The 115,343-nt window shown below is 47.4% G+C and carries 104 protein-coding genes, 1 rRNA gene and 2 riboswitches (1 of these 107 running past the window's edge); of the genes, 29 read left to right on the top strand and 76 right to left on the bottom strand.

The features are described 5' to 3' along the window. The 8 genes from ACE04G_RS25455 to ACE04G_RS25490 all read right to left on the bottom strand — a co-directional run. A 16S ribosomal RNA gene (locus ACE04G_RS25455) occupies positions 1–489 on the bottom strand; the annotation flags it as partial. A 771-nt stretch (positions 490–1,260) separates the two neighbouring features. Further along, a complete protein-coding gene (locus ACE04G_RS25460; RefSeq protein WP_047841443.1) occupies positions 1,261–2,637 on the bottom strand; it encodes an NCS2 family permease in 1,377 nt (458 codons plus the stop codon). 171 nt (positions 2,638–2,808) lie between these two features. After that, a riboswitch (purine riboswitch) is annotated at positions 2,809–2,908 on the bottom strand. A gap of 402 nt (positions 2,909–3,310) precedes the next feature. Then, the gene (locus ACE04G_RS25465; protein ID WP_339306781.1) at positions 3,311–3,565 is read right to left on the bottom strand and encodes a hypothetical protein; all 255 of its coding nucleotides are present in this window, start codon (positions 3,563–3,565) and stop codon (positions 3,311–3,313) included. A 238-nt stretch (positions 3,566–3,803) separates the two neighbouring features. Then, positions 3,804–5,342, bottom strand: coding sequence for a glutamine-hydrolyzing GMP synthase (gene guaA, locus ACE04G_RS25470; RefSeq protein WP_221825786.1), 1,539 nt, complete (start codon positions 5,340–5,342; stop codon positions 3,804–3,806). 380 nt (positions 5,343–5,722) lie between these two features. Next, complete coding sequence (locus tag ACE04G_RS25475; RefSeq protein ID WP_339306778.1) at positions 5,723–8,086, bottom strand: DUF4129 domain-containing transglutaminase family protein; 2,364 nt, start codon at positions 8,084–8,086, stop codon at positions 5,723–5,725. After that, the gene (locus ACE04G_RS25480) at positions 8,073–9,338 is read right to left on the bottom strand and encodes a DUF58 domain-containing protein (protein WP_339306776.1); all 1,266 of its coding nucleotides are present in this window, start codon (positions 9,336–9,338) and stop codon (positions 8,073–8,075) included. Before ACE04G_RS25480 ends, ACE04G_RS25475 begins: the two co-directional genes overlap by 14 nt. Beyond that, positions 9,335–10,324, bottom strand: coding sequence for an AAA family ATPase (locus tag ACE04G_RS25485; RefSeq protein WP_339306774.1), 990 nt, complete (start codon positions 10,322–10,324; stop codon positions 9,335–9,337). Before ACE04G_RS25485 ends, ACE04G_RS25480 begins: the two co-directional genes overlap by 4 nt. 103 nt (positions 10,325–10,427) lie before the next feature. Further along, a complete protein-coding gene (locus tag ACE04G_RS25490) occupies positions 10,428–11,729 on the bottom strand; it encodes a polysaccharide deacetylase family protein (protein ID WP_339306773.1) in 1,302 nt (433 codons plus the stop codon). A gap of 240 nt (positions 11,730–11,969) precedes the next feature. On the opposite strand from ACE04G_RS25490, the gene ACE04G_RS25495 reads away from it, so the two are divergent. From ACE04G_RS25495 to ACE04G_RS25520, 6 genes are all read left to right on the top strand, one after another. After that, complete coding sequence (locus ACE04G_RS25495) at positions 11,970–12,614, top strand: DedA family protein (RefSeq protein WP_221825775.1); 645 nt, start codon at positions 11,970–11,972, stop codon at positions 12,612–12,614. A 169-nt stretch (positions 12,615–12,783) separates the two neighbouring features. Next, positions 12,784–14,298: a spore germination protein gene (locus tag ACE04G_RS25500; RefSeq protein ID WP_221825790.1), complete on the top strand. Its 1,515-nt coding sequence runs from the start codon at positions 12,784–12,786 to the stop codon at positions 14,296–14,298. A 20-nt stretch (positions 14,299–14,318) separates the two neighbouring features. Continuing rightward, on the top strand, positions 14,319–15,521 hold the full coding sequence (locus ACE04G_RS25505; RefSeq protein ID WP_449005421.1) for a Ger(x)C family spore germination protein: 1,203 nt from the start codon (positions 14,319–14,321) through the stop codon (positions 15,519–15,521). Between the two features lie 7 nt (positions 15,522–15,528). Beyond that, entirely contained in the window at positions 15,529–15,765 is a 237-nt protein-coding gene (locus ACE04G_RS25510; RefSeq protein WP_221825770.1) for a hypothetical protein, read from the top strand. 20 nt (positions 15,766–15,785) lie between these two features. After that, positions 15,786–16,910: a GerAB/ArcD/ProY family transporter gene (locus ACE04G_RS25515; RefSeq protein WP_221825767.1), complete on the top strand. Its 1,125-nt coding sequence runs from the start codon at positions 15,786–15,788 to the stop codon at positions 16,908–16,910. 48 nt (positions 16,911–16,958) lie between these two features. Then, the gene (locus ACE04G_RS25520) at positions 16,959–18,062 is read left to right on the top strand and encodes a GerAB/ArcD/ProY family transporter (protein WP_449005422.1); all 1,104 of its coding nucleotides are present in this window, start codon (positions 16,959–16,961) and stop codon (positions 18,060–18,062) included. A gap of 93 nt (positions 18,063–18,155) precedes the next feature. On the opposite strand, the gene bcp is transcribed toward ACE04G_RS25520, so the two are convergent. The 4 genes from bcp to ACE04G_RS25540 are packed head-to-tail and all read right to left on the bottom strand — an operon-like array spanning position 18,156 to position 21,299. Beyond that, positions 18,156–18,620 (bottom strand): thioredoxin-dependent thiol peroxidase, encoded by a 465-nt coding sequence (gene bcp / locus ACE04G_RS25525; protein ID WP_221825765.1) that lies wholly within the window; start codon positions 18,618–18,620, stop codon positions 18,156–18,158. 45 nt (positions 18,621–18,665) lie between these two features. Beyond that, on the bottom strand, positions 18,666–19,451 hold the full coding sequence (locus tag ACE04G_RS25530) for an ABC transporter permease (RefSeq protein WP_221825763.1): 786 nt from the start codon (positions 19,449–19,451) through the stop codon (positions 18,666–18,668). A 5-nt stretch (positions 19,452–19,456) separates the two neighbouring features. Beyond that, positions 19,457–20,251: an ABC transporter permease gene (locus ACE04G_RS25535; protein WP_036614077.1), complete on the bottom strand. Its 795-nt coding sequence runs from the start codon at positions 20,249–20,251 to the stop codon at positions 19,457–19,459. 1 nt (position 20,252) lies between these two features. Next, positions 20,253–21,299: an ABC transporter ATP-binding protein gene (locus ACE04G_RS25540; RefSeq protein WP_449005423.1), complete on the bottom strand. Its 1,047-nt coding sequence runs from the start codon at positions 21,297–21,299 to the stop codon at positions 20,253–20,255. 215 nt (positions 21,300–21,514) lie between these two features. Between ACE04G_RS25540 and ACE04G_RS25545 the strand changes: the two genes are divergently transcribed. Together ACE04G_RS25545 and ACE04G_RS25550 are read left to right on the top strand one after the other, a co-directional pair. Then, positions 21,515–22,558: an LCP family protein gene (locus ACE04G_RS25545; protein WP_124118727.1), complete on the top strand. Its 1,044-nt coding sequence runs from the start codon at positions 21,515–21,517 to the stop codon at positions 22,556–22,558. 131 nt (positions 22,559–22,689) lie between these two features. Then, complete coding sequence (locus ACE04G_RS25550) at positions 22,690–24,009, top strand: glutamate-1-semialdehyde 2,1-aminomutase (protein ID WP_221825761.1); 1,320 nt, start codon at positions 22,690–22,692, stop codon at positions 24,007–24,009. A 137-nt stretch (positions 24,010–24,146) separates the two neighbouring features. Here the strand turns inward: ACE04G_RS25550 and ACE04G_RS25555 are convergent, their stop codons facing one another. Next, positions 24,147–25,541, bottom strand: a complete 1,395-nt coding sequence (locus ACE04G_RS25555; RefSeq protein WP_339306767.1) for an aminotransferase-like domain-containing protein — start codon at positions 25,539–25,541, stop codon at positions 24,147–24,149. A 159-nt stretch (positions 25,542–25,700) separates the two neighbouring features. Here ACE04G_RS25555 and ACE04G_RS25560 point away from each other — a divergent pair, with 159 nt between their 5' ends. From ACE04G_RS25560 to ACE04G_RS25575, 4 genes are all read left to right on the top strand, one after another. After that, positions 25,701–26,636: a DMT family transporter gene (locus ACE04G_RS25560; RefSeq protein WP_339306765.1), complete on the top strand. Its 936-nt coding sequence runs from the start codon at positions 25,701–25,703 to the stop codon at positions 26,634–26,636. A 167-nt stretch (positions 26,637–26,803) separates the two neighbouring features. Beyond that, entirely contained in the window at positions 26,804–27,910 is a 1,107-nt protein-coding gene (locus ACE04G_RS25565; RefSeq protein WP_221825755.1) for a GerAB/ArcD/ProY family transporter, read from the top strand. Continuing rightward, positions 27,891–29,360 carry a spore germination protein gene (locus ACE04G_RS25570; RefSeq protein ID WP_339306763.1) on the top strand — a complete coding sequence of 490 codons (1,470 nt, stop codon included), beginning with the start codon at positions 27,891–27,893 and terminating at the stop codon, positions 29,358–29,360. Before ACE04G_RS25565 ends, ACE04G_RS25570 begins: the two co-directional genes overlap by 20 nt. After that, positions 29,357–30,514 carry a Ger(x)C family spore germination protein gene (locus ACE04G_RS25575; protein WP_221825750.1) on the top strand — a complete coding sequence of 386 codons (1,158 nt, stop codon included), beginning with the start codon at positions 29,357–29,359 and terminating at the stop codon, positions 30,512–30,514. Before ACE04G_RS25570 ends, ACE04G_RS25575 begins: the two co-directional genes overlap by 4 nt. An 86-nt stretch (positions 30,515–30,600) precedes the next feature. On the opposite strand, the gene ACE04G_RS25580 is transcribed toward ACE04G_RS25575, so the two are convergent. From ACE04G_RS25580 to ACE04G_RS25645, 14 genes are all read right to left on the bottom strand, one after another. Continuing rightward, positions 30,601–31,017 (bottom strand): sensory rhodopsin transducer, encoded by a 417-nt coding sequence (locus ACE04G_RS25580; protein WP_221825748.1) that lies wholly within the window; start codon positions 31,015–31,017, stop codon positions 30,601–30,603. Between the two features lie 808 nt (positions 31,018–31,825). Then, positions 31,826–33,034 (bottom strand): rhamnogalacturonan acetylesterase, encoded by a 1,209-nt coding sequence (locus tag ACE04G_RS25585; RefSeq protein ID WP_445252502.1) that lies wholly within the window; start codon positions 33,032–33,034, stop codon positions 31,826–31,828. A 106-nt stretch (positions 33,035–33,140) separates the two neighbouring features. Beyond that, positions 33,141–33,980, bottom strand: a complete 840-nt coding sequence (locus ACE04G_RS25590; protein WP_091039044.1) for a carbohydrate ABC transporter permease — start codon at positions 33,978–33,980, stop codon at positions 33,141–33,143. A gap of 2 nt (positions 33,981–33,982) precedes the next feature. Further along, a complete protein-coding gene (locus ACE04G_RS25595) occupies positions 33,983–34,885 on the bottom strand; it encodes a carbohydrate ABC transporter permease (protein WP_047841423.1) in 903 nt (300 codons plus the stop codon). A gap of 139 nt (positions 34,886–35,024) precedes the next feature. Next, the gene (locus ACE04G_RS25600; RefSeq protein ID WP_339181754.1) at positions 35,025–36,308 is read right to left on the bottom strand and encodes an ABC transporter substrate-binding protein; all 1,284 of its coding nucleotides are present in this window, start codon (positions 36,306–36,308) and stop codon (positions 35,025–35,027) included. A 220-nt stretch (positions 36,309–36,528) separates the two neighbouring features. Continuing rightward, complete coding sequence (locus ACE04G_RS25605; protein ID WP_339181752.1) at positions 36,529–38,082, bottom strand: response regulator; 1,554 nt, start codon at positions 38,080–38,082, stop codon at positions 36,529–36,531. Further along, entirely contained in the window at positions 38,057–39,844 is a 1,788-nt protein-coding gene (locus ACE04G_RS25610) for a sensor histidine kinase (RefSeq protein ID WP_339181749.1), read from the bottom strand. Before ACE04G_RS25610 ends, ACE04G_RS25605 begins: the two co-directional genes overlap by 26 nt. Positions 39,845–40,093: 249 nt before the next feature. Continuing rightward, positions 40,094–41,416 (bottom strand): SGNH/GDSL hydrolase family protein, encoded by a 1,323-nt coding sequence (locus ACE04G_RS25615; RefSeq protein ID WP_449005424.1) that lies wholly within the window; start codon positions 41,414–41,416, stop codon positions 40,094–40,096. Positions 41,417–41,803: 387 nt separating this feature from the next. After that, complete coding sequence (locus tag ACE04G_RS25620; RefSeq protein ID WP_449005425.1) at positions 41,804–42,094, bottom strand: hypothetical protein; 291 nt, start codon at positions 42,092–42,094, stop codon at positions 41,804–41,806. A gap of 230 nt (positions 42,095–42,324) precedes the next feature. Continuing rightward, positions 42,325–43,188 carry an inositol monophosphatase family protein gene (locus ACE04G_RS25625; protein WP_197997992.1) on the bottom strand — a complete coding sequence of 288 codons (864 nt, stop codon included), beginning with the start codon at positions 43,186–43,188 and terminating at the stop codon, positions 42,325–42,327. 107 nt (positions 43,189–43,295) lie between these two features. Further along, positions 43,296–44,297 (bottom strand): UV DNA damage repair endonuclease UvsE, encoded by a 1,002-nt coding sequence (gene uvsE, locus ACE04G_RS25630; protein WP_221818692.1) that lies wholly within the window; start codon positions 44,295–44,297, stop codon positions 43,296–43,298. Between the two features lie 155 nt (positions 44,298–44,452). Beyond that, positions 44,453–44,776: a hypothetical protein gene (locus ACE04G_RS25635; RefSeq protein WP_036614107.1), complete on the bottom strand. Its 324-nt coding sequence runs from the start codon at positions 44,774–44,776 to the stop codon at positions 44,453–44,455. Positions 44,777–44,806: 30 nt separating this feature from the next. Further along, positions 44,807–45,907: a D-alanine--D-alanine ligase gene (locus ACE04G_RS25640; RefSeq protein WP_449005426.1), complete on the bottom strand. Its 1,101-nt coding sequence runs from the start codon at positions 45,905–45,907 to the stop codon at positions 44,807–44,809. A 137-nt stretch (positions 45,908–46,044) separates the two neighbouring features. After that, on the bottom strand, positions 46,045–47,043 hold the full coding sequence (locus ACE04G_RS25645) for an amidase domain-containing protein (RefSeq protein WP_449005427.1): 999 nt from the start codon (positions 47,041–47,043) through the stop codon (positions 46,045–46,047). A gap of 383 nt (positions 47,044–47,426) precedes the next feature. Here ACE04G_RS25645 and acnA point away from each other — a divergent pair, with 383 nt between their 5' ends. Continuing rightward, positions 47,427–50,141: an aconitate hydratase AcnA gene (gene acnA / locus ACE04G_RS25650; RefSeq protein WP_449005428.1), complete on the top strand. Its 2,715-nt coding sequence runs from the start codon at positions 47,427–47,429 to the stop codon at positions 50,139–50,141. 109 nt (positions 50,142–50,250) lie between these two features. Here acnA and ACE04G_RS25655 read toward each other — a convergent pair whose 3' ends face one another. The 7 genes from ACE04G_RS25655 to ACE04G_RS25685 form a co-directional block, all read right to left on the bottom strand. Then, on the bottom strand, positions 50,251–50,565 hold the full coding sequence (locus ACE04G_RS25655) for a hypothetical protein (RefSeq protein ID WP_221818691.1): 315 nt from the start codon (positions 50,563–50,565) through the stop codon (positions 50,251–50,253). Positions 50,566–50,600: 35 nt separating this feature from the next. Further along, positions 50,601–50,999, bottom strand: coding sequence for a hypothetical protein (locus ACE04G_RS25660; RefSeq protein ID WP_221818690.1), 399 nt, complete (start codon positions 50,997–50,999; stop codon positions 50,601–50,603). A gap of 216 nt (positions 51,000–51,215) precedes the next feature. Further along, positions 51,216–51,425, bottom strand: coding sequence for a hypothetical protein (locus ACE04G_RS25665; RefSeq protein ID WP_074093413.1), 210 nt, complete (start codon positions 51,423–51,425; stop codon positions 51,216–51,218). A 13-nt stretch (positions 51,426–51,438) separates the two neighbouring features. Then, the gene (locus ACE04G_RS25670) at positions 51,439–51,999 is read right to left on the bottom strand and encodes a VanZ family protein (RefSeq protein WP_221818689.1); all 561 of its coding nucleotides are present in this window, start codon (positions 51,997–51,999) and stop codon (positions 51,439–51,441) included. Positions 52,000–52,027: 28 nt separating this feature from the next. Next, a complete protein-coding gene (locus tag ACE04G_RS25675; RefSeq protein WP_449005429.1) occupies positions 52,028–52,891 on the bottom strand; it encodes a M15 family metallopeptidase in 864 nt (287 codons plus the stop codon). A gap of 100 nt (positions 52,892–52,991) precedes the next feature. After that, positions 52,992–54,080 carry a HAMP domain-containing sensor histidine kinase gene (locus tag ACE04G_RS25680; RefSeq protein WP_221818687.1) on the bottom strand — a complete coding sequence of 363 codons (1,089 nt, stop codon included), beginning with the start codon at positions 54,078–54,080 and terminating at the stop codon, positions 52,992–52,994. Beyond that, complete coding sequence (locus ACE04G_RS25685; RefSeq protein WP_036614121.1) at positions 54,073–54,768, bottom strand: response regulator transcription factor; 696 nt, start codon at positions 54,766–54,768, stop codon at positions 54,073–54,075. The genes ACE04G_RS25680 and ACE04G_RS25685 overlap by 8 nt, the downstream gene beginning before the upstream one ends. An 84-nt stretch (positions 54,769–54,852) precedes the next feature. Here ACE04G_RS25685 and ACE04G_RS25690 point away from each other — a divergent pair, with 84 nt between their 5' ends. From ACE04G_RS25690 to ACE04G_RS25705, 4 genes are all read left to right on the top strand, one after another. Next, a complete protein-coding gene (locus ACE04G_RS25690) occupies positions 54,853–55,803 on the top strand; it encodes a helix-turn-helix transcriptional regulator (RefSeq protein WP_221818686.1) in 951 nt (316 codons plus the stop codon). 73 nt (positions 55,804–55,876) lie between these two features. Beyond that, positions 55,877–56,698: a zinc ribbon domain-containing protein gene (locus ACE04G_RS25695; RefSeq protein WP_221818685.1), complete on the top strand. Its 822-nt coding sequence runs from the start codon at positions 55,877–55,879 to the stop codon at positions 56,696–56,698. A gap of 466 nt (positions 56,699–57,164) precedes the next feature. Then, the gene (locus tag ACE04G_RS25700; RefSeq protein ID WP_221818684.1) at positions 57,165–57,332 is read left to right on the top strand and encodes a hypothetical protein; all 168 of its coding nucleotides are present in this window, start codon (positions 57,165–57,167) and stop codon (positions 57,330–57,332) included. A gap of 175 nt (positions 57,333–57,507) precedes the next feature. Beyond that, positions 57,508–58,197, top strand: coding sequence for a hypothetical protein (locus ACE04G_RS25705; RefSeq protein WP_449005430.1), 690 nt, complete (start codon positions 57,508–57,510; stop codon positions 58,195–58,197). Positions 58,198–58,575: 378 nt separating this feature from the next. On the opposite strand, the gene thiC is transcribed toward ACE04G_RS25705, so the two are convergent. Continuing rightward, positions 58,576–60,360 (bottom strand): phosphomethylpyrimidine synthase ThiC, encoded by a 1,785-nt coding sequence (gene thiC / locus ACE04G_RS25710; protein WP_449005448.1) that lies wholly within the window; start codon positions 60,358–60,360, stop codon positions 58,576–58,578. Positions 60,361–60,779: 419 nt separating this feature from the next. After that, positions 60,780–60,893: riboswitch (TPP riboswitch) on the bottom strand. Positions 60,894–61,041: 148 nt separating this feature from the next. Then, a complete protein-coding gene (locus ACE04G_RS25715) occupies positions 61,042–61,785 on the bottom strand; it encodes an IclR family transcriptional regulator (protein WP_449005431.1) in 744 nt (247 codons plus the stop codon). 359 nt (positions 61,786–62,144) lie between these two features. On the opposite strand from ACE04G_RS25715, the gene ACE04G_RS25720 reads away from it, so the two are divergent. After that, positions 62,145–63,170, top strand: a complete 1,026-nt coding sequence (locus tag ACE04G_RS25720; RefSeq protein WP_449005432.1) for an alpha/beta hydrolase — start codon at positions 62,145–62,147, stop codon at positions 63,168–63,170. A gap of 149 nt (positions 63,171–63,319) precedes the next feature. Next, positions 63,320–64,600, top strand: a complete 1,281-nt coding sequence (locus tag ACE04G_RS25725; RefSeq protein WP_449005433.1) for a Fe-Mn family superoxide dismutase — start codon at positions 63,320–63,322, stop codon at positions 64,598–64,600. Positions 64,601–64,748: 148 nt separating this feature from the next. On the opposite strand, the gene ACE04G_RS25730 is transcribed toward ACE04G_RS25725, so the two are convergent. From ACE04G_RS25730 to ACE04G_RS25765, 8 genes are all read right to left on the bottom strand, one after another. Further along, positions 64,749–64,973 carry a hypothetical protein gene (locus ACE04G_RS25730; protein ID WP_036614132.1) on the bottom strand — a complete coding sequence of 75 codons (225 nt, stop codon included), beginning with the start codon at positions 64,971–64,973 and terminating at the stop codon, positions 64,749–64,751. Positions 64,974–65,043: 70 nt separating this feature from the next. Then, positions 65,044–65,898 carry a lipoate--protein ligase family protein gene (locus ACE04G_RS25735; RefSeq protein ID WP_449005434.1) on the bottom strand — a complete coding sequence of 285 codons (855 nt, stop codon included), beginning with the start codon at positions 65,896–65,898 and terminating at the stop codon, positions 65,044–65,046. A 191-nt stretch (positions 65,899–66,089) separates the two neighbouring features. Beyond that, the gene (gene folE, locus ACE04G_RS25740; protein ID WP_036668229.1) at positions 66,090–66,683 is read right to left on the bottom strand and encodes a GTP cyclohydrolase I FolE; all 594 of its coding nucleotides are present in this window, start codon (positions 66,681–66,683) and stop codon (positions 66,090–66,092) included. A 232-nt stretch (positions 66,684–66,915) separates the two neighbouring features. Beyond that, positions 66,916–67,179, bottom strand: a complete 264-nt coding sequence (locus ACE04G_RS25745; protein WP_017690778.1) for a YneF family protein — start codon at positions 67,177–67,179, stop codon at positions 66,916–66,918. Between the two features lie 166 nt (positions 67,180–67,345). Further along, positions 67,346–68,377 carry an HD-GYP domain-containing protein gene (locus ACE04G_RS25750; protein WP_017690779.1) on the bottom strand — a complete coding sequence of 344 codons (1,032 nt, stop codon included), beginning with the start codon at positions 68,375–68,377 and terminating at the stop codon, positions 67,346–67,348. A gap of 15 nt (positions 68,378–68,392) precedes the next feature. Further along, positions 68,393–70,273, bottom strand: coding sequence for a tRNA epoxyqueuosine(34) reductase QueG (gene queG, locus ACE04G_RS25755; protein WP_449005435.1), 1,881 nt, complete (start codon positions 70,271–70,273; stop codon positions 68,393–68,395). Between the two features lie 171 nt (positions 70,274–70,444). Continuing rightward, positions 70,445–71,029: a signal peptidase I gene (lepB, locus tag ACE04G_RS25760; protein ID WP_074096722.1), complete on the bottom strand. Its 585-nt coding sequence runs from the start codon at positions 71,027–71,029 to the stop codon at positions 70,445–70,447. Positions 71,030–71,376: 347 nt separating this feature from the next. Then, complete coding sequence (locus tag ACE04G_RS25765) at positions 71,377–71,802, bottom strand: GNAT family N-acetyltransferase (protein ID WP_017690782.1); 426 nt, start codon at positions 71,800–71,802, stop codon at positions 71,377–71,379. Positions 71,803–72,222: 420 nt separating this feature from the next. Here ACE04G_RS25765 and ACE04G_RS25770 point away from each other — a divergent pair, with 420 nt between their 5' ends. Then, entirely contained in the window at positions 72,223–72,834 is a 612-nt protein-coding gene (locus tag ACE04G_RS25770) for a superoxide dismutase (RefSeq protein WP_150364015.1), read from the top strand. Positions 72,835–73,099: 265 nt separating this feature from the next. On the opposite strand, the gene mutY is transcribed toward ACE04G_RS25770, so the two are convergent. Then, a complete protein-coding gene (gene mutY, locus ACE04G_RS25775) occupies positions 73,100–74,464 on the bottom strand; it encodes an A/G-specific adenine glycosylase (protein ID WP_449005436.1) in 1,365 nt (454 codons plus the stop codon). A 29-nt stretch (positions 74,465–74,493) separates the two neighbouring features. Further along, positions 74,494–74,892 carry a holo-ACP synthase gene (acpS, locus tag ACE04G_RS25780; protein ID WP_221818677.1) on the bottom strand — a complete coding sequence of 133 codons (399 nt, stop codon included), beginning with the start codon at positions 74,890–74,892 and terminating at the stop codon, positions 74,494–74,496. A gap of 250 nt (positions 74,893–75,142) precedes the next feature. Between acpS and ACE04G_RS25785 the strand changes: the two genes are divergently transcribed. Further along, complete coding sequence (locus ACE04G_RS25785; RefSeq protein WP_221818676.1) at positions 75,143–75,958, top strand: alpha/beta fold hydrolase; 816 nt, start codon at positions 75,143–75,145, stop codon at positions 75,956–75,958. A 160-nt stretch (positions 75,959–76,118) separates the two neighbouring features. Here ACE04G_RS25785 and nadE read toward each other — a convergent pair whose 3' ends face one another. The 3 genes from nadE to ACE04G_RS25800 form a co-directional block, all read right to left on the bottom strand. Next, complete coding sequence (gene nadE, locus ACE04G_RS25790; RefSeq protein WP_221818675.1) at positions 76,119–76,928, bottom strand: ammonia-dependent NAD(+) synthetase; 810 nt, start codon at positions 76,926–76,928, stop codon at positions 76,119–76,121. A gap of 139 nt (positions 76,929–77,067) precedes the next feature. Then, positions 77,068–77,502: a BrxA/BrxB family bacilliredoxin gene (locus tag ACE04G_RS25795; protein ID WP_017690788.1), complete on the bottom strand. Its 435-nt coding sequence runs from the start codon at positions 77,500–77,502 to the stop codon at positions 77,068–77,070. 222 nt (positions 77,503–77,724) lie between these two features. Further along, the gene (locus tag ACE04G_RS25800; RefSeq protein WP_221818674.1) at positions 77,725–79,419 is read right to left on the bottom strand and encodes a two-component system sensor histidine kinase NtrB; all 1,695 of its coding nucleotides are present in this window, start codon (positions 79,417–79,419) and stop codon (positions 77,725–77,727) included. Between the two features lie 195 nt (positions 79,420–79,614). Between ACE04G_RS25800 and ACE04G_RS25805 the strand changes: the two genes are divergently transcribed. After that, the gene (locus ACE04G_RS25805) at positions 79,615–80,883 is read left to right on the top strand and encodes a BaiN/RdsA family NAD(P)/FAD-dependent oxidoreductase (protein WP_449005437.1); all 1,269 of its coding nucleotides are present in this window, start codon (positions 79,615–79,617) and stop codon (positions 80,881–80,883) included. 363 nt (positions 80,884–81,246) lie between these two features. Here the strand turns inward: ACE04G_RS25805 and ACE04G_RS25810 are convergent, their stop codons facing one another. From ACE04G_RS25810 to ACE04G_RS25820, 3 genes are all read right to left on the bottom strand, one after another. Then, a complete protein-coding gene (locus ACE04G_RS25810) occupies positions 81,247–81,633 on the bottom strand; it encodes a hypothetical protein (protein ID WP_221818672.1) in 387 nt (128 codons plus the stop codon). A 271-nt stretch (positions 81,634–81,904) separates the two neighbouring features. After that, positions 81,905–83,152, bottom strand: a complete 1,248-nt coding sequence (locus ACE04G_RS25815) for an ABC transporter permease (RefSeq protein WP_221818671.1) — start codon at positions 83,150–83,152, stop codon at positions 81,905–81,907. Positions 83,153–83,173: 21 nt separating this feature from the next. After that, positions 83,174–83,905, bottom strand: a complete 732-nt coding sequence (locus ACE04G_RS25820) for an ABC transporter ATP-binding protein (protein WP_449005438.1) — start codon at positions 83,903–83,905, stop codon at positions 83,174–83,176. Between the two features lie 195 nt (positions 83,906–84,100). Between ACE04G_RS25820 and ACE04G_RS25825 the strand changes: the two genes are divergently transcribed. Then, positions 84,101–84,394, top strand: a complete 294-nt coding sequence (locus ACE04G_RS25825) for an AbrB/MazE/SpoVT family DNA-binding domain-containing protein (protein WP_105405851.1) — start codon at positions 84,101–84,103, stop codon at positions 84,392–84,394. Between the two features lies 1 nt (position 84,395). Then, complete coding sequence (locus ACE04G_RS25830; RefSeq protein WP_221818669.1) at positions 84,396–84,788, top strand: type II toxin-antitoxin system death-on-curing family toxin; 393 nt, start codon at positions 84,396–84,398, stop codon at positions 84,786–84,788. A 79-nt stretch (positions 84,789–84,867) separates the two neighbouring features. On the opposite strand, the gene ACE04G_RS25835 is transcribed toward ACE04G_RS25830, so the two are convergent. The 3 genes from ACE04G_RS25835 to ACE04G_RS25845 form a co-directional block, all read right to left on the bottom strand. Next, positions 84,868–86,283: a hypothetical protein gene (locus ACE04G_RS25835; RefSeq protein WP_339306716.1), complete on the bottom strand. Its 1,416-nt coding sequence runs from the start codon at positions 86,281–86,283 to the stop codon at positions 84,868–84,870. 49 nt (positions 86,284–86,332) lie between these two features. Continuing rightward, positions 86,333–87,682, bottom strand: coding sequence for a hypothetical protein (locus ACE04G_RS25840; protein ID WP_221825637.1), 1,350 nt, complete (start codon positions 87,680–87,682; stop codon positions 86,333–86,335). A 207-nt stretch (positions 87,683–87,889) separates the two neighbouring features. After that, on the bottom strand, positions 87,890–89,221 hold the full coding sequence (locus ACE04G_RS25845; RefSeq protein ID WP_449005441.1) for an MFS transporter: 1,332 nt from the start codon (positions 89,219–89,221) through the stop codon (positions 87,890–87,892). Positions 89,222–89,568: 347 nt separating this feature from the next. On the opposite strand from ACE04G_RS25845, the gene ACE04G_RS25850 reads away from it, so the two are divergent. Further along, the gene (locus ACE04G_RS25850; protein WP_017690799.1) at positions 89,569–90,030 is read left to right on the top strand and encodes a MarR family winged helix-turn-helix transcriptional regulator; all 462 of its coding nucleotides are present in this window, start codon (positions 89,569–89,571) and stop codon (positions 90,028–90,030) included. A gap of 357 nt (positions 90,031–90,387) precedes the next feature. On the opposite strand, the gene ACE04G_RS25855 is transcribed toward ACE04G_RS25850, so the two are convergent. The 3 genes from ACE04G_RS25855 to ACE04G_RS25865 all read right to left on the bottom strand — a co-directional run bounded on the left by ACE04G_RS25855 (position 90,388) and on the right by ACE04G_RS25865 (position 93,234). Next, on the bottom strand, positions 90,388–91,911 hold the full coding sequence (locus tag ACE04G_RS25855; protein ID WP_221825640.1) for an MDR family MFS transporter: 1,524 nt from the start codon (positions 91,909–91,911) through the stop codon (positions 90,388–90,390). 254 nt (positions 91,912–92,165) lie between these two features. After that, a complete protein-coding gene (locus ACE04G_RS25860) occupies positions 92,166–92,738 on the bottom strand; it encodes a GNAT family N-acetyltransferase (protein WP_076254763.1) in 573 nt (190 codons plus the stop codon). A gap of 199 nt (positions 92,739–92,937) precedes the next feature. Then, positions 92,938–93,234, bottom strand: coding sequence for a hypothetical protein (locus tag ACE04G_RS25865; protein ID WP_036614170.1), 297 nt, complete (start codon positions 93,232–93,234; stop codon positions 92,938–92,940). A 185-nt stretch (positions 93,235–93,419) separates the two neighbouring features. Here ACE04G_RS25865 and ACE04G_RS25870 point away from each other — a divergent pair, with 185 nt between their 5' ends. Then, a complete protein-coding gene (locus ACE04G_RS25870) occupies positions 93,420–93,917 on the top strand; it encodes a GAF domain-containing protein (RefSeq protein WP_036614172.1) in 498 nt (165 codons plus the stop codon). A gap of 151 nt (positions 93,918–94,068) precedes the next feature. Here ACE04G_RS25870 and ACE04G_RS25875 read toward each other — a convergent pair whose 3' ends face one another. The 7 genes from ACE04G_RS25875 to ACE04G_RS25905 form a co-directional block, all read right to left on the bottom strand. After that, positions 94,069–94,881: a MerR family transcriptional regulator gene (locus ACE04G_RS25875; RefSeq protein ID WP_221825645.1), complete on the bottom strand. Its 813-nt coding sequence runs from the start codon at positions 94,879–94,881 to the stop codon at positions 94,069–94,071. Between the two features lie 369 nt (positions 94,882–95,250). After that, on the bottom strand, positions 95,251–96,675 hold the full coding sequence (locus ACE04G_RS25880; protein ID WP_449005442.1) for an aldehyde dehydrogenase family protein: 1,425 nt from the start codon (positions 96,673–96,675) through the stop codon (positions 95,251–95,253). A gap of 162 nt (positions 96,676–96,837) precedes the next feature. Then, positions 96,838–96,948 carry a universal stress protein gene (locus ACE04G_RS25885; protein WP_405131341.1) on the bottom strand — a complete coding sequence of 37 codons (111 nt, stop codon included), beginning with the start codon at positions 96,946–96,948 and terminating at the stop codon, positions 96,838–96,840. 116 nt (positions 96,949–97,064) lie between these two features. Next, the gene (locus ACE04G_RS25890; RefSeq protein ID WP_405131340.1) at positions 97,065–98,285 is read right to left on the bottom strand and encodes an MFS transporter; all 1,221 of its coding nucleotides are present in this window, start codon (positions 98,283–98,285) and stop codon (positions 97,065–97,067) included. Positions 98,286–98,514: 229 nt separating this feature from the next. Then, positions 98,515–98,967 (bottom strand): helix-turn-helix domain-containing protein, encoded by a 453-nt coding sequence (locus ACE04G_RS25895; RefSeq protein WP_449005443.1) that lies wholly within the window; start codon positions 98,965–98,967, stop codon positions 98,515–98,517. Between the two features lie 190 nt (positions 98,968–99,157). Beyond that, complete coding sequence (locus ACE04G_RS25900; RefSeq protein WP_339181680.1) at positions 99,158–99,514, bottom strand: SdpI family protein; 357 nt, start codon at positions 99,512–99,514, stop codon at positions 99,158–99,160. 206 nt (positions 99,515–99,720) lie between these two features. Further along, positions 99,721–102,069, bottom strand: coding sequence for a heavy metal translocating P-type ATPase (locus ACE04G_RS25905; protein ID WP_449005444.1), 2,349 nt, complete (start codon positions 102,067–102,069; stop codon positions 99,721–99,723). 227 nt (positions 102,070–102,296) lie between these two features. On the opposite strand from ACE04G_RS25905, the gene ACE04G_RS25910 reads away from it, so the two are divergent. After that, positions 102,297–102,668 (top strand): ArsR/SmtB family transcription factor, encoded by a 372-nt coding sequence (locus ACE04G_RS25910; protein WP_036614212.1) that lies wholly within the window; start codon positions 102,297–102,299, stop codon positions 102,666–102,668. A 151-nt stretch (positions 102,669–102,819) separates the two neighbouring features. On the opposite strand, the gene ACE04G_RS25915 is transcribed toward ACE04G_RS25910, so the two are convergent. From ACE04G_RS25915 to ACE04G_RS25965, 11 genes are all read right to left on the bottom strand, one after another. Next, a complete protein-coding gene (locus ACE04G_RS25915; protein WP_047841385.1) occupies positions 102,820–103,980 on the bottom strand; it encodes an AI-2E family transporter in 1,161 nt (386 codons plus the stop codon). 314 nt (positions 103,981–104,294) lie between these two features. Further along, a complete protein-coding gene (locus tag ACE04G_RS25920) occupies positions 104,295–105,329 on the bottom strand; it encodes an LLM class flavin-dependent oxidoreductase (protein ID WP_051449565.1) in 1,035 nt (344 codons plus the stop codon). A gap of 159 nt (positions 105,330–105,488) precedes the next feature. Beyond that, a complete protein-coding gene (locus tag ACE04G_RS25925; RefSeq protein WP_036668255.1) occupies positions 105,489–105,800 on the bottom strand; it encodes an ArsR/SmtB family transcription factor in 312 nt (103 codons plus the stop codon). A 114-nt stretch (positions 105,801–105,914) separates the two neighbouring features. After that, positions 105,915–106,496 carry an NAD(P)H-dependent oxidoreductase gene (locus ACE04G_RS25930; protein ID WP_221825658.1) on the bottom strand — a complete coding sequence of 194 codons (582 nt, stop codon included), beginning with the start codon at positions 106,494–106,496 and terminating at the stop codon, positions 105,915–105,917. Positions 106,497–106,662: 166 nt separating this feature from the next. After that, positions 106,663–107,085, bottom strand: a complete 423-nt coding sequence (locus ACE04G_RS25935; RefSeq protein ID WP_221825675.1) for a MarR family winged helix-turn-helix transcriptional regulator — start codon at positions 107,083–107,085, stop codon at positions 106,663–106,665. A gap of 181 nt (positions 107,086–107,266) precedes the next feature. Beyond that, complete coding sequence (locus ACE04G_RS25940; protein ID WP_339306708.1) at positions 107,267–107,944, bottom strand: NAD(P)H-dependent oxidoreductase; 678 nt, start codon at positions 107,942–107,944, stop codon at positions 107,267–107,269. A 210-nt stretch (positions 107,945–108,154) separates the two neighbouring features. Further along, positions 108,155–109,900 (bottom strand): methyl-accepting chemotaxis protein, encoded by a 1,746-nt coding sequence (locus tag ACE04G_RS25945; RefSeq protein ID WP_449005445.1) that lies wholly within the window; start codon positions 109,898–109,900, stop codon positions 108,155–108,157. Positions 109,901–110,095: 195 nt separating this feature from the next. Then, the gene (locus ACE04G_RS25950) at positions 110,096–110,554 is read right to left on the bottom strand and encodes a 2-thiouracil desulfurase family protein (protein WP_221825664.1); all 459 of its coding nucleotides are present in this window, start codon (positions 110,552–110,554) and stop codon (positions 110,096–110,098) included. A gap of 59 nt (positions 110,555–110,613) precedes the next feature. Further along, positions 110,614–111,897 (bottom strand): hypothetical protein, encoded by a 1,284-nt coding sequence (locus ACE04G_RS25955; protein WP_221825666.1) that lies wholly within the window; start codon positions 111,895–111,897, stop codon positions 110,614–110,616. Further along, the gene (locus tag ACE04G_RS25960) at positions 111,894–112,472 is read right to left on the bottom strand and encodes an RNA polymerase sigma factor (protein WP_221825667.1); all 579 of its coding nucleotides are present in this window, start codon (positions 112,470–112,472) and stop codon (positions 111,894–111,896) included. Before ACE04G_RS25960 ends, ACE04G_RS25955 begins: the two co-directional genes overlap by 4 nt. A gap of 227 nt (positions 112,473–112,699) precedes the next feature. After that, a complete protein-coding gene (locus ACE04G_RS25965; protein ID WP_221825669.1) occupies positions 112,700–113,434 on the bottom strand; it encodes a class I SAM-dependent methyltransferase in 735 nt (244 codons plus the stop codon). Between the two features lie 162 nt (positions 113,435–113,596). Between ACE04G_RS25965 and ACE04G_RS25970 the strand changes: the two genes are divergently transcribed. After that, a complete protein-coding gene (locus ACE04G_RS25970) occupies positions 113,597–114,952 on the top strand; it encodes an MATE family efflux transporter (RefSeq protein ID WP_449005446.1) in 1,356 nt (451 codons plus the stop codon). 379 nt (positions 114,953–115,331) lie between these two features. Next, a protein-coding gene (locus ACE04G_RS25975) for a hypothetical protein (RefSeq protein WP_449005447.1) crosses the window boundary here: on the top strand, positions 115,332–115,343 show its 5' end (the start). The gene runs 411 nt beyond the window's last position; only the first 12 of its 423 coding nucleotides appear in the window; it begins with the start codon at positions 115,332–115,334; its stop codon lies beyond the right edge, outside the window.

A 115,343-nucleotide genomic window follows, 5' to 3' on the forward strand; every position in this document is an offset into this window, starting at 1 on the left:
CCTTGAGAGCAGTTACTCTCCCAAGCGTTCTTCCCTGGCAACAGAGCTTTACGATCCGAAAACCTTCATCACTCACGCGGCATTGCTCCGTCAGGCTTTCGCCCATTGCGGAAGATTCCCTACTGCTGCCTCCCGTAGGAGTCTGGGCCGTGTCTCAGTCCCAGTGTGGCCGATCACCCTCTCAGGTCGGCTACGCATCGTCGCCTTGGTGAGCCGTTACCCCACCAACTAGCTAATGCGCCGCAGGCCCATCCCCAAGTGACAGATTGCTCCGTCTTTCCAGTTTCCTTCAGGCGAAGAAAACAATTATTCGGTATTAGCTACCGTTTCCGGTAGTTGTCCCAAACTTGAGGGCAGGTTGCCTACGTGTTACTCACCCGTCCGCCGCTAAGTATCAAGGAAGCAAGCTTCCTTGATACTCCGCTCGACTTGCATGTATTAGGCATGCCGCCAGCGTTCGTCCTGAGCCAGGATCAAACTCTCCAATAAAGTATTGAAAAGAGCGATAAGCTCATTTTGAATCTGACGAGATTAAAAATCTCATTTGTGCTCCAGCTGATTCAAGCCAAGGCTTGTCTCCAACTTTCGCGTTCATTCTGCAAGCAGAATGTTTACTCACTCGTTGTTCAGTTTTCAAAGATCAAACTTGTTTCGTTACCGAATGTCGTTCTCTTCAGCAACTCTTATATAATATCATGTCCGAACCAACTTTGCAAGCTTTTTTTTTAAGTTTCTTTCGAAGCTTATTTCAATCGCTTGCCGCACCGTGTATCTCGTGTTTTTTTGGCCGGAAATAGAATATACCATGTACAGTTATGGAACGCAAGTCTTTTTTCGATAAACATTTAATTCTTATAAAATGAGTACCCTGTAGACCTTTTAACAAGTATCGCCTTATAGTCTGCTGAATGATACATCTGCGCACTACCTTTAATGAACCGGAGTAATTAACTTACATAAGCAAAAGGTTTCCCGTATGAACCCTAATCCAAGTATAGAGATACTCATGTTGTATACAGTACAGACTCAACACGCTATAGAACTTATAAACCGAGATTTCATCGGATAAACAACCAACAGATCATAGAACATTATACTCATTCCTTCTATATAGAAGGAAAACATTTTTGAAATTCATTTTGCTCAAGAAAGGAAAACAAAAAAAAGCGAAAGCACCGGGTTTGAATCCCGTGGCTTCCGCTTCTTTCATTTTATAAGATAAAAACTTATCTCCGTACTCTTCATAAAACTAAATTAAGTTTACTCCCCGCCAATAAATACGTATCGGCAGACTACAATGAGCGCCAAGATCCACATAAGCCAGTGAATTTTCACTTTACGCTCTGTAACCAAGTTGCTGAATACCGCCAGAATCACATAAGATACGATACCTGCCGAGATTCCGTTCGCGATTCCACCTGTGAAAGGCATCAATACAATCGTAAGGAACGCAGGGAAAGCTTGCAGGAAATCATCCCACTCAATGCTGCGCACTTGACTCATCATAAGCACACCCACGATGATCAATGCCGGAGCCGTCGCAGCGGATGGAACAACAAGCGCAAGCGGTGCGATAAACAGGGCCAAAATGAAGAGCAAACCTGTCGTTACCGAAGTCAGTCCTGTACGTCCACCTGCCTCAACACCTGAAGCACTTTCAACGTATGCTGTAATGGTACTTGTACCCAATGCAGCACCTGCGCTGACACCAACTGCATCGACGAGCATCGCTTTACCGATGGTCTTCTCGCCTTTTTTCTTATCCTTCATAATCCCCATACGTGTTGCAGTACCTACCATCGTACCAAACGTGTCGAACAATTCAACGAAGGTAAAGATGAAGATGATCTCGAACAATCCGAGACTGATCGCACCTTTCAAATCCAGCTGTCCAACCGCCAGATCACTGAAATTAGGCAACCAGCTTGCGCCTGAAAGACCACTCAGATTCGTAACTCCCATCGGAATACCAATCAGCGTTGTTGCTACGATCCCGATCAGCAGAGCGCCTTTGACACGCATAACCATCAGAATAGCAATAAGGAGCAAACCAATCAGGGCCAGCAACGCATCGTGATGTGTTACAAAGTTGCCCAATGACAAGTTAAAACTGCTACCCGGAATCGGCTGACTCAGATCTGCGTCTGGTGCAACATTAACTGTTACAGCCACGAGATTAGCAAGCTTGAAACCAATAATGGTAATAAAGAGACCGATACCCACCGTAATGGCCATTTTGATTGACTGCGGAACTGCAACAAGCAGCATTTGACGAATCTTTGTCACGGTCAAAATAATGAACACGATACCGGAAAGGAACACCGCTCCGAGAGCTGCTTGCCAAGTAATCGCTCCATTCGAACTTAGAACGACAGTCATGAAGTACGCATTCAGCCCCATACCTGGTGCAAGTGCGATCGGAATATTCACGAACAATCCCATAATAATAGTCATTAATCCGGCGCCGACGGCTGTCGCAAAGAATACTGCATTATCCGACATCCCCGCACCGGCTTGTCCCAAGAACAACGTATTTACAAAAAGAATGTAAGCCATTGTCATAAACGTAGTGAGACCCGCAACAATCTCCGTTCTAACGTTTGTTCCGTTTTCTTTTAATTTAAAGAAACGATCCATAATTACTAACTCCCCCTTAGAGATGTTGAAGCCATATTGAAAAACGACAAATGACCCTGATGAAGATTCTTCACCCAGGGTTCAGCTGACAAGGAGTGGCATGATGCCTTTACTAAGAACAAAAAAAATTCTAATGTGCGTGATGTCCCCGCAATCATGTAGAATTCATGTGCTTAGCCTTCTCCTCTTCGTAGCCAGATCATTAGGGTGATCTCGTAGAGACTCCCGGGCCAATCCCCAGGATTATACGAATAAGTATGCGCTATTTGTTTGTTTCCCATCACTATTTTAGGAGGGCAGTATGTTTTTGTCAATGAGAAAAACGAATATTAATCTCGCCCTTGTATAATATCGTTCGTATTATTTAACAGATTGAACCAGTTCAGCGGTTTACAACCCAATTGAATACGCTTTTTTCGGTGTAATCTCAATGGGATATGTCCATTCTTTCAGACTGAAAGTTCCGCAGGATAACATAATAAGCTAGCCTGATCAAAGGGCGAGAAGCGCTCTAATCCGGCTAGCTTATGTTTCTGATGCGTTTTAGCAATCAGGTGAATGATGATCTAGGAATTACGATGTCTCGTATTACGAAGAGTAAAACTCATTAGGTATATGGAGCAATTTGCGACATGTTCCAGAGCATTTTTTTACCGGATCAGTCCTATGTTAACTATATCTCTGTCTGCGGAGCATCACCCTGTAGCTCTTGTTGTTCCTGATTCGTGTTTGTTGTTAAGTCAGAGGATAACTCCTGATTTCTGGTCTGATCGGAAGAAGCATCCGCTGCCTCTAAGTTCACAAATGGTAATTCTCCCGAACCGGAGGCAAGGTCTTGCATTTCTGAACCGTATCCTGCCAGCATCACCATCAGAAACGCACTTCCAATGCCCATTTTCCATTTGCTCATATAGTCGGTTTTACGCATACATTCAATCTCCTTTCAGTAGCCATATAGCTCTTAGTATATACCTATTGTACAGGCCCGACCTGAAAGGATCATGAAGTGAACTTTAAAATGGGATGAAATTCGAGAGTTTATTACTAGGAAAACAGTCCCCTGATAAAAGTTTAATCATAATATATGCAATAAAAAACTCCCTTCTATCTGCGATAGGCCGCAGATAAAAGAGAGCTTTTTAAAAAATATTGTTTGGGTGTATACCCTACTCCCACTCGATCGTTGCAGGTGGTTTGGAAGTTACGTCATAGACGATACGGTTTACATTATCAACTTCGTTAACGATCCGTACGGAGATTTTCTCCAGCACATCCCAAGGGATACGTGCCCAGTCCGCAGTCATACCGTCGATGGACGTTACGGCACGAATACCTACAGTGTAGGAATACGTACGCGCATCACCCATAACGCCAACACTCTTCATGTTCGGCAGGGCTGTGAAGTACTGCCAGATTTCGCGGTCGAGACCGGCTTTGGCAATCTCTTCACGCAGAATGTAGTCTGAATCACGAACAATTTTAAGTTTCTCTTCGGTAACCTCACCAAGAACACGGATCGCAAGACCCGGGCCTGGGAAAGGCTGACGCCATACGATAGCTTCAGGCAGACCGCACTCTTCGCCGACTTTACGCACTTCGTCTTTGAACAGAGCACTCAGTGGCTCAATCAGTTTGAAGTTCATGTCCTCAGGCAGACCGCCCACGTTGTGGTGGGATTTGATGGTCTGTGCAGTTGCTGTACCACTTTCCACGATATCTGTGTACAGTGTACCTTGCGCCAGGAATTCAAAATCATCAAATTGCTTGGATTCTTCATCAAATACGTAAATAAACTCGTTACCGATGATTTTACGTTTTTGTTCCGGATCATCGACGCCTACCAGTTTGGACAGGAAGCGTTCCTGTGCATCAATTTTGACAACTTTCATGTCGAATTTGCCGACAAATGTCTCCATTACACTTTCTGCTTCGCCTTTGCGCAGCAGACCATGGTCGATAAACATACATGTCAGTTGGTCGCCAATGGCTTTGTGTAGCAGTGCAGCAACAACAGAAGAATCCACGCCACCGCTCAGTGCACACAGAACTTTACCGTCGCCCACTTTTTCACGAATATCTTTGATCGTATCTTCAATGAATGTCTCCATGCTCCAGTTGCCTTCGCAACCACAGATTTCGAACAGGAAGTTACGAATCATATCGTTACCACGAACAGAGTGACGTACTTCCGGGTGGAACTGAACAGCATATAATTTGCGCTCGTCGTTACTCATTGCAGCGATTGGCGCACTTTCCGTGCCTGCATCCAGTTTGAAACCCGGAGGGAGTGTAACCACGTGGTCACCGTGACTCATCCATACTGTGTGCTCACCGTCGATACCTTGTGCAAGAGCAGCACCTGCTGCGAACTCGATGTCGGCTTTACCGTACTCACGCTTCTCGGAGCGTTCTACTTTACCTTCAAGCTGCTGGGCCATAAGTTGCATCCCGTAACAGATTCCGAAGATGGGAAGTCCAAGATCATAGATAGCCGGGTCCACATGTGGTGCATTTTCTGCGTACACACTGGATGGTCCGCCAGAGAAAATGATTCCTCGTGGTGACATTTCTGCGATCTTCTCTGCCGGTGTGTTATACGGCAAAAGCTCGCTGTATACGCCGAGATCCCGAATTCTTCTGGCGATTAACTGGTTGTATTGGCCCCCAAAGTCAAGGACAACCACAATTTCATTTGGTTTATTCATTACCGTGCCTCCCTCAATTCAATGAAACTAATTATACGCAACGACAAAACATACCGTCAAGGAAAGGCGAAACTCCTTTTTTCGACATATCAAAACAGGATTACCAATTGCCTCTAAATATGAATTTTCGATTAGAAAAGCTTGGCAGCAAGATGCTGGTTCAAGTGTATGATCGTGGAAAGACGCCTCGTTCGCAGCGAAGCGCGAAAGGCGTCTTATGTATGGCATGCAGCGATGAACCAAACGCTGCATTTAAATAACAATGCGCCAGCCAATGGCGATCTTCATCTGCCCACAAGTGGCCAAGCTCTATTGGAAAGCGATAGCGATTGTATGGCAGCTGCTTCGCATCTTTGGTGTAACGTTGTAACATCCTTGTGTTACAACGCCTGCAGCCGCCGGGCCAGACGAAGTGCCCGGCGCAGGAAGTCCAGACTGTCCGCGCGCAGCGGACGGTCTGGGCCGTACAGCAGCCGTTCCCAGTCGGCTGCAAACCGCGCGATGTCCGCGCCGTCCGCGCCTGCGGCCAAAGCCGGTGACGCTGCATATTCACGCAGCGTCATCCCCGGCGGCCGCGGGCCGTACCGGCGCGCGAGCGCGGACCAGACCGGAGCGGCGGCGCGCAGCAGCCGCTCGCGGTCTGGAAAGCTGCTGCGTGGCCACGCCAGCAGCAGCCCTAACCGCAGCGCGGGGCGTAGCCGCCGCATGCGGACCAGAGCAGCGGCGCCCAGCAGGGCCGCTGCCACAAGGGCTGCCGCGAGCCATGGCTCCGCGGCAATGGCCCGTGCGCGGGCGAGCAGCCATGCGCCCGCGTTAGCCAATCCGCCGCTCATATACGGCGGAGTCTCCGCGCCAGGCTGCGGCCCGGCGAGTGCTGCAGCATCTTCGCCCGCGCCTTGCGCCATGGTGAAGCCAGGCGTGGCCTCAAACGGCATCCAGCCTGCACCCGGAAAATACACCTCTACCCAGGAATGTGCATCTCCCTGTGAAATCACATACTGACTGGGCACATCCGGGTCAGCAACTCCGGGGCCAAAGCCTTTAACCCAGCGTGCGGGGATACCTTCCGAACGAAGTAACACAATCATAGCTGTGGAGAAATGATTGCAATACCCCTGCCGGGTGACGAATAGAAAATCGTCCACAAAATCTGTTCCCCGCGGTGGCATACGGGTATCCAACGTATACTCGGCATGAGCAGCCAGATAAGTCTTTACAGCTTGCACAGCGTCATACCGGGTCTCACTGCCTTGAATGATTTCCTTGGCGAGCGTCTGCACTCGACCGGGGAGTGATGTAGGCAATTGCAGATAGTCCCTCCGAATGGCTGCCGGATCTTTCCCTTTATTCGTTTCCCCAAGCAGACGTAACTGTTCAGGTGTTGCGACAGGAACCATGACGTCTGCCGAATAATTTTTAACTATCTTATCGTCCCCTGAGCTCGCGAGCCACAATGTTGCCGAATTGCGATTAGACAGCAAAGAAAACATGTTTTCCTGATTATCCTTGTTCTTATCCTGGAACGATACGTTGACCGGTATGCCCCCGGTAAAGAGTGGATTTGGCCCTTTCCACTCTCGCTGCATCGTAACGGTTTGGCGAATGCGATTCCAATAGGTTGGATTCTCCCAACCATCAGCACGCAGCATTCCGGATGGACTTGCTGTTTCAAAGCTTTGACCCGGATCACTCCAAGTACTACCGTTATAATATGAACGGGTCTCCCCTCGCCAATACGTCACTTTTGGACTCTTCGCTATAAAAAAGATGGAATTCCCCTGCACCAACGGTGCTCCCATAGGCGCGTCAGCTGTGCTATATCCCGTGACTGCCGTTGCAGCAGGGATACTACTGTGCTGTGTATAACCTGCCCATCGAGCTATACGTTCACCCATCTGTTCCAGAGATATGCGTTCCGGTTGAGGAATGGAAGCAAACTGGCCAGGTAACGCGGAGAGAAGCACCATAGCTGCGGAAACAACGATAGTTACTGCACTCCAACGGCCATAGGGGCTGCCGTGATAACTCGGAGTCGTGACTCCTCCATTGAGACGTAGTAGCTGAAGCAGAGCCTGAATAAGAAAAGTCCATAGGACAGACCGTATTACAGAAGCATACACATCCAGCCCCGCAAAGGATTCAAGCAGAAGCAAATAGAGCAGCGTCGCACTGCCAAACAGCATAACGCTTCGACGTAACAATACGAGGGATTGCACAGAAGCCATGAGCATGCTCCAGCCGCACATCATGAACAAACCTCTCGTTTCTGTACTAATCGAGTGGAATCGCCATTTATTTATAAAAGTGTCCATATCCGCTGAAAATATTCCCGGATAAGCAGCCGCCCAACGAACAGGATCACTTCCTCCGTACATCAGACATAAAGCAGCGAGTGCAATGAATAATCGGATCAGTACCCCAGTGATCCATCCTGTACGAATTAGCCCTACGAGCAACAATGCTCCCGTTAATCCCGCCATTACGGACAAGAACCGTTCACTGCCCTGCTGATCTGATGATGTAACAGGATATATCCACTCCAGAGACAGTATAAGTAAAATGGCCGAAATAAAAATTTTGTACAGGACAGGTACGCTAACATATCCCTCATCCTTTATATCCGTCACAGAATTCTGGTTCACAGCTTTATATACAGAATAGGCCGATTCTATTCTCGTACGGGCCGTTGACTCTAAGTCGGCCACAGTGGAATTTGGTTGCTGGTTACGATTACGCTCCCACATCCGTTACCTCCACCTTTCCCAATGAAGATAACGCAACGTCTGTAACCGCGTGGATCGGCACCCCGCTGTGACGAAGCCGCTCCAAACTTAAGCTGTCATATCCCAATCCATTCATCAATCTATCCGTTGATCCTAATTGGTCCTGATTCGCTTCAGTCAATTGCACCTCGACACGATAACCCGACCCGATTGCAGTTATGATCCATTCGGCCAGAACCGGATCCATCTTGCCTGTGAGAACCACAATTCGCGACCCGCTCGCCAGTCCATCCAGCATCTCCGTTCGAAGCGAAACAGAGGTTGATTGTGCTTTGGATATTCGCGCTCCCGCTAACTTGTCCAGTCCATGATTCTCATCATCTGCATGGAACGGCCCATGTTGCCATTGATCTTGTGCATCATAACTCTTATCGCCGCCTTCCATCCACAGATGATAAGGAATGTCATCCTGCTCAGCGGTATGAATCCAGCGGGCAGCTGTACGAACCACTCGTTCAAAAGCAGGTGCATCCATGTTCTCCCGCTGTTTTACGTCATAACCCGACGCGCCTTCATACACAAGGATGCCGAGTGAAGCTAGATCCGTGGTATCAGGCAGAAAGGTCTGAAGTTTTCCCGTTTTGGCTGTACTTTTCCAATGAACTCGTCCCAGTGGGTCACCCTGCTGATATTCACGAAACTCAGGGCTACGGTTTCCCTGACTATTTCTTCGCTCCGAAAAAGTCCCTTCGATCATCGCTGCGAATTCTACCGAATCACCCTTCCCCCAAGCCGTTGCTTGAGGAACAACGATCAGGGGGGTACCTCCTGCGATCTCTGCGGAGAGGGTATTCCAGCCAAACATATCCCCCCAGTACAATCTGCCCGTATCCCATCTGTAGACTCCTCTGCGTAACCCAGAACATTCATATTGATAGGAAAATTGTCGCCGTGTTCCCGGGAAAATCAATTTGCGATGAACACCTGCAGGTGTGTTCTCACACAGAACGATCCATAACAATGGAATACGGCAATTGAATTCCAGTTCGACCAGAACCCGTACATGCTCGCCTGCCTCAATCCGGTTCGTGTGTATTTTCCGACGGATGTGAATACGCCGTGGTCTGAACCAATGGAGAAGCAGACCTCCTGTGAACATCAAGAAAGTTATAACGGATAGAAACAACGCCACTTTGCCCCCATGCCACTGATACAAGGAAGCAAAAGCCACCACCAAGACAGCACTCACAATCCGTTGTCCCAGCGCAGTCATTGTCTCCGTCCCCTTCCCTGTGATGCCATTTGTACAGGTACCGGAACCGATGACAATGCTTCTTCAATGACTTGTACTTGCCCCCAAACCTCCGCTCTGTTCTGGGGCTTCAATTGAATACGATGGGAAAGGACAGGCACAGCCACCTCTTTCACATCATCCGGTATGACATAACTGCGTCCCTGAAGGTAGGCAAATGACTGCGCAGCAGCCATCCAGGCCAGTGTTCCGCGAGGACTGATGCCCAGTCTTACCGCCGGAAGGCTGCGAGAAGCCACAGCAACGGCCACCAGATACTGTTTGACAACAGGATCAACATGTACCTGTTTGACTTCACGCTGCATGGCTACAACCTCTTCAGCAAGCAGGACAGGACGAAGTTCTTCAAGTACTTCCCTGCTTTGCATGCGGGTTAACAATTCCAGTTCCTGCTCTGGATCTGGATACCCCAGTCCAATCCTCATGATAAATCGATCCAGTTGTGCTTCAGGCAGACGGTACGTACCCTCGAATTGCAACGGATTCTGTGTCGCCAGCAGAAAGAAGGGGCGTGGCAAGGCGTAGGTTGTGCCATCGACCGTAATACGTCGTTCCTCCATTGCCTCCAGAAGGGCAGACTGAGTGCGGGGTGAGGCTCGATTTATTTCATCGGCCAGGACGATGTTGGACATGACAGGTCCGGGCCGAAACTTGAATTCAGCTGTATGCGGTTGATAGATTGAGGTGCCCGTAACATCTGCCGGCATGACATCAGACGTGAATTGAATCCGGCCCATGGAGCAATCCAGCGCAGAAGCAACAGCACGAACCAGCATCGTTTTCCCCGTACCGGGCACATCTTCCAGAAGCACATGACCTCCACTGAGCATTGCAGTGAGGACATAACGAATCTCTTGTTTTTTGCCAATAATCACACTTTCTACTCGCTTGATGACCCTGTTTAGCAATTCGACTGCGTGTTCATGTTCCATTCGAATATAAGACATTTCTCCTGATCTCCTTCCGTTCATCAGCATTTCTGAGCCATAGTAATCTATGATTCAGTGTTGCCCGGAAGTAGAGAGAATAGTCCTGCAAGAATGACTTTCTTCAGATCATTTTATACATAAATATACTGTTCATCGCCGAAATGGATATGGACGGGCCTGCCTTCACCGTCCACTCTGTTTCATTGCTGTTTAATGCGTGCACCCTTAACCCCATCTGCTCCAGCAATTCACGTAACGGAACCCAGATGGTCCCCCCTTGACTCTGTACTGCCCCCATTTCACTTAACCCTTTCGTTGTTAGTGTTCCGCTCACAGCGTCTGCATGAATCGTTCTTTCCTTCCACACAGCTGTAGCTGTTCTGGACTCAGGGTCCCAGCGAGTGCTGCCCCCGAATTTTTTCATAAAGGTACGCAACGGCACCATGATTCGTTGATCCTCCATACGGAATTCGCCCGACTGTAGGGTAGCCGCAGCCAATCCCACCTCTACCTTCAGCTTCTTGCTCCCAAGCCACAATGTCGCATTCGCTTCTACATGCTCTGTAATCCAGGCCTTTCCTGGCACCTTGCGCCCTTTATACTTATCAGCTGGATGTACACGGAATTGAACCGGCTGATCCGAACCCTTCATGATGTCAAAACGATATCCGTGATCACGATAATATTTGATAATACCCGGGAGTGCTTTCACTGTTTCAGCGTGCGCACCTCCATCATGCATCAGGAGAATGACTGAACGTGCTCCCGCAGGTACTTTGGTCGAATTGCTGAGGATTTCTTTGGCCGGAACTCCTTTGCGCTTGGAATCTCCGCTATCGACGTTCCAGTCCATGACGGTGTACCCGCCCAATTGCAGCAAATCAAAATAACTCTGGTCAAAATGCCCATAGGTACCACCTGGTGCTCGCACCAGATTCGGACGGAAACCGGTTATACGCTCCAGCACTTCCTCTGTCTGCTTAATCTGTTTCCAGAACACTTTAAAATCACTATACAGCTGTTCGTATTGATGATTAAAAGTATGATTGCCCAAAGCATGTCCATCCTCGACAAGTCCCCGGATTAACTCGGGATAACGCTCTGCCTGCTCACCCAGCACAAAAAATGTAGCCAAAACCTTCTCCTTACGCAAAATATCCAATACTTCACGGGTATGGTTACCCGGTCCATCGTCAAAACTCAGATAGACTACCTTGTCTTGAGTATTCTTATCTTCCGAGATTGGATCACCTGAGCCGGAAGCAGAAGATGCATAAGCCGTGCCTGCATATACAGCAAATGCACATAACAATATCGCAATACGCATGAGAATGACATACCATTGTCCAGATAAAAACATATGTATGGTTGTTGCAGAGTTTCCCCCTAATTCCTTGATTCTGAATTCCGGTCTCTGTACCATTTACGAATCGACCTCCACCGTCTCTAGTAATTTGCTGATAGACTTCAGCAGATTTGTTAGAATTATATGGAGACTACATGGAAAAAAGACGCGATTTTGTTTAATATTTTTTCACAATTTGCTATGTAGCCTGATTGATTCTTCGCTTCAGATTAGGTAGCATAATGAACAGGCAGAACACATTAAAACACCTTGGAGAGTATTCTTGCTCCCACCCCGTATTCAGGAGAGTGAAATCTATTGGAATTGCTTGAGAAGATCCAACATCTGTTTGGGTCCTACGGATACAGCGTATTGTTTTTTGGCTTGTTGCTTGAATTCATCGCACTTCCCTTTCCTGGTGAAACAACGATGGCTTACGCAGGGTTTCTCTCCTATAAGGGACATCTTGATTTCGGTATCCTCACCATACTGGCTTTTCTGGGAACGACGATTGGCATGACAATTACTTATTTTATTGGAGCCAAAGCAGGTCTGCCCTTCATAACTCGGTACGGAAAATGGTTTCTGCTGAAACAGGACAAGCTCGATAAAACACAAAAGTGGTTTGCCAAGTATGGGAATGCCTTGATATTCATCGGTTATTTCATTCCGGGGGTAAGACATTTCACCGGATATTTCGCGGGCATAGCCGCGGTTCCTTTTCGCAAATTCGCTCTCTACGCCTATTCAGGCGCGCTGTTCTGGGTTGTGCTATTTCTGGGCATTGGCAAAATATTTGGCCCCCAGTGGAATGCCGTATTCCATCTGGCTCATCAATATGCAGCATATATCGTGGGAGGAATCGGCCTGTTACTTATCGTGGCTGTGCTCTACCGTTACCGCAAAGCATGGGCAGCAAGATCCGTGTCCAAGCCTACCACTGTTCGACAAAGACAAAAGTAAATTCGAACGAACGTCTATCTATAATTTCAAGTAAGGAGCTGCGTGTCATCGCGGCTCCTTTTTTGTGTTATCCAAACGGAAGGAGAACCTTTCATTCTTTTTTGTGATAATCCGAATTCATCCAGGTCATACTAACTTGCAAATATAGGATGTATAAGGAGGATACATGATGAGTGCATCGGTACAGGACGGTCAAGGTCTGAAGAGAATCTCTCCAGATCTGAATGAAAATACAACGTACTGCAAGCAAGTCATGGGACACAGTAATGACTTGATGATTCGTCCTTTGCAATGTTTGCATAAATGGCCTGCCGTCATGCTGTACATTGATGGAATGGTCGATGTACAAATTCTAAATCACTCCATCATGGAATCCTTATTACATAAACGTGATCTTCCAGATTTTTCAGCGGATGCTGAACATCTTAGTTACCTCCAAAATGATGTTCTGATCGCAAGTGATGTCCTGCTCGTCAATGATATGGATGAAGTGCTGAATGCCCTGCTGTCGGGATCAGCCGTACTTCTGCTTGAAGGTTCTGTACGAGGGTTGAAAATCGGTGCAGCCGGTTGGGAAGACCGGTCCATCGGGGAACCAGTCTCTCAGACTGTCGTTCGGGGTCCGATGGAAGGCTTTAATGAGAATCTACGTACCAACACTTCATTAATTCGCAAACGAATCCGAGATCCTCATCTCTGGATCGAAGAAAGAGAGATCGGTCGAGTCACCAAGACTCGCGTTGCAGTGCTCTATCTGGAACATGTCGTGGATCAGGAGATTGTGCAGGAACTAAGGCGAAGACTGGATGAGATTGATATCGATAGCATTCTTGAGGGAGGATACATCGAAGAGCTGGTTCAGGATAAGACAAGGACCATTTTCCCAACAGTATATAATAGCGAACGACCCGATACCGTGTCCGCGGCACTGCTGGAAGGCCGGGTTGCAATCATTGTCGACGGGACACCCTTTGTTTTAGTTGTTCCCGCCTTGTTTGTTCATTTCTTTCAGTCACCTGAGGATTATTATCAGCGAGCTGATATCAGTACACTGATTCGATTGATCCGATATCTGGCTTTTTTTATCGCGTTGCTCTCTCCTTCCTTTTATATTGCCATTACCACTTTCCACCAGGAGATGCTTCCTACCAACCTTCTAATCAGTTTGGCAGCTCAGCGAGAAGGCGTTCCTTTCCCCGCCTTTATTGAAGCCCTGCTGATGGAGCTAACTTATGAAATTTTGCGAGAAGCGGGCATTCGGATACCAAAGACGGTCGGTCAGGCTGTGTCCATTGTGGGTACGCTTGTTATTGGTCAAGCCGCGGTGGATGCTGGAGTTGTATCTGCTGCAATGGTCATCATCGTATCCATCACTGCGATATCCAGTTATGTCATTCCTGAAAATGGGCTCTCCATCTCGGTACGCATGTTGCGGTTCGTTCTGATGATCCTGGCCGCTGCCTTCGGATTTTATGGCATCCTGATTGTATTGTTAATTACCATAACGCATCTTTGCAGCTTGCGTTCTTTCGGGGTACCTTATATGTCTCCTTTTGCACCCTTTATTCAGAAGGATCTCAAAGACACGATCTTTCGTGTACCCTGGTCTCGTATGAAGACTCGTCCACTCTCTACCAGCACAACAAATGAAGTTAGACAATCCACCAAAAAAACGAAGCGGTAATTCGGTAAGGAGCGCACACCATGCATAGATGCTTACGCTTAATATTATCCTGTGTCATTCTGCTTCCTCTCCTTACCGGATGCTGGGATCGGCAGGAATTGAATGAACTTGGCATTATGTTGGGTCTCGGTGTGGACAAAGATGGAGATCTGATCAAAGTAAGTGCTCAGGTCGTTGTTCCGAATGAGGTATCTTCCAAAGCAGGGGGAGGGAAAGGGACACCCGTTACACAGTACGAAGCGTCGGCTACAACCTTGTTTGAAGCCATTCAAAAATTAACGGAGACAAGCCCGCGCAGAATCTTCCTTGCACATATCCGGGTTCTGGTATTTGGTGAAGAATATGCACGTAAAAAGGGAATATATGATGTTATTGAGGCGTTAATGCGCGAGCCTACAGCAAGACCTGATTATTACGTCTTGGTTGCTAAGAATACTACTGCTTCCCAGCTGCTTGACGTACTTACACCTTTAGATAATACTCCAGCTGAAAAAATGTATAATTCTCTCGATATATCTTCTACGACCTGGTCTCCCACTACCACGGTCACCGGGGATGAATTACTGGAGTTCATGATATCGCCTGGCATCCAGCCCGTCATTACAGGTGTAGAGATCCTCGGTCCCAAAGGTCAAAGCGGGAATAAAGAGAATATATCGACCATTCGCTCACCAGCTCGCCTCAATACGACGGGACTGAGCGTGTTCAAGAAAGACAAGCTGATTGGTTGGTTAACGGAGGATGAATCCAAAGGCTACAATTATATCCGTGACAATGTAGAATCAACGGTCAACCATATGCCTTGTCGCAAGCAAGGCAACGTGACGTTTAAGGCCCTCCGTACAACAACGAAAAGAAAGGCAGAAATCGTAAATGATAAGCCCGTAATCCACATCGATGTCAAGAATGTCTCCTCCATCGGTGCAGTTGAATGCGGGATCAAGATTGGTTCGATGAAAGTTCTCAAAGAACTTGAAGCCGATAGTGAAGAACGATTAATTGAACTGATGCAGAACTCTGTCAATGCAGTAAAACGCAAATTCCATGTCGATATATTTGGTTTTGGACAGGAAGTGTACCATGCAGATCCCAAGTTCTTCAAGAAGATAGAAAATGAGTGGGATAAACATTTTGAAGAACTGGACATCAAGTACAAAACCAATGTGCAGATTAAACGTGTCGGTACACTGGATGATTCATTCAGAAACGAATTAAAGGAGTGATTGAAGCGTGCTGATTACACTTGCGGTTATCGTCGTAGCAGCTAGTATTGGCTGGATCGATCTGCCTGGCCTCATTCACCGGAAAGAATGGCGAGAAACAGCTGTATACAGTGGAATGCTTCTCACTGCTACGGTGTTCGGCATTATTGCTTCCAATCTGTGGGAGTTCCCTAGTCCACTCTATATCATCATGTGGATCTATGACCCTGTGAACCATATATTAGCACGACTGACTGGAACTTAGGAGACAAGGGAGGGTATATCATGCTTGAAAAGGGACGGATCGGAACAAGACAATTATCCACCCTTACATTTATGTTGGTGGTTGGAGATATGATGCTGATCTACCCCTCCGTTATTACGTCCTATGCCAAGCAAGATGCCTGGATCTGTGCTCTTATTGGCATTCCACTCGGAATGGCTCTCATGGCCATGATTATGAAATTGGGAAGTATGCATCCGGGAAAGAATCTGGTACAGATTGCCCGAAGTATTTTGGGCTTTTGGCCAGGCACCCTTTTCTCCTGTTTCTACTTATTTTTTTTCATCATTGGTACATCCACATATACCCGGGAAGTCGGGGATTTCATGACTTCCCAGATCTTTCAGTACACTCCTATACGTGTCATCATTCTTATGTTTGTTATTGCTATAGGATGGGGTGTGTACCATGGCCTAGAGACGATCGCAAGAACAAGTGAACTGCTGATACCAATCGTCATTCTTTTCACAATGGCACTCGCCTTCTGTCTACTTCCACAGGTTGAAACCAGTAATCTGAAGCCAGTAACAGACACCGGTGTTGTCTCTATTGCGCAGGGTATTCTGGTGAGTATCATATATCCCGTCGGTGAAACTATCCCCATTTTAATGATCCTTCCCTATGTCGCAAACAGTGCCCACCGCATGCGTGACATTGTCATTTCAGCAGGGCTCGGCAATCTGATCCTTGCCATTCTGGTTACCATATCCATGCTCGTTCTCGGTCCTTTCCTTACCCAACATAATATATACGCTTCGTTTGTCTTGTCTCAAAAGATTAGCATCGGTGGAATCTTTGAACGAATTGAGGTGATCATGGCTTGCTCGTGGTTTATCTCTACCTACTTCAAAGCGGCGATCTACTTATATGCCTTTATTGTTGGATGCGCAGAACTGTTCAAACTTAAGCATTTCAAGATGCTCATTTTACCATCGACATTGCTCGTTTATGGCATGGCCAATCTCGTTGCACCCAGTCTGACGTTTATCATCATCACCATTGTTCCGTACTGGGTGGATTGGGATACCACGCTAGGGATCATTCTTCCCGCTATGCTGATTCTTATCGCGTCAGTGAAATCCCGCAGAAAATCCAATTCGCAATCTCAGCCAACCACAGAAGGTTAACTCTGAAGGGTGCTTTAGACGTCAAACCATGGAAAGGAGCAGAAGGGCATGTTGATGAAGGAAAAACTCACAATTCGGCAGTTCACCTTGCTCACTTTCCTGGTTATGATCGGAGATATGGTTCTGATCTACCCTTCACTTGTTACCGCAGTAGGCAAACAGGACGCATGGTTCTGTTCTCTCGTTGGTCTGCCAATCGGTCTTGGCATCATCTGGGTTCTATATAAACTGCATCGAACATATCCTCAGTTGTCCCTTTTCGAAATATGTAACAAGTTACTTGGGACTTGGGTTGGTTCCGTGCTTTCAGTTGCCTATCTATTCTATTTCGCTATAGGTGCAGCCACATGTGTTCGTGAGGTCGGTGACTTCATGACAACCCAGATCTATCTCAAGACCCCCATTCGGGTCATTATTCTGATGATCATTTGCTCTTTGGCCTGGGGACTTATCCATGGTTTTCGTACGATAGGTTTAAGCTCCGAACTGTTAGCCCCAATCGTTGTGGTCTTTATAGCTTTTCTCTTTCTGGGGCTTCTTCCTCAAGCCAAGACTGCTAATCTTCAGCCTTTCTTTGATATTCCCTGGATACATTTAGCAGACTCTGTCATCCGTGGTGCATTTACTTCCTTTGGTGAACTTATTGTTCTTTCCGTATTTCTCCCCTACGTGAACCCCGGGCCTCATCTCAAACGGGATTTCTTGCTGGCTACCTTCTTTGGGGGATTACTATTAAGCTTGTTATTGCTGCTCTCACTCATGGTGATGGGACCTACACTGACGCAGCACAGTATCTATATCTCATACGCTCTTTCACAAAAGATTAATATAGGTAATTTCTTCGAACGAATCGAAGCATTCATGGCTATCGCCTGGTTAATTTCGACCTATTTCAAAAGTCTGCTGTATCTATTTGCCTTTGTGCTGGGAACAGCACAATTATTTCGTTTAAAGACGTATAAGCCTCTCATCTTGCCTTCTTCCCTGCTGTTATTTGCCCTGGGTGTACTGCTTGCTCCAAATGTTATTTTCTATACGGATACGATCATGCCTGTATGGGTAGACTGGAATATCACCGTCAGCTTCATCATTCCATTGTTCCTCTTGCTGGTATATCGCATTCGTTCATGCAAGCATAAGCAACAGTTATAAAGGGCTGGAAATCCGCATATGCAAAAGGCTGTGTTCACGACAAATTCCGCGAACACAGCCTTTATATTGTTAATTATATGTTGCCGGAGCAGCTTATATGGACTTCAGCGCCTCAAGTGCTGCCTCGATATGTCCTTTGACCCGAACTTTGGACCAGTCCTTGATCAATTTCCCCTCTTCATCAATCAGAAAAGTGGAGCGAACCACCCCCATGTACTCCTTGCCATACATTTTCTTCAGCTGCCATACACCGTATTGCTCGGCTACAACGTGCTCTTCATCCGATAACAAGGTAAACGGCAGTCCATATTTGGCAATAAACTTGTCATGTTGTTTCATCGGATCGGTGCTGATTCCGAGAATGACCGTGTTCAGCCCTTCAAATTCAGCATGTCGATCCCGGAAATCACAAGCCTGTTGTGTACAGGACGAGGTCATATCTTTGGGATAAAAATAAAGCAGCACCCGCTGTCCGCGGTAATCCGAAAGCTTTACCGATTCTCCCGTACTGGACGGAAGCTCAAAATCCGGTGCCAATTCGCCTACTTTTAACGTCATGTCAGTTCCTCCCTAATCTCCCCCATGAATTACTATAGGGCGTTATTATGAACCTGCTCCGCGATACCGCTTCACGCCAAAATTCCACAGAAGCAATCCCATAGAACCAAACACCAATCCCATCACAGGTGTAAGCAGCGCCATGCGATGCATCTCGGACCTTTCCAGGAACAAGGCTGCGGGATAGATCCCCACGAAGGCAAACGGAATGATCCAGGTTAACAGCACCTGAATGGCACGGTTATAGATCGTGACAGGGTAGCGTCCATATCCTTGAATGTTATACATCAACGGCAGGATACCTGTTGGCGCGTCAGAATAAAAGGATAGTGAAGTCAATGTGGTGTAGATTCCGGCATAGATCATGACTGAGCTGAGTGCCAAAATAATTAAGGCAGGGATATGCCACCACTCCAGCATCAGACCCATCTCTGCTCCACTGAAGATCATGATGATCAGGCCGATAAATGAGCCCACGAGTGCAGGCGGATCCACATTTTCAAGCAATATTTGGAACAGATTATGTGCAGGACGTGTCAGGATCCGATCCATCTCACCTTTGACGATGTACCGCTCACTGAATCCCCACAGATTGATAAAACAACTGAAGATGCCATAGGGCACCATAAAATATCCATAAACAAAGAGCACTTCACTCTCACTCCAGCCGCCCAGGTTATCCGTGTGGCGGAAGACCACAAAGATAAAGATCAGGTTGGTTGCCTGGAACAGCAGATCCGATAGGATCTCCACCCAGAAATCGGCGCGGTACGTAAGTCGTGTTTTCATGTAATTTTTCAAATATTCCCAGACCAGACCCATATAGTACATATCTGTTATCCCCCTTGCACGAACAGACGCTTGCGCGCCTTACGCCAGATCAATACCATCGGAAGCAGCAGTACGGCAAACCAGAACACCTGAATACCGAGTACACTCCAGATGGCGGTACCTTCCACTCTTCCAGTGAAGACGGAACCGGGCAGATACGTAATGGCCTGAAAAGGCAATACTTTCATCACTGCGGACATCCAGCCTGGATACAGGCTGATCGGGATGATTAGACCGGAGAACAAATCAACCACGACGCGTTTCATACGCATCATGCCTTCATTGTTTTCCACAAAGAATGCCGCCAGTCCTGTTATCACATTAATCTGGGAATTAATGAGGAAACTGAAGAACAGCATGACGAGAAAGCCAATCCACGCCGATGGCGCCGTAGGCAATTCAACCGGGAACAGCAGAATGGCAATGAGCATTCCCGGAATCATGAGAAGCAGAAAGCGGAAAATACCTTCCCCAAGACCCTGCATCATTTTGACCATAACGTAATTGATCGGTCTGATGAATTGAATTGCAATGGAGCCATCCCGTATATCTGCGGCAATCTCCCGGTCCAGGTTGTTAAAATAAAAGGCACGTGCCATCCAGGATACAGCGATGTAAGTGGTCATCTGCGCTGCCGTGAAGCCGCCGAGTTCACCACTGCTACCGTAAATGGCTTGCCAGGTAAAGTAATACACGCCGATATTCAGCGTATATATCAAAATGCCGGAGTAATAATTCACCCGGTATGCCAGCATCGTTAGAAAACGGATGCGCATAAAATCAATAAATGCACTATTCATCTCAGGATACACCCACCGCTTCTTTCCCTGCTCCCACAATCTCTGGACGCTCGGCGGAACCGGATTGGTAAATACTGCGCACAATCTCATCCGTGTTAATCTCGATAATCTGAATATCGGTAATATCAGCCTGTCCAACGACACGTCCGAGTACATCCGAGACATTCAGTTCCAGCGGAATCCATACAGATGCGGACAATTCATTCTCTACCGTCCAACGGACAGGCAACGCAGCAGTCCATTCCTGCATCTGATTGATGTTGTGAGCTGAACCAAACTTGAAGCGGATCTCGCGCTCCTTACCCCACTGGGACTTGAGATGATCCAGACCTCCATCATAGATAATGTTGCCTGCATCAAGCATGATGACCCGGGAACACAGGGCCTCAATGTCCTGCAAATCATGGGTTGTGAGCAGAATGGTCGTTCCATGCTCCTTGTTCATGTCTTTCAAGAAATCCCGAATTTCCGACTTCACCACAATATCCAAACCAATAGTTGGCTCGTCCAGAAAAACAATACTCGGATTATGCAACAAGGCTGCCACTAACTCGCAGCGCATACGCTGACCAAGACTGAGCTTCCGCACCGGACGACTTAACAAATCCTGAAGCTGCAACCGCTCAACTAGTTCATCCAGCCGTTTACGGAAATCGACCTCTCCAACACGATATACTTTGCGTAATAAATGGAAGGATTCGATCACGCCAATATCCCACCACAATTGACTGCGCTGACCAAAAACAACACCAATATTCTGTACAAACTTCTCCCGTTCCTGATACGGAACATATCCACCAACCGATATTTGCCCTGAAGTAGGCACCAAAATGCCGGTCAACATCTTGATTGTTGTTGATTTACCGGCACCGTTCTCCCCAATATATCCGCATATTTCGCCCTGCGGAATCTGAAATGAAATATCATTTACAGCCAATACCTCTTGGTATTGACGTGCAAACAGGTCCTGGAACGCGCCCTTCAGCCCACCTCGGCTTTTCTGGACGCTAAACGACTTGCGCAAATCTTTGACATCAATCGCCAGCATGATTATACCTCACTTGGATTTTGTTGAAATTGCTTGTAGCCCAAAAAGAAATTATAATGGTATCAGTCAAAATTCAGCAAGCTTTAAAAATAGTCTGGAGCCGCGTCCTGTGCCTGATGACGATGGAGACGTGAGCGGAAAGCTTCGGCTAGATTATAACAGAAACAACTTTGGACTTATTTTATATCTTATCTCAAATACAAAGGAGAGCTAGCATGACCAGAAAGACGAAGAGAACCATCTGGATTTCTCTTGCCGCCTTCGTGTTAATTATTGGAGGAGCAGCGGCATATTATTTCGGTTCTATTCTCAATCAGTTGGACGGTTTGGCAAAAGACGGTGACGAATCACCATTCGCAGGTATCGAAAATGTGGAGAAAGTAAATACTCCTGACCCACCCAAATGGGAAGGCACAGAAACGGTAAATATTCTCGTTATGGGTGTCGATGCACGTGGATTGAAAAAAGGTGAAGTTCCTCGCTCCGACAGCATGATGGTTGTATCGCTCGACCCACTGACCAAAAAAATCAATCTGTTCTCCATTCTGCGTGACACTTACGTCAATATTGACGGGTACGGTAAGGAGCGGATCAACACCGCGATCACCCATGGCCCTAACGCAGCGATGCAAGCTGCAGGCGACCTGCTCGGCATTCCTGTACAGTATTATGTGTATACGGATTTCCAGGGATTCATCAAATTGGTGGATGCCGTTGGCGGCGTGGATTTTGATGTGGAGAAAGACATGCACTATACAAGTAAAGCAGACAATAACGAATACGATATTGATCTCAAAAAAGGCTATCAGCATCTGGATGGCGAGACAGCGCTCATGTACGTTCGTTTCCGCCATGATGCGATGTCGGATTTCGCTCGTTCCGAGCGTCAGCGTGAGTTACTGAAAGCTGTAACAGCGAAAATGCAGTCAACAACTACCATTGCCAAACTGCCTGCCATTCTGGAACAGGTTAATCCTTACGTAGATACAAATCTCACGCTTTCCGATATGTGGAAGCTGGGTGGACTCGGATACCAGAGCAGCATGAACGGCAGTGAGCAGATTCCGCCAATGAACCTGCTGAAAGAAGAACGTACAGCAGGCGGTGCGCAAGTATTGACGGTTACCAATGAAGAGAAACTGAAGCAGCATATTCAGGATATTATTCACCCGCCTGCTACAACGGATGATAGTACGACCAGCACCGAAGATAAAACAGCCAGTGGTGACGATCAGAAGTCAGAGCAACCGGCTCAGTAATCTAAACATGCAGAGGGCAGCCATTACGCTGCCCTCTCGTTGTGCCCGGCTATCAGATTATGAGAAAATTATCATATCTTTCTGTGGTTTATACCTTTATCATATTTTGAATGACGAAAGGAAGTTATCTTATGAATACATCACGTTCCCGTTCCGAACTTCTATACGCAGAAGCACTTGAACATATTGTTGGGGGTGTTAACAGCCCTTCACGCTCGTTCAAAGCCGTTGGTGGCGGTGCACCTGTATTTATGAAAAAAGCCCAAGGGGCCCACTTCTGGGATGTCGATGACAACCGTTATATTGATTATCTGGCCGCTTACGGTCCGATTGTTACAGGACATGCTCACCCGCATATTACACAGGCCATTACGGAAGCAGCAGCAAATGGCGTGCTGTACGGTACCCCAACAGAGCTTGAAATCAAGCTCGCCAAAATGCTGAAGGAAGCCATTCCTTCCATGGATAAAGTTCGTTTTGTAAACTCCGGTACAGAGGCGGTCATGACTACGATTCGGGTCGCTCGTGCCTACACCAAACGCAACAAGATCGTAAAATTCGCCGGATGTTACCATGGTCACTCCGATCTAGTGCTTGTCGCTGCCGGTTCAGGCCCGTCCACGCTCGGAATTCCTGACAGTGCGGGAGTTCCAGCCAGTATTGCACAAGAAGTCATTACTGTGCCCTACAATGATCTGGAAGCCCTGAAAGATGCTTTGGAGCGCTGGGGGGATGATGTTGCCGCGGTCATGGTTGAACCGATCGTGGGTAACTTTGGTATGGTTATGCCGGAGCCTGGCTTCCTGGAAGGCCTCTGTGCCATGACACGTGCTAACGGCTCACTGGTTATCTATGACGAGGTCATTACGGCTTTCCGTTTCCATTACGGTTCTACTCAGACGTATGCCGGACTCGATAACCATGCGGAGATTGAACCCGATCTGACGGCTCTTGGTAAAATTATTGGTGGCGGCCTGCCAATCGGTGCTTACGGCGGACGCAAACATGTTATGGAGCAGGTTGCTCCGCTCGGACCGGCTTATCAGGCGGGCACGATGGCTGGTAACCCTGCATCCATCTCGGCTGGTATCGCATGTCTGGAGGTCCTGCAAGGCGAGGGTGTATACGAAGAGATGGAACGCCTTGCAATCGACCTGACGGCAGGTCTGCAAGCTTCTGCTGACCGTCACGGGATTGCACTGACAATCAACCGGATTCGTGGTGCGTTCTCCACCCATTTCTGTAATCATCCGGTGACGAACTACGATCATGCTCAAGACACGGATGGCGAGCTGTTTGCTTCCTTCTTCCGTCATATGCTTGACCGTGGCATTAACCTGGCTCCATCCAAATATGAGGCCTGGTTCCTGACCACGGCTCATACAGATGAGGATGTTCAGGCTACATTGGAAGCCGCAGAAGCTTCCTTCAAGGCGATGGCTCAGGAATAAATCGGATTATTTCCACCACACTATAGCGTACAAGCTGTAGTGTAGATGGTTAACAATTCATGGAAAAGGCGTCCAACAAGTGATTAACTTGTGTGGACGCCTTTTGTTATATACGGACAACATTCCGATTCTTCAATTTATTTCTGCCTGATCTGAAGTTTCAAAATTTCCTCCCGGATCTTCTGCATCCCTTCCTCGATTCGCTGCTTCGGCACATTGGAGATGTTCAAGCGCAGCATCTGATCCTGATGCACCTGATATGTTCCCTCCGGATAATACCGTTCAGTCGTATCAACGATCACTCCGCGCTTTTGAAGCCGGGACAACAGAACACGAAGCGGCAGATCGCCCGCCAAAGGCAATACGGTATGCTCGCCTCCTGTTCGAGGAGCCTCCATAAATGGAGCAAAGTCTGGATATGTGTCCAGTTGCTCATGCACCGTGTGCATCCGGGCAGCATAGCGGTTACGAATCACTTTCCTGTGATGAGCAAACATTCCGCTGTGGACATAGATCTCCAGAGCAGCTTGAGACAGGACGGATGTGTCGATATCGAGCATTTTTTTGTAAGCACCAAAAGATTGAATTAGAGGTGAAGGCAGAACAGCTACACCAATGCGCAGACCTGGAAACAAAATTTTGGAATAACTCTTCAGATAGATGACCCGGCCTTCGGTATCATAGGACCATAGAGGGTCCTGTTTTGTACTGTCCTCCAGATCGGCCAGATAATCGTCCTCCACCAGATAGACATCGTACCGCTGTGCCAGCCGGATCAGTCTCTTCTTGTCAGCAACAGTCAACGATGTGCCAATCGGATTGTGAAAGCGCGGCATGACATAGAAAAACTTGATATCTCCTTCAGCAAACTGATGTTCAAGCGATGCCCAGTCCAGCCCATCCAGGGCACGTCTCACACCGACAATCGGCACATTCAATCCACTCAGTAGCGAGGGCATATTGTGATAGGTCGGTAGTTCAAGCAGTACTTTTCTCTTGCCATTGGGAAATGGCATCAATGCCAGTACAGCCAGTGCCTGTTGCACACCTGATGTGATGAAGAACTGCTCCGATCTGGCAAATACCTGATAATCTGCAAACTGCTTCTGCAACAGCATGATAAGCGAAGGTAATCCCTGATCTGTGCCATACATAAATAACTCTGCTTGCTTCTTCTCCATCGCCTGATCCACACAATGACGAAAGTCTGCATAAGGGAACACCCTTGGATCGGGAGCCGCTGAAGCAAAGTCCAACGCTCCCTGCCAGTCCATGTCCTGAGCACCTGCCCCATTCTGTACGGCATAATAGCCAGATTGAGGTATGGCATACACCAAATGCCGCTGCTCCAGCCACTCATATGCACGAATTGCTGTGCTTACACTGCATTGATATTGTTCTGCTACAACTCGAACGGCTGGAAGACGGATGCCCTTATCTGCCCACTGGCGACGATCCTGCTGCAGCATCTGTTCCTGTATCCACTGCTTTAATGCTTCGGCAATCACTTTGTATTTTCTCACTGCACCCATCCCTCTCCCACAACTGTACCGCTACAGTTTACCCTTTTATCTATTGTAGCACGATGCACCTGGCAGTATATTGAATAAGGCCAGCACGTGCCTCGAACCTGACATAATTCAGGTTAATGAAAGATAAAGCGCTATGACTACTGTATTGGAGGAGCATTCATGAACACAACACACACTCGGGGATACGCTTATATAGCAGCTGTATTGTACGCAGCTATTATCGGCCTATCTTTTTTATTTGTTAAAATGACCGTCACTGTTGCACATCCCATTGATGTGCTTGCCCACCGATTCGCGCTGTCGCTGATCGTTGTCAGCATTCCTGTCATTCTGGGTTGGATCAAAATCCGACTTAGCCTTCGTGATCTGTGGCGAATTATTCCACTTGGGCTCTTATCTCCCGTCTTATTTTTTGCCTTTCAAGCCTTTGGACTAGTCTCTTCCAACTCATCGGAAGCGGGTATTATTCAGGCCTTGGCCCCTGTATTCACACTCGTTCTCGCTTCAGTCTTCCTGAAGGAACGCACATCCACGATGCAGAAGCTGTTCCTGCTTCTATCTGTTGTTGGAGTGGTCTTTATTTTCATCATGCAAGGAAGCGGCATGTCTATAGGTAACCTGAAGGGCATTGCATTATTACTGTTATCCACGGTCTGCTTTGCAGGTTATGGTGTGCTTGCGAGACCACTGACCCAGAGGTATAAACCGTTGGAATTAACCTGGGTCACACTGATGGTTGGCTGTATCGTATTTAACGCCGCTTCCCTGATCCGGCATGCGTCCAGCGGTTCCATGATGGACTACATCAAACCGCTTGGAGATACATCCTATCTGGGTGCACTCGCTTATCTGGCAATCCTCTCCACGATGATCTCCACCTTGCTCGCGAGCTATGCTTTGACTCATCTGGAGGCTTCGCAAATGAGTGTATTCAGCAATCTGTCCACGCTTATTTCCATAGTTGGAGGTGCATGGATATTGCATGAACCAGTGGGATACTACCACTATATTGGTGCATTGTTGATTATCGCTGGTGTGCTTGGCACCAATATGAGCGGTCGCAAACAGAGGCTGGTTAATATGATCAAAGCGTGAAAGAGATTCTTATCGAAGGGACTCGTGAAGCCAGAAAGATCGCCCGGGAAACGATGCTAAAGATACGAGAAGCCATGGGCACTCGTTATTTCCACTGACGGTATGAAGCGCTCCATTCACGTTAACACTGCTGAGGACAGTCTATTGGAAAAAGGGGACCCCTCAGCATGAAACGAACACAACCTTCATTTTTACAAGCTATGATGTTGATCATGTTATCCGTTGGCTTGATCAGCCATGTTCTGATTATTCCTGCCCTTTTGGCTGCGGCCAAAAGGGATTCTTGGATTTCCGTCCTATTATCAACCGGACCATTTCTCGTATTTGCGCTAATGCTCGCCTATGTCTCTCGCTTCCTCCAGCATCAAACCCTGCATGAATGGTTATCATCCCGTCTCGGCAAACCCATTGGCCTGTTCTTTCGAGTTGGAAACAGTCTTTTTTTTCTGAGCGTAATTTATTTCACCCTGCACGATACAACGACTTGGGCCAAAACAAACTACCTGACAGAGACACCTGTTTTGGTAACCAGTATTGCATTGATGTCCCTCTGTGCTTACGCTGCGTATAAAGGTATTCGCTCACTTGCTTTTACAGCAGGATTGATCCTGCCACTGGTGGTGTTATTAGGGTTCTATGTCTCTATCGTGAATACTCAATACAAGAATTACAGCCGTCTGCTGCCCGTTCTTGAACACGGATGGCATCCTGTACTTAATGGCATGGTATACAGTCTTGCAGGCATGTTTGAACTGCTGTTCATCTGGTACATCCAACCCCACCTCACCAAACGTATACGTGTATGGCAGTACCTCATGCTGGCACTCATTATTGTGGGGCTGACTGTCGGCCCACTCATTGGGGCCATTGTGGAATTTGATCCTTTTGAAGCTGCCAAAATGCGATATCCCGCCTTTGAAGAATGGCGAATTGCCTCCTTGGGTAAATACATTGCCCAGACCGACTTCTTTTCCATCTACCAATGGCTCGCAGGCTCGTTCACCCGGATTAGTCTCGCCATGTATATTATAGTAGAAATATGGAATATTAAGAGCTCCACCAGAAAGCTCATCAGTTGTATCTCGTTAGGTGTGTTCTTTATTCTAACCATGTTGTATCCTCTGGATGATATGACCTTCGAAAAGCTTCTGGTCGAATACATATTTCCGTTCAATCTCGCGTATCTGAGCGGACTTGCGATTATAGCAACGGCAGTTGCCTTTATTCACTCACGTCATCAGAGGAGGAAACATCATGGAGCATCAGAAGATTGACACCACGTCCCATGAAACACTGCTGGCCTCATTACAAGATCAATTTGATCCGTGCGCCGATGTCGTTCTTCAAACTTTTCCTGCCAAAAGTGAAAACGGCCTGCAAGTGATTGCACTATATTGCGAAGGCTTAGTCGATGCAAAACAAATCAATCAGTTTATTATCCCTCGTCTTGAACAGCATTCCATGCATTTGGAAGAGACACATCCCAAAGAAATGAAACTAGCCATGAATCCGGTAGAAGATTTAAATGACACCGACAATCTGAATTTATTAATTTTTAGCGGACAACTGCTACTGATTTTCGGGAATGGAGACCCCGCGTGCAGTCTGGATATCGCAAGCATTCCAGGTCGAAGCCCGGAAGAGTCTGCCTTGGAGTCATCAGTAAAAGGGCCACGCGACGGATTTACAGAAGAACTATCCGTAAATATTGCCCTTATCCGTAAACGAATGAAAACCTCTTCGATGTGTTATGAAAAGTATGTAAAAGGCGGACGTACACAGACGGCTATTGGCCTATTGTATATTAAAGATGTTATTAATCCAGATATCCTGAAAGAAGCCCGGAGTAACCTTGATCAGATTGAGATCGATGGCATTATCGGCAGCTCCGTTATGGAACGGGCTGTTATGGGTGGTGTTCGCAGTATATTTCCACTTACCGATAACACCGAACGTCCAGATTTTGTGGTTGATTCCTTGCTAAATGGACGTTTTGCTGTTTTGATTGAAGGTTCGCCGGTAGCGATCATCGCCCCAACCACCCTGTTTAATCAGTTGAAATCCCCGGAGGATGAGAGCACACCATTCTTCATCGTTACCCTTGAGCGAATTTTGCGCATTTCCGGGCTATTGATCGCCTGTTTCTTTCCCGCTTTCTATATCGGCCTGACCAGCTTCAATGTGGAACAGATTCCTCTGCCTCTTCTCGCAACTATTACCGGAACACGTATGGGCTTACCCCTGCCGGTAACATTGGAGGCATTCCTGATGATCTTCATGTTCGAACTGTTTAATGAAGCCGGCCGTAGACTCCCACGCGCCTTGGGACAGACGGTCAGCGTAGTTGGTGGACTGATTATCGGTGATGCGGCCATCCGTGCAGGAATAACGTCTCCTACCATTATTGTAACGGTAGCGATCTCTGTTATTTCCAGCTATATACTGGTGAATAATGTTCTGAGTGGTGCGACAGCTCATATCCGCATCGCAATGCTTGCCATATCCTCCATACTTGGACTATTTGGTTTTATGATTGGATTATTTGCTCTACTGGTCCACATCGTATCACTGGAGTGTTATGGTGTATCCTATCTGGCCCCGGTGTCTCCCTACATTCCCGAAGACTTCACCCAAGCCGTATCCATGCATTCCTCGATGAAACGAACCAAGCGCCCAGCCGCACTTCATACCCAGGACTCCACCCGTCGGAGAAAACGTCCTTGACAAGATGGGCATCCTTGAGCGGTCTAATTGTATGTTGCTTGATCCTGTTAACGGGGTGCTGGGACTCCAAAGAGGTACAGAGCATTAACTTTATTACGGCGGTAGGGATAGACTATAAGGATGATCGATATATTACTTACGCTCAACTGATTGATTTCTCCAGTATTGCTAAACAGGAAGCACCAACTTCTCGGGAGGCAAAGGATATCTGGATTGGGCGGGGAGAAGGCACAACACTCAGTATGGCTATTAATGATCTATATGAGACTTCACAACAGCAAACACTGTGGACCCATGTCAAAGCCATTGTTTTATCCAAAAATGTGCTGAACGGACGACTCGAAGATACTTTTAATACACTGTTGCATTCCGGTCAGTTGAGATATACACCATGGATCTACGCTACAGAGCAGGACATTCCTGAAGTGCTCTCTCCTTCGGTCTTGCTGAATCAATCCGCCCAGACGATCGAGATATTTGAGCCCATGAGGTTATACAAACAGCATTCAAGTTACGAACCTATCCGGCTCCATCAGCTTCTCGATGGACTACGGGAACCGGCTTCCGTCGTTCTTTTACCTTCGGTTTCAACAAGGAATGAGACCTGGTTCAACGGCGATAAGACGCCACCCCTTGTTAAAATGGATGGATTTTATGTCATTTCCAAAAGCAAAAGTCAGGGTAGAGTTGGGGGAGCAGAAGCAGATGGTACACGATACGTAAATTATGAGCGAGTACATCAGTACCCACTATACGTATATGGGAATGGTGGAAAAACTCCTGATTTAACCTTGTTGCTTCATCATCCCAAGACAAAAATCAAGGCGAGGAAACAAGGAGATGGCGTCACATTTGATCTGGTTACCTCGGCCAAAGGTACCATCACTGAAGATCATGGGGCTCCTCGGTCTCCAGATGCCATGGAACAAGAAGCCGAGAAACAGATCGAATCCCAAATCCGAGATACGTTCGAAAAAAACAAGTCGCGCATGATTGATTCCTATGGTCTTGTGGAACACTTATATCGCCACAACCTTCCCTTATGGAAACAGGAAGTCGATAACCGGGCGGATCCACTCAAACGTTTTAAACTTGGTAAAGTGGAGGTCCACGTGGATATCCTGAATGCGAGCACGTACAAATACGGTAAATAAAATGAAGAAAAGAAGCCCCGTACCTGCATTGAATGCAAGGTTACGGGGCTTCTTGCCATCTCCAACTATGCTGTCGATTGGGGAAGTTATCCTAATGGATACGCCATGACACTCATCAAAGCCAATTCAGGCTGGGTCGTGTCCAAACGGCTGTACTGGACGATAACGGGGATGTTGCTCGAAACCGTAATCGCATAAGGCACGCCCGGCGGAATAGACTGCTCCCCGGATCGTAGCGATGCAGTCCGAATATGCTTCGTCCTTCTTGCTGGCACTTCAGCGACCATACCTTCGAGTGGTTCTCTGTCTTCAAAATAAATCGTGATGTGCAGCTCCGCATCCGCGGCACTGGTGTTCAGTACACAGATGCTCTCATGACTCTCCAATGTGCCCCGGCTCTCCGGGGGAATATAACCATCCGGAATAACCCAGTAGGCGTGGCCTGTAGCTGCTGAAACATTCTTCCTGGCAGATGTGCCTAATTCTGTCTGGTCAGGTGTCATTGAAATACATCCTCCTTTTTTTTCACGAGTGCAATATAGGTTAAAAATCAGTGGGCTCGCGGGGCAGTCGCTTCGGTGGGCGGATCGGGCTGTGGACCGCTGTTGGCTCGGAATTTCTTCTATTCCCCCTCAGCAGGGGAAATCCCGCTCCAAAGGCGGACGCTTCGCTCCCTTTACCCGATTCCGCCCTCCTCCGCTGCTACGCTCGCCTGTTTTTTAAAAGATTATTGCCTTCGCTATTCGTTAGGCAACTTTTGCTGGCTCGTTACTTCGTTTAACTCGCTACAGCTTTTAAACCCTGAATAGCTCGCTGGGCAGTCGCTTCGGTGGGCGGATCGGGCTGTGGAACGCTGTTGGCTCGGGATTTCTTCTATTTCCCCTCAGCAGGGGAAATCCCGCTCCAAAGGCGGACGCTTCGCTCCCTTTACCCGATTCCGCCCTCCTCCGCTGCTACGCTCGCCATTGGCTTTTAAAAGATTATTGCCTTCGCTCTTCGCTGGGCAACTTTTGTTGGCTCGTTACTTCGTTTAACTCGCTACAGCTTTTAAACCCTGAATAGCTCGCAGGGCAGCCGCTTTGGCGGACGGATCGGGCTGTGGGCCGCTGTTGGCTCGGGATTTCTTCTATTCCCCCTCAGCAGGGGAAATCCCGCTCCAAAGGCGGACGCTTCGCTCCCTCTACCCGATTCCGTCCTCCTCCGCTGCTACGCTCGCCTGTTTTTTGAAAAATTATTGCCTTCGCTCTTTCGCTGGCAACTTTTGTTGGCTCGTTACTTCGTTTAACTCGCTTAATTATTAAGGGCATGAACCTACCGCAGATACATCTGCAACGGTTGCAATTGCAACTCGCGTATGGCTTCTGCCACCTGCTGGGCAAGGCGGCGGGCGCCGCGTTCCTGAAAATGTGTGTTATCCTCCACGCCTGAGGGGAAGTTCACATACTCGCCTGGAAGTACCCACATAAAGTCGTCCTTAGTGCCTTCTACGCCTGCCTGCTCGAACAGAAGACGGCTGCGCTCAGCCAGATCGATCAGCGGAACATCTTCCTCTTCGGCAAGCTCACGCATGGCGATGATATAATCGCCGTGGGTATCGGTCAATGTGCCATCATCCGCAAAATAGCGACGATGCACCGGGGTTATGAGCACTGGACGAGCCTCGGCTTCGCGTGCAGCGTCGATATACTTTTTCAAATATTCCTTATATGTTGTGAATGGGTCCGTCCCACGTTCAGGGTCCGGCTTCTCATCGTTATGTCCAAATTGAATAAATAAAAAATCCTCTGGCTTCATTCGCTCCATAATGGCGCTCAATCTGCCTTCATTGATGAAACTGCGGGAACTTCGGCCTGACTGGGCGTGATTATCCACTGCCACATCATGTTTGAACTGCGCTGGCAATAACTGGCCCCAACCGCAATACGGATATCCACTTTCCGGCTGATCTGTTACGGTTGAATCCCCAGCAAGAAATACGGTCATGGTCTGATTCGCAAGGGTAATCTCTAACGCATTGATTCTCGGTGCAGGACCGGAGAATGACAGACGAAGTCTGCCGCCGCGAACAACAACCGAGAATCTAACCTCTGCGTATTGTCCGGGAAGTGTGCGAATGGTTGGCAGTACAAGCCTGCCTTCACCAGCTTTCACGCGGGTCATTGTCTCAGCCAATTCATCCCCTGCAACAAGTAATACTTGGTAGGTTCCGTCGGGAACATCCACGATGAACGATGCTTTGAGCGGAATACAGAAGCCTGAACGCAATCGGGCAGACATGGTTGTCTGCCCCGGATTGTTATGATGTTGTTTCGTGGGATCCGACACATCGTCATCACCGCTCCGTTGTTTCTCATACACCAGAGATCCTGCCTCGAATCCGTATCCTCCGCGTTCTTCATATGCGGTTGTTGCAGTTACTTTCAGATAATCCCCTGTCTCATCTGCTCTTCCCGAGTCTGGTCCAAAGTTAAACTTCCAGCTGGTCACGGACACTGCCTGGCCCTCTGCCGCTGCCCCCATGGCAACGGCCTGACTACCTTGAGCTTTATTCAAAAGCGATAACCTCCTTGGTTAACTTTTGTAAACGTTCATTCGGGCGAAGATACGAAGATACAGTGAATCCGGCTTATCCTTTCAATCCGCTGGTGCTCATCCCTTGAACAATTTGTTTTTGGAAGATGAAGAACACAGCTACAACCGGAACCAGACTGACGATGGACATGGCGAACATTGCACCCCAGTTGGAAGCAGATTCGCTATCGAGGAACATTTTCAGCGCCATCGACACGGTGTATTTATCAGGCGAGTTCAGGTACAATACCGGACCGAGCAGATCCTCCCATCTCCAGTAGAAGGAGAAGATGGCTGCAGTCGCCAGAGAAGACTTGATCAGCGGCATAATAATCTGGATATACAGTCTGAATTTGTTACATCCATCGATGGTTGCTGCCTCATCCAGTTCCTTCGGAATCGTTCGAATGAACTGTACCATCAGGAAGATGAAAAACGGCATTCCGAAGAATGTAGGTACAACAATTGGCAAGATAGTGTTCAGCCAGCCGAGCTTCGTGAAAATGATGTACTGAGGAACCAATACCACGTCATGTGGCAACATCAGTGTTAACATCATCAAGGAGAACCAGAATGTACGTCCCTTGAAGTTAAGTCTGGCAAAACCGAAAGCGATCAGCGATGACGATATCACAGCACCGATGGTAGATATCACTACGATTACAAGTGAGTTGGTGATGTAATCCATAAACGGTCTTCCAGCTGTGCCTTTCCAGCCATCCACATAGTTGCTCCAGATCCACTCCGCAGGAAACAGGGTATCCGCTGTGACAAAGATCGTACGGCTTTCCTTGAATGAACTGAATAGCATCCATAGGACCGGATAGAGCATCAGGAGGGCAAGAGCTGCAACGAACAGGTGATAAACGGGCCACTTTACATTTCTCCAAACCATCGTTACTTCCCTCCTTCAGATTCGTAGAACACCCAGTACTTGGATGTCAGGAAGACAGCTACCGTGAGTATACCGATCATGATGAGCATGATCCAGGCCATTGCCGAAGCATAACCCATGTTGTTAAACATAAACGCCTGACGGAACAGATACAGGGAGTACAGCATCGTACCGTCCATTGGACCGCCTTCGCCTTTGGAGATAATATAGGCAGGTACAAACGTCATGAATGCTCCAATCGTCTGCATAATCATATTGAACAGGACGATCGGGCTAAGCAGTGGCAAGGTGATGCTGAAAAATTTCCGTATAGGATTCGCGCCATCCACACCTGCTGCCTCGTACATCTCAGTAGGGATATTTTTGAGACCAGCCAGGAAGATCAGCATGGACGAACCAAACTGCCATACAGACAGTGAGATGAGCATAACCAGGGACGCATTCGGGTCACCAAACCAGCTGATTGGCCCGATCCCGATTGCCGTTAGAGCACTGTTGATAACACCCTCATTACTGAAGAGGTTACGCCACATAATGGATACGGCCACACTACCACCGATAATGGATGGCAGGTAATACAGCGTCCGGTACGTTCCAATCATACGAGAGCCAGTGTTTAGGACCATCGCTACGAAGAGGGCAAAGATCAACCTTAACGGTACCCCAATGAATACATACAGAAACGTCACTTTGACCGAGTTCCAATATTTCGGGTCATCAAAAAACATTTTGGTGTAGTTATCAAGCCCAATCCACCGCGGAGAAGTGAATAAGTTATAACTCGTGAACGACATATATAAGGACACAAACATGGGGATGAGTGTGAAGCCCAGGAATCCAATAATAAACGGGCTTATGAACGCATATCCAGTTAAGTTTCTACGTAACGACGAATACTGCCTCAATGGAACGAACCTCCTTCATGGATCAGCTTGCTCCCTCATCCTGGCTTCGGTCATCTGGACGGGGAAAGGCCCTCGCATTTGCGAGTAGCCCCATTCCCGACCATCCCTGAAGTGGGACGAGCAAGCCATCATTCAACTGTTATTTATTGTTCGCAAGTACAGATTCGGCGTTCTTGCGGAATGTTTCTGCTGCCTGTTCAGGTGTAATTTTGCCAAAGTTCAACTCTTCAGCCACATCTGCCAGAGCAGAGATTACTTCAGGTGAACCAACCGGTGGCGGAGAACTCATTGGTGAAGCTTTTGGCTCCATGGCTGCTACGAATTCAAAAACTTGTTTTGTTGCGTCACTCAGCTCAGGTGCGATGGCTTCTTTGATTGCTCCTGAAATTGGCACACCGCGCTCACCTTTGATCAGTTTGTTCGCTTCTACGTCATTCACCCAGAAATCAATGAATTTAGCCGCTTCTTCCTTCACTTTGGAGTTGGACGTTACACCCCAATACATACTTGGTTGCATATATAGTCCTTTTTCCATATCCGGTCCTGGCATTGGAGCGATTTCGAGTGGACGGTTCGCCACCTGTTGCAAGGCTACGAACTGGTTGGACCATTGCCATACGCCAATTCCTTTTTCCTTCACGAGATCTGATTCCTCAATAATGCCTTTGGTTTGGTTGGCTACATCCGGCGTAGGTGCTGCACCCTGCTCGATCATGCGGCGCATAAGTCCGAAGAACTCCACAAACAATTGGTCATCATCATAACCAAGGCCAGTTCCTTCTGCATTGTAAAGCGAATGTCCTTTGGTACGCAGGAAGTAATGGAAGAAGATATCAGGAGCTACCCCTCCATCCAAATACAGGCCTTTCTCTGCGGCTTGTTTGCCCAGTGCTTCGTATGATTCCCATGTCATATTTTCAGGCATAGCTTCTGCTCCCGCTTTTTGAAGCAAAGCAGGGTCATATTGGAAGCCCAGAACGTTAACACCGGCAGGTACGCCGTATTGTTTGCCGTTAATTACACCTGTGCTAATAACGTTCTCGGACACATCGTCCACTTTGATCTGATTGCCCAGATAAGGCGCTAGATCCTCAAGTTGACCATTCTGTGCATATTGGCTGATGTAGGAAATATCCATCTGAACGATGTCAGGCAACTGATTTGCAGCTGCTTGTGGTGCAAGCTTTTTCCAGTAATCATCAAATGAAGCATATTCCACGTCGATTTTGACATTCGGGTTTTTCGATTTGTACAGGTCAATGACCTTCTGTGTATATTCATGCCGTGCATCCGAGCCCCACCAAGCGATCCGCAGGGTAACTGAGTCATCTCCAGATGCTCCTTCAGTTCCTCCACCTGAGCTACATGCCGCTGTAAACACGAGCAAAGCAGCCATCATCAGGAATATTGCCTTTTTCACCATGCCAATCTCCCCTTTTATGTTGATATGGTTGTGTGAACGAGTTATCCTTTTGTTTCTGATAACGCTTTCACAAACTTGTTAATGTCATTTTCGCAAATGTACGACCAGAGTTGAATACACAAAACCGTCTTGTTGGTTCAAAAAACAGAGGAGGACAACAGCCTCCTCTCGGCGCTGTTCGTCCTCCCCAGACATGAATTACATGATTGGTAGTCCATTGTTATATGCCGATTCTGCGGAATTCCGTAGGTGTCATACCGGTCCACTTTTTGAACACCTGACTGAAATATTGTGAATTCCCACCGAATCCGAACAATTCAGCAAGCTCGAATACTTTCACATCCCCGCCTCTGCGAATATGGTCACATGCGCGTTCAATGCGCAGACGATTCACGTAATTGGAGAAATTCTCGCCTGTGACTTTTTTGAAAATCTTACCCAGATAATCTGGATTCATATACAACATCTGATGGGCGACTCCATTGAGCGAGAGATCTGCCTCTCCATAATGACGATCCACGATATCCATCATCTTCTCCACGGCAGAAGACTGGCGACTGATATGGTTTTTGTAATAACCGGAAGTTAATCGGGCTGCACTGCTTGCAACAAAAGACTTCAAACCAGATAACGTATCGATATGCGGCAGTTCTGCCATACGCTGGGTGAATTCCGTTGCCTCCTCAGGTGGACAGACATGAACCATCGCCGAGTACAGCTGCACTACGTAAGAGCGAGTCACTTCAATTTCCAGCTGCTGACGTGATAATAGATCAAACAGACGATCCACCTCTACCGCTGTTTCCTCGGTATTGCCCGATTTGATCAACTGACACAGTTGCTCCGCATCCTGCTCTACGTGCACGCCGTCGCATTCTCCCGCCAGTACCAGATCATTCTTCGTGATCAGCTTGCCTTCACCGATAAAAAAGCGATGGTTCAGATACTGCAATGCCTCACGAAACAACCGCCGGGACTGGATCATTCGATCTGCTTCACTCAGCGCAGCGGTCACTTCCAATTTATATAGTCTGGTGAATGCAGCCCGAACCTCTTCAATACTTTCTTTCAGTCCGGCCGGATCAGCTGAATCCGCAAGCAGGATGAGGAGTTTGCCTTCAATGGTCGTGCTTAAAAGGACATGTGGGAGCAGGTCACTGGCAATGTTTTTGATCGCAAATAAGTGACTGTAATCATGTTCATCTACAATTCGGAACAACAGTAACCGAACTGCGTTCTCTTCAAGCTCCAGATCAAACAGCTCCTGATAATACTCCAGATCAACCGGCCCATAGGTGCGGTTGGTCATGAACTCCAGCAAAAATTGCTCCTTCACATGTGGAAGAACACGCTGCAATCGCTGTTTCATCTCACCCGCAACATGCTCCTTGACCTGGGCATCCTGATGCTCCTGCAGCAGTTCAATTAACGCATCATGGATCTGATTCTCGTTGCAGGGCTTCAGCAAATAATGCTTCACACCATATTGCATCGCTCTCCGGGCATATTCGAACTCCTTGTAGCCGGATAACATAATGAAACGTACTCCCGGGTATGCTTCGGATGCCTTCTCTATGAGTCCGAGACCATCCAGACCTGGCATGGAAATATCCGTAATAATAATATCGGGTCTTGACTGCCCAATTTTGTCCAATGCTTCGATCCCGTTCCTCGCCGTACCCACCAATTCCGTACCTGCTGCGGCCCAATCGACCACTTGGGAAATCCCCTCCAGAATGACACGTTCGTCATCTACGAGCATCACTTTGTACATCGTCATCGTCCTCTCTGATCCAAGGTATGCTGATCGATACTACAGTTCCTGATCCGGGCTTGCTGCTCATCACCATTCCACCTTCATCACCGAAGGTCAGTCTGATTCGTTCCTGGATGTTAGATAACCCAATGCCCTGTCCTCTTGTCTGAATACGTCCTTCGTGTAGTTGTTCCAGGAATTCCGGTGTCATCCCCGGACCGTCATCCTCGACTTCAATAATCACCTTGTCTCCATCTGCTCTCGCCCGAATACGAATCCGGCAAGGGTCAATGCTTGGTTCGAGTGCATAATGTATGGCGTTCTCCACCAAAGGCTGTAATGTTAACTTCGGTATCCGCGCCGTTCCTACCTCTGGGGCAATTTCCATGTCGAAATCCAGTCTTTCCTCAAAACGTGTGCGCTGAATTGTCACGTAACTGCGGACAATATCCAGCTCTCTTTCCAGCGTGATCCACTTCTCGGACATATTCACAGAGCTACGCAGCAGAAATCCGAGAGCCTCAACCATTTCCGAGATCTGTCGTTGCTTCTGTACTTTAGCCAGCCAGTTAATGGATTCAAGCGTGTTGTATAGAAAATGTGGATTAATCTGCGCCTGAAGCGCTTTCAACTCAGTCTCACGAATCACCAATTGCTTGGCATAATTCTCATCAATCAATTCACGTATTCGTTGAAGCATCATCTTGAATGTGCGATGCAGCAGCCCAACCTCATTCTGTGGAGATATCGGAACATTGCCAAGGGCTGCCTCCTCCAGCTTATCCAGATCACCTTTTTCGATATTACGCATCTTTTTGATCAACTGCGCAATCGGATGGGTAATACTGCGAGAGAATCTCGCTCCAATGATAAGCGCCGCCAGAAAGATCATGATGAAGATCACCGTGACCAACTGTTTGACAAACTGGATCTGTTTAAACATCTGGTCAAACGGGGTTGTGTACAGATAGGTCCAATCCGTATAGGAAGAATGCGCACGAGCTACAAAGTGTCTCCCATGCTCAAACATGGCAATTCCGTAGGGCTGGGTGCGCTTCAGTTCAGACTCAATCTCGGCTTCACTGACGGCTGATTCTGTTGGATAGATCACTTCTTTTCCATCCGTAATGAGTAATTGGGAGTCCTCAGCCGGTTCTTGCATCTGGTCCTGTACAATTCGGTCCAGCCGGACGCGGATGATCAGTGTGCCGAGTTCCTCCAATGTAAATGCTCCGCCAATAAAGGATTTCACCTGTCGGACCGACAAAAGCCTGGACTGTTTATCCCCACTGGTATGCCAGGCATTGGAGCCCGAGTATTGCTGTCCCAGTGCAACCAGTTCCTTTTGCTTCGACTCCGAAATTCCCTCCCGATTGCCTGCGGCCATAACGTTATTATCATTATCGATAAATAGCATGGAATAGACGTATTTTTCGGAACCGGCATAAGCGACTAACCTGTTGGTAATTTTTTTACGTAATCCATTTTTCTCGTAACCCGTTTCGGCCTTTTTCAGTTGGAGCAGATATTGCTGAAGCGGCTCGTCCGACATTACCTTGAAGGAAAGATTAGAAATTTCACGAAGTTGATTCTCAATACCTACCGAAGACATATTGAGGACCTGCGAGGATTTCTCATAGATCTGACGGTCATAGATACTGAACACATAACGCAGTACGGACGCATAAAACGTAAAGCTGATTAACATCAAAAGTCCGATGAGAAGAATCGTTTTGTGATGAATCGGTAGTGTTGTGAAAGCGTTCTTAATTTTGTTCATCCTAAGCGCTCCTTTGGGTTGCGAAGGGTGCTGTCATACGATGCGTTAGTGGTTTTATTGTAAGTTATTTTCATATTTACACATCCATTGGTCATCTGACAAGATATATTTATGCAACATTTCAGGTCATTAGAGAAGGTATGCATCTGTGTCAGCAACGCAAAAAGAACACAAAACGGCCAGAATACCTTGAACAGATCAAGGCATTCTGGCCGTTAAATAACATCATGTTAAAGCATGAAATACAATTTACGGATTAACAAAAACAGTTTTCAGCTTCGCTACATATTGCACATCAAAGCCAAGACCTTCAGCCACCATGGCAAGTGGTACATATGTTTTGGACTCTTTGCCTACCTTGTTCAGGAATGCAGGTGTATCCACAGTAACCGATGCTCCATTTACCTTCACAGCATTGGCACCAATCTTCACAGCAACCTTTCGGTCTCCATATGTAATGGTTGCGGTTGAAGTTTTATTATCCCACACCGTAGTAGCACCTACAGCGTTTACGATGTCTTGAATCGCCACAAAGTTTTTGCCGTTACGGATAATCGGTTTGTACGGTGTATTTAGTGTTTTGCCACTCACGATAATATTCATTGGTTCACCTGTGGCAGGTGCAGTCAGCTTGGTGTAATCTCCCCAGATCGTTTTGGCAAATACTTCGGCAATGGCCGCATATCCAAATTGGTTCGGGTGGAAATCACGATCTTTGATCATATGTGTCATCGTGCCTTCACCACCAACAAACTCCTTGGCCACGTGTGCGACTTTGACATCGGTACCCTGAGCAGTGAATTGTGCTGCAATGCCATCAATGGTCTGTGTGAAACCTTGAGATGCCTCCATCAGTTTGGCATAGAGTGCTTTGCCTGCTACTTCTGGCATCGGTTGATACTGGTCGGCGATGACAATTGTAGCTGTCGGGTTAATTTCATGGATATCATTAATCGTTGCACTAACATTGGCTGTATAGGTTGCGAGTAATTCTTTTACCTTCGCTTGCAGTTCCTGATCACTCAGTTTGTCTGCTGTACCGAGAAGCTCCGATACATCATTTCCCCCAATGGTAATTGCAACCAGATTGGCCTGTGCTACACTCTCACGGATTGCAGCAGTATTGGCTCCGATCTGTCCCGCTCTTGGATCAGGAAGACTTGGTTGAATGGCTTCAGAAGTCAGCGTTTTACCATCCTTAATTGCAGTAGTGAAGTTTTTCAGGCCACTGGTTCTCAATCCGGCAATCCCGTTGTTGTCCACTTGTGTACGTCCATGCAGCAAACCTTGCTCATGCAAACGTTCTACATAACCATAAGGCAATTCTTTTGTGTTGGGCTCATAACCTACCGTTATGGAATCTCCCAATGTGACGATGCGGAACTCCTTAGTTACGGCTACTGCATCTTTCTTCGCTGTCAGCGAAGTCTCGTTTGTACCCGCTGGCAATACACCGGTTTTGGTGTCAGCCGCGTGTGCAGGCAATGCAGAAGATGTGAAGAGCAGCACTCCTGCCAACATGCTTACCGTTAAACCGGCAGCTGTATTTTCCCATATACGTTTACGCTTCATTCAGGGTAACACTCCTTCTCACTAATCTATAATTACACTAATATACGTGTTCAAAAAGGGCGGTTTTCAGTACCGAGAAGACGGGATGAAGCTAGAAATGGAGTAGCAGAGCGTAGGAAAACTACGTGAGCAACGGACATTTCGGCTGAATTCCATATTCGATGCTGATGATGCCGTTAGGCATCCTTCGTAATCAAAAGCGGACTTTTTTAACAACCTCACTAATTTATAGTACATTGGTCATTCCAATGACATCAGTTGGTGTTACTCTATTCTATCATTTTAAAGTAGGTGTTGTCCTCTCTACTGAGAGCACACATGAAGTAACAGACTCCCTGGAGGGGAGCCTGTTACTGGTTAAGCTCAGCTATGACGTTCAGTGATTCGTTAAGATTGCGGCTTATTCGAATCTTCAGCGATCGAATGACCCTTGTCGCTCTCCGATTTGTTCCCCGTAGCCCGCTCCAGATACCGATCATAACGATCATCCACTTCGCGTGCCATCTTCCGGTACTTTAACGTTTCCTCGACAATTGGATCACGTTCCGTCTGGATTCGCACTTCATATTTGGGAGGAATCAGCTGGCGTTCACGCTGATCGGTGTCGCCGGACTCTTCCATGTCCCCTTCCGTCAGCATATCACTGAGCCGTCGTTCCAGTTCTTTGGATTCATCCATTGTTCTCGCTCCTTTAATTAAAGTCATACCTGTGTTAATTATTACTATTGTACTTTCACTTCGTGTACAGAACCATCTTCCGATCGCTGTTATCCCCAGATTTCTTTGATTCCCTTTTCCAAGGTAGAAATCCGGTGATAAAGGCGAGCGCTCCGCTTCTTCAGATGCTTTCTGTCCCCTCCGTTAATGTACAATTACAGGTTATTAAAGCATCGATGAGTTGAATAAACTCACTCCAGACCGGTAGCCTTCGCTTCCTTCAACACATCCGTCAGTGCATCATGGATTTTGCCATTGCTGGCAACGACATGGTTCACAGACAGTTGGTAAGGCGTTCCGATGGTATCCGTAACCTTACCGCCTGATTCTTCAACCAGCAGCGCACCTGCTGCAATATCCCACGGTTTTAATCCAACTTCGGTGTAGGCGCTGAGACGTCCTGCTGCAACATACGCCAGATGAAGGGCGGCAGATCCGCCTGCACGCAAATTACGAACTTGCGGAGCAAGCGCCTGCACAGCGGCCATATTTAGTGGCAACGCAAAGGTTGTGTCTGCCGGGAATCCCACCGCAATCAGGCTCTGAGCCAGTTCCTGTTCACCAGATACAAGCATCCGGTTTCCGTGAACATATGCTCCTTTCCCTTTTTCCGCAACAAACATTTCATCACGGGAAGGGTCGTAGATCACGCCAACAATGACTTCACCATTGTGAGCCAATGCGATGGACACCGAATAAAACGGGAATCCGTGTACAAAGTTCGTCGTTCCATCCACAGGATCAACAATCCAAAGGAACTCTTCTTCCTCGGCCTCTTTCAGTGCTTTTGCCGAAGCTTCCGGTCCCGGTTCGACGCCTTCTTCACCCAGAATGGCATGGTGGGGAAAATGCGTGAGAATCAGGCGGCGGATCATCTGCTCCGCTCCTTTATCCACTTCGGTCACCAGATCTTGGGGTGAATATTTGGTGCCAAGTTCAGCTACCGTCCCAAGACGGCTTTTGATCCATTCGCCAGCTTTGGAAGCTGCATTAATGGCAACGGCAGTATAGCTTTTGCTTGTCACGACATAAGGTGTTTTTTCCTTCTCATTCAAAGCGTTCACTCTACTTTCTATATCAATCTACGAAAAGTTGAAATACTTGTTAAAAGTATACGCCCCACAGGTCGTAAAGTTTCTCGTTGCCCAGGCCCCTTTTGGCACTACGGATGAATGATGACGGTAGACTCGTCCACCCACTCCACACCCTCTTCGTGATAGAATGCCAGCTTCTGCATCAGTTGTACAAGTGCCTCATCTTTGCGTTTAGCCTCGATCATCACGTCAATCCTTGGGGTATCTGCTGCGATATGACGCAAGAAGTCGAGCACCGGCTCTACCTCTACCCCATCGGCATGACCTCGCAGATCCTTCTCACTCTTTGGACTGGAGACATGGATTTTGGGTGGCAATGGGTGATCAGCCGGTGAATCTGCCTGGGCAAGCGGCGACTGCCAGGTCGTTAGAATATCAGGCCACAGATCCCATGCCTGTTCTCCTTCGTTGTTCACCCAATGGTGATGGATATCCAGTACCATGGGCAATCCCAAGCGCTGGCACACGGCCAGTGTCTCAGGCGCATTGAACGTTTTGTCATCATTTTCGAGTGTGAGCCGCTCCTGAATGTCCCGATCCAGCTTCAAAAAGTTTTCTTCAAAACGAAGCGCCGCCGAAGGCTTGTCCCCGTATGCACCACCAATATGTATATTGTTCTTGGCAGTGGCATTCAGCCCCATGGCATCCAGCATCCGAACATGATGACGAAGGTCGCGAATCGAGTTGTGCAGAACTTGCTCGCGGGGGGTACTAAGTACGGTAAAATGATCCGGATGAAAGGACACACGCATATGGTTTTCCTTCACAAAATCACCAATGGCCGCAAAGTCCTGCTTCAGTACCGGGAACGGGTCCCAGTCATTCAGGTCCTCGTGTGTTGCCAGTGGAATCAATTTGGAAGAGAAGCGATATACATGAATATGGCTACCCTTGTTGTGCCTGAGCAAACGTAATGTATTGTGCAGGTTCTCTGCTGCAATCCGTTCGAGCTTGCGGATCGCCGCTTCCCTGTCATCGATTTTGTTAAAACTCGACATGGTCATGGTCCGGGAAGGCGAGGCATTCTCTATAAGCACGGACATTGCCACGTAACCAAAGCGTACGAGCATGAATCTCTTCCTCTCTATTAGGGCGGAGAACCCGCACGGCATATTCAGCCGTCAGGATGTACCGTCACTGTATATAACCAAGTTTTACCCTAAAAGAGTGACCATAATCGTATTCTGGCAAATCCGTCCTTCTGACCCGCACTTACAGTCAACAACTACTCCTGTGCTTGCTCTCCAAAGAACATCTCATCCGCAAGGGCAGTCTGAATGCGTGATTCTTCCTCAGTCAATTTGCGGATGAGTTGCATCTCCACCTCGGTTACCTCTTGCCCCTGGAAGTTGATCTCCGCAATGGAAACCACGATCTTGACGATGGCTACAGCCACGTTATCCGGTGTGTATGCAATCACTTTCTGGCCGGTAGGAAATACCCGGAAGCCCTGTTTGACCATTTTGCCGCGTCCGTATTCAAGCAGTTCGAACAGCTCCTGCTCATTCTTGAACTTGCATACGGAATTGAATTCAGTCTGAAATCCCATGCATATCCCTCCTGATCTTGTGGTCTCAGGCTACGCCTGTACGCCGTTCTCGTAATTCAGTGCCTGCTTGCGGTTGTAACGCTCCAGTGCCAGCTCAATCATGCGATCCAGCAGTTCGGCATACGATACACCTGTCTCACGCCAAAGAAGTGGATACATGCTGTATGGTGTGAAACCAGGCATGGTGTTGACTTCATTAATAAGCAAGGCGCCGTCATTTTTCCGAATGAAGAAGTCGGCACGTGAAATACCGTTACCTTCAATCGCACGGAACGCCTGCAAAGCTGCCTCGCGAATGCGATCTGCGGCCTCTGGGTCCAGTGGAGCTGGAATCAGCATCTGTGATTGACCATCAATATACTTGGCTGCATAGTCATAATACTCACCGGAGGATACAATCTCACCTGGAACGGAAGCCATGGGCTCGTCATTGCCGAGGACGCTGACCTCAACTTCGCGGGCTTCAACGAACTCCTCAATGACAACCTTCGTATCATACCGAAGTGCGAACTCGACAGCTGTCTTCAGTTCATCGCGGTTACGTGCTTTGGAGATGCCTACACTGGAGCCCAGATTCGCCGGTTTGATAAAACATGGATACCCCAGCTGATCTTCGACCTGCACGATCATTTCGTGCTCTGTCTGTTTCCATTGTGTCGCGTTAAAATACGTAAAGGCACATTGGTCAATGCCAGCCTGTGCAAACAGCTTTTTCATGACCACTTTGTCCATGCCGCCAGCCGAAGCCAGTACACCTGCACCTACATATGGCATATCCGCCATCTCAAACATGCCCTGAATGGTGCCATCCTCTCCAAACGTACCATGCAGCAGAGGGAACATCACGTCCAGCGCTTCTGCTCCACCATACAAACGGCCAAACAGGGCGTTCAGCGCATCCTGTGTTCCACCCGCCGATTGCTCCAGCTTCATGTCTTCAATCTGCGCGAACGGCGCATGCATGACAGGTCCTTTTTTCCACGTCCCCTGCTTGGAGATATAAAAAGGAACCAGTTCATACTTTTCATAATCAAATGCGTTTGTTACAGCAAACGCCGTTTGCAGCGACACCTCATGCTCGCCCGATTTTCCGCCGTACACGACGCCTACTTTTAATTTATCCATACTCATGTGTACCCTCCGATTATCTGTGCCTGATGCTGTCATGTTTGCATGCTCAGCACCCTTGTTATTCTGCTTGCATTATCTGGTCTTATTTTACACGGAACTGGATGTCTGCGTCACCGCATCCCGAAAATCTTTCGTCATCAAAACTCATCTGCAATATGAAAAAGCCGGTATACCGTCCGCTCCGTCCAAGCGTAAGAATCCCGGTAATCCCAAAATCGGTGACGGCTGCTAACCGTATGTGCGTTAACAAGCGGCATGCCGCCCGCATCAAACGCGGTCACAACGGTGCTATGCTGAAATCGTCCATCTCCATCCCAATCGTAGAGAATAACATCACCGAGCATCAGCTGCTCAGGACGCTCCACTTCTGTCGCGGTCAGACCCCAGCTGCTGCCTGACAAATAACGCTCCAGACTGTTGGAAACTGCCCAACTGTAACTCCACATTTCGGAGCCGTTCACATACCCTTTATACCACCAGCCGGCTTCTCTTCTACCAGTATAGTGGATGGGTGCGCCCCCTGCAAAGAGACATTGGGACACGTAATTGGTACAATCCACATCAAATTCCTCAAATGCCGGATTACCCGCATTCCACCACCGATCTGCATAGGCAACTGCCAGATCTCTGCGATATGACTGTTGCCGTGAGCTTCTTCCTTGACCCAACACTTCCCGATTCAGCAGCGGCCGATTCATCGCCTGTACAAAATCAGCTTGTTGAAACAGACGTCCTTCCCCAGCAGGGCGACGCTCCGGCACTTCTCGCTCGACCCGCCCAATGATCCATCCACCACTCTGCCGCAGAAAGGTTAACCGCTCCCGCTCAATCCGGTCCTCCCGGTGGGTGATCCCGCTCTTCTCGTAGAACAGTCTGCTGTACAATTGTACATCCACCACCGCTTCTTCCTGGCCATCCATAAGCGTGCGCACAAGCTTGGCGCTGGTCTCGCTGCGAAGAGGCACGGCGCGCCGTTTACGATACCATTCGTCCAGCCTTGCCATACGCTCTCCCCGTTCCACCACGAAGTCAGGATCGGTAACAATCCGTTCGCTGGTCTGTGGACGGTAGTCGATCTCACAGCGATTGTACTGGTTCACGTAAGTATATAAGGCACTCTTCCATTCCCGTTCCAAGCCTATGTCCCCCTTTGGCATAAGTTCTGTCTGGAATATTTCATTGCGTATATAAACTCCTACTATTCATATGAAAGGGTCTTCGGTTGTATGTACACGGCTCAGGAGGGAGATCCGAAATTCGGCAAATACAGGTACACGAGATATCTTATTCCTGCTCACTTCACGAAAACGCCTTCATTGGTCCAAAAGCTTGCTTGATCAGGCAAAAAGACCTTTACGTACGGAGGTGAAAACGGTATACTTAAAACTAAAGTTATGATTATGAAATTACGTTTCATCTGATGAAACTAATACACAAGAACACGGAACGATGAAGGCCTGTTCTTCACCTAAATGAACGTTTTCTTCATCTCACCGACACATCCCAAGGAGGTACATGTATGTCAGCAAAGAATCATTTCTCCGCCGCTCGCAGTCTTGAGGTTGGAGGCAAGTCTTACCGCTACTACAGTCTCGATGCTCTTCAGGAAAACGGCCACGGCGATCTTTCCAGGCTCCCTTTCTCCATTAAAGTGTTGCTTGAAGCAGCAATTCGTCAATTCGACGGACGTGCCATCACCGAAGAACACGTAAAACAACTGACCGGCTGGGCAGATGGCCGTGACAATAACAAGGAAATTCCATTCATCCCTGCACGTATTGTTCTGCAGGATTTCACCGGTGTACCGGTTGTCGTTGACCTCGCTGCAATGCGTGATACTGTAAAAAAAGCAGGCGGCGATCCAAAACAGATCAACCCGCTCGTACCCGTCGATCTCGTTATCGACCACTCCGTTATGGTTGATGCTTTTGGTACCAACGATGCACTTGATTACAATATCAAAGTCGAGTTTGAGCGTAATGAGGAGCGTTACCGCTTCTTGCGTTGGGCCCAAACGGCATTCAACAACTTCCGTGCCGTTCCACCATCCACAGGGATCGTTCACCAGGTTAACCTGGAGTATCTGGCTTCCGTGGCAGCAACCAAAACCGTTGACGGCGAAACCGTTGTATTCCCGGATTCCCTCGTAGGTACAGACTCCCACACCACCATGATCAACGGACTTGGCGTTGTTGGTTGGGGTGTTGGTGGAATCGAGGCCGAAGCAGGCATGCTGGGCCAACCGCTTTATTTTGTAACACCGGACGTTATTGGTTTCAAACTGACAGGCAGCCTGAGTGAAGGCGCAACAGCAACGGATCTTGCACTGACCGTTACCCAATTGCTTCGTAAAAAAGGCGTTGTTGGTAAATTCGTTGAGTTCTACGGACCAGGTCTTGCCAACATCGGTCTGGCTGACCGTGCAACAGTAGCCAACATGGCACCAGAATATGGCGCAACGATCGGCTTCTTCCCTGTTGATAGTGAAACATTGAACTACCTGCGTAACACTGGCCGTCCTGACGAGCAGGTAGAATTGGTTGAAGCTTATTACAAAGCTCAAGGCATGTTCCGTACTTCAAGCACCGTTGATCCTGAATTCACAGATGTGATTGAACTGGATCTCGGCTCTGTTGTACCAAGTATTGCCGGACCAAAACGTCCACAAGATCGCATCGAGCTGACACAAATGAAAGAAAGCTTCAACAGCATCATCCGCACACCTGTAGATAAAGGCGGCTACGGTCTGAGCGATGAGAAAATCGAACAATCCGTACCTGTGAAGCATCCGGACGGTTCCAACAGTGAACTGAAGGCAGGCGCTGTTGTGATCGCGGCGATCACAAGTTGTACGAACACTTCGAATCCAAGTGTTATGGTTGGAGCGGGACTACTGGCGAAAAAAGCAGTTGAACGCGGCCTGACCAAACCAGGATATGTGAAAAGCAGTCTGACACCAGGTTCACTTGTTGTTACCGAGTACCTGGAAAAAGCAGGTCTGATCACGTATCTCGACAAACTCGGATTCAACGTTGCCGGCTACGGTTGTGCAACATGCATCGGTAACTCCGGCCCACTGCCGGACGAAGTGAGCGAAGCTATTGCTGAGAACGATATGACCGTAGCGGCTGTATTGTCTGGTAACCGTAACTTTGAAGGCCGTGTGCATGCACAGGTTAAAGCCAACTACCTGGCATCACCACCACTCGTTGTAGCATATGCACTTGCGGGTACCGTAAATATTGACTTTGAAACCGATCCAATCGGTTATGATACGAACAATGAGCCTGTATTCCTGAAAGACCTCTGGCCTACCTCCGAGGAAATCAAGGATACCATCGCAAGTTCCCTGAACGCTCAGATGTTCCGCAACAAGTACGAGAATGTATTTACAGCCAATGAGCGTTGGAATTCAATTTCTGTACCGGAAGGCGAATTGTACGAGTGGGACCCGAACTCCACGTACATTCAGAATCCTCCATTCTTCCAAGAGCTTGGCGACAAGTTGAACGATATCGCAGATATCCGTTCTGCACGCGTTATGGCATTGCTTGCGGATTCCGTAACAACGGATCACATCTCGCCAGCAGGTAATATTGCACCATCCAGCCCGGCTGGATTGTACCTGAAAGAACATGGCGTAGAGCGCAAAGACTTCAACTCCTACGGTTCACGCCGTGGTAACCATGAAGTAATGATGCGTGGTACATTCGCCAACATTCGTATTCGTAACCAGGTAGCTCCTGGTACAGAAGGCGGTATCACGAAGTACCTGCCAACGGACAAAGAAATGTCCATCTATGATGCTTCCATGAAGTATCAGGATGAAGGACAGAACCTGATCGTTATCGCTGGTAAAGAGTATGGTACAGGAAGCTCCCGTGACTGGGCGGCAAAAGGAACATTCCTGCTCGGCGTCAAAGCCGTTATCGCAGAAAGCTTCGAGCGGATTCACCGTAGTAACCTGGTCGGCATGGGCGTAATGCCATTGCAATTCCAGGAAGGTCACGGCTGGTCCAGTCTCGGCCTGAACGGACGTGAAACGTATGACATTACTGGCCTCAGCAATGATGTGAAGCCGGGACAAGAGTTGAAAGTTACCGTAACTCGTGAAGACGGTACACAGTTCGACTTCCCTGTTATCGCTCGTCTGGACAGCATGGTTGACGTGGATTACTACCATAACGGCGGTATCCTGCAAACTGTATTGCGTCAAATGATGAAAAAAGCTTAATTACATGAATCATTAATGTGATGAAGTTATACAAAAAAGCTCCCCACCACGTGCTGATTGCACGTAATGGGGAGCTTTTTTGGCTTTGCTTTTTATAATCGGGATACGTTTAAAAATCAATTTTCAAGCCAACTTCCGAATCATCAGGTGGCTCAGCTATACGATATATACCTCTGCAGTTTAGTTTCTCTACGTTAATCCAGTCTACAAACTCATCTCCTCCGTAGCATCTTACAAAAACGGCATATTCCAGCTCACCCTCATAATTAATGGACTCTATGTATTCTGTGAATGGATGTTTCCCCTCTATACTCTGCAAAAAATCTGAAAATTCAATTCTCCACTCTTCCATCTTCTCTGCATATTGATCGGGGACATAATAGTAGAATCCATCTGGTGTATAATACGAAATTTTCATTATCATCTTGCAGACCTCCTATCAGTATGTCGGGTAATGGTCTAGAGTTTCAAAATTTCTATACCTTCTTTTAGAAATGATGAGACAAGCGTATGATATTCAATTCCATATGCTAATTCCTCTTTGGTTTTATGTATCAGATAGTAGGAATATTTCTGCATCAACTCATGCTCGTCTAACTCAATGGGAAGGTTAATAATCTCAACGTCTTCCGAATTAAAATGATAACGATACCCTCTTTCTGACCTTCCTACGTTCATCACTGTTTGGATGACCATTAATTCATCACGTGTGACACTATTTATTAAAGCTGATCTTCTCTTTTCCATACCAAGTATGATCTCTTCAGCCTGTTGATCAATCTTAGCTTCAGCAATTTCAGTTTCAATTTGCATAATGGCTTTCATTGTTCCTGCTAGTTGTATAGCTAATGAATACAATGTATGTCCTCCTTTTTTATAAGGGATAGGTACTAACGCATCATCTCTACTTTACCTCATTTGCGATGTTACTCGCAAAGTTCACTGGTCCTATGCTAAATTCGATACCTTATGAAACAATAAAAAAAGCTCCCCGTAACGTGCAATCTGCACGTTACGAGGAGCTATGGTTTCAGTATGTGTGTATTCTCCGTTGCTTCGAGGCCAAACTGCCTTTTAATGCCCAATGTGATGTGAGGCTTGATCTAACAGTTGAATCGTACCCATGATCAGAAACAGACACGACAGAGCAATTAACGAGCCTCCAACCCATCTAGACATGATCACTCGCTCCGTAATCTGTTTTTCCGAAGCATCCGTTACCTTGTGTGGATACACGAGAAACATTAGCCCTGCGCTAATGAACAGTACAGCCATTATAATCAAGTTGTTCCCCTCCTTACACGTGACTTTCCTTAGAATTTAACTTTTTCGTCGTCATGCGGGATTCTCCTCCCACCAACACCTTTTTCAGACCCAGAGCCATAGTGAAAACAATATATCCAATGAAGCCGCCGAGTGTATTAAGCATCAGATCATCCACATCGAATATCCCCATGCCAGTCAATAATTGTGTCACTTCATAACCCAGACTGAGCAGCAGAGACAGCAAGAGTACCTTTACTCCAGAGAATAACTTGTTGCCCGTCAACACAGGGATGAAGATGCCCAGAGGGATAAAGGCCAGTATATTACCTACCAGATGGATTGCGGTGCCAGGACGATGTAACGACAGGCTGTTCCAGTCTCGTGAGATTTCCTGAAATGGTGTCAGGTTGACGGTTCGGTTATGGACCAGATCCGGTTGTTGCAAGAACGCCATCAGTCGATCCTTCACGATGCCAAAATCGACTGGGTTTCCTTTGAACAGGATCAGCTTAGTCAGCAGATATAAATAGATAATGAAAACGGCAATCCAAAGGATGTAATGTTTGCTTCTATTCTGGTTGTTGTGCTTCATGTTGTTTCGCCTCCCTTGTGTTGCCCTGTTATTTCTTTACGGTGACGATGACGCCACCCATGTTATCACCCGATATTTCAGTTTGGCCTTGCTCAGGTATGTAAACGGTTGTGTCTCTGGTGGCCCGATAATAGCGGATGTGATACTGCTCTTCCTCTACTTCCACAGTAATGTTCTCTTTCTCTTTAAGCATATCGAGATACTCTTCCAGCACCAGATTATTCTTATACATGACAGCACTGTGCGGCAGCCCTACATATCGAAAGTGCCATGGTTCATACTGAATACCGGTGATGTGCACTTTATCCTTTGGGTAACGCAAAATAAATCCGTATTTCCATGCATTCTTCTCCAGCCATGCACCCTCTGGTGCTTCATTCATGGCACCCAAGCTGGAGCCGATATCCAAGGATAACCCAAGATTGTGCTCACTGTGTCCCGCAGGAAGTGCATAGTCTGAACCCTTTTCCCGATATAACTCGTCCTGCTTTTCAAAATCCCTGTACCCGCTGCTGACGAGAAAATATCTGACTCCCTCTTCTCCTGCTGCTTCAACCATCCTCTGAAACTCCTGCGCCACCTGCCGTGATAACATGATTTTCTGATCCAGTATTCCATATCCACGAAGCAGATCATCCTCATGTGCCACATATACAATATCGGATTTAACCCCTTCCGGGTGAACGGGGTATTGCTTATCCACCAGTAACAAGTTGCCCTTATGTACCTGATCCTGAATGTTTCCGGTGACGGATACGGTGTAACCTGCGGGATTCTCACGCGTATTCTGAATCTCGATGGGTAACTCATCCTTCTGCTGAATCCATCCCGGTGATTGCGTAACGATATATCCGATCAAAATGATACATATCAAAAAGCCCCACTTTTTCATGCTTGCTCCTCCCTTTTACCTCATGCATCAAGGATAGACAACACAAGTTAAAGAAAAAGCAGGGCAATTTTAAAGTTTTTCTTAAATTTGATATCAGACCTCATTGAAATACGGGCAAACGAACTTCGAACTGCGTCCGTACCACGTCGCTCTGGGCCGAAATTGTACCGTCATGTTGCTCCACAATATTGCGAGCGATAAATAGGCCGAGGCCTGTCCCACCCTCCTGAGGAGTCCGAGCACGATCTCCGGTGTAATACATATCGAAGATATGTGGCAATTCCTCCGGACGAATATGTCCACCATAGTTAATTACCTGAATGATGACCTGTTCTGCATCCCGATATCCATTAATATCTACGTACATACCATCCTTGCCATGCCGTGCAGCGTTAATTAGCAGATTCTCGAACACACGAGCCAGCAGCTCGCCATCACCGGAGACCGTAAGGTCAGTGTCTATTTTTAGTCGGGCGACTAGTTGGTTCTTTTCAAATACAGGATAGAGCTCTTCGTTCATCTGCTTCAGCAGTTCGCTAAGATCCAGCCGTGTCTTGTTTATAGGCAGCATGCCATAATTCATGCGGGTTATTTCGAACAAATCATCAATCAGCTTCTCCAGACGCTGTGATTTGGTGAATGCAATCGACGTAAAGTGCCGTACCTGCTCCTCCGTTAGCTGATCATCCTTCATGAGCAGATCCAGATATCCAAGCACAGACGTCAGCGGTGTTCGCAGGTCATGTGCCAGATTGACAACAAGCTGGTCCTTACTATTTTCAGCAAAATCCCCTCGTTCCACCGCTTCCCTTAACTTCTCACTTGCCAGGTTCACATCCTCCGCAATCGTACCTAACTCGTCCTTCGAGGAGATCTGCACACGATGCTGAAAGTCGCCATTGGCCAAATGTCTGATCCCTGTAGAAATGTCCTTGAAATACGTCGCGTAAGGCTTGGTAAACCAGAAGAAAAACAGAATGGCCAGTGGGATAAATAAAATCAGGAAGAAATAAATATCTCCGATACTTTTCATAAAATGACGATATTCAGCAAGCTGATCTTCTGCACGGACACCCGAATAATAGGCTTGTAAAAGCTTGTAAATCCCATAAGTGATTGCGCCAGAGGCAAGCATGCTTAACCCTAACAACATAATCATGGTTGTGCGAAAACTTCTTCTTTTAGTCATTAAACGTGTACCCCACGCCCCAGATGGTTTTGATAAACTTGTTCTTGTTCACATCTTCCCCCAGCTTTTTGCGCAGGGTTCGAATGTGGACCATCACGGTATTCCCACTCTCGTAATAGGCTTCTCCCCATACCTGTTCAAAAATATTTTCTGCACTGAACACCTGCTTGGGGTGGCTCGCGAGCAGATACAAAATGTCGAACTCCTTCGGTGTTAGTTCCACTGGTTTGCCGTAGAGTGTAACGCGATGTTGATCTGGCGTGATGATGAGCCCGCCCTTCTCCAGAATGGACCTCTGAACAGGCGCAGACTGGCTGAATTGCAGAGAACGACGCAACTGGGAGTTAACCCGGGCAACAAGCTCCATCGGATTGAACGGTTTGGTCATATAATCGTCTGCGCCCATCACAAGTCCCGTAATTTTGTCCATATCTGACGTTTTGGCACTCAGGAAAATGATCGGTAAATGATGCTGCTCCCGAATTTTGCGGGTCACCTCATACCCATCCATGCCGGGCATCATAATGTCCAGAATCGCCAAATCTATCGCTTGGGTCTGAACAGCTTGAACCGCCGCCTTCCCGTCAAAGGCCTTGATGGTGTGATATCCTTCTTTTTGTAGATGTAAAGCAACCAGATCAGCGATCTCAACTTCATCGTCTGCGATCAGAATCGTAATTCGCTTCATTGCTTATTCCACTCCTATGTGTGATGCTCAACAATATAACATATTTGAATCCAACAGATAAACCAATGAAAGGAATCCATACATATGAAACTGGAGCGTTTATTAGCCATCGTCGTGCTGCTAATCAATCGTGGGCGAGTCCAAGCCAAAGACCTGGCAGATATGTTCGAAGTATCGATCCGGACCATCTACCGAGACATCGATACATTGGGTCAAGCAGGTATCCCTGTGGTGACGTATCAGGGAGCAAGCGGCGGGATTGGTCTGGCAGAGGGTTACCGTCTGGATCGAAACGTATTAACAGACAAGGACCTCGCCTCTATCGTCACTGCACTGCGCAGTGTATCCACTTCCCATGCTAATGCGGCGCGAGAGCTTCTGGTCGAAAAACTCAGCAGTATCGTACCTGAATCCAAAAATGACGATTTTCAGGCCAATACCAATCGATTCATCGTGGATTATTCAACCTGGACGCATCCAGAAGCGCTGAAAATCAAGCTTGAACTTATCGAACAGGGTATGGATCAATTACGACCCGTAACCTTTACCTACTGCAGTGCGGAAGGTATCCAGACTCACCGAACTGCCGACCCTCATACCATCGTACTCAAGAAACATTCCTGGTATCTGTATGCTTTTTGCCACGAGCGGAATCAATTTCGCATGTTCAAGCTTGTGCGTATGCAAGATGTCACGCTTGCTAATGAGCAATTCGAGCGTAAAGTCATTAACCCACAGGACAGACCCTGGCAACAGGAATGGAGCCGTCCGGACAATCAAGCCAGGTTAACCTTGAAATTCCATCCTCGCGTCCGTCATATTGCGGAAGAATGGTTTGGGATCGAGAACGTCATGCCTGATGGGACTGGGTATTATATTAGCCAAGTTGCTTTTCCCGAGGATGGCTGGTTATATGGGTTCATCCTGGGCTTCGGCGCGGACGTTGAAGTATTGGAACCTCAGCATATTCGAGACGAGATCTGCCGTATCGCGGAGCAAATTGTACAAAATTATATCTCCCCGACTCAAACCTGACAGACAGCTGTCCAGTTCCTCCCCGTATACTTCAGATATATTCAATCTGTACCTATATAAGGAGGAACTAATCATGAACGTCACTGTATGTCAAAGCTGCGGCATGCCGCTCACAACCCCTGCCCAATTCGGAACGGAAGCAGATGGAAGCACAACCCGTGAGTACTGTATTTATTGTTACAAAGAAGGTCAGTTCGAGCAGCCAGGTATGTCACTGGAAGGCATGACCGAGATGTGCACTGCCATTCTGAAGGACGAGGGCATGGACGAGGAATCCGCTCGTTCGATGCTGCGTAACCAGCTTCCTTTTTTGAAACGTTGGCGCACGAATACAACGGATCAACATGCTCAATCTCTTGTGGAAAACTCTACTACTGGTTCTGCTAACCCTGGTCAGGTAACAACAGATCATTCGTTCTCTGCCCAGCCCGTTCGTTATGTCACGCTCCCAGGCAAACGTCTTGCTGGCGTATCCGCCCGCACAACCAACGCCATTGAGATCAGTGGCAAAGGCTGTATTCAGGGACTCTGGAACAATTATTTTGCCTCAGAGCACCTCCCCGCACCTGAAGCCGCCCGCTATGGCTGTTACACGGATTACACTGATGGCATAACCGGTGAATACACCATACTGGTAGGGCATGAGGTCAGTCCGAACGAATCATTGCCTGAAGGATTGGACGACATTTTACTCCCTCCTGCAACTTACGCCGTATTCACTTCCAGAAAAGGACCGATGGCAGAGGTTGTTGGCGAAGCCTGGGGAGCCGTGTGGGCATGGGACAAACAAAGCGATCGTACGTTCACCGGGGATTTTGAATTGTATGATGAACGCAGCCTGAATCCCGAAAGTGTACAAGTAGATATATACATCGCTGTTCATCAAAATAGATAAAACCAACACAATGCCACCTCAGACAGGATCAAAGTTTCCTCGCATCCTTCTTCATATTACGCAAGCTGCCGGGTTCGCTCGGCAGTCTTTTTGTTATATCCGGAACTACATAACCACCTAAACAACCCGACCATGGTACCAAGTTAGTTAGCATGCTTTGCATCATTTAACCAGACAATATGCCTCATAAGCGGGTACCATTGACTTCCTTAAAATTGGGACTATTCACATAACAACCGATTCGATCCTCCCATATCAAACCTCTCATATCAGGTTCTTTACTCCTGAATTTTCCTAAAACCGTTTACATCTCCTTAAAACCGGGTAAAATCACTACAATCCAATTGGATTTATATTCTAAAATCATTTATTTCGTCTAACAAGTCATATGTACCTATATGTGCAGCTGGCAACATAACCAGTCGAAATACATAATTTAAAAAAATGCATTAAAGGAGGAACCAAGATGATCCGCATGCCTATTCAGCAAATGATCCCGTACCACCACCAATATCCGCGCAACACGGCGACCACTGCTCCTAAAAAGGAGAATGAGAACACTCAAGGTCTATCCTTTCATGAAATTCTGCAGCAAAAAATGGCGAAGAAGAGCGCTTCTCCTTCCCTTCGATAAAATGGACACCAGAACCAATTAGTACGGTTATCAACCGTCTTTCCGCAGTTTGGCGGAAGGGCGGTTATTGGCGTTGAGTAACAAACAACTGTACAGTTCTCAGGTGTGTTTCTATAATGGTTTAAATATCTACAAGATCCATGACATATACGAACTGTAAAAGGGGACTTAGCACATGATCACCATTGGTTGTTTTCACGCTCATTATTCCAACATCGCCTTAATTGAAGAGACGCTTGCTCCTTATGAAGTTGAATTGGTCCATTACGTCGATCCAGGTCTGGACCGTCTTAAACATGATGCTGACTTTTCCGAGGTTGTCATTCACGAGAAGGTAGCCCAGACGCTCCGATGGATCGCTGAGTGTCATGCCGATGCCATTCTGGTCACCTGCACCCTGTTTGCGACAGTACTGGAGCAGGAAGCCTCACAGGTCCCTGTGCCTGTGATCGGCATAGATCATCCGTTATTGCAGGAGATACGGCGAGTGCCGGGAAATTACATAATCGCATTCACCAACCCGGCAACTATTGAAGGAACGATGGCACGGATGAATCAGGCATTACAGCAAGAGGATGAGAATGGGCAACTACACGTTGCCAAGACATCTCAGGCAGATGCCGTGTGCATCCCTGGGACATTTGAGTTGATTATGCGTGGAGATCAGCAAGGATATCTCGAAGCGGTACGTGAAGGATTACAGCAGATTGCTGAGCAGTATCCGGGTAAAGCGGTAGTGGCAGCCCAACTCTCTATGGCTCCCGCAGCTGCACAGGTTACAATAGATCGCCGTATTCCGATCCATAGTCCGCTGGCATTGCTTGCGGCGTATTTGGAGGAGAATTTGGGTGTGGCTCGAGAGTAGTAGCGGATTTGGTGAAGTAACAGGTTGTATCTGAACTCTGCAACTATGAACTCACTTACTTAGTAACACCACAAATTAACGAGGTGAACTAATATGCGTTTCCTCTATATTGTTTTACTGTTTATAGTAGGTTTCTCCTGTTCCGCATCTCTATACGGAGGAGCACCAAAACTCGGTGACGCTCTTTTATTCGTTATCGCAGGAATTCTGTATAAAATATGGACCACACACAGTCACAAAGCTAATTCTGATAAAGGCTGAGTACGGTTAAGAATACATACATGACATAACACTAAAAAAAGCCGTTCTTCTCTGCAATGACAGAGAGAAACGGCTTTATCTCTATTTCAGACTGCCCAGCTTGCGCTGTACTGGCGCCTAGGAACGTGTCCGATATTCCTCGGCCTTTCCCTTCATCCCGGCAGCTACAGCCTCATTCTCGGACAATCCTTTGTCTGCGGCAAAGGCACGAATGTCCTGTGTGATGCGCATGCTACAGAACTTTGGTCCGCACATGGAGCAGAAATGAGCTTCTTTGGCCCCTTCTGCCGGCAGTGTCTCATCATGGTAGGACAGCGCACGTTCAGGGTCCAGTGACAGGTTGAACTGGTCACGCCAGCGGAACTCGAAACGTGCCTTGGACAATGCGTCATCGCGGCGCTGAGCACGTGGATGGCCTTTCGCCAGATCGGCGGCATGAGCTGCGATCTTGTAGGCGATGACCCCTTCCCGCACATCATCCTTGTTGGGCAGGCCCAAATGTTCTTTTGGCGTAACATAACAGAGCATCGACGTGCCAAACCAGCCAATCATGGCCGCACCAATGGCGGATGTGATGTGATCGTAACCCGGGGCAATGTCGGTCGTCAGCGGCCCCAAAGTATAGAACGGTGCCTCTTGGCATATCTCCATCTGCAAGTCCACATTCTCCTTGATCTTATGCATCGGCACATGACCCGGGCCTTCGATCATCACCTGCACATCGTGCTTCCATGCGATCTGCGTCAGTTCCCCAAGCGTAGCCAGTTCCGCCATCTGAGCTTCGTCATTGGCATCGTAGATACTACCTGGACGGAGTCCATCTCCCAGCGAAAACGCCACATCATACCTTTTCATAATCTCACAGATTTCTTCAAAATGGGTGTACAAAAAATTCTCCTGATGATGCGCAAGGCACCATGCTGCCATAATGGACCCACCGCGAGACACAATGCCTGTCATCCGCTTGGCCGTCATCGGGATATAACGCAGCAGTACACCTGCATGAATCGTAAAGTAGTCCACACCCTGCTCTGCCTGCTCAATGAGCGTGTCACGGTACAACTCCCAGGTCAGCGCTTCCGCTTCGCCATTCACCTTCTCCAGCGCCTGATACAGCGGCACCGTACCAATCGGCACAGGAGAATTACGGATGATCCATTCCCGGGTGGTATGAATGTTTTTGCCTGTGGACAGATCCATTACGGTATCCGATCCCCAGCGTACCGCCCAGGTCATCTTCTCGACCTCTTCCTCGATGGAAGAAGATACAGCAGAGTTGCCAATGTTGGCATTGATCTTCACATGAAAATGACGACCAATCAACATCGGCTCACTCTCCGGGTGATTGATGTTAGATGGCAGAATGGCCCGTCCACTCGCCAGCTCCTGCCGTACAAATTCCGGTTCCACGCCCTCACGAATGGCGGCAAACTCCATCTCTGCCGTAATGACTCCTTGCCTCGCGTAGTGCATCTGGGTCACACAGCGTCCTGGGTGTGCCCGCAGTGGTTTGCCACGTAATCCGGGGTACTCTTCGGCGCCAGCTCTCTTCCCTCCGGGCTTCAGTCCATTATCCTCCGGTTTAACCGTACGGCCCTGATAAGCTTCCACATCGCCGCGCTCTGTGATCCAGCGAGTGCGCAGGGCTGGCAAACCTGCGCGGATATCCGCATGAAATTCGGGATCGGTCATGGGGCCGCTCGTATCGTAGACACGTAGCGGTTCGTTATGCTCCACCCCTTGGGGAGTATTCGTGTCATGAAGGGCTATCTCACGCTCCGGTACAGCAATGTCCGGCCGTGAGCCCTGAATGTAGACTTTGCGGCTGCCCGGAAAGGGCTGAACCCGTCCGACCGCCCCTGTTTCTTTTTCCACCTGCTGATCGTTATGTTCCTGTTCCATCGCTTGTTGTCCCGTTTGATTTCCTGTACTCATGTTCGCTTGTCTCCTCCTCAGTGTTCGTCGCTTGTTTGGTTGGGATCGTCATTAGCTCACTTACGTACCTGTCCCAAATCATGCGCAATGCAGAGAAGAAAGAGCGATCCTACACCAGACCAGGGGAGACATAATTTATGTACAGTTCACAACAGACCGGAAGGCAGCACAGATCATGGATCTATGGTGACTTCCCTCATCATCCATGCCCACTTTCGTAGGTTATCGAAAAAGAGGCCCATAGAATCCGCGCTATATCGCCCGTTCCCTGTATATAAAAAAGCCGGTCCCCGAAGGAACCGACTTTTATGTCCATCACCAATAATGCACCTTTATGCAGCTCCTTAACGGAGCCCTACAAGGGTCACATCATGTGGTGGTTGTGGTCATATCGCCGATTACTTCCCTACGCTGGTATGATCCAGATCAGGTGCAAAGGGTCCGGAATCTCATGCGATTCCGTCTCAGTCCGGACAATTCGGACTCCCCCAGTAACGTTAATAAGTTGCGGCTTACATAGGCCGCCGTTCATATTCAATGAAGCTGGCCCCGTTGGGCCGTCCATTACAGAGTAGCGCAACCGGAACATAAAAACAACCTTTATATTCCAGAACACCAACTCAATTGGAGAAAAAACTTACATCAACATCAGGATAACATGAGCCCCATTTGCGTAGCAGCATCCTTCAACACAGGTGCGTATTCATGCAATGTCTCCTGCGAGAGTCGACTGACAGGCCCTGAGACCGAGAGGGCAGCTGCAATATTACCTCTGCGATCCATAATCGGTACAGATACCGCGGCAGCTCCCGGCTCACGTTCCTCATAACTCGTGGCATATCCGTTATCCCGGATATCTCCCATTTGCGCCAAATACACCGCTGGATCGATAAACACCGGCCATTCAGGCCCGTTCATCAGTTCTTCACGATCCTCGTTCGTGGCAAACGCCATCAAGACTTTGCTGGAAGCACCCACAGACAGTGGAAGTCTAACACCAACGGGAGCGACTCGGCGAATCGCCTGATCACTTTGCACAGCCTGAATCCGTATCCGTTCACTGCCATCACGCAGGTACAGACTCACGGTCTCCCCCAATCGATCTCTCAGTCGCTCCATCGCAGGCAGCAGCAGAATAGCGGGATCATCACTGCGGGACATATGAGCCGACAGCTCCCAGATTCGGATGCCAAGTCGGTACTTCTCTGTTGCTGCATCGCGGATCACGAACCCTCGATCCTCCAGCGTAGCCATCAAACGGTGCACTGTACTTTTGTGCAGGCCAATCTGGCTGGCAATTTCGGTGAGTCCCAGATCACTGCGTGTGGTAAAACATAATAATATATCCAGCGCCCGTTCCACAGCCCGGACGGTTAACTTGCGATCTTCCATGGCATAATGCCCTCCTCATGTTTCATCACATGAAACTTGGTTACATAAATTATATGAGAAACGGTCTCATCTGTAAACCAAAAAGAGCCAAAATCAAAATAGGCCAACGTGTAAATTTTTCCTTTTTATAAGACTTAATCCCCTGTAATTTACACACTAAGGTAATGTTACCCATATATCTTAAGAACTATATAACAATTGCGTAACAAATGCCCTCAATCAATTGACTTTGACTATACGGGAACATACGATAAAGATATATTACATTAAGATATCGCTCTGAAGCAGGCTCTGAAATCGACGCAATTCTCTTTTCATGTCGTTGTTATCTTCAACTGAACTTCAAAGGAGGGGCATTCATGTATCCAACATCCCAGAGCGAAGCCCCGCTGCAAACAAAAGTGTCCGATCTGCCCTCTTCCCTATCACCGAGGCTGATTCGGTTCAAACATATTATCGTAGCGTTGCTGCTCTCCGTTGTATTTTTTCTACTGTTTTGTTTTATTGCACTGCATGGTTATATCGCATGGGTATTATCCAATCCTACTGTAGCGCCGGTCTTCTCCAATCCAATGCAGGCCAAGAACATGAAGTATGAAGACATCACGTTCCCGGCAGCAGATGGCAGCCGCACGATGCAGGGATGGTATATACCTGCTGACAATGCTGCAAGCAAAACGATTATTTTCAGTCACGGCTATGGTGCCAATCGTGAAGAAACATGGGTACCTATGTATGACCTGGCCCACTATGCCCATCAACTTGGATTCAATGTGGTGATGTTCGATTATGGTTTCGCCTCACAGGTGAACAAAGCTGTAGCCACAGGTGGCAAAGCTGAGTCACAGCAATTGCTGGGTGCTATACAGTTCGCCAAGCAGCGAGGTGCACAGGAACTGGTTGTCTGGGGTTTCTCGATGGGTGCCGGTACAGCGTTACAAACTGGACTTATTACGAAGGAAGTCGATGCGATGATTCTGGACAGTGCGTTCCTGCTTGAGCCGGATACGCTGTACCACAACATTCATAACCAGATCGATCTCCCGCGTCAGCCTACACTCGAGATTATGAAGCTGTTGTTCCCTGTTCTGAATGGTACCGGACTGCAACAGATTCCATACCAGGAAGTGAAAAAGGAAGATTATCCGTTCCCGATTTTCTTCATCCATGGTACAGAGGACGAGAAGGCGCCTTATCCAATTGCGGAGCAACTCGCCGCCAACCAGACCAATCCGTACTCCGATGAATGGATTGTCCAGGATGCGCATCATGAGTTGATCTTCCGAGAGCATCCAAAGGAATATCTGCGCCGTGTCTCAACTTTCCTGAGTCATGTAACGAAAACAAGCAGTGACGATGTGCAGAACACGAACAGTGGAGAATAACCAAATTTCAATCATCGAATTTTTCCAGAGCCCTCAGGGCTCTTTTTTTTGCACTCATAGGACAACAAGCTCGCGGAATATACTCTTGGGACGCATGAACAGACGGTCTGCATGCAATGAATTTCATCTGAAGGAGGTTCAAAATAAAGATGAACTGGTATGGATATGGTCACCTGCTGCCTCTGCGGACATTGGAGGAAATCCGTTTCTGGAAAGAGCAGGAGAAAGAACATACACTCGTCATTCGTGCCCTGGTTCCTGATCTGGAGCCCCCATACGTCAAGCTACTGGAGGAATGGGAGGTTACCTTTGCAAACAGTGAGCGAGTAGCCAATCAGCTTTTAAAACAACTATTGCCTGGAACCCATCCGCCTGCTCCCTACATGGTTCGTTGTATCGATCAACTTGTGTTGGCAGCTCGGCAGCAATCGAGAGAGTTCATCAAACAGCTATACGTTCTTCTGGAGCAAAGTGCTGCTGTGCAAGCTGTTCCGCTTGCCAAAGTACTCATTCTGCATTTTATCCGCGAGTCGGAGTATTTTCTGGGCGTATTGGATACACTTGGCCAACCTGGCATCTTGCGCGAAACGGATTCGGAGCCATCGCTTTTTCTGGAAAATGCGCTGCATACGTCAGGGCCAGGAAGCATCCATCGCCAAGCTTCAGAAGCTCCAACTTCTCCAGAGGGGAATGTAAATGCACCTGCCGCATCAGCTCAGATCCAATCGGCAACCGTTCAACCGCCTTCTACCGGAACAACACAAGCCACACCCAGCTCTACAGCACCTCCTGTAAAAGAAAAGCCGGTTCCCATTGGAGGACACACACTGCCTCCCCTTCCCTATGCGTACAATGCGCTGGAGCCACATATTGATGAGCTGACGATGCGTATCCATCATGACAAACACCATCAATCTTATGTGGACGGACTAAATGTAGCAGAGAAGAAGCTGGCGGAATCGCGAAAAAAGAATAACTTTGAACTCATCAAACATTGGGAACGTGAACTCGCCTTCAACGGGGCAGGCCACTACCTGCATACGATCTTCTGGACAATTATGAACCCTGCTGGCGGCGGTAAACCTTCCGGTATGCTGGCGGAGCAGATCAAGCGGGATTTCGGAAGTTATGAAGCGTTTAAGAATCAATTCACGGAAGCCGCGAACAAGGTGGAAGGCAGTGGCTGGGCGATGCTTGTCTGGAGCCCGAGAGCACATCGTTTGGAGATTTTGCAGGCGGAAAAACACCAGAACCTGTCCCAGTCCGATATCGTACCGCTCCTGCCACTGGATGTGTGGGAACACGCCTACTATCTGAAACATCAAAACGAACGCAAAAAGTATATCGAGGATTGGTGGAATGTTGTCTACTGGCCCGCTGTTGCCGAGCGTTACGAAACGGCACGCAAGTTATTGTGGCCGCCTTATTAAGCTTGGAGTCAGATGGATTAGAGAAAAAAGAGATATCTCCAGCCGAATGACTGAACGATATCTCTTTTTGGTGTAAACAAAAAAGCAAGTCTCCTGTAAAAAGAGACTTGCTTATATTTTGAGAGACTTCCTATTTCTAAATGTTCACTTAAGAAGCACAGCCCTCGCACGCCACATAGTTGTCGCCAACCTGTTTGCTAATGGAGATCAGATCGCCCAGCTTGATATCAGACTCATCTGTAAACTCCAGATCGGCTATACGTGCAACGATCAGTGCAGCAGCCTCTTCCTTGCTTGTTGCCATTTGGCTGAACTCGGATTTTTCGCCTGTTGATACAACCTCATATAAATACGTATATCTCAATGTGTCCATCCTAACACTCTCCTTCCGAAATCACATCATATCATCTCTATTAACCAATTCCAAGCCCTAGTAAAAAGTGTTAATCGTAGCGCAGCTTCATCTGCTCAGCTGTCAGGCGTACTTCTTCAGAGCCAACGCTAAGCACCCTGCTGGTCTCCGCCTGTGGATAGCGATCTCGCAGTGTTCGAACCAAAGCCGCAGTATATGCCGCAGCCGAAGGTACACCTGCCAATTCTTTCAGACTTGCCATCGTGCCAGGCTGAACATCGGGATATCCTTCACTCGCCCCACCTGCTGCATGCTGATAGAATTGTCGCACATCTGCTGCCAATTGATCACCCTGACCGTCCACGATGATAAATGCAGTAATTATATACGCTTTTGCCTGCCTGCGCTGGGCAATACCACAGAATTTCAGCCCACCTACACTGACATCATAATCTCCCGGGCAAAAAGCACCCTGAACCTCACCAGTTTGCGCCTGATTCGACCACGGCGTTAGCGACTCGGCAATAATCGAAGCCATCTTCCGGAAATCATCATGAATATTGATGACATGTCCGGGATTAGGCAGAATCAGTGACACATTAACTACCCCTGGATTCAAGGGTACTGCCGCTCCACCGGAAGGCCGAACACAGACCGCTGTCCCTTGGCTTCTTATCCGTTCCATCGCTTCTACAGCCTGTGGCAACCTGCGGTCACGCAGACCCGCTACAAAGGCATCTGGGTGCCTCCATATATGTGCAACAGGCAGATGCCCTGCCCCAACCCGCCTGCACATAACTTCTTCCCAAGCAAAAGCTTCGAGTACACTACTACCTTGTCGCATGAGTGGTGTCTCCCAGATTTGCAGACGCAATGTAGCCTGTTGATCTGCCTGTAGACCCTTTTCCGGCTGAACCGGTTGATCTGAATGGGAAGGTACACTCATCGTTCCATTACCTCCGGCTTAACGAATTCATATGTATTCAGTATACAGGAATGACAACGCCATATGTAAATAAGCCGGTTCCCCAGGGAACACGGCTTATTCATATCATATCCTATGGCCTAGAAACTGCTACTTCCAAAACCAAAGGAACTTACTCATCCGGCTTGTCCAGCGAGTGGACATACCTGATCTTAATCTTTCACCAAAGACAAGAACTCCGCACGTTGTGCCGGATTCTCACGGAAAGAACCACGTACAGCAGACGTTACCGTCTTGCTTCCCGGTTTCTTCACGCCGCGGGAACACATGCACAAGTGCTCGCCTTCCACGACGACCATAACTCCATGAGGCTCAACGGCCTCTGTCAGAATGTCAGCGATCTGTGAAGTAATACGTTCCTGAACTTGCAGGCGACGTGTTACTGCTTCCACCAGACGAGCCATTTTGCTCAGACCAACGATCTTGCCGCTTGGTACATATCCAATGTGCACCTTGCCGAAGAACGGCGCCATATGATGCTCACATTGACTGTAGTAGACAATATCCTTGACGATAACCAGTTCTTCGTGATTCTCGTCAAACGTGACACCGAGCACATCGCGCGGGTCTACTTCATATCCACCAAAAATTTCTTCATACATTCGGGTCACACGTGCAGGCGTTTCAAGCAGCCCTTCACGTGTACTATCTTCTCCGATCAATTTCAGGATCTGCTCTACATGATACTCGATCTTTTCCCGATTGTCGGATACTTTTGAATTCAAATAATCTTTAACGCCAGCCACTGCCAAACGCCTCCTTTCGAACCACTACTGTAAGAGGTTGTTCAAAAAGTCCGCTTTTGATTACGAAGGATGCCTAGCGGCATCATCAACGTCGAATATGAAATTCAGCCGAAATGTCCGTTGCTCACGTAGTTCACTACGCTCCGCTACTCCATTTCTAGCTTCATCCCATCTTCTCGGTACTGAAAACCCAACTTTTTGAACACGCACTTTAAGCAGTTATTCCCTGCTATTATTTTCGGCGGCCCGAACTTTTACGCGCAGGATGCTGTTGCGGCTGAGGCATTTTCGCTCCTGGCTGCTGATTCTTCATCATCTGCTGGGCACGCTGCATTTGCTTGCCATTCAGGTTGTAGCCCATTTGCTTCGCCATTTTCTGAAGCATGTCCGGATTGCTTTGCATTTTCTCAAGTTGTTTACGCAAGTAGAACACCCCGATGAAAAATCCCCCGACCAGACCAACAATCAATGTAATAATCGGTATAACAATATCCATCTCTTAGACACCTCTGTATGCATTCTAAAAAGCCTGATAATCCGTGTAAACTTCATGATGTTCGACACATATGTTGCAAGCCTGACACAGACCGGATTTCCTGAAAGTATCATAGCATTTCCGCACGCCTTGAGCAAACGGATTTTCCAGTTGAACCGCACACAAGCTACGTCATGACAGCTTCAATGAAAACGGTTGTATGCTGAGCCAGATCGATTTCAACCACATCCAGAGAATAACGCGTACTTCCGCGCGCCACCCTGATTACAGGTCTGCCGGGCAATCCCCGATGTTGACGCACAATGACTCCAGTCTCTTTGGTGGACAGTCGTACCGCTGTACCATTGGGATACACAGATACACTCTTGTTGAACTCAATCAGAATGTCCCGATCCAGCTTTGTACCAGACAACGCCATCATCTCTTCACAGGCCTCATGTGGCATCAAACTGTCCTTGGATAAACCATTAATGAGATTATCATAGATATTAGCCACACTAACGATTCTCGCAAACAGATGAATGTCACTCCCCTTGATCCCTCTCGGCATGCCTGTACCATCTACATGCTCATGATGTTGCAGGGCTGTATGAGCGACCAACAGACTGAACTCCCGTTTGTTCTTAATCACTTCGAATCCACGCCATGTATGGTGCAGCGAAGAATTCGCAGCAGAGCCACTGCCCGGAGGTTCCCCCACTTTGCCAATATCATGCAATAATGCCCCCACAGCAAGGTCCTTCAGTTGATTATAATTGAGTCCCATATTCAGTCCGATGACCGAAGACAACAAACATACATTCATCGCATGAACATACTGTGCATTGTCTTTGGTACGAATATCGGTGAGCTGCACAAGCATTTCACGCCCGTTCAGTACATCATTCAGCAACTTCTCTATACTGAGGGCAACCTTTCTCGGACTCCAGTCTTTCCCGGATCGAATGGATTCGAGTGTGACACTCATTTCGTTAATTATTGCCCGTTTCGTGGTTTCATCCAGAATGTCTTCTGCATCCACATCTTTATACGCTTCATCCTGGATGTATAACATGGTCACGCCAATACGCTTCAGCGTATTGACCATGTATACGGTGAGCTGGACTCCGGCAGACAGCAGTACCGTGCCGTTACTGGAATATACCGTCTTGCCCAGAAGCTCCCCCGCTTCCACGCTCTCCACGTTTACATACTTCATGAACGTCCCCCGCTCTTACGATAGCTGCTCCAATGCGAGCAATTGCTCCTTGGTTTGCAGACCGCCTACATAACCCACCAGGGTACCGTCTTTACCACTGATACGGTGACAGGGAATAATAATCGGAATCGGATTCTTGCTGATGGCGTCCAGAACTGCACGAACAGCCTTGGGTCTGCCGATGATTTCCGCAACCTGTTGGTGTGATGAGGCCTCTCCATAAGATATATCGGACAGAACTTGCCATACTTGTAGCTGGAATGGTGTTCCAAGCCGATCAAGCTGCAAGTCGAACGTTTTTCTCTCCCCTGCAAAATACTCCTTTAACTGCTTTGCAGCTTCGCTGAGCTTCTCTTCATTCTTCTCATATCGATACTCGCCAATCCAGATGCGGGCCCATTGTTGCAGATGAGCTTCGCGCACGTGGAAGGCGCCAAAATCAATGTGACACAGTCCTTCATCCGTCGCGCATAACGTAAGAGTACCAATCGGTGTCAGTATCTCATCGTAGTATACGGGCTTGCCATGAAGACCCGTAACGGCTGAAGGTTTCCACGCTGCGGCTTCCGGTTTGGCAGGTTGTGCAGACTGCTCACTACCCGGTTCAATCCCAGCTTCCATTTTCAATTCCTGTTGTAACGCTCGTAAGGCATTATTCTCGTTGTTCTGTTCCTCTGGCTGCTTCTCACTCGCTTGCCCAGCCTGTGGCTGTTTGGGTAAGGTCTCGGACGAACTCAGTCGCTCCTCGGCCTTCTGCAGCATGCTTAGTACGTTCCCATCTTGTTCGTTAGCGGCAGCTTCCCCAATTGCTCTCATGGCGTCTTCTCCTCCAATTCTGCTTAACGCCCAAGCTGCGGTTCCCCGCAACTCGGGGCGCGGATCACGTTTTAGTACTTCTGTAAGTTTGGGTACAGCACTTTTGTCTTTGAAATTGCCCAGGGCAATAACGGCGTTGCGTTGAATCGGCTTCTTGCCCCGCCAAGCGGCGGAACTCTGACCGAAACGTTCCTTGAATTCCCGGTTACCAATGTCCAGTAGCGGCAGCAGGAGTGGCTTCACAATCTCCGGATCGGGATGAAACTCAGGATGGTGATCCCAGTTCTTGCCCCGGTTCTTCGGACAGACAATCTGACACGTGTCACAACCGTACAGACGGTTGCCTATTTTCAGCATAAATTCTTCATCCACGAACCCTTTTGTCTGGGTTACAAAAGAAATACAACGCTGTGAATTCAACTGCCCCGGCCCCACCAATGCTCCTGTAGGACAGGCATCAATACATTTTGTACATTCACCGCAGTCTTCGGTCACAGGTGTGTCTGGTTGAAAAGGAATATTCGTTACCAGTTCTCCGAGAAAAATCCATGAACCAAATTTGGGTGATATAATGGCACAGTTTTTGGCGCTAAAACCAATCCCCGCACGCTGGGACACCGCACGATCCACCAGTGCTCCGGTGTCTACCATGCTTTCGATCATGGCCTCAGGTACACGTTCACGTATAAAGTTCACCAGCTTGTCCATCGCAGCACGCAGGACCTGATGATAATCCTGGCCCCAAGCCGAACGGGCAAAAATACCCCGATATGCACCAGGCTCCGATTTCGGCGGATTTACCATTTTGGATGGGTATGCCACAGCTATTGCGATCAGTGAAGCGGGTTCGCCATCTTTTAAGGCAGGGTGCACCCTTTTTTCAATATCCGGCTCTTCAAAACCTGAAGCATACCCCTTATCCCGCGACTGCTCCAGCAGCGACTTCAGGGAAACAAAGGGATCAGCCGAAGCAAATCCGATATCATCAATGCCCAGTCCGGGGCCAGCTGCCTTGATCTCCTGTTTTAACTTCTCCCATACGGAGGCATCCTGTGCTGCCCCGGTCTGTACGCTCGTCATTTCTCTTCCCTCTCTTCTTCCGACACTTATTCCGTAAATAGTGAACGCCCGCCTCACGGTAAGAGGACAGGCGCTAATTTCTATATATGCCTTACATACTTGAATTCAAACGGAACGAGTCTATATGGTTTAACGCAAAATGCAGTCTGAAGTTGTTGTCCTGTCAGCATTTTACAATTTCTTCAATTCAGAAAACGGCCAGAAAATAAATTCAGCCTTGCCTACAATCTGATCGGATGTAATACTGCCAAACACTCGGCTATCCTTACTTTTGCCTTCATGACGATTATCCCCCATCACGAAAAAATGATCCGGCTCCAGTGTGATTGGACCAAAATCCGGGTCCTGCACCTCAATATCGGTGTACGTTTCCGCTTGTTGCTCGCCGTTCACATATAGATGGTGATCCCTAACTTCAATTGTATCTCCCGGAAGTCCAACGATCCGTTTCACCAGAAAATCTTTCTTCTCTACACCTTCACTTGGATCACGAAGTACGATCACATCTGATCGGGAAGGAGTACCCAGATGATATACGATTTTGTTGACGAAAAGGCGATCTCGCTCAACCAGTGTCGGCTGCATGGACTGTCCCTTGACCATCGACAGATTGAACACAAAGAGGTTCAGCAGCATCATAATTACAAAAGCAACAACAATCGTTTTGACCCAGTCCCACAGCTCGACAACCCAGGATTTCCCCGGTTGTTCAGGCTTTGACGGTTCATTTCGTTGCTCGGAAGTCACATGTTCCATTGAATGATTATTGGAATTCAAAGGGACACCTCATTTATTAAATAGTTGAATTAAACTTGTAACCTGTTGACCATACTCCCTTTCAGTCTACTCCATTTGGGAGAGTGAAACAATTGGTTATGAGCACCAATACCCTGGTTATCGTGAATACAGCCGGGATAGTCGTGGTGATTTAAATAAAATTCGGAGACTTTGAAGCATGTTCATAAAATGAGGAAATCAGAGGAATATGACGGGAAGAAAACTCATATAAATAGAAAGGCACATCCCTCACGTTCTTACACGTTAAAGAGATATGCCTAATATGAAATGAAAATCTTTTTTTTATTTCTTTTTAAACATGCAAACTAAGCTTTGGACAAAATACTAAGAGTCTGGAAAGCGCTCATAATCTGATTGGCACCGTAACCCATTGCTTCATATAAAGGCATGGCTACTTTGTTGTGCTCATCACCCGCCACCCATACTTGGCTGACTTTACGCTGCTGGAACCGCTGTTCCATAGCCTCAACAAGTGTTTTGCCGACTCCACGGCGACGATAGTCTGGATGAACCGCAATACGGTAGATACAACCCTGGTTGTGATCAATCGTACCGATCAAAGCGCCTACGAGGTCTCCCTCTTCTTCCGCAACCATGATCAGGTCAGAATCCCATGACAATTGACGGGCAAACGGGCCCATCGTGTTCTCATAACACTCTTCCGATAGTGCAACCTGGAGAAGCTCCGTCATCTGGCTTGCATCACTCAACTGAAAGGAACGAACGTGCATGTCTTAAATCTCCCTTTTCGTTAGCTTAGATGAGGTTTTTTATAAAAAGGGAATCCCTTTTTACCAAAAACCCAATGTTCATATAATGACAAAAAACGAGAAAATACCGCTTCTTCGTCAATTAAACCATACTTTTCTCCATAAAACACGCATTTTCTTTTGAAAGCGCTTAATTGTAACCGTTTACATACGAATATTAAACTTTACATCCATTTCAACGCCCAAAAACACATAAATAGTTGCATAAAGGGTAAAATATGTTTGTTATCTCTGGCCCATCATTAGATTAACGCCTCGGGGGACTTAATAAACAAAAATGTTGCTTAATTAGCCCGAATGCGGTTTAATAATAGTGGCAAGGGTATTATTACATATGTACCTGTTTTCAAAAAAACCTAAAATCTCAGGAGGTATTTCATTATGGCTTTTCAATTACCGGCACTTCCTTACGCTAACGACGCACTGGAACCACATATCGATGCACAAACGATGGAAATCCACCACGATCGCCATCACAATACTTATGTAACCAACTTGAACGCAGCTCTGGAAAGTGCTCCTGAACTGCAAGAAAAAAGTTTGGAAGATCTGATTGCTAACCTTGACAGCGTACCTGAAGGCATCCGCACAGCGGTTCGCAACAATGGTGGTGGACATGCTAACCACAGCCTGTTCTGGGAAATCATCGGACCTAACGGCGGCGGCGCTCCTACAGGCGATATCGCAGCAGCAATCGATAGCGAACTGGGTGGCTTTGATAAATTCAAAGAAGATTTCGCTAAAGCAGCTACAACTCGCTTCGGTTCCGGCTGGGCTTGGCTCGTAGTTGGCAAAGATGGCAAGTTGTCCATCACTAGCACACCTAACCAAGACAGCCCTCTCTTCGAAGGTCTGACTCCGGTTCTGGGTCTGGATGTATGGGAGCACGCTTACTACCTGAAATATCAAAACAAACGTCCTGATTACATCGGTGCTTTCTGGAATGTAATCAACTGGGATGAAGTGAACAAACGTTACGCTTCTGCAAAATAAGACTGTTAGCATGCAACAGTTAACATAAAAGAGAGCCTGATTCGGTCATCGTGACCGTAATCAGGCTCTCTTTTTGCTACCACTATAGTTATAGTAATGGGTGGTTTGTTTCTAACGAACCCAGGATACGCTATCGCTCCATATTTCATCGTATCGCGAACCTAACGAATCTCAGAGTAGCTATTTCCCCAAATACGGGCTTTGATGCGCAATTTTGGGTTGATTTGGCTATGATAACGTCACTCAGGTTCGTTAGCTCCCCCATTCAATCATTCACTTGATCATAAGCTCCCGCAAAATAACTGCTGATCAGCTTCAGAAATATGTTGGGGAATGCCATCTTGTCCATATCTTCCGGACTGATCCAGCGGTAGGTCAAGCCATCGCCTTTACCAGTCAGTGTAGGAGTGCTCAGCGCTAGGTCACTAACATCAGATGGTGCCAACATCTCTCCATCGTTAAGCGATGTTGCGATGTTCTTCGCACTAGGCGTGCCTGGCTCCGATGAATGCGTTGTGTCTGACTCAGGTGACACAGCTAATGATGAGGCTGTGTCATCCATTGTTGCCGCCTGTGCATCGTAGGCGGCTCTGGCTTCCGCTGCGATCAGCGGAAGCTCACTGCTCTGGTCCTGCTCGGTACACTTGTACACCTGCAGGCTCCAGACAATGTGGCTGAACACATGCTCCGCATGGGTAGCCAGCCCTTCCGGGCGGGCAGCGAAGCCTTCCGCCCACAGACTGCCGGCCAGCAATGCCATGGCCGGCTCATCCGCCAGCGGCGCCGCCTTCTTGCTGGCTGCGGCGGGCGCCGCGAGCACATGCGGCAGCTCCCACATGCGGGCCAACAGGCCCGTGTCTGGGCGCTGGCGCACAAGCACTTGGCCGCGATGAGCACCGCGGCCCTCCACAATCGCGACCAGCCGCTGCTCAGGGCGCGGCGGCTTCGCCTTGGTCTTGACCGGCAGTGTAAGCTCTCTTCCGGCGATGCGGCCGGAACATTGCTCCATGACCGGGCAAGTCAGGCAGTGCGGCGCTTTGGGTGTACACACCAGCGCACCAAGCTCCATCAGCGCCTGATTGAAATCACGCGCCCGCCCTTCCGGAATGAGCTCTCCTGCGAGCTCTTCCATCAACACCCGGGTGCTGCCCTTCATAATGTCCTCATCAATGAGGAAGTATCGGGACAGTACCCGCATGACATTGCCATCTACCGCAGGCTGCGGCTGGTTGAAGGCAATACTGAGAATGGCCCCGGCAGTATACGGGCCCACCCCTTTTAATGCAAAGACAGCCGGCTTGTCCTGCGGCATCTCGCCTCCGTGCAGTTCCATGACTTGTCTGGCGGCTGCCTGAAGATTACGTGCACGGGAGTAATAACCGAGTCCCTCCCAATTTTTCAACACATCCTCTTCCGGTGCTTCCGCCAATGCCTGCACGGTCGGGAAATTCCCGATAAAACGATTGAAATACGGAATTACCGTATCGACCCGAGTCTGCTGAAGCATAATCTCCGATACCCATGTGAAATACGGATTGTTGTGGCGACGCCACGGCAAATCCCGTCGGTTGATCATATACCAGTCCAGCAAATTCACGCTGAAATGTTGTTTCTGTTCCTGTAAACCCATATTTCCGTCCTCTCCTATTGCCAAGCTAACTACTTTTCCATCTGCTCCACGATCGCAAAGGCCGCTGCCAATTCCGTCTGATGTGTAATACTCAAATGAATGTCATATTGCTTATCATATGGCAGCTGCAGACGTTCCCAGGCTTGACTGGACAGCGAGGCCACGGGACGTCCTGTCCCATCCGGCAGCACCTCAATGTCAATGAAACCCATAACGCCACCAATACCGCAGCCAAATGCCTTGGACACCGCTTCTTTCGCTGCAAATCGACCGGATACAAACTCCGTCATCCGCTTCCCTCGACGAACCACAATCTCCCGCTCTGCTGGCGTTAAAATTCGTTTTATGAAAGCTTCCGCATGGCGACCAGACAACAGCTTCCGCATACGTCCAATCTCCAGCACATCATTACCAATGCCATATATCATCAACGCTTCACCCGCTTAATCTTTTATACTGTAAGAGGTTATTCAAAAAGTCCCATCTTCTCGGTACTGAAAACCGCTCTTTTTGAACCTTCATTGTAAAAGATCTCCATTCGATCACATGATCCGTAACTCTCCGAACACGTATTCTATTGTAGCAGGAGGGGCGATCAGAAGCGAGTACCTATCCGCATTACCATATATGCTAAAATATGAATCAGGAATCGTCTGAAATTCTGAGGAGGTCTGAATCATGCCCATAACTTTTGAATTGCCCACTGACGTAGATGCGATCATTCGCGGGGACTTTTTCCCTGCACAACAACCCGCTCAAGGTGTCATCGTTCTGTCTCACGGATACAAAGGCTTCAAAGACTGGGGCATGTTCCCCTATGCAGCTTCACAGCTAAGTCAGACGCATCATGTGCTGACCTTTAATTTCTCTCACAACGGTATCGGCGAATATCTGGAGCAATTCTCTGAACTTGAAAAGTTCGCAGTGAATACCTACAGCCGGGAGCTTGCCGATCTGGCCCTGGTACTGGAACATGTGGCTACACAACCTGAACTCACAGGACTTCCTGTATACCTGGTTGGCCATAGCCGTGGTGCGGGCGTAAGTCTCGTCCATGCACTGGATCATCCCGAACAGCTGGAAGGTGTCGTCTCCTGGAATGGTATAACCAACCTGGATCTTTTTACAGCGGAGCAAAAAGAAGAAATGCGTACACATGGCCGCAGCCATGTCGTTAACGGACGAACAGGCCAGCAGATGCCACTGGACGTGGCTATTCTGGAAGACCTGGACAAGCATAGCGAACGTTACGCTATCATTGACCGCTTGGCTTCTTCACCTGTGCGAGTTGCACTCATTCAGGGAACAGAAGATCCACAGCGTCTGCGTGACGGTTCTGCCACACTGGTTCAATCCCGCCCTGATATCCCATGGCACCAGATTCCTGACGGGAATCATACCTTTAATACCGTACATCCATTTAAAGAAACCACTCCGCAACTGGAGCAAGCCATCACCCTAACCCTACAACAAATCAAAGACTGGAATAGCTAACTCATCTTTAAGATAGTAATCACCTGGATTTCTGCGGTTTCTCGTTCCACATAACAAAAAGAGTCACTGCGTGAGCAGTGACTCTTTTTGCATTCCCTAAAGGGACGTTATTTCAATGTTGGTGTTAACAGCTTATAACCAGCATGCTTTTCCACCCGTATTAGATACCAGGAATGGCATTGCGTTTGTGATGTGTGCGCTTGTAGAACGCTTCGAGGCGCTCTTGTGCAGCCGGATCGATCTGTTTGCCTTCGAGATAGTCACTGTTCGCTTCATACGAAATTCCCAGCTCATCTTCGTCCGTCTGACCTTCCCACAGTCCTGCCGATGGTGCTTTGTCCAAAATAGCCTGTGGCACATTCAGATATGCTGCCAGCTGGCGTACCTGACGTTTGTTCAGAGTGCTCAGTGGTGTGATATCCACAGCACCGTCGCCCCATTTGGTATAGAAACCCGTGATGGCTTCGGACGCATGATCCGTACCTACAACAAGCAGGTTCTCTTCAAACGAAAGCGCATATTGCATAACCATACGAGTTCTCGCCTTGACATTACCTTTGCCTTGGTGAGTCATATGGCGTGGGCTTCCCAAGGATTTGAAACCTTGCTCCACTTCCAGCGCAATCTCGTTCACTGCATCTTCGATATTGGTTTCCACGACATGCTTCAGATCGTATGCTTTGGCTACAGCGTAGCTGTGGTCGATATCGGATTGTTCACCATAAGGTTGGAACACACCAAGCGTTTTGTACTCTTGGTTGTTCTCTTGCGTAAGCTCGTCCGTCGCTTTTTTGCAAAGCGCCGTAGCCACTGCACTGTCAATACCGCCGCTGATCGCGATCAGCAAACCCTTGGCACCCGCATTTTTCACATACGTCTTCAGAAAATCAACACGCTTGCGTACTTCCTCTTCTTCATTAATGCTTGGTTTAACCTTCAATTCAGCGATGATCTGTTGTTGCAAACTCATCGTTCACACACCCCGTTTCTAAATGAATGAAATTTGATGTCCAGCTTGAAAGGTCCGAATGGTTCAATAACCTTATCTATCCAAAATGAAACGCCCCGGCATCGGTGATCCGAAGGGCGGGGCGTTCTATTGGAGCGAATTAACGGCAGTAACGGTCAAATGCACTTTTGAGATCTGCCGCAATATCCTCTGCAGAACGGTCTTCCACTTGATGACGCTCGATAAAGTGAACGAGTTCGCCGTCTTTCATCAGAGCGATGGACGGTGAAGATGGAGGATACGGTGCAAAGAATTCACGTGCTTTTGCAGTTGCTTCTTTGTCCTGACCAGCAAATACAGTGTACAGGTGATCCGGTGTAATATCGTGCTGCAGTGCTTGGGACACACCTGGGCGACATTGACCTGCGGCACATCCGCATACAGAGTTAATGACAACCAGCGCTGTTCCTTTTGCATCAGGAAGACTTGCTTCCACTTCTTCAGGAGTACGCAACTCCTGGATTCCTAGACGAGTTAAATCATCCCGCATCGGTTGAACCATATCTTTCATGTATTGATCAAATGACATCGACATTCGGTTTCACTCCTTATAAATGGTTGTTCTATGATCTCGATAAAATTAAAGGCCAATAAACTCTCCAAAACAACGTTACATTCATATCGAACATTATGGATGTAATGATGTGCTATTCCTATTATACATCCATAAGCAATGAAAGCAAGATTCAGAAACCGCCTGCGGAAAGGCTTCTTCCATAATATTATGTCTCAATGTCTGGCAAAATATGCTGAATGACTAACGTTCAAATGCCACTTTGAAGGTCGTGCCCTGGCCTTCCTCCGATTCCACAGTAATGGTTCCATTATGTCGTTCCACAATACTTAGGCACATGGACAATCCAAGTCCGGTTCCCTTGGCTTTTGTGGTATAGAAAGGTTCAAACAGCTTTTCCTTCTTCACTCTGGGTAGACCAGGCCCTGTGTCACGTACACACAGTTCCACTTTGTCATCGACTATCCGCGTCTCCAGCGTAAGCACACCCTTCTCATTCATGGCTTCCATCCCGTTACGGGCCAGATTGAGTACCACCTGTTTGATTTCCTTTGGATTAAGGTGCAACTTCGGTACATTATGGTCCAGCATGAGTTCAATACTCTGACCACGCAGGTTCGCATCGGCCCACAACAATGGACTGAGTTCATGAATGATATCATGCAGCTGGGATTCCTCTTTTTCCGCAATCCGATCCTGGGCCAGCGATAGAAAATCATTAATGATACTATTCGCCCGGTCCAGCTCTTCCAGAACGATCCGGTAATAGTGATCGAGGGAGTCAGGACTCTTTTCCTGCATGAGTTGAAGAAAACCCCGCACAACCGCCATTGGATTACGCACCTCATGCGTAATGCTTGCAGCCATCTGCCCCACCAGACTGAGACGATCCACATTATCCAGTTCACTTCGCAACATCTCAAGCTCCGTGATATCCTGAATGATCAGCATGGCTCCTGTAACTTCACTCGCAGACTCTGTTGAAAAGGCATAAATCGGTACGGTTCGGGACTGAAATACGTGTGCACCGTAACGAACAGTCAACCCACTAATCTCACCATGAACGATGGCTCTGCGAATGCTTTTATCCATCTTGTCCGCCTGACCTTGTTCAACAAATTGACTGGCAGGCTGTCCAATGAGATCAGGCGTGGACGTACATGGTAGCTGCTCCCTTGCGGTTTGCTCCATCATCTCATTGACAAATATCACTGTGCCTTGTTTATCTACGGTGGCAATAGAGAGAGGCACTGCGTTCAGAATCTGATGAAGTTTCTCCGTTTCGGCTATGTATCGATGGTGGACTTCCGAGAGATGCTGCTCCAGCCCGCGATAGTGCTTCATCCGTTCCAGCCATAGCAGACTCAGACTACCCGCAACAATGGCTCCAGTGGTATACCCAAGTGCTGTAAGTATTATGTAGGTCGCAGAGTACGTGGATTCATTCTGGAGGGATGCGATCCATAACAAACTCGTTACAACCAGTTCCATTGTAATCAGGATGATGAGGATCGTCATTTTGCGCGAAGGTGTATTATGCTTGAATCGTTTGGCAGACAACCATACAATAGGATAGAGAAGAATACCCGTATGAAGGAGAAATCCGTACAGATCATAGGAATGCGCAAAAAGGAAATAGAAGAGAATATGTAGTATGGACAGCGTTAAGCCTATAACGGACTTACAATACAAAATAACAAGTATTACAGGTACGATGCTTAGTGATATGGGTACAGCCAATGGACTCCCGTGAAGCGCGAACAGCAAACACAATAGCATACTCGCGACACTCGTCACAGCAAAAACGGTCTGCATCATTCCGGCATGTTCCAGCTTGGCCACAGCCCGCTTAGAGAGCCCCAGATGTAATAAGGGAATCAGGTATACCGCCGACCCCGCCAGCAGTACTTGTAAAAGAATGTCCTTTAACGCAACCACAATGCCATCTCCTCCTCTGCCTGCACATTCCCTCATGTATTTCTGATTAAAACATAGGCGACAGTATATTACAATATATCCCTTGAGACTCCATAATAGAACTACTCATAACTCCATTATATTTCAGAAAAAGCCAGGAGTAGACACGGTTTATGTAAAACAGACAAAATCAATGAAAAAAGAGGGTAATAACATATGTATGATGTCATTGTAATTGGTGGTGGATCTGCGGGCCTGATGGCTTGCGTTGCTGCTGCCGAGCATGGAGCCTCTGTGCTTCTGCTGGATAAAGGAGATCAACTGGGTCGTAAACTCGGCATCTCTGGCGGAGGTCGATGCAATGTAACCAATGCCAAGGAAACGGATGAACTCATCCGACATATTCCGGGTAATGGACGCTTTTTATATAGTTCGTTTCAAAATCTGGACAACCAGGGAATCATGCGTTTCTTCGAAAATCTCGGAATTGCCCTGAAAGAAGAAGACAACGGCAGAATGTTCCCTGTAACTGATAAAGCGAAAACAGTCGTGGATGCGCTGGTAGGAAAGATTGTTTCCCTCGGCGTTGAGATTCGCACCAAAGAACCGGTCAAGGAAATTATTCAGAACGGTCAGCAGGTACAGGGTGTTAAATTGATATCAGGTAAAACCATTCTTGGGCGCTCTGTCATCATCGCTACCGGCGGCAAATCCGTACCCCAAACCGGATCAACCGGAGACGGTTATCCCTGGGCTGAGGCTGCGGGTCACACCATTACAGAGTTATATCCAACCGAAGTGCCCATTGTGTCTGGGGAGAGTTGGATTCAATCCAAAGAACTGCAAGGTTTGTCTTTGAGGGATATCGCTCTATCCGTAGTGGATGCCAAAGGAAAAACGGTCATCTCCCATCGCGGGGATATGATCTTCACGCATTTTGGAGTATCCGGACCCGTCGCACTGCGTTGCAGCCAATTTCTCCGCAAGGTTCAGATGAAGTCTGGAAACCCACAGGTCATTATGAGCATTGATCTGTTCCCAGAGCTGTCCTTGGGTGCATTGGAAGCACAGGTGCAACAGGTATTGGAACAAGAATCCCGCAAGGCTGTCAAAAACATTTTAAAAACATGGGTTCCTGAACGCATGATTCCCTTAATGATGAAACGGGCAGAGATCAGCGATGACCTTACGTTCCACCATTTTCCCAAAGGTATGTTAAGCGACTTGTGTGGGCTAATGAAAGCTTTTACCTTCCGTGCAGACGGAACGAGATCGCTCAAAGAAGCCTTTGTTACTGGGGGAGGAATCCACTTAAAGGAGATATACCCAAAAACAATGGAATCCAAGCTGCTGCCTGGACTATTCTTCTGCGGTGAAGTTTTGGATATTCACGGCTACACCGGAGGGTATAATATCACTGCTGCTTTCTCCACGGGATATACGGCTGGCATGCATGCGGCTGAATATAAACACGGTACATCATAATAGAGGTTGTTCAAAAAGTCCGCTTTTGATTACGAATCATGCCTAATGGCATCATCAGCATCGAATATGAAATTCAGCCGAAATAGGTTGATGCTTACGAAGTATGTTTCCTTCAGAAACATTTTAGTTGCTCACGTAGTTTTCCTACGCTCCGCTACTCCATTTCTATCTTCATTCCATTTTCTCGGTACTGAAAACCGAACTTTTTGAACTCTCATTACTAGGTATTACACCTTTTAACCCGATAATGAATTAGCTCAGATGCCAAAAACCCCGATATCCACTATCTGTGGAGTATCGGGGTTTTTGGGCATTGTTCCATTTTAGAAAAATGACTCGAACTGCTCTTAGCTTGTGATACTTCTATGCTTTGACGCTGCCTGAGAATCCATCAGCCGAGTCATCGTATGCTGGGTCATCGCTATAATTATGTGCACCTTGCTCAGCCTGACTCCCCTGGTTTCCACTCGCATAACCCTCATTCCAGTCCTCATTCACGAGATGAGCCGGAATTGAGATATTCTGAAACTGATCCAGCTCTTCCGTTTGAGATGCAAATACGGCACTTCCTCCATGAGACTGTACAATCTCTACGGCTGACTGAGGATCCTGGCGATCTGTAGGGATGTACAATTCCAGCGGACCAGACTGATAAGGCTTATACCCTAATTCCTCCAAGGTTGCCCGTGCTGCATTCAACGCTGAACCGTCTGAGAAATGCACCTGTAGTTCGCTATTATCCATCATCATCTCTTCCTCCTTGCTACAGCTAATCTCTCATCATCCAGGGATGAGCTTCTTCTTCTATAGCATGGGCAGATATAGCGCGTCATATGCTCGGAAATACAAAGGAATTCTTTTAGGGCGTGTCTGAAAACTCCGAAGGAATCAGATTTTGCCGAATTTTCGTTCCAAGCAAGGAAGTTTTCCGAAGGCGTGCCGGGGCACGTCAAGGGAAAGTGACACAGCATGGGGCGAAAAGGCGGTAAAGATGAACTTCAGCGAGTTTTTGAGACACGTCCTAGGCTCGAGTAAGTCGAACCCATCCGGCAATAGATAAGACACAAAGTCCGAAGGCCACCGCACCTGCAGCTGTCAGAATACCGACGATCCAGCCGAGCCAGGCCAATCCCAGCGTGAATCCCATAAGAATACCAATGGGGACAAACAACATCCGAACCATCATTGAACCTGCAAGATGCAGCGCCTCCGAGTCATATGTTATAAGCTGAACATAGTCGGACGTGGCAAAAACATCCCAGGAACGATAAAACATCACCGTCAACATGATGATTAATAACGCACACACGATGATATTGACCGGAAAAGGTGGCAATGCAACAGCTGCGATGGATAGTCCTCCAAGCTGCAGATACAATTTCATCGTGGCCGAGTTCCGGAAAAATGCCTTGAATGCAATCTCCGCTGTCCGATTCGCGATAGAACGATTGCGTAACAGTTTACGCGGTTTCCGGAAAATGATGGATCGTGTTCGTGGGGCTTTCGGCTTGCTCACCGCCCGACTTAACATTAGAGCTGTAAGTTGCAGCCTGCTCCGCAGATCCTCCCGCAGATCCCCTTCAAACGTTCCCTTCATCAACAGCCTCATCTGTCCAACTGTAATTAGAAGAAGCATGATAATTACGATTCCAAAACTGATTTTCCACGTCTGTCCATGCATCCATGATGTCGCATGAATGGTCATGTAACCCATGCCAATGACGAGAGGGATCATCTGAATCCAGCGTCGCCATCCTGTATGTCGGACCTTTGTCATATGTAGTGTTATGGCTTGGAATGAAGCTACTGCACCAAACCAGACAGCCATAAGTGTAATCTGGAGATTCGACATCTCATAGACATGGGACCATAGGGGAGCAGTCAGCGCTGTAATCAGGATCATTTTGCCCAGATGTTGCAGACAGGACCGGTAGAGTCCTTGCCTCATTAACGTGCGCATCCACAACGGCCTTGATTTCAAAAATAATACATCCGCTTCCTCCACAAATATCAACACACCACCGGTAAGCATAACGACGTCAATCAGCCCAGTCAGTACGGGGAGCGGTAATCCTGTCGCCCATGCAGGCAGTGGTTTGGTCCACAGACTCGTGTACCATCCAATCAGATAGAGCAGACCCGGAACAAGCAAATATACCCATACGGTCCAATCCACGACGAGTCTGAGATTTTTCATCTGTTCCCTGAAATGTTCTTTGCGTCTTCGTCTGTATAAACGAAGTGGGGTATAACGCTGGGAAGTCTCCATTCTCTCTCACCCTCTCTCTATCTAAGACGCCAGTACATCAAAACAGTCAAACAAAGAGGCTTCCGGCAATCCTGCTGCTTCACGGATCTCATCCAATGTTCCCTCGGCAGCCGATCTGCCCGAAGCAATCAGAATAAACCGGTCGCAGATTCGTTCAGCGGTATCCAGTACATGCGTAGACATAAGCACACCCGCGCCGCGGCGACGTTCATCATCAAGTAATTTTAGAAAATCCTTGGTTGCACGAGGGTCCAGTCCGATGAACGGCTCGTCCACAATATAGATATCCGGCGAAGACAGAAATCCGATCATCAACATCATTTTCTGACGCATGCCCTTTGAGAAACTGGCTGGAAGATCATTCCGAACATGGTCCATACCGAAACGAACCAACAGTTCCTCCGCTCGGGCAACAAAAGCTTCTTCCTCCATTTCATACGCCGCTGCGGCCAGATCAAGATGTTCCCACAAGGTCATGTATTCGTAAAAAACCGGTTGCTCCGGGATATAGGCATAGCGACCCTCTCCCCCAATCGTCACCTCATACTTGGCATGTTCCAGCAGACCCAGCAGCGTTTTAATCGTGGTACTTTTGCCTGCACCATTCGGTCCGATAATACCCACCAGCTCTCCTCGCGCCACGTTCATTCGAATATTGCGTATGGTTGATTGTCCCGGCTCGTATCCTGCCTCTGTAATATGTACGTCCAATATGGACTCCTGTACGGCTGTACTGTTATATTCCGTTCCCATATCATTCACTCCCTGTTCTGATCAGGCGTTTATTTCACTCTTTATGTTTTATTGTAATCGAGTTGTGGGCTGTTTGTTTGATCATTCTGAGCATTTTGAAGTACAAACCATGTTATAATGTTATTACATACTAACATTAATACATACAAATGTATTACTTTCATAAGTTGGATCATACTATAGGAGGAATATATCATGAATGGTGGGGCTCAGATGAAAGAAGAGCATTCCAAAAGAAAAATTCTTTCTCGCAAAATAGGCAAAATGGGAAACAGCTTGGGCATTAGCTTGCCCAAGGTTTTAATTGATAAGCTCCATGTTTCTCAGGGCGATGAGATTGAATTTATTGAAAACAGTCAGGGAGAAATTGTACTAAAAAAGGTTAAACAAATGAAAATACCCGAAAATGTAAGACCCGAAGTACTGGAAGCTTTCTTCGACGTTTTCGAAGAAGATGAGGATATCCTTAATGATTTAAGGGATCGTTAAGATGACCATATTCCTTACCATTGAAGAAGTAGTAGCCGCTCACCATTTTATGATGAAGAAGATGAATGATACAGCACAAGCTGGGGTTAAGGATTCTGCTTTGTTGGATTCTGCGATAAATAGACCTCTCCAAAGTTTGTTTGGAGAGGATGCCTACCCTTCCATATTTGATAAAGCTACTGCCTTATTAGAGTCATTGGTTAAAAACCACTGTTTCTATAACGGAAATAAACGTACAGCTTATCTTGTAACCAAGTCCTTTCTGCGAGTGAATGGCTACCATTTGCAGATGGAACGTAAATATGCCGTTGAATTTATGGTCAAGATTGCCGAAGGCGAGTATACATTTGAAAAGATAGTACGCTTATTAGAAGAACATTCAGAAGAACGCTAGCTCATATGTCTTATAAATGCAAAAAAGAAGCAGGGGTTCCGGATCCCCTGCTTCTTCATATTACAATGAAAATCTCATATTACCGATTTGTCTCCACCACAGAAGTAGTTTCACTCTCTGCATCTGCATTCACATTCAGATCCAGATCCAGATCCAAAGCGCCACGACTTTCGTTTGCATAACTGCTGTTCACGCTATTGTTGCGTTCGGATTGAGCTACTGTTGCACTCTCTCCTTCCGCTTTCGCGTTCAGACCCAGATCCAGTGCGCCGCGGCTTTCGCTCGCGTAGCTACTGTTCACGTTACGTTCACCGTCTTTCACGCTGTTAGTGCGTTCGGATTGAGCCATTGTTGCTCTCTCTCCTTCGGCATTCACGTTCAGACCCAGATCCAGTGCGCCACGACTTTCGCTCGCGTAGCTACTGTTCACGGTACGCTCGCTGTCTTTCACGCTGTTAGTGCGTTCAGATTGAGCCATCGTTGCACTCTCTCCTTCGGCATTCACGTTCAGACCCAGATCCAGTGCGCCACGACTTTCGCTCGCGTAGCTACTGTTCACGTTACGCTCACTGTCTTTCACGCTGTTAGTACGTTCGGATTGAGCCATTGTTGCACTCTTTCCTTCGGCTTTCGCGTTCAGACCCAGATCCAATGCGCCACGGCTTTCGTTTGCGTAGTTGCTGTTCACAGTACGCTCGCTGTCTTTCACGCTGTTGTTGCGTTCGGATTGAGCCATCGTTGCACTCTCTCCTTCGGCTTTCGCGTTCAGACCCAGATCCAATGCGCCACGGCTTTCGTTTGCGTAGTTGCTGTTCACGGTACGCTCACGATCATTAACGCTGTTAGTGCGTTCGGATTGAGCCATCGTTGCACTCTCCCCTTCGGCATTTACGTTCAGACCCAGATCCAGTGCGCCGCGGCTTTCGCTCACGTAGCTACTGTTCGTGTTACGCTCACCGTCTTTCACGCTGTTAGTGCGTTCGGATTGAGCCATCGTTGCACTCTCCCCTTCGGCATTTACGTTCAGACCGAGACCCAGCGCTCCACGACTTTCACTCTCATAGCTGCTGTTTACGTTCCGATCATCGCCGCCTCGTGAATAGTCGCTCATCGTTGTACCTTCTCCCAACACATTGGCATTCAGGCCAAGGCCCAGCTTGCCAGAATTACTACGCTCAACTGTGTGGTCGGAAGAACGATCATTGTAACGGTTCATACTCTCGGAAGATAAGCCGGCGTTAAGGCCAAGATCCAGATTCAATGCTCCAGTTGCACTGGATGAACCTCCGTAACTACCATAGTTCTCGTGACCTGTGTCACGGTGTCCTGACAGAAGAGATCCCAGCTCCAGGCGCAAACCTGCATTTAGATCCAGATTACCACTGCTGTTATTGCTATAGCTATCTGCGTAAGTTGCCTGCGAAGCCCCCAGCAATCCAGCCACCAACGTACCCGACAATACCGACAATTTTACCCAACGATTCACTTTTTTCATGATGATATACACTCCTTCTCAATTTTGGTTGAATTAACGCCATTGTTGCCTAAGAGAAAGAGGTATATTGCGGTGGCCGCCCAGGCGGTGCCTGTGACCATTGACTGAACCCATCGAGCCGTTCCATTCGGAAGGCATAATCGTAATCTGGCGTAACCAGACCCGTTGTTGCTCCCGGAAGTGCAGCGGCTGGAGCGGTTGCTCCACCTCCAGTTACACCGGACGAACCGGAGCTTGTCCCTGCTGAAGCATTAGCTACTCCGGGAGAAGTTGCTGCAACAGACCAACTGGTTGGTCGTTCTGTGCGAGGCTGCAATGGAGATGTTGCATCAGCATCATCTTGTTTCAGATTGGCTTCCTGGTTACTCTGCACTTGTTCAGTGAAAGCTGGTTCAGCAGATGTCTGATCTACGAGGAATAACTCGTTATCTGGCAAACCTGCATTAACATCGGAATCCTGCGTCAGATTGGTTCCTTCCACAGGCAATGCCTGCGGGACAGCAGGTTGTTCTGGACTTACTTCTGGTTCCGTGGTGACCTCCACCACTTTGCCCGTAACCTGTACTGCGTCCTGTCCTTCCTCGGTGTTCTGTGGTGAAACAGGATCTGCGAGTGCACTCGTATTGGAAGTTTCAACATTCGGTGTTTTGACAACCGTCGGCTTTTCCGGAGTGACTACAGGCGGTTCCGGCTTCACACTTGGAATATCCACCTTTTCCTGATCAGGATTGAGTTCAGCGGTCACGTCTACAACTGGAACTTCTGCTCTCACAGAAGGAAGCTGGACATTTCTCTTACTCAGATCCACTCGGGATGAAGAGATATTGATGGAAGTAACCTCAGGCACATCCACCTTAACCGAAGGTAATTCAACCTTGCCCTGCCGAAGGTCTGTTTTCACAGCAGACGTCTCTGCCTTGATCACCTCGGGTACCTCTGCGGTAACACCAGGCAAGGAAGCAGTACCTTCGTTGAGGTTCACCTGACTGCTTGATACATCGGCTTTGATCACCGGTGTATCCGCCTGTACAGACGGCAGTTCGACGGTTCCCTTCTTCGCATCAATCCCAATCTCTGATGTTCCGGCCGATCCAAGCGTTGTATCTACTTTCAGCTCAGATACACTCAGCTTACCTGTCGATTCATTCGCTTTGATCGACGGAACTTCAACATTCAGTAGTGGTGTGGATACCGATACCGACGGAGTCAGGTTCAACCCGCCATCCGAATCACGTGAAAACAAATTCAGCGACAATCCGCTGGACGGTTTATCCGAAGATACCTGAGCATCATCCGCATACACTTGTGACGTTCCAAACCCCAGCATCAAAGTCCCGGCGAGTATAACCAGTGGTATGCTTCCCAGACGTACAATCGATTTTGGTAACTTTACATTCAAGTTGCTTCACCCCCTTTCCGCAAATGCGTTGGTGGGACAAGGCATATGAGTTTTCCCCTAGGAATAATTAGAATACAGGGATTTCTGCCTGTTCCTCATTAAACGTGAAGGCGTTTACTCAAACGCTTTTTAATCAAAAACTTAAAATTTGAAGTAAATTCAAACCTTCATTTCAACTGTTCTAACCTGAGCAGATCCGGCCTGTTTTTAGTCGCCTGCAATCATTGTTTTGGCTGCAATGGAACCATTCAGATCGGCTTTTTCCCCATTGCGTTTCATCAAATAAATCAAACCAAGCAGGGTCATCAAAATGCCTGAACAGACAAAAGCCGGCACTACACCAAATGAGGTGACCATAAATCCGCCTACCACCGGGCCCATAATATTACTGGCAGTCATCGCGCTGCCTACCGTTCCAAATACCCTGCCTGTCATCGCCTCAGGTGTCTGTTCCTGCAACAGGATCTGAAAGGGTACAATCGCAAACCCAATTCCGACACCTGCCAGGGCAAAGAGGGATACTAACAACAGATTGGCACCTAGCCCGGCGTGCGGCCAAACCCCAACAATAACTCCGGCTCCGCCGATAACCAGACCCATGAGTATGGTACCCAGACCCATTTTCAAAATATGCCCTGCATGCTTCCACTTCCGTACACTCATCGCTGCAATTAATGTACCTACACCACTTGCTGCCACGCACCATCCCAGTAGATCACTTGAAATTCCGGGAAGTTGTCTGAATAACACCACAGTCTGTGAATCGGCAAATTGCAGAAAAAGTATGGCTGAAGCAAGCAAAATCAGAGACGTTCCTACGTGAGGGAGAGATGCGAGCATGCGAATGCCCTCCTGTGTTTCCTTCCAAAAAGAGCCTTTTGAGCGGTTACGAACACCCCCAGCTGTCTCTTCCTCTACTTCTGTTACGTTATGAATTGCAGATTGGATCACCCGAGTTCCAGGAATCCACAATAAAATGATGCCGGAGATCAAAAAAGACGCTGAATCGATAACAAAACACCAGGTGATGCCAAAAGCGGCTACCAGCAGTCCACCAAGCGCTGGACCAATAATTTTGGACATCTGTTCAATGATCGAGCTGATGGATACAGCTTGCGCAAGTTGTTCGTGAGGTACAATCTCCTTCAGCTTTCCGTTTTTGGCCGGAGAGAACATGACATCGAACAGGGATTTGAGGACCAGCAGTATGTAGATGTGCCAGATCTGGTCAGCAAAAATTAACGCACCCACGATGATGATCCGTGCACCATCGGCTACAATCATCAGCCATTTTCGGTTCAGGCGATCTGCAAGTGTGCCTGCGAATGGCCCTGTTAACAGAATGGGTATTGCTGCGGAAAGTGTGACAAATGTAATCTCCCATGGCGTTGCATTCCAGCGGATACCCACGAGGGTCAGTATTGCGAGCAGATGCAGCCAATCACCCAGATTGGAAATGGCCTGTGCCACCATCAATGTTACAAAAGATCGGTTATTCTTCAGTGGTCGTTGTCCTTCAAACGTTAAATCACTTGTCATCCTTCTTCTCCTCCATTATCTTCCAATTCATAGTATGAACTCATTATATAGAGCAGCCCTTGACTCGACCTCCTGCCAGAGGCGGAGAAAAAGCGACATCTGAAGGATGATTTTTCAGCATGATGAATGATCAAATTTTAAATGCTAAAAATGCAAATCTTGTGACATATCGCATGTTTTTCGTAGAAATAGAAGTTTACAATTAAACCATGGCGACAACCTGAATCGTCAAACATAACTAACCAACTTATATAAGTTGAAATACTCTTTTACATGAACAGCATAACGGAGAGGACCCCTCTTCATCATTTCAACTTATAAAACTAATCTGAAAAGGCGGGATCAGCATGCTGGAATTACAAGAAATCGGAACCGAACGTTCACTTCATCTGTACCGCACCTTGGCCCAGACATTCAAGAGCGTGAATGAACACGCTGTATCCGGAAGCAAAGTGCATGGCTTCAACCCCACCGCATACGGGGTGCTCGAAGTGTTATATATGAAAGGAGCTCAGCCGATTCAACAGGTTGGCGCACAACTTCTGCTGCAAAGTGGTAATGTGACCTATGTGATCGATAAGCTGGAGCAAAAAGGATTGTTACACCGCAAACATTGTCCGCAAGACAGACGTATCATCTTTGTGGAATTGACCGAAGAAGGACAGCGTACCATGGATGACATCTATCCAGGCTATGCGTTGAAGATTGATCGTGCGGTCAGCGGACTGAGCGAGGAAGACAAGGAATTGCTGTCCGAACTCTTGGGAAGGCTTGCACATTCCGCAGACCGTTTATCAGCAAGCAGCTAGAGCGTATCCTCAAACCTGCCGAAAGCCATAACGTAACTGAATGTTCTGGAGCAGATATGAAGCGGGAGCGCTAACGAACCTGTGACGTCTTATTCAGGGGTTTGAAGTACTCGGAGCATTTTAAAGAATCTGACACACGCTATCTTTGAATAAACAGCCTTATACAACGTGTTTTCAGGTGATTTCGGGAAATAACGTGTCTCATGTTCCTTACAATTTAAAAAGAGGAGCAGAAGGTCAAATAAGATATCACTTGCCTGAGTTGGAAGATGCACTCTAGTCCACTGCACATGTGCCAACAAAAAAAACCGGATTTGCCTGACATCGGCGAATCCGGTTTTTCGTATACATCCACTTTTACTTTGAGCCTTGTGGCTGCGGTGGAGCATCTGCATCTTCGGGTACAATTAAACGTTTGCGTAGAGCAAGCGTCGTTACCCACGAGACCAGTGCAATGACAAACATAATGACAAACAGGGAATGCAGGCTTCCTTCCAGCACGTTACGCAGCAATGCCCATTTATCATCCGATAGCGCTGCATCCGTATGTGGTGCGAGCAGTTCATTCAGATCATTCTCCGATATTCCAGCCTCCGCCAGATTCTGTTCATTCGATAACGTGGAGATCCGATAGTTCAACCAGGTACCAAAAGCCGCTGCACCAATCGTCTGTCCCAATGTACGCATGAACGTATGCAGCGCGGTTGAGGAGCCACGCTCCTTATACCCTACAGAAGACTGCGCAATAATGGTGAAGATCGTAAACGCAAATCCGAAGCCGAGACCATAAATAAAGGTCAATATAAATAGCACAGCCTGTGGGGATGTCCCACCCACCAGAAAGAGTCCACCCGACCCGATCGCAATTCCGGTTAATCCAATCAATGCGGTCATACGTGATCCAATTTTCATCAATAGGCGGCCTGCCATCACACTACCAATGAGCCAGCCCACTGACATCGGCGCGAGCAGCAGCCCGGATTCCGTCGCATTACCTCCCCGAACCCCCTGCACCCAGAGCGGCAAATAACTGGTCAGGCCGATCATCAAAGTACTGGTCAGCAGTCCGGCGATATTCGCCACACGGATGTCCCGTATTCGGAACAAATGTAGTGGAACCATTGGGGCCTGAGCTCTTTTTTCCACCACGAAAAATAAAATGATAAACAGAGCGGCGACCACACTCAGCACAACAATCAACGGAGAACTCCAGGCATAATACTGCCCACCCGCCGACAGGACGAACAACAACGCCGTAATGCCCACCGTGAAGGTCAGTGCACCGACATAATCAATTTTGGCCGTACGCGGCGAGATATCTTCCTTCAGATAACGAAATACAAACCACATCGCAAGCAGACCAAACGGCACATTAAAACCAAAGATCCACTGCCAGCCCAGATTATCAACAAAATAACCGCCAAGCAGCGGTCCAGCCAGAGAGGAAATACCCCACACGGAGCTAATCCAGCCCTGGATTTTGCCACGTTCTTCAATGGCGTAGATATCCCCAATAATCGTAAATGTAACAGGAACTACCGCACCCGCACCAATCCCTTGAATAGCACGAAAAATAATCAACTGCTCCATGTTCTGCGACAGACAGCACAAGAGTGAACCCAGTAAAAATAAGGCACAGCCAATCAGAAATACAGGCTTTCGTCCATACAAGTCACTGATTTTGCCGAAAATGGGCGTACTCACAGCCATCGTTAACAGATATGCGGTGAAAATCCAGCTCAGCAACTGTACACTCCCCAGCTCACTGACAATGGTCGGCCCTGCCGGACCAATTACGGTGCCTTCAATCGCTGACAGAAATGTCGCGAGCAGCAGCCCCGTCAAGATGAAACTGCGCTTTAAACCTCCAGTTGCATTCACACAAACCCTTCTCTCTTCGTTTCTCTATATAATTGGTACGTTAATTTACACATCTACTACGAACCAGAACAAGCTTCCAACCGCTGTTATCCCCAGATTTTTTCTTCTCCTCTCTAAAGGAGAAATCCGGTGATAGCGTATGCTTCCGATGTAGCTTTCTTTCAGAAAGCTTTAAAGGCGAACGCTTCGCTTCTCCAGCTTTGTTCTGTTTCTTCGTTTACGTGTAATTTAAAAGCAATTATCTATTGTCTCTTTTATTTACCTTTCTTACGAAGGAACTCATCATACAGCATCGAATACATCACCATATCCTTGTATCCAGTGGACGTATGTTGCACCTGTCGTAGCAACCCTTCTCGCGTGAAGCCACGGTTTGTCAAGAACTCGCCGGAAGCCAGATTACGCGGATCAACCAGCGCTTCAATTCGATTAAGACCCATGGTCTCATACCCGAAGGGCAGCAATGCCGAGAAAGCCTCCGTCATATAACCGTGGCGCCAATAGTCACGTCCTAGCTCATAACCGATCTCACCCCGGAATGCGCCTTCAAGCTGCCATGTGTTAAAGCCACAGCTGCCAATGAGCTTGCCTGTTTCTTTGAGTTCGATCCCCCACCGGATCGCATCCTCTTCTCCTGCCATTTGGTTGAGCAGTCCAATCATGTCTGCCGCTTCGCTTGTCCCAATCATGGGCGCAAGATTCATGTAACGGGTCACCTCCCGATCTGACCAGCATGCGAACATCTGGGCCGCATCCCGGCGACGCATTTTACGCAGACGAAGCCGCGCAGTCTCCATTTCGGGAATTCTTCCTTTGCATTTATACATATAAAGACACTCCGATCCGATCTATCTCCGCAGACCATAATATTCACTAGTCATCTAATCATAACCTGCGCCGAATGGCAACTATTCAGTCATGGACACACGTCAAAAAACCGGGCCAATTTCGCTCCCGGTCTTGTTGTACGTATGGAACAATTCAAAGTTTGAGTGAATTACGGAATCATGGCTTGTCCAATGAATTTTAAGCTTTGGACGTTTTCTTGCCCTTCCCCAGTAATTCATCGCTAACCCGGCCAAACACAGCCGTGATTTCCTTGAATTCTTCGATGCCAGTCCCGGTTAGGCTCCATTGGTCCCCGTGGGCGGTCAGGAAATTCTCCTGTGTCAGGTGTTCAAGCTCCTGCTTGATCTCCCGTTCTCCAACGCGATATCCCCGTTCTTCCAATAGGGGCAGTGCCTCGCTAACGTTCAAATCCTGATTTTGCGCGAAATATAGTAGATGAATCCGTACAAAAAGATTCTGTACCTCTGCATGCATAAGCCAAGCTCCTTCCCGGGTTATAGCCCTCCGTGGTTGCTAAGTATTTACCCCACGTAAGAAGCTGAGAAACAGGAGGATTCTTCAGGTATTCCCTTCCCTTTCCGAAATCCTCCGCTTGACTAACCGCATCCTCTGCACTATCTTGAAAATAAGTACCATTTTGCTCGGGAGGGTGATTTACCATGTTTCAAGCTGTTTCCTATGAAGGAACACGAAGTGAGCAGCACACCGCCGTCCTGGGACAGTTAAGTGCTCTGATCCGCGATGAACCTAGTGCGATTGCCAATCTGGCGAACGCTGCTGCGCTGCTCAATGTATTTATGACCGACACCAATTGGGTCGGCTTCTATCTGTATGATGGAAAAGAACTGGTCCTCGGGCCATTCCAAGGACTGCCTGCCTGTATCCGAATTCCATTGGGACGTGGTGTATGTGGCACATCTGCTGCGGAAAAACGTACCCTGGTCGTTGACGATGTTCATGCCTTCCCAGGCCACATTGCCTGTGATGCAGCATCGAACAGTGAGATTGTCGTACCGATTATCAAAAACGGCGAACTGTACGGGGTGCTGGATATCGACAGCCCGATCAAAAATCGTTTTGACGACGAAGACCGCGTCTTCCTGGAGAAAGCCGTAAGCCTGCTCACAGAGCAGTTGGAAGCAACCATACCCCTTTAGGAAATGATGAACAAGAGGATCGGAGTCTCATCACACACGATGATGAAGAACCCGTAATAACAAAGAGCGCAGTCCTCTCAGAGGTCTGCGCTCTTTGTTATCCTTTATGATTCACACCCATGTTCTTGCTCGCCCATGTTACTTTATGCATCTAGGATAAATCATGTTCCGCTTTAATCATCATCCCATCCCGCAGGAATTCAGCCAATTTCGGGTGATAACCATCATACATCTGACGGAAATTTTTATGCTCTACATACAGATTGGCCAAATCCCGATAGATCTCAGCGGTGGGTGTATAATAACCTTTGATCCATTCAAGATGCCTGCCAATAATCCGTTGTACTTTTGCACTACCGGGTTCCAATCCATCCTCAATGGCCTGTTGCAAGTCCAGATGAACCTGGTCAATTCTCGCCTGGGAATCCAGATAATCTTCTTTTGACTTCAACTCCTGATGTTCAGGTAATGTGGATGAATTGGAAGATTGGATGTCGGACCTCTGAACACCCTCTGTCTGCACATGGTACATATCATTATTGACTACAGGGTCAGAACCCGATTCATTCAGCAACTGGTGACGCCCCTTATTTACAAAACCGATATACAGCTCATGTTCATCAAGTTCCTGTTCACCTTGCAAATGAGAGATCGTTTTGTCCAGTGTCTGAATCAATCCATGCAGACGGAGTGCCTTCTCCAGCATGTCAATCCGATGCTGCTTCATGATGCGTATGACATCCTGGGGATTATCCCGGAGCATCGGGGCAATCTCATTCTCCTTCATACCCACTTCCTTACAGAAAAGGATTTGCTGGAGTCTTAGCAATTCCTGCTTTTCATAATAGATGTCCTCATCTACATCCCCAAAGGCCGGATTCAGAAGACCTGTCTCTGCATACTGGCTCAGTTCGTTCAGACTTACGCCTGACATTCCCGATACGTCCACCATGGAATACGCCATTTGAATACACCTCCTGCCTGTCCTGCAACTCCAGAGTTCAGGCTTAATTCATACTGCATTTTATTTGAATAGTGAGAGAATATAAGACTTTCGGCAATGCTGTACCGCTTCATTCCGCTCGTGCTCTGGATGGGTACATCATGCTTCGGTGATATGAACGGCGTTTAGTCAGTTATGTTGCGGTATGTTAACTATGTTATACCCGTCTCATCAGATGTGAACCCGCAGTCAGTGAAGAATCCGCATGTATTTTTGAAACTTTTTCCATGATCTTCATATAAAAAAAACCTGTGCCATTATTCTGGCACAGGAGGTGTGTGGTTATGTTTTCATTGGCATACGGTATATTGAGTAAAGAATGGAAGAAAATCACCCTTTATTAAACATAACAAACTTCAATTCCGTCATTTCCTCTACAGCATATTTTACGCCTTCACGCCCAATCCCACTTTGTTTCACCCCGCCATAGGGCATGTGATCCACTCGGAACGTCGGAATATCGTTAATCATAACTCCGCCTGCTTCGATCTGATCGACAGCATGGAGGGCGGTATGGATATCGTTTGTAAATACGCCTGCCTGAAGCCCGTATATCGAATCGTTAACATGTTCAATACCCTCTTCAACGGAATCTATCGTATTGATCACAACGATGGGTGCAAACACTTCCTGACAGGATACCTTGGCATCATGCGGAACGTTAATCAGTACCGTTGGACGCAGAATGCCTCCTTCAGCTTGACCGCCTGCTACCACCTCAGCTCCTGCCTGTTTGGCTTCTTCAATCCAATCGAGTGTACGCTGTACATCCTTGGAAGTAATCAGCGCAGAGACCACCGTATCCGGGCTCAGCGGGTCTCCGACCACCACTTGTTTGGCAGCTTCAGCGAAACGCCGGATGAATTCTTCCGTGATGTCACGATGTACGTAGATTCGCTGTAGCGAGATACATACCTGTCCCTGATACGTGAAAGCTCCGGTCACACATCGAGGAATCACTTTGTCCAGATCTGCGTCCTTATCCACGATCACCGCTGCATTCGACCCTAGCTCCAATGTCACGCGTTTGAGTCCTGCTTTGCTACGAATGCTCGTCCCTACCGCTGGACTGCCTGTAAACGTAATATGAGCAACACGGGGGTGCTCCACAAGCACATCACCAATCGTTTTGCCATCACCGCTCACCACGTTCAGTACACCATCCGGCAACCCGGCTTCCTGAAGCAGATTAGCGATGTAATAGGAAGACAGAGGCGTCTGCTCCGCAGGTTTGAGAACAATCGTATTGCCTGCTGCCAGCGCTGGACCTACCTTGTGGGCTACCAGGTTCATTGGAAAATTAAACGGTGTAATCGCACCGATGACACCTAGAGGTTGCCGCATCGTATATCCGATGCGCCCTTCTCCACCTTTGGCTGCATCCATCGGAACCGTCTCTCCGGTCAGCCGCTTGGCTTCCTCAGCGGCAAAACGATATGTTTCCACCGTCCGGTCAACCTCTGCCAGTGCTGCGGTAATTGGCTTTGCCGCTTCAAGCGCAATGATTCGCGCTGCTTCTTCTTTGCGTTCTTCAAGCATGGAGGACAACTTGTACAGAATATCTGCACGCTGATGTGCAGGCATCTGGCGCATTGCCTTCCCGGCTTGAACCGCAGCTGCAACGGCAGCCTCCGCTTCCTCGGCTGAAGCCGAAGAGACTTCTGCCAGCGTTTCCCCGGAGTATGGTGCTTGAAGCATTTTATAATCTACGGATTCGGTCGGTTTGCCCCCGATAAACAGATGTTGTTTTTTCATATGCTGCATCCTCCATCCTTTTCGAGCCTATTGAACTTAATCTATTTATACACTATTTCCGTGCCATCAACCCACTACGATATTCGGCAATCATAGCTTGTAACGTACCTGATGAGCCATTGTCGCGATCTTGAGCTATTGCATTATAAAGGATTTCACAACCTATTTAACCGTCAGGACGGGGCACTCTGCATGTTTTAACACGCCATGGCTGACACTGCCCACGATCATCTCTGCGAGCATGCCTTTCCCACCTGTACCCATCACGATCATTCCACAATCTCGTTCGCGCCCCACACGGCAGATCTCATTAACGGGATCACCTGCGCATGATCCGAACCATCAACAGCAACCAATATATGTTTCAGCATTGCAATTCCTCCTGTGAATTAATGAGATGTAATGGCGGAATCGATATCCCGCAGATGATGACGGCGTACCAGCAGTACCACGACACCAATCAGAACCATTAATGCGCCAAAATAAAACGGCGTTTCCGGCAGGAACCACTCGGACAATTTACCTGCAAGCCATGGAGCAAGTGCACCACCCAGGAAACGAACAAAGCTGTATGCAGCAGAAGCAACAGAACGCTCCACAGGTGCAGCTTCCATAACAGCCGTTGTAATCAACGTATTGTTAATCCCAAGGAAGATCCCTGCTACAATGACGGCCACAATAACCGTAGTTGGTGAACCCATCACAGTACCGACTGCCATAACAACCAGATCAATCGCGAACAATGTAAGCATGACACTCATGGACGGCACCGAACCGAATCGGCGTTGCAGTCTTGGTGCGACGAATACCGACGTAATTGCCAGCATCAGTCCCCAGCCAAAGAATACATAACCCAAGCCGTGCTCATCCAGATTCATGACATATGGCGAATAAGCCATCAAGGTAAAGAAACCAAAGTTATACAGGAAGGCGGTAATCGCCAATGTTTTCAATGAAGGATAACTTAATGCTTTGAACGGATCGGACAAAGAGCTGCGTGTTTTCGGTTTAGCCATTTTGGGCAGCATAAATGTAACGCTTAGAAAGGCAATCGCCATCAGGACAGCCACCCCATAGAACGGGCCACGCCAAGAGATGGAACCTAGTTCACCACCAAGCAGCGGTCCAACCGCAATCCCAAGACCAAGTGCTGCTTCGTACAAAATAATCGCTTTGGCTGTCCCCGACGTGGACAGTCCCACAATGGCAGATAACGCCGTTGCGATGAACAAGGCATTACCAAGCCCCCAACCGCCACGGTAACCAACCAGTGCACCTACCGTGTCTGAGGTACCGCCGAGGAATGAGAAGATAATAATCAACAATATACCGCTAAGCAGCGTCCACTTCACACCAATCCGGCTGGATACGACCCCTGTAATCAACATCGCTACCCCGGTTACAGCGTTATAACTGGTAAATAGCAGTGACACCTGGCTTTTCGATGCATGCAGCTGATCTGCAATTGCGGGCAGAATCGGGTCAACCAGACCCAGACCCATAAAGGATATGATACATGCAAAGGCAACCGCCCATACCGCTCGCGGTTGAGACAGTAAGCCCCCACGTGATGACGGCAATTCGTCCGGTAATGATGGCTCTCTTTTCATACGTAATTCCTCCTGTGAATAATTTATGTGGTGAAACTTTTTATTTGAAAATAGCAGTGAAAACGATGAAAATATCGCGTTCATTTTCATGAATAGAGGTAACAAAACGGCACAAATGACACCGAAACATCCGGTGTTTGTACAGGATCGCCACAGGTACTATGGTGCTCACTCCATGTAGCGATTATGTGTATACAGTTTTGTTATTAAACATTAGATGTTAATTCGGTTAGCCGTCTTCATCACCCTGCGGATCATGTGCCTGTAACTTCTGAATACCACTCCGAACGCGTTCACGCAGCTCTTCCAGTTCAGTCTGTACGGCATGTATGCTCTGAAGTTTCTGCTTAATCAGTTGCAACTGACCATCCAGCGTTGTTTCCATCGCGGTGAGTTTCTCGATCCGTTCTCTTACTTCGGTCGTCTGCTGGTAGTCAAAACGTTGTTCGTTCAAGGCATCTGCCGTTGCCACATAGGTATGTAACTCCTGAAGGGAGAATCCAAGTACCTCTTTGGCGCGAACCACCTTCTTCAGATAATCGATATCCTCCCGAGTGTACAACCGCGTACCGCCATCTGTCCGCTGAGGTGAAGGCATGACACCAATCTCTTCATAATACCGAATGGTTCGCTTGGTCAAACCGCATTCCTTGGCTACGTCGTCGATTTTATATAAACTCATTTCCCTCACCTCTTCCATATGTCTATAATGTTATGTACATAATTATATATAATATTAACGTTAACGTCAACGTTAGATTTCAGGTATGAAGCCTTAGCAAGTTAAAATCCTCTTACAATTTTCTATCTCAACAAAAAAAAACCCGCTTCACACGCAGGTCTTCCTCTGTACACTATTCATTCAAATTACCTTAAACGTTCTGCTCATTCTGTTGCTGTTGAGCACGTTGCATTTGCTTCAACCGGCCTTCAACTCTGGTAAACAGTCTGAACGTATAGAACCCTGTAGCCACCAGACTCAGCACCAACGCTCGTACATCTGTAAGCCAGAAACCGATAATGCCGAATATCGTAATAATCACACCAAATTGCATCATCAGATTGGCGCTATAACTTTGTGCTTCGTCCCACAACTCGGGATTACTCATTGCACGCGGAGTCCGATACCCATATATCCCGTTAATCATTTTCGGTGGTTTTTTGAACACCATGAACCCCAGAATGAAATAACACACTCCAATGATGATCCCAACTATTGCTCCTGTCAAAACATTCTCCCCTTCACTGTTGTCTTCCATAGACCTGCCTACACTGGCACTCCGATGACAGAATAACCTTCCGATGTAGTTTCGCTTCTTCAGGTTATTTCTGTCCTCTCCGTTCTCGTGTACATGTCTGGTTAGACTTATCTACATAAAAAATATAAAAACGGCTCTACGTATATACGAAGAGCCGCCTGGATCGTTTCGTAAACTTAGATATTCTTCACTCGAAGTACACGCATGGCGTTCAGCACAGCCAGCACTGTGACACCCACATCGGAGAATACCGCTTCCCACATGGTAGCTATGCCGAACACACCGAGTAGCAGGAAGATCGCTTTAACCCCCAAAGCAAACGCGATATTTTGCCATACAATCATTCGTGTACGCTTTGCAATGCGGATTGCACTCGCTAGTTTCGACGGTTCATCGGTCATAATGACCACATCTGCCGCTTCAATCGCAGCATCTGAACCAAGTCCACCCATGGCCACGCCCACATCGGCGCGCGCCAGTACAGGTGTATCGTTGATGCCGTCACCGACAAACACCATTTTCTCCTTCGGAGATTTGGCAGCTTCCAGTTTCTCCAGCCGCTCCACTTTGTCCTGTGGCAGCAATTCAGCATAGACCTCATCCACACCCAGCTCGCGTCCTACCGCTTCACCTACGGCTTTGGCATCACCTGTCAGCATGACCGTTTTGCGGATGCCGAGTGTCTTCAGCGCCTGAATAGCAGCGGCTGCATCGTCCTTCACTTCATCAGCAATGATCAGATGACCAACATATGTGCCAGCTTCAGCCACGTGGACTATCGTTCCGGCTGTCTCTGGTGTGGTATAGGATATACCCGCCTTCTCCATTAATTTGGCGTTGCCTGCAAGCACTTCCCGACCATCCACACTCACCTTGATCCCGTGTCCGGCAACTTCGTCGTAACCTTCCACACCTTGCGTGGGAATGGCCTTGGCCCAAGCTGCGCGAATGGATTCAGCAATTGGATGATTGGAATTAGCTTCCGCGATGGCTGCCAGCTCCATCAGTTCATCTTCCGTACGTCCACCTTCGGGACGAATGGCTGTTACTTTGAATACACCTTTGGTTAGTGTACCCGTTTTATCAAAAACAACGACTTTCACATCGTTCAATGCTTCAAGGTAGTTACTGCCTTTGACAAGAATCCCGTTACGTGAAGCTGCTCCGATACCACCAAAGAATCCAAGTGGAATAGAGACCACCAGCGCACAGGGGCATGAGATAACCAGGAAGACCAAGGCGCGATAGATCCAGTCAGCAAATGTTGCACCACTAAGTATCAACGGCGGAACAAATGCAATCACGGCTGCAAGGATAACAACAACCGGTGTGTAATAACGGGCGAATTTACTAATAAAATGTTCTGTTTTCGCTTTCCGGCTGCTTGCGTTCTGCACCAGGTCCAAAATTTTGGATACCGTTGATTCACCAAACGTTTTGGTCACTTCAATCGTCAACATACCATTCTTGTTCACAAATCCACTCAGTACATCATTTCCGGGCTCCAGCTCACGAGGTACCGATTCACCTGTCAGAGCAGAAGTGTCCACCATGGAACGGCCAGCTCTAACGATACCATCCAGCGGTACTCGCTCTCCTGCTTTCACGACAATACGATCACCAATCCGTACGTCTTCCGGAGATACACGTTGGGTTTCGTCACCCGAACCCGTCAGGATATTGGCGTAATCCGGGCGAATGTCCATCAGTGACTGAATCGACTTGCGTGACCGATTAACAGCCATACCCTGAAACAGCTCCCCGAGCTGATAAAAGAGCATAACCGCTACCCCTTCCGGATACTCTCCAATCGCAAAGGCACCCAAGGTAGCGACGGACATCAGGAAGTATTCATCGAACACCTGGCCGCGGATGATGTTTTTGGACGCCTGGAGCACAATATCTCCCCCGGCAATCAGATAAGCGAGTGCATAGAGAGCAAATTGCGCCCAGCCCTCCAGCGGCGACCAGATTGCGGCTGCGAGCAGCACAGAACCTGCAGCAAGACGAGCAAGTAATACTTTTGTCTGTCCTGCACCATGTTCATGCGAATGGCCTGCATGGGCATCATCATGCGTATGGCTGTGATCATGTCCAGCATGACTTCCATGCTCATGCACATGACCATGTGTGTGTTCCTCTGAATCTGAGTGATCATGAGTATGCGAGTGTTTGCCATATGAATGTGAATGTCCATGATCATGTCCGGTATGGTCATGACTGTGATTATGCGCACCAGCTGCACTCCCTGTATGGGTGTGCACATGTCCGTTCACGTGTTTTCCTTTTTCCGAAATGCGAATATGCGGCTCCAGCCGAAGCACTTTGCGCTTTGCTTCTTCCACTACCTGTTCATCCATATCGGAAGTGGTGTGTAGCGATAATGTTTTGGTAACAAAATTGACAGAGCATTCGCTAATGCCTTTAATTTTTTTAACGCCATTCTCAATCTTCAAAGCGCAGTTCGCACAATCCAGTCCCTCAAGCAGCAGTTCCCTTTTCACCTGTTCCTGTCCGGTTCCCATGTGAATTCTCCCCTTTGCAGTACAAAAACGATGTTATATTTCAATTACATTCAATATATGAGCACTCATTCATATGTTTGGTTAACCCTATTATATGCACGCCTAAACATGAGTGTCAACAATCGTTGTTGATTTTTCATACAGATTATGCTAATAGTAATCATTTCGCTTTAGGCGGGTTTTGGATATAATAGAGCTATAGTTGTTAACATAGGCGGTGATAGGAAATGGAACAACCGGTTAAAGCACCAAGCGAATGTGATGCAGCCTGCTCAGGCACTGAAGCCGACGTGCAGACGATTCGCACTTCACTCATAGATCGGGAGACGTCTTCCGAGATGGCAGATTGGTTCAAGGCATTCAGCGACCCCACACGTCTACGTATTATTGATGCGCTGTTACAGAAGGAATTATGTGTTCATGACCTGACGGTTCTGCTCGACATGGGACAGTCGGCCATTTCACACCAGCTGCGTTCACTCCGCAACATGCGGATCGTCAAGCGACGCAAGGAAGGCAAGACCGTGTACTACTCTCTGGATGATGCTCATATTGAGCAGATTTTCCTGCAAACGCTCCAACATATTAAACACAGCTAGGCAGCAGCCAAGCTTGTTCATGCAGAAGAACCCCCGCCTCTCGGCTGTATGCCGATGGACGGGGGTTCTTCTTGGTAAGGGTACCGTTTTATACAGGATACAGAGTGACTAGATCTTCTGATTAACTATCCATTGGAGCTTGCCACTTTAGTCATAAAAGATTGTTTTTGTTCGGATCATACAGGCCGGATCTGTCCTTGAACCAGTTGAAGATATGCGATACACATACTTTCAGCACCGCGTATCCTGGAACAGCGAGCAGAATACCCACGACTCCAAACAGATTACCCGAAGTCAGAATGACAAAGATAATCGTGATGGGATGAATCTTCAGCGTTTTGCCCATGATCTGTGGTGAGATGAATTTACCCTCGATTAACTGCACGATTGTCCATACGGCAACCATCTTCAGCAGCATCACCGGCGAAGTAACCAGGGCCACGATCAACGCAGGGGTAATTGCAATTGCTGGTCCCAGATAAGGAACAACACTCGTGAACGATGCGATAATCGCAAGAATCAGTGCATAATCCAGCCCAATGACCATATAACCGATATAGAGCAGAATACCGATGCAGAAGCTGACGATAATCTGTCCACGAATGAATGAACTGATCTGGTGATTGATGTCTTCCAGCACATGCATTGCGCCCGTACGGCTCTTGATCGGCAGGAAAGACAGAATTTTCGCTGGCAGCTTCTTGCCGTCTTTCAGCAGATAGAACAGAATGAACGGAACCGTTACGATGGACAGCACGGTCTCCGTGAAAGCTCCGAGGAATCCGCCCAATTTGGTCCAGGTCGAGTTCAGAATTTCAGTAGCCTTTTGGGAGATTGTTCCCCACCAGTCCTGCGAATTCAGATTCACCGTCTCCTGGAACTGACCGAACAGTTGGCTGCCCGTGAGTTCCTCAAACTGCTGTTTTACCGTCTCGCTGTATGTTGGGAAATTTTCGATCAGCCCCATAATCTGGTTCCGCACAACCGGAATGACTGCCAACACTACAACGGTCAGAATGCCTCCGATGGCAAGATACAGGATCAGAATGGACCAGCCACGCTTGATTTTCCATCTTTCCATCACATCCACAATCGGATTCAGCAGATAGTAGAGTATGCCTGACAGAATAATAGGTAGCACAATGGTTTTGATGAGTACTGCGAGCGGATGAAGAACAAAAGATACTTTGGTCAGAACCATCACGTTCAGTCCCACCAACAGCAGAATCAGCAGAAATAGGACAAACTTGTTGTTAAGAAAAAATCGCTTGAACCGCTCCGGCCAAACGCGGGGTTGCTCAGGTTGCTCCATAGGCGTGTCGTCCTCTCTTATGACCCTTAATCAAAACTTAACTATAAAGCTAGATAAATGCCCATACACACGAATAAAAAAATACCTTGTACAAGCCAACATATGTATAACACTCTGGATTTATACGTATGGTGCTGATTAACCGTTTCAAATTAAACCGGTAAAGTCATTTTACCCCAAAATGAGTCTTCTGCCCCACACGAATCATTTGCAAATTCTCCCTATTCAAAAACGGCTCGCCTCACTGGGAGACGAACCGTAAATTTATAGCTATACCCTACGATTAAGCCAGTTTTAACGCTGAAAATGGAAGATTAAGCTTTTCCCGCCAATTGTGCAATCAACTCATAGGAATGCAGACGTGCCTTATGATCATAGATCATCGACGTAATAATCAGCTCATCTGCCTGTGTCTGCCGAATGAAGGATTCCAACTGCCCACGTACGGTTTCTGGTGAACCATTAACAGCTGCCTTCAGCGTCTGCTCTACACCAGCTTTCTCACGATCCGTCCATTTGCCTTCCATCTCTGCCGGAGGCTGTACCAATCCCGTTGTGCCACGAATAATGTTCAGGAACTGCTGTTGCATCGTTGTACCCAGCCATGCTGCTTCCTCGTCTGTATCCGCAACAACAGCGTTGACACCAACAATCACATGTGGCTCCTTCAAGCTATCAGATGGTTGGAAGTTGTTTCGATACGTCTCTAATGCAATCCGGGTGTAATCGGGCGAGAAGTGGCTGGCAAAAGCAAACGGCAATCCCAGCTGACCTGCCAGACGTGCACTGAAATCACTGGACCCCAAGAGGTAAATTGGAATATTCAATCCTTCTCCAGGAACTGCGCGAACAGGCGCATGATAAGATGTCGCCGAAGCATCAAAGTATGCTCTAAGTTCTGCCAATAACTCAGGGAAATCTTCCCCACTGTTCAGATCTTTGCGTAGTGCAAGCGATGTACGACGGTCACTACCTGGTGCGCGACCCAGTCCCAGGTCAATTCTGCCAGGATACAAGGATTCCAGTGTGCCGAACTGCTCAGCGATGACAAGCGGTGCATGGTTAGGCAACATGATGCCTCCTGAACCCAGACGAATCGTTTTGGTTCCACCAGCCAGATATCCAATAACAACCGAAGTTGCGGATGAAGCAATACCCGGCATGTTGTGATGTTCAGCTACCCAGTAACGGTGATATCCCCAACGCTCAGCATGCTGTGCCAGATCGAGACTGTTGCGCAGTGCATCAGCAGGTGTTGCACCTACTACGACAGGAGCCAGATCCAAGATGGAAAGCTTAACGTCGTTAATGTGTTCTTTATGGGATGAAGCCGTATTTTCTGTAGTCATTATCGTTTAATCTCCTCGATGATTATATTTTTGTATATCCAGATATATAGATTAATTAAATCGCAACTGGATATAGTGATGTGATGATAAACTAGCCGTTTACATCCGGACGGAATCCCTGCGTGCATGTGCATCCTAGCTTCCGTTCCGGCATCCGGCTTATAACTCGTTCTGCACGTACTCGGCAAACTGACGGATTGTCTCCTCGTTGCGCCGATAATACGTCCATTGTCCTCTTCGCTCGGAGAGCAGCAATCCTGCCTTGAGCATAGTCAGCAGATAACTGGATATAACCGACTGAGCCAGTCCAGCCTTCACTTGAATCGTGCCAACACAGATTCCGTTCTTGCCACCATCCGGATGCTGTGATAGTTCCAGCGGTGGAAAGTGTTGCTCCGGGTTTTTGAGCCACAACAAGATTTGTCTACGTGTCTCGTTCGATAATGCTTTGAATATAAGTATAGGTTCCATGGGTACGATTATACCCCCTTTCATCCATTTTGCAAACACATGAACAAACAAACCGACTCTTGATCGAGTCGGTCTGGTATCATATGGAATCCTTATAGGGAACCAACATCTATATTAGAATTTGGTCGTTACCGTCTGTTTAACCTGATCCAACATCGCTTGATATGCGGGTGCATCCAGGTATCCAATACTACCAAAGAGCAGATGATCTACGGTTTCAATACCTACAAAATCGAAGATACCTACGTCTGAAGTTATTTTCAATCCAGCAGTCATGCCGATCTGGTCATATATTTCATTTGGTGTACCATGGGTGTTGATAATGAGGCCTTTTTTGCCTGTCAGCAATTTCTCGATTCCTGCTTCACCTGCTGCATACGCAAAACCATAGGCGAATACACGGTCAACGTACCCTTTCAGAATGGCAGGAAGACCTGTCCACCAGATCGGATAGATGAATGTAATGGCTTCTGCATCTGTAACAAACTGTTGCTCTGTAGCGATATCCTGTGGTGTCTGTCCTGCGCGCATGGAAGCTGTATCTGCTTCAGTCAGTACGGGTTGGAATCCAAGCTTATATAAGTCACGAACGACTACTTCATGGCCTTGAGCTTCGAGAGCTTCTACAGCAGTATTGAGGATTGCGTTATTCAAGCTGTCTGTGTGCGGGTGAGCATATACGATAAGATGTTTCATAGTGTGAATCCCTCCAGGTTTGGTTTGAGTTAGGTTGCGAAAATGGGGTTACATTGATACGTTCCACATACATAGACATCTATGCATTTGGTTAAAAAAATATTTGGGTTCCTCTGCCTCCACCCCATCCAAATCTGGAAGGGTTGCAGACAGAAGAGTTCATTCATTATAACTTTCGGACAATCATGGACAGCAAGCTCTCCAATTGCTCCGACTGTTCATCGGACAAGCCACTATAGATGATGTCATTAATCTGCTCTGATACCTGATGGAAGATCGGTTCAAGACGCTTCCCCTGATCAGTAAGGCGAATCATCGTCACCCGGCTATCTTCGGCACTCTTGCTGCGTTCAACATAGCCAAGCTTCTCCAGCTTGTTGACCAGTACTGTTACCGTTGGTTGCGTGCGTTGGACACGTTCAGCCAACATCTTGATCGACAGCGTCTCTTCCCGGTACAAGAACATTAATACATCCCCATGAGAAGGAACAATCCCTGTTACCTCATGCTGTTCCAATTCGTGTACAATCCGTTTGTTGACATGGTCCCTGATTCTTGCAATCAGTGCAATTGCGTTGTATTTAGGCATGACCTCATTATACATAGACATCTATGTATTTTCAAGTTCTTTTTTATAAAAAGAAAAACAGCCCTTTCCATGCTTCTAACAGGTGGAAAATATCGGGCTGTTTCGATTCTGCTCTGATCCTGATCTGTAATGTAAGATCTTAGATAATCATTTTTGAATTCATGCTGGATTCACGCTGAATTCAGTTAATCCATTGCGTGATTTTCTCAACGGATTGTCGGGACTTCTCACGTTGGGGCTCCTCTACCCGATAACCGAAGGCTGCCATCATAGAGACGCCCCATGCGCCATTTTCCAGCAAACCCTCTTCTTCCATAATACGGTGGACGTCCTCACGGCTGAAACCTTCGATTGGACAAGAATCAATCTCGATCTGAGCTGCCGCCGTCATCATGTTGCCAAGTGCAATATAAGTTTGTTTAGATGCCCAGTCAAATAATGATCTTGGATTATCCAGAATTTTCTGATTATTTTGGAACTTTCCATAAGCCTCACTTGTTAGCTCAAATACGTTATTTGGCATTCCCTTTGTTTCCTTCAACATGTACTCCGCATAAGGAGAATTATAACTGGCATCTGATCGGGCCAAAATAACAACAAAATGGCTTGCTGTAGCCAATTGCTTTTGAGCGCCGGAAGAGACTTCGGACAGACGCTTACGCAGGTTCGGATTTTGTACAATCAGAAACTTCCACGGTTCAAGACCAATGGAACTTGGAGATAATCTGCCTGTTTCCAATATAAATTGGAAATCCTCATCCGAGATTTTACGGGTATCATCAAATATCTTTGTTGCATGCCGGAAATGATATGCCTTTAAGATGTCTTCCTTTGTCTTTGACTTTGTTGTAACTTCCATGCAGCTCCACGTCCTTTTATATATTTTTTTATGTTGAACAATAATGTTAAAGTGACTTCATCTCAAGTATTAGTTTAGGACCTATGCGTATAAATTAAAAGTACGCACATTATTGTTTCTTAGTTTATAAAAGTAAGTATTGGATGAAGACAGCAATAATCCACTAGGCACTTACATGGCGCCTAGTGGATTATCTGCGACTCTCTCCTTTTAAATCTTGAAATCTTGAACCAGCTTATTCAGATTTAATGCACTCTCCTTGACTTGATCAGATTGTTTAACTACTTCCACAGATTGCGCAGCAGAGGCAACCATATGTCCTGCGATTTCCTGACTGGATGCGGCGGATTGTTCACTTGCTGATGCAATCTCATGAATGGAGCCCACTAGTATTTTGATATTGGCAGTCACTTGTTGTGAGGTTGCATTGAGATCTTTAACGGCATTGGCATGATCAAGAGAATCGACATAATACTGTTCAGCTGTATCCTCCAATAATTTATAATCTTTGCCAACCTGATTGAACATAAAGGATAGCAATTCTTTGGCATTCGAGGACAGATTGGTTACAGACTGCATAACTTCTTCCGTGACCTGCTGAATTTGATCGGCAGCCTGTCTGGAATCATCAGCCAACTTTCGAATCTCGCTTGCTACAACCGCAAAACCTCTGCCTGCTTCTCCAGCTCTTGCAGCTTCAATGGATGCATTGAGTGCAAGCAGATTAGTCTGCGCCGTAACATCCAAAATAGATTGAGATAATATACCAATCTGATCTACAGCAGTTGCACGTTCCAGCGCTTCTGACATCTTCTTACTCGTATGATCGTACATGTCTATGGCTGCTCGGCTCGATTCGCGGGCTTCCTGCTTCAACTTTTCAGCCTTCGTGCTGGTCACATACGCGGACTCTGCTTGTTTAGATGTCTGTTCCGATATATATTCGGCTCCCTGTTGCATCTCAGCAGCCGAATGATTCATATTTTCCGTATGGGCTGAAGCCTCTTCCATTGCAGCAGAGAGCTCTTCAACTGTAGCTGATACTTCACGAATTCGTTCATTCAGACCAGCCATATTCTGGTTGGTAAGATCGCTAACCTGGTTGATATGATGAGATTCCTGAACTACACCACGAATGACATTTGTTGTGGAATCGGTCATTGTACGAATAGCTCGTGCGATGACACTTATCTCATTATTTCCCTGTGTTAGGTGCGGATCCAAGGATGCCGTTAAGTTGCCTTTTGTTATTTCTTCACAATAACGGGTAATTGCTTTCATTCGTTGACGTATACTGCGAATCATTACAAATGAAATCAGAATGAGCGCTGCAAGGGAAAGCAAAAGAACCGAACCGAGCACCAATGCTCGCTGCTGAATTACTTCCTGTGTATCCGCATAGAGCTTGGCTGACTCTTCTTCGTTATGCGCACTCAAAAGGGTGATCGTCTCCACAATCGCTGTACTGCTTTTGTTAATTCTTCCTCTCTCTTCACTATCGTAGGTGCCCGACATCTTTTTGCTATCCATGATTTGCTCAATATCCTGATAATATGTATCCATCTTTGCTACCAAATCTGCAAATATCTCTTTTTCTTTGGTATCCAATGTTCTTGCTGAAAATTCATTCAAGCCATCCGTGATACTCTTCTTACCTTTTTGAACCTGATCGTACTGTTTGTCGGTGTACTCTGCATTATCAAGAACCTTTGTATAATTGGCGCGCATATTATAGAAATTACTTTTCAATTCAAGAACATTGGTTTGATGCTGGAAACGGTCATTGTAGAGGATACCTTGTCCCGTTTTTGCTTCGTTCATTCCCAAAATTCCAATCAGAAAGACAGTAAACAAGCCGATTAGACTAATCACAGTCATGATGACCATCGTTGTTGTTAATTTCATATTTTTGAGTTTATTTCCTTTCTTATATTTTGGCTTAGACTGAATTGACATGATTATTCCCCCACTTTAAATAGTAGATAGCCTTATATATCTTATATCTATATCGTATGTATCCATATTGTTTGTTAGCATTTCAGGAAAATTGACTTTATTCTTTTAATGAGAAAAGTAATGGGAGACAACAGAAAAGCCGCCAGAATATAATCCAGCGGCTTTTCTGTGAATATGAAACGATATCTATGCGACCTATAGTTGCTCCATCCACTCATTTTCAGAAATGACGGTATATCCTTCTTGTCTCAACAATGCTGAGGTGACACCTTCTCCAGTTACCTTTTGATTGGCAAAATTCCCATCATAGATCTTCTGTGTACCACAGGACGGACTAAACTCCTTCAGTACCACACACGATACATTCAATTCTCGCGCCCATTCGAGCGTCTGATAGGCTCCCTTGATATACAGCTCTGTGACGTCCTTGCCACTTTTCTCGATCACTTTTGCAGTGCCTGCCAGCACGTCCTTGCCTGTGCCACCGATAATTTCAGCCGGTTCTCGCGGAGTGGAGAATCCACCAAGCAGCTCCGGGCATACCATCTTAGCCTGGTCCTGCTTCACAAGCTCCTGAATCTTCTCATCCAGGCTCGCTGTTCCATTGTAACGGCAAGCTACCCCCGCCAGACATGAACTCACCAAATATTTCATCGTTATCTCCTTATACTCATTCCATCTATGAAGTAAATTGTAACATATAAGATCAAGCCCTATAACTCACCTCTGGTAATCATCTTGATCCGTCCATCTTCCCTGTATTCAACCTGAAAAACATCCGTGCTCGACTCCAGTTCAAATGTGACCATGCCTGGATGGTCAGGATTACGGTGAAGTTTATACGCTTGAAGATCCATTTTAAATATTTTTTTAATTATAGGTTCTACTCCTTCTCTAAGAAGAGACTCCTGTATGTTATATAGTTCCTGATAATAAGCCTCTATTTCTTCCCAGTCTGCAAAGTCTTGCTCATAATGATTAGCATCCCCAACCGTATAACCCAAGCCCTCTTTTCCTTCGGTCATCTGGACAAAGTAGTTATCTTTAAAGGAAAAGGAGACTGTATCTTTGCCGAGTTCATCATCTTTGCTTCGGCTTGCTCTTACCAGATCAAGATTGGCTTTACCAGACAGAGCCTCAATCGCGTTTCTGGCATCCGCCAGCGCTGCCTGTGATATTTGATCAGGTCTAAGGTCGCCTGTGATCGATACAGCCTTGTCCTGCTGCCATACAATCTCCCCATAACCATGGCCAGTCTCATTCTCTAACGCTAATGTCGTATGTGATATCGGCTCCAATTCCCCTTGCTTCATACTCACAAAACGTTTGACTGATGCAGGTTTAAGCGTTGGAGTGCTGCCTATACTTTGCAAAAGCGTTGGAACTTGACGCAGATAACGGTGCTCCAACTCGCTTGGCTGCATCTCACGTCTCATCTGTACTTCACGCAGATTTCCTGTTGTCGCATCGAGCCATATCTGCGCATACTCCTTCTCGCTTTCATTTCCAGCCTCTACATATATTCTGCCGGACACAGGCAGGTCTTCCACTTTCATAATCTTCAGCTGTTTACCCAGATCATCTCGCATCGTAGTCGCAACATTTCTTTTCATTTTGTCGGTTAGCAGATTTGTGTTCAAACCATCGGATAACTGTAACGTTGCTGTCGGATAGACCTGCTCGATTACGGGTTTCACCAGCTGTCCATCATTCCAGATCCATAGGAACAATCCAGCCGCAATAACCAACGCACCTGTGCCGGCAACAAGAGGTCCTTTTCTAGGGCGACGCTTGTGGGACACGTTGTTCACTTTCAGTCTAAACGGCCTGGATGGCCTGGAACTGTCCTCTGACCTATCTCCCTTGCTCCCCTCTTCCGACTTCTTCATCCACTCCACCTGTTGAAGCACCTTTCGCTTGTGATCCTCCGTAAAAGGAGACGAAGCAAACGGTCCCTTCCGGATTTCCTTCTCCCATTGCTCATCCTTGTGTCTCATTTGCTTCGCTCCTCCCATTGTTTCCGTACCTTATCCTTACCTCGGGATAGTCTGGATTTTACTGTGCCTAAGCTGATTTTCAATATCTCAGCAATCTCACTCGTCGTAAGCTCATATTTCAGATTCAGCAAAAGGATCTCCCGGAACTTCTTCGGCAACGCCAGAACAATATCCCAGATTTCATGGATATGCTCCTTACGCATCACTTCCATCTCGGCCGAAGGATGTGCAGGCTGCTCTGCAATCATGACTCTTTGGCTTGAATCCCCACGCTCTGTCTCAATGGGTAACGTCTCTCCCCACAGGCTACTACGAAAAAATCTGGATTTTCGATATGTAAAAGTCGTGTTCCTAGTAATCGTCAACAGCCATGTTTTCAGTGAGCAATCCCCACGATAAAGAGCGATCCCCGAGTACGCCCGAATAAATACCTCCTGTGACAATTCATCTGCCTGTTCGGCACTTTTGGTCAGGAAATAAGCGTAATTCCACACGTCATTTCCGTAGTCATCCATTATGCTGCTAAGTGTGTAATTGTCTATGGTCTGAGCTTGTGCCAGTAATTGATCATCCAACTGTTGTTCACCTCACTTAATATGACTGAGTCTAATGTGATTTGGTTCCCTGTTTTGGACATTATTTCTTATTATTGTAGCAAAATAAAAAACAGCATGTTCAACATCGCTGAACACGCTGATTCCTTCAAGTTTGCTTGTTAGAAATCTCTATCAGGAAGCTTATAAGCGAACGCACCACTTCATCAGTTAATTCTGCCCTCTGGTCTAACGTATCATTTTCTTCGTTATACTTTAACCGCAGCAATCATCAGAAACATCGGTCTCCGATTCTCGTCTCGCATGCCTGGGACCTGTTCAATCATCTCCGGTGATGGTTTGGATTCAGCCACCTTTTGAATAGCAAACCCCGCCTTAATCAGTTCATTGAGATGTGTTGCCAGTGTGCGATGATATTTGACCACATCCTGATTCAGAAAGTTCGCCACACGTTTCCCTTCATCGTGGTAATCATCCACGGGCCAGTGAAGAATCTCACCTGTGGGTCCGTAATGCCAATCCTGGGCAGCACGAGCGGTGAAGATGGGATGTTCGGAAGATAGTACAAATGTGCCCCCTTCTACGAGAAAATCATTGATCTTAGCGTACACCGTGTCTAACCGTTCAATATAATGCAAAGCAAGTGAACTGATCACAACGTCGAATTGTCCCGGTGCAAAATCAATATCTTCAATCGCCAGCTGCTCGTACCGGATCTGTGGATCGTCCGTCATTTCACGAGCACGCTGAAGCATATTTTCAGACAAATCTACTCCGATCACTGAACTCGCTTGCTGCTCCCGCGCATACCGGCAGTGCCAGCCAAAACCACATCCCAAATCCAGCACACGTTTGTCCTTCAAATCAGGCAATAGAGTCTGCAGTTCATGCCACTCCCCCGCTGCATCCAGCCCTTGAACGGAACGTGCCATCTTACTATAGTTATTGAAAAATTCAGATTCATCGTATTTATTTTGTTTCATCAAGAGAATCCTCCCGCTTTATAAATATCAACCTACTCTACCACATAAACGATATTTAAACGCAAAAGTTGCCAAGAGAATTCACGACGTGTTATCATACAGAACGAACGTTCAGTATTTTTAAATACAGAATGAACATTCAGTCTACTAACGGAGGTCATTATGAATACGAATTGGACGCATCCCTTGGAAGGGCAATCTGTAGGTAAAGCTTTTATAAGCTACCTCGTGCCTTCTGTATTGGGGATGCTGGTAGTTGCTTTTAATTTTATTATCGACGGCATTATGGTTGGACACAAACTGGGTTCTACCGCGATGGCGGGAATCGGCATTGCCTCACCTGTTTACACACTTTTTGTTGCTATGTCGCTGTGGATCGGTATGGGCGGGGCAACCTTGTACTCCAACGCTATGGGTAGAAAAGATATCACATCAGCCAAACAAATTTTTACCAAATCCATTATGCTGATTATGCTAGTTACGATAGCCATTGGATATACTGCATTTACGTTCAAAGACAAGCTGGTATACTCCCTCGGTGCTAACGCCGAGACCTTCCCGTTTGCTTCGGATTATATGAATATCATGTTATTGTTCGGATTCGTTTTCACCATTGAGAATGCACTCTCTATCTTTGTACGAAACGATGGTAATCCAAACACGTCCATGTACGCTCAGATTACGTTTGCTATAGCCAATATCATCATCAATTATATAACATTGTATGTACTCGAATGGGGCGTACGCGGTGTGGCCCTCGGTACAATTGTATCAGCGTCTCTTGCGTTACTTGTCCTGTTCACTCACTTTTTCAAAAAAACAAATAATCTCACGTTCACCCGGTTCAAATGGAACAACAAACTGCTGGCTTCCCTTCTACTCATTGGTTTCCCCAGCTTTCTGGCTGAACTCGGCATGTCGGTCTTCTCTGTCTCTCACAATATCTCCATGGACCGCATTGCGAGCACGGATGGTGTAGCATCCTTTACCGTATTGAACTATATTCATGGTGTGGTACTGTTAGCATTCCTGGGTCTGGCGTCTGCTGCCCAACCTCTGATCAGCTATTATCACGGTGCCAATCAGATTAAACGGGTACAACAAACAATACGGTTAGCCACCAAAACGGCTCTCGCATGCGGTCTATTGTTACTGGTTGTTGTTCAGATCGGTGCGCCTTATTTCGTGCAAATCTTTGGAAACTTCAGTAGTGGCGTAACGGATAATGCCGTTTACGGATTACGTATATTTACATTTGCCTATGTGTTTATGGGTGTTAACTTTGTCATGAGCACCTATTTCCAATCTGTAGGCAATGCCAAAATGGCCATTTGGATCACAGCTGCGCGTGAAATGATTATCATGATTGCGTTGATTGCGATTCTCCCTTCATTCTTTGGTGTCACGGGTGTGTGGCTTGCCGTACCGCTGTCTGAAATGCTGGTTCTCGCAACCATAGCCGTATACTATAGAAAACGATCCCTTACGGATCGAATAAACGCGTTGCAGTCTGAGTAGCATAACGGATTAAATGAACGTATAGAAAAAAGATATAGCCCTGCTCGGTCTACATAGATCGGGTAGGGCTTTGTTATGCTTGAAGTAAATATAATCAGAACCAAATATCGTATCGTCCATGTGCTATTAACGGTTGCTTGAAAACTATAGCTATAGAAAATGTGAATGATATATGAATAAAGTATATATTTAACAAAAAATAGGATATAAAACTCTCTTATATAATTGTATATATTTGTTAATTGGAGTACAGTTGTCTTGTCAAACTAAATACGGCGCCAGACCTCCCCTCACTTTTATCCTAGGAAATGACTGTGAGGAAAGCTACTGTGAGTATGATCAATCTCGACTTTTATATATGAAAAGGAGATGTTCGATTGTGAAGAAATAT

This window comes from Paenibacillus sp. AGC31 (assembly GCF_057334655.1).

What these genes read in the sequence shown, in the direction of transcription:
- ACE04G_RS25535 (WP_036614077.1), bottom strand. Translation starts at nt 20,251, where the DNA reads ATGAATAGTGCATTTATTGATTTTATGCGCATCCGTTTTCTAACGATG.
- ACE04G_RS25835 (WP_339306716.1), bottom strand. Translation starts at nt 86,283, where the DNA reads ATGAAAAAAGTGAATCGTTGGGTAAAATTGTCGGTATTGTCGGGTACG.
- nadE (WP_221818675.1), bottom strand. Translation starts at nt 76,928, where the DNA reads ATGAGTTTGCAACAACAGATCATCGCTGAATTGAAGGTTAAACCAAGC.
- ACE04G_RS25545 (WP_124118727.1), top strand. Translation starts at nt 21,515, where the DNA reads ATGACCAGAAAGACGAAGAGAACCATCTGGATTTCTCTTGCCGCCTTC.
- ACE04G_RS25670 (WP_221818689.1), bottom strand. Translation starts at nt 51,999, where the DNA reads ATGAAGCACAACAACCAGAATAGAAGCAAACATTACATCCTTTGGATT.
- ACE04G_RS25725 (WP_449005433.1), top strand. Translation starts at nt 63,320, where the DNA reads ATGAACTGGTATGGATATGGTCACCTGCTGCCTCTGCGGACATTGGAG.
- ACE04G_RS25845 (WP_449005441.1), bottom strand. Translation starts at nt 89,221, where the DNA reads ATGACAAGTGATTTAACGTTTGAAGGACAACGACCACTGAAGAATAAC.
- ACE04G_RS25950 (WP_221825664.1), bottom strand. Translation starts at nt 110,554, where the DNA reads ATGAAATATTTGGTGAGTTCATGTCTGGCGGGGGTAGCTTGCCGTTAC.
- ACE04G_RS25865 (WP_036614170.1), bottom strand. Translation starts at nt 93,234, where the DNA reads ATGCATGCAGAGGTACAGAATCTTTTTGTACGGATTCATCTACTATAT.
- ACE04G_RS25715 (WP_449005431.1), bottom strand. Translation starts at nt 61,785, where the DNA reads ATGGAAGATCGCAAGTTAACCGTCCGGGCTGTGGAACGGGCGCTGGAT.
- ACE04G_RS25820 (WP_449005438.1), bottom strand. Translation starts at nt 83,905, where the DNA reads ATGGGAACGGAATATAACAGTACAGCCGTACAGGAGTCCATATTGGAC.
- ACE04G_RS25895 (WP_449005443.1), bottom strand. Translation starts at nt 98,967, where the DNA reads ATGAGTTTATATAAAATCGACGACGTAGCCAAGGAATGCGGTTTGACC.
- ACE04G_RS25615 (WP_449005424.1), bottom strand. Translation starts at nt 41,416, where the DNA reads ATGAAGCGTAAACGTATATGGGAAAATACAGCTGCCGGTTTAACGGTA.
- queG (WP_449005435.1), bottom strand. Translation starts at nt 70,273, where the DNA reads ATGACGAGCGTACAGACCGGGGCAGCACAGGATGCCTCCGTATGGGAG.
- ACE04G_RS25720 (WP_449005432.1), top strand. Translation starts at nt 62,145, where the DNA reads ATGTATCCAACATCCCAGAGCGAAGCCCCGCTGCAAACAAAAGTGTCC.
- ACE04G_RS25685 (WP_036614121.1), bottom strand. Translation starts at nt 54,768, where the DNA reads ATGAAGCGAATTACGATTCTGATCGCAGACGATGAAGTTGAGATCGCT.
- ACE04G_RS25555 (WP_339306767.1), bottom strand. Translation starts at nt 25,541, where the DNA reads ATGGGTGCAGTGAGAAAATACAAAGTGATTGCCGAAGCATTAAAGCAG.
- bcp (WP_221825765.1), bottom strand. Translation starts at nt 18,620, where the DNA reads ATGACGTTAAAAGTAGGCGAATTGGCACCGGATTTTGAGCTTCCGTCC.
- ACE04G_RS25505 (WP_449005421.1), top strand. Translation starts at nt 14,319, where the DNA reads ATGCATAGATGCTTACGCTTAATATTATCCTGTGTCATTCTGCTTCCT.
- ACE04G_RS25480 (WP_339306776.1), bottom strand. Translation starts at nt 9,338, where the DNA reads ATGACTGCGCTGGGACAACGGATTGTGAGTGCTGTCTTGGTGGTGGCT.
- ACE04G_RS25605 (WP_339181752.1), bottom strand. Translation starts at nt 38,082, where the DNA reads ATGTACAAAGTGATGCTCGTAGATGACGAACGTGTCATTCTGGAGGGG.
- ACE04G_RS25750 (WP_017690779.1), bottom strand. Translation starts at nt 68,377, where the DNA reads ATGAAGTATGTAAACGTGGAGAGCGTGGAAGCGGGGGAGCTTCTGGGC.
- ACE04G_RS25570 (WP_339306763.1), top strand. Translation starts at nt 27,891, where the DNA reads ATGGAGCATCAGAAGATTGACACCACGTCCCATGAAACACTGCTGGCC.
- ACE04G_RS25530 (WP_221825763.1), bottom strand. Translation starts at nt 19,451, where the DNA reads ATGTACTATATGGGTCTGGTCTGGGAATATTTGAAAAATTACATGAAA.
- ACE04G_RS25805 (WP_449005437.1), top strand. Translation starts at nt 79,615, where the DNA reads ATGTATGATGTCATTGTAATTGGTGGTGGATCTGCGGGCCTGATGGCT.
- uvsE (WP_221818692.1), bottom strand. Translation starts at nt 44,297, where the DNA reads ATGCTCGTACGCTTTGGTTACGTGGCAATGTCCGTGCTTATAGAGAAT.
- ACE04G_RS25500 (WP_221825790.1), top strand. Translation starts at nt 12,784, where the DNA reads ATGAGTGCATCGGTACAGGACGGTCAAGGTCTGAAGAGAATCTCTCCA.
- ACE04G_RS25930 (WP_221825658.1), bottom strand. Translation starts at nt 106,496, where the DNA reads ATGAAACATCTTATCGTATATGCTCACCCGCACACAGACAGCTTGAAT.
- ACE04G_RS25540 (WP_449005423.1), bottom strand. Translation starts at nt 21,299, where the DNA reads ATGCTGGCGATTGATGTCAAAGATTTGCGCAAGTCGTTTAGCGTCCAG.
- ACE04G_RS25620 (WP_449005425.1), bottom strand. Translation starts at nt 42,094, where the DNA reads ATGGATGAATCCAAAGAACTGGAACGACGGCTCAGTGATATGCTGACG.
- ACE04G_RS25465 (WP_339306781.1), bottom strand. Translation starts at nt 3,565, where the DNA reads ATGCGTAAAACCGACTATATGAGCAAATGGAAAATGGGCATTGGAAGT.
- ACE04G_RS25655 (WP_221818691.1), bottom strand. Translation starts at nt 50,565, where the DNA reads ATGATAATGAAAATTTCGTATTATACACCAGATGGATTCTACTATTAT.
- ACE04G_RS25565 (WP_221825755.1), top strand. Translation starts at nt 26,804, where the DNA reads ATGAAACGAACACAACCTTCATTTTTACAAGCTATGATGTTGATCATG.
- ACE04G_RS25830 (WP_221818669.1), top strand. Translation starts at nt 84,396, where the DNA reads ATGACCATATTCCTTACCATTGAAGAAGTAGTAGCCGCTCACCATTTT.
- ACE04G_RS25910 (WP_036614212.1), top strand. Translation starts at nt 102,297, where the DNA reads ATGGAACAACCGGTTAAAGCACCAAGCGAATGTGATGCAGCCTGCTCA.
- ACE04G_RS25890 (WP_405131340.1), bottom strand. Translation starts at nt 98,285, where the DNA reads ATGAAAAGAGAGCCATCATTACCGGACGAATTGCCGTCATCACGTGGG.
- ACE04G_RS25590 (WP_091039044.1), bottom strand. Translation starts at nt 33,980, where the DNA reads ATGGTTTGGAGAAATGTAAAGTGGCCCGTTTATCACCTGTTCGTTGCA.
- ACE04G_RS25690 (WP_221818686.1), top strand. Translation starts at nt 54,853, where the DNA reads ATGAAACTGGAGCGTTTATTAGCCATCGTCGTGCTGCTAATCAATCGT.
- ACE04G_RS25945 (WP_449005445.1), bottom strand. Translation starts at nt 109,900, where the DNA reads ATGTCAATTCAGTCTAAGCCAAAATATAAGAAAGGAAATAAACTCAAA.
- ACE04G_RS25885 (WP_405131341.1), bottom strand. Translation starts at nt 96,948, where the DNA reads ATGATCGTGATGGGTACAGGTGGGAAAGGCATGCTCGCAGAGATGATC.
- ACE04G_RS25680 (WP_221818687.1), bottom strand. Translation starts at nt 54,080, where the DNA reads ATGACTAAAAGAAGAAGTTTTCGCACAACCATGATTATGTTGTTAGGG.
- ACE04G_RS25935 (WP_221825675.1), bottom strand. Translation starts at nt 107,085, where the DNA reads ATGCCTAAATACAACGCAATTGCACTGATTGCAAGAATCAGGGACCAT.
- ACE04G_RS25730 (WP_036614132.1), bottom strand. Translation starts at nt 64,973, where the DNA reads ATGGACACATTGAGATATACGTATTTATATGAGGTTGTATCAACAGGC.
- acnA (WP_449005428.1), top strand. Translation starts at nt 47,427, where the DNA reads ATGTCAGCAAAGAATCATTTCTCCGCCGCTCGCAGTCTTGAGGTTGGA.
- ACE04G_RS25965 (WP_221825669.1), bottom strand. Translation starts at nt 113,434, where the DNA reads ATGAAACAAAATAAATACGATGAATCTGAATTTTTCAATAACTATAGT.
- ACE04G_RS25585 (WP_445252502.1), bottom strand. Translation starts at nt 33,034, where the DNA reads ATGGGGGCAGCGGCAGAGGGCCAGGCAGTGTCCGTGACCAGCTGGAAG.
- ACE04G_RS25640 (WP_449005426.1), bottom strand. Translation starts at nt 45,907, where the DNA reads ATGAGTATGGATAAATTAAAAGTAGGCGTCGTGTACGGCGGAAAATCG.
- ACE04G_RS25635 (WP_036614107.1), bottom strand. Translation starts at nt 44,776, where the DNA reads ATGGGATTTCAGACTGAATTCAATTCCGTATGCAAGTTCAAGAATGAG.
- ACE04G_RS25875 (WP_221825645.1), bottom strand. Translation starts at nt 94,881, where the DNA reads ATGGCGTATTCCATGGTGGACGTATCGGGAATGTCAGGCGTAAGTCTG.
- ACE04G_RS25810 (WP_221818672.1), bottom strand. Translation starts at nt 81,633, where the DNA reads ATGATGATGGATAATAGCGAACTACAGGTGCATTTCTCAGACGGTTCA.
- guaA (WP_221825786.1), bottom strand. Translation starts at nt 5,342, where the DNA reads ATGAATAAACCAAATGAAATTGTGGTTGTCCTTGACTTTGGGGGCCAA.
- mutY (WP_449005436.1), bottom strand. Translation starts at nt 74,464, where the DNA reads ATGGGTTTACAGGAACAGAAACAACATTTCAGCGTGAATTTGCTGGAC.
- ACE04G_RS25695 (WP_221818685.1), top strand. Translation starts at nt 55,877, where the DNA reads ATGAACGTCACTGTATGTCAAAGCTGCGGCATGCCGCTCACAACCCCT.
- ACE04G_RS25490 (WP_339306773.1), bottom strand. Translation starts at nt 11,729, where the DNA reads ATGGTACAGAGACCGGAATTCAGAATCAAGGAATTAGGGGGAAACTCT.
- ACE04G_RS25745 (WP_017690778.1), bottom strand. Translation starts at nt 67,179, where the DNA reads ATGGATATTGTTATACCGATTATTACATTGATTGTTGGTCTGGTCGGG.
- ACE04G_RS25860 (WP_076254763.1), bottom strand. Translation starts at nt 92,738, where the DNA reads ATGTATAAATGCAAAGGAAGAATTCCCGAAATGGAGACTGCGCGGCTT.
- ACE04G_RS25915 (WP_047841385.1), bottom strand. Translation starts at nt 103,980, where the DNA reads ATGGAGCAACCTGAGCAACCCCGCGTTTGGCCGGAGCGGTTCAAGCGA.
- ACE04G_RS25850 (WP_017690799.1), top strand. Translation starts at nt 89,569, where the DNA reads ATGCTGGAATTACAAGAAATCGGAACCGAACGTTCACTTCATCTGTAC.
- ACE04G_RS25580 (WP_221825748.1), bottom strand. Translation starts at nt 31,017, where the DNA reads ATGACACCTGACCAGACAGAATTAGGCACATCTGCCAGGAAGAATGTT.
- ACE04G_RS25700 (WP_221818684.1), top strand. Translation starts at nt 57,165, where the DNA reads ATGATCCGCATGCCTATTCAGCAAATGATCCCGTACCACCACCAATAT.
- ACE04G_RS25520 (WP_449005422.1), top strand. Translation starts at nt 16,959, where the DNA reads ATGTTGATGAAGGAAAAACTCACAATTCGGCAGTTCACCTTGCTCACT.
- ACE04G_RS25795 (WP_017690788.1), bottom strand. Translation starts at nt 77,502, where the DNA reads ATGTCGATGTCATTTGATCAATACATGAAAGATATGGTTCAACCGATG.
- ACE04G_RS25610 (WP_339181749.1), bottom strand. Translation starts at nt 39,844, where the DNA reads ATGAACAAAATTAAGAACGCTTTCACAACACTACCGATTCATCACAAA.
- ACE04G_RS25515 (WP_221825767.1), top strand. Translation starts at nt 15,786, where the DNA reads ATGCTTGAAAAGGGACGGATCGGAACAAGACAATTATCCACCCTTACA.
- ACE04G_RS25925 (WP_036668255.1), bottom strand. Translation starts at nt 105,800, where the DNA reads ATGGAACCTATACTTATATTCAAAGCATTATCGAACGAGACACGTAGA.
- ACE04G_RS25705 (WP_449005430.1), top strand. Translation starts at nt 57,508, where the DNA reads ATGATCACCATTGGTTGTTTTCACGCTCATTATTCCAACATCGCCTTA.
- ACE04G_RS25825 (WP_105405851.1), top strand. Translation starts at nt 84,101, where the DNA reads ATGAATGGTGGGGCTCAGATGAAAGAAGAGCATTCCAAAAGAAAAATT.
- ACE04G_RS25815 (WP_221818671.1), bottom strand. Translation starts at nt 83,152, where the DNA reads ATGGAGACTTCCCAGCGTTATACCCCACTTCGTTTATACAGACGAAGA.
- ACE04G_RS25940 (WP_339306708.1), bottom strand. Translation starts at nt 107,944, where the DNA reads ATGGAAGTTACAACAAAGTCAAAGACAAAGGAAGACATCTTAAAGGCA.
- ACE04G_RS25735 (WP_449005434.1), bottom strand. Translation starts at nt 65,898, where the DNA reads ATGAGTGTACCTTCCCATTCAGATCAACCGGTTCAGCCGGAAAAGGGT.
- ACE04G_RS25560 (WP_339306765.1), top strand. Translation starts at nt 25,701, where the DNA reads ATGAACACAACACACACTCGGGGATACGCTTATATAGCAGCTGTATTG.
- ACE04G_RS25675 (WP_449005429.1), bottom strand. Translation starts at nt 52,891, where the DNA reads ATGAAAAAGTGGGGCTTTTTGATATGTATCATTTTGATCGGATATATC.
- ACE04G_RS25475 (WP_339306778.1), bottom strand. Translation starts at nt 8,086, where the DNA reads ATGTGGGAGCGTAATCGTAACCAGCAACCAAATTCCACTGTGGCCGAC.
- acpS (WP_221818677.1), bottom strand. Translation starts at nt 74,892, where the DNA reads ATGATATATGGCATTGGTAATGATGTGCTGGAGATTGGACGTATGCGG.
- lepB (WP_074096722.1), bottom strand. Translation starts at nt 71,029, where the DNA reads ATGGAACATGTGACTTCCGAGCAACGAAATGAACCGTCAAAGCCTGAA.
- ACE04G_RS25955 (WP_221825666.1), bottom strand. Translation starts at nt 111,897, where the DNA reads ATGAGACACAAGGATGAGCAATGGGAGAAGGAAATCCGGAAGGGACCG.
- ACE04G_RS25905 (WP_449005444.1), bottom strand. Translation starts at nt 102,069, where the DNA reads ATGGGAACCGGACAGGAACAGGTGAAAAGGGAACTGCTGCTTGAGGGA.
- ACE04G_RS25870 (WP_036614172.1), top strand. Translation starts at nt 93,420, where the DNA reads ATGTTTCAAGCTGTTTCCTATGAAGGAACACGAAGTGAGCAGCACACC.
- ACE04G_RS25550 (WP_221825761.1), top strand. Translation starts at nt 22,690, where the DNA reads ATGAATACATCACGTTCCCGTTCCGAACTTCTATACGCAGAAGCACTT.
- ACE04G_RS25765 (WP_017690782.1), bottom strand. Translation starts at nt 71,802, where the DNA reads ATGCACGTTCGTTCCTTTCAGTTGAGTGATGCAAGCCAGATGACGGAG.
- ACE04G_RS25785 (WP_221818676.1), top strand. Translation starts at nt 75,143, where the DNA reads ATGCCCATAACTTTTGAATTGCCCACTGACGTAGATGCGATCATTCGC.
- ACE04G_RS25770 (WP_150364015.1), top strand. Translation starts at nt 72,223, where the DNA reads ATGGCTTTTCAATTACCGGCACTTCCTTACGCTAACGACGCACTGGAA.
- ACE04G_RS25970 (WP_449005446.1), top strand. Translation starts at nt 113,597, where the DNA reads ATGAATACGAATTGGACGCATCCCTTGGAAGGGCAATCTGTAGGTAAA.
- ACE04G_RS25600 (WP_339181754.1), bottom strand. Translation starts at nt 36,308, where the DNA reads ATGGTGAAAAAGGCAATATTCCTGATGATGGCTGCTTTGCTCGTGTTT.
- ACE04G_RS25485 (WP_339306774.1), bottom strand. Translation starts at nt 10,324, where the DNA reads ATGTCTTATATTCGAATGGAACATGAACACGCAGTCGAATTGCTAAAC.
- ACE04G_RS25880 (WP_449005442.1), bottom strand. Translation starts at nt 96,675, where the DNA reads ATGAAAAAACAACATCTGTTTATCGGGGGCAAACCGACCGAATCCGTA.
- ACE04G_RS25920 (WP_051449565.1), bottom strand. Translation starts at nt 105,329, where the DNA reads ATGACTACAGAAAATACGGCTTCATCCCATAAAGAACACATTAACGAC.
- thiC (WP_449005448.1), bottom strand. Translation starts at nt 60,360, where the DNA reads ATGGAACAGGAACATAACGATCAGCAGGTGGAAAAAGAAACAGGGGCG.
- ACE04G_RS25460 (WP_047841443.1), bottom strand. Translation starts at nt 2,637, where the DNA reads ATGGATCGTTTCTTTAAATTAAAAGAAAACGGAACAAACGTTAGAACG.